The sequence below is a fragment of the Streptomyces sp. NPDC005752 genome, from assembly GCF_040630715.1.
Lineage (GTDB): Bacteria > Actinomycetota > Actinomycetes > Streptomycetales > Streptomycetaceae > Streptomyces.
The window spans coordinates 1-115,343 of sequence record NZ_JBEXYB010000006.1 but is presented as its reverse complement, the minus strand read 5'-3'; the positions used below and the strand labels follow the sequence as shown (position 1 = coordinate 115,343).

Genomic DNA, 115,343 nt, shown 5'->3' with positions numbered 1-115,343 from the left:
GTGAAGGACGGCCGGCGCCATCTGCTCTACCTGGACCAGGGCAGCTCGGGTGTCGCGCTGGCGTACCAGGCCTACACGGCCCGGTACGGAGAGGACTCGCCGGCCGGCCTGATCCCCGGCGTACGCAAGGGCTGTGTCACCGAGTTCGTCCGTGAGCCGGGGCTGTTCACCGGACGCGCGGGCCTCGCCGCGGCCGCCGCCCAGCTCACCCCCGGCATCCGGACGGCACCCGACGTCCTGGCCTCCGTACGCAACCTCACCTGGCACCTCGTCGCCGACGAGGACCGGCTGCTCGTCCCGGGCGCGACACTGCGGCGCTTCTCCGCCGACCTCGCCACCGGGGCGGCGGGACTGCTGCTGGCCCTGCACTTCCTGTCGGAGGGCCGGGACGCGACGGGCGGCGACGCGGCCGGGGAGGAACCCCCCGGCCTGCTGGACCTGCTCACTCTCGGCTGAGGAGCCGCGGCGCGCCGCCCCCGAGAAGACGCACCGGCTCCCGGCCGCCCCCGGGAGCACCGGGGTCCTCGACGGGGCGCAGGCTCTCGCGGGCGTACAGACAGAGCAGCCGCGGCACCTCGTACAGCGCCGCGTGCGCGGTGACCTCACCGGTGGGGGAGGTCACCGCACCGCTGTCGATGAGCGCCTCCACCGCGCGGATCGTGCCCCGCTCGTCGCGCTCCAGCACCGCCATCGCCCGATCCAGCGTGAATCCGCCGTCCCGTCCGAGCCCCGCGAGCCGTGCGAGGACCCCCCGGTCGCGGGTGTTCAGGTCCCGCCAGCCCGCGGCGAGACGGGAGCGTACGGACACGTCTCCGGCGACCAGCTCGTCCAGGGCGGCGGCCGGGTCGTCGAGCCGGTCCGCGTACTCCGCCAGCGGGAGGTGCCGCAGCACCGCCAGCCGCATCCCGCTCACCGCCACCGCCAACGGCAGGGCCCCGCAGGCCCGCACGATGCGCAGCGCCGCCGGCGGGTCCGTCCGCAGCCGCGCCTCGCCGATCAGCGTCGCCAGCAGCTCCAGCGCCTCGTCGTCCTCCGGCGCGGCCAGCGCCTCCCGGTGTGCGGCCTCCAGCCCGGCCAGCTGACCGCGGGCGGTGAGAACCACCGAACACCGTCCGGACCGGGGCAGCAGCCCGCGCACCGACGCCTCGTCCGCCACGTCGTCCAGCACGATCAGCGCCCGGTGCCGCGACAGCCAGTCCTGCCAGACGTTCTCGGCCTGCGCCGGATCCGGCCGGCCCGGCCCGCCCACGTCGCACAGCCGTCCCAGCTCGTCCAGCATGTCGTTGCGGCTGCGGGCCGTCCCGTCCTCCCGCCGTGCCCGGACGTGAACCCGCCCGTCGGGGAACCGGTCGGCGAGCAGATGGGCCGCCCGGACGGCCAGCGCCGACTTCCCCACCCCGGCGGGACCGGAGACGATCAGCACGGCTCCGTCCGGGGCGCCCGACACGTCGAGCAGCCGCCCCAGTTCGCCGTCCCGGCCGGTGAAGTGCCGGCTGTCCGCGGGGAGCGACACACCGCATGCGGCGTTGCGGGGAGCGAGCGGCCGGGAGGCCCGGCCCTCGCCGAGCATCGCCCGGTAGAGAGCCGCCATCGCCGGGCTGGGCTCCAGACCGAGCTCCCTGGCCAGCAGCTGCCGGTAGTCGTCGTACACCGCCAGTGCCTCCGCCTGCCGCCCTGTCTGGTGCAGGGAGTTCATCCACGCGGCCCGGAGCCGCTCCCGGAACGGGTGCCGCTCCACCAGGTCCGGCAGGCCGTCCAGGGCCACGCCCGCCCGGCCGGTCTCGATCTCGGCCTCGGCCCAGTCCTCGTAGACCGCGAGGCAGCGGGCCTCCAGCCGTTCGGCCTCCTCGGCCACCCCCGCCGAGTCCCGCAGGTCGTGCAGGGGCGGGCGCTCTCCCCACAGGTCCAGTGCCTCCCGCAGCAGCCGGGCGGCGGTACGCAGGTCCCCGCGCTCCCCGGCCGTCCGGCCCGCACGGGCCAGTGTCCGGAAGCGCAGGGTGTCGAGCTCGCCCTCCTCCACCCGCAGCCGGTAGCCGCCGCAGTCGTGCACCACCCGGCCCCGGCCGTCGCCGTCCACGGACCCGAACAGCGCCCGGGCGGCGCTGACATAGACCTGCAGGTTCTTGCGCGCGGTCCGGGGCGGCCCCTCCGGCCACACCACGTCGGTCAGCACGTCGACCGGTACGGGGGTGTTGGGCCGGGACAGCAGAGTGGCCAGCACCAGCCGCTGCTTGCGCGGTCCGAGCGGCAGCGGCCTGCCGTCGATCACCGCCGAGAGCGGCCCGAGCAGTGAGAAGTACACCGTGGCCGGGGTGCCGGGTCCGGTGGAGGTTCGGGTCATCAGCGGGCCTCCTGGTCGGGGGAGGGGTGACAAGCTGCCGTGCTCCGGCCGATCCTGCCGCGACGCCCGAGGGGGCACATCGGTACGCGACCCGCATCTTCCGCGGCCCGTGCCCGACCTCCGCCGCCGAAGTCCCCCATGCCGGCGGTACGTTCCCCCACCCGCAGGGTCGGCACCCCGTATCCGGGAGGCCTGCCACCCGTACCGGGGCGCCCTGCGCCCGCGCCCCGTGCCCGCGCCCCGTGGGGAGGCCCCGCCCCCGTCGAACCTCCGTGAGGGGCCGCCCAGGTGCTCAGGGCTGGTCGACGACGCACTCCGCGGCGAACTCGCACAGGGCCGTGCGGTTCGCCCGGCCCGTCTTGCTGAGCAGACTGGCCAGGTGCTTCTCCACCGTGCGGGGCGAGATGGACAGCCGCTGGGCTATCTGCTGGTTTCCCGGCCGCTCCGCCAGCAGCACGAACACCTCGTACTCGCGGGGGGTCACCCCGTTCGTCCGCAGGGGCGAGGGAATCCGGTCCCGGCCGCCGCGGTGCTGGGTGACACTCACCCCGGCCTGTCGCAGGGCGGCCCGGCACGCCGCCGCCGCGGGCTGCACCCCGGCGCCGTGGAAGAACTCCTCCGCGGTGCGCAGCCACACGACCGGCTCGCCCCAGCGGTCGGCGAACGCCGCGTCGGCGACCAGCCGCAGACCCAGGTGCCGGGCCACCGGAAAGGCCGAGGACCGGGCGTGGAAGGCGGTCATCCGCCGGGCGGCGCCCGCGGGGTCCCCCTCCCGGCCGAGCAGCACCGCCTCGGCCAACTCCAGGAACTGCCCGTTCCAGGCCAGGGCGGCCCCGGGCGTCCCCGCCGCCACCTCGTACTCGCCGCGCGTCGCCTCACCCTCCAGCACCCGCAGCAGCGGGCGCAGTCCGTAGCGGCCGCTCAGGTAGTAGTAGCTCGGGTGGTCGCGTTCCCAGACCAGCGCGGCGTCCAGTTCGGCCAGGGCCCGTACGCGGTCCTCCTCCAGGAGCGCGCCGATGGCGCCGCAGAACCCCAGTCGCAGGGGCACCAGCGCGGACTCGTCGCCCCCGGCCCTGCGGAACGCCGCGAGGGACCGTTCCGTCTCCCGGCGGCGGCCGCGGTGCGCCGCCGTCGCGGCCCTGGCCAGCAGCAGGTACCGGTGGGCACCGTGATTGCCGGTCCTGGCACTGGCCTCCACCGACCGTCCGGTGATCTCCTCCGCCTCGTCCCACCGGGCGCACATCACCGCGTTCATCGCGAGGAGCCCGTCGACCGTCTGGGCCAGCAGAAGTGAACCGAGCGCCGCGGCCGCCCCCCGTGCGGAGTGCAGACGGGACGCGTCACCGGTCCGCATGAAGCCGTTCACCCCCAGGCGTACCAGCGCCTCGACCCGCCACAGCGGCAGGGAGTGCTCGGTCGACAGCGCGAGCATCCGCTCCAGGCACGCGTCGGCGGCGTCGAAACCCCTCTCCCGCGACAGCAGCGCCAGTAACTGCCAGGCCTGGCAGGCCACGACCGGGAGCCCCTGCGCCTCGGCTGTCTCCGCGGCCGAGCGGGCGGCCCGTTCGGCCGCCGCCGTCTCCCGCCGCTCCCCACCGGGGAGCAGCGAGAGGTGGCCGTCGACGACCGCGAGTGACGCGCGTCGCGCCGGGGACGGTGACGGGCCGAACAGCCGCTTCGCCAGGTCGATCTGACGTGCCGTGTCGGCGGCCCGCTCCGCCATGACCGCCACCCAGGCGATCTTGATGTGGGTGTCCCCCCGCAGCTCGGCCGCCTCGGAGCGGGCGGGGACGGGGGGCAGGGAGTCGGCGAGCACGAGTGCGCCGTCCAGGTCGCCGCCTTCGGCCCGTGCCACCGCCAGGGACTCGGTGACGGCGGCCAGGTCGCTCTCGTCGGCCAGGGAGCGGGAACGCTCCAGCAGCACCACGGCCGAACCGTGCGAGCCCGAGGCGAGCATCCGCCGCCCCGCTTCGGCGAACTGGAGGGCCGCGCCCGCGCGGTTGCCCGCCGCGAGCTCCAGAGAGGCCACGAGCTGGCGCCGGTCCTCGTCGAGCGGCTCCCCGGAGCGTTCGACAGCCGCGGCGGCACGCCGGGCGAGTGCGGCCCGCTCCGCCGGCGCGAGGGAGGAGACGAGCGCCTCCGCGGTGAGTGTGTGCCGGAAGGCGTAGCGGTCGGGCGCCGCCCCGTGCGGGGCGATCACCCCGGTCTCGACGGCGGATCTGAGATGGGTGAACAGGGCCCGGTCCTCCAGGCCCGTGACGGTCTGCAGCACCGCCACGGAGAACTGGCTGCCCAGGGTGGCCGCCGTCAGCAGGAGGTCCCGCACCGGCTCGTCCATCCGGTCGAGCCGGAGGGACCAGCTCCGGAGGATGCGCGAAGGCAGGGCCTGGCCCGGCTGCTCCGCGGCCTCCCAGCCGTCCTCGGTACGCCGCAGCCTGCCCGTCTCCAGCAGATCGTCCAGGAGCACCTCGACCAGGTACGGGTTGCCCGCGGCGCGTTCGACCAGCCGCTGCTGGACAGCCGTGGGTATCCGCTCGGGCGGGGTCTCCAGGCAGGCACCGGTCAGGGACCGCACCTGGGCGTCGTCGAGTTGCCGCAGCTCCACCACGGTCGCCGTGTGACGCTGCTCGGCGGAGCGCACGAGGTCCAGGGCGGTGCCCGGCTCGGGGCGCAGGGTGCCCAGCAGCAGGACCGGGAGGTCCGCCAGGTTGTCGATGACGTACTCGACGACCGCGACGGTCTCCGTGTCGCAGTCGTGCAGGTCCTCGAGCAGCATCACGCAGCCGGTGTCCCGGCCCAGGACCGACAGCAGGCGCAGCAGGGCCTCGGCCAGTTCGACCACGGTCTCCGTGTACCCCGAGGACGCCGCGCTCCGCCATTCCGGCACCAGTCTGGCCAACGCCGGGTGATACGGCACCAGTTCCGGGTCGGTCGGTGTGCCGGCCGCCCGGAAGTGGGACGAGAGCGCCTCCATCAGGGGGCGGAACGGAACGACCAGGCCGGTGGAGCCCGCCCGCCCGCGCAGCACCGGCATGCCGAGCCCGTAGGCCCGGACGGCGCACTCGCCGACCAGCCTGGACTTGCCGATCCCCGCTTCACCGGCGAGGAACACGGCGCGCCCCGAACGCCGCCGTGCGGCGTCCAGGGCGCTGCTCAGGAGGCCGATCTCCTCGTCACGTCCGATGGTGACCGGCGAATTCGCACGCATGGGCGCAGGCTACTGGAGCCGTACGGAGTGCGGCAGTAGGCACATTCCCCGACGGTGGCGCGCCCAGGCGGGAAAGGCTCAGAACGGGACGGTGAAGGTGGTGTAGGGCAGGTCGGGTCCGGACGGATCGCCGTCCGTGGCGCTCAGAAGCCTGCTGCGCAGTCCCAGCCCGCCGCTGTTGCCGAGCGCTATCCGGCCGGCGGGGTGCTCGAAAGCCGCTTCGTGCGCCGTGGTGACGTCCGTGTATCCGGCCGATTCTCTTATCTGCGTCATCTCTGCCTCATCTGCTGGTCGTTGGTCGACAACGTCATGGGCGTGGGGGACCGGTCGCCCCCCACGGAACGGTGCATGAGCAGTGCCGAGCCGATACGGTCGGGGAACCCCGCCCGCAGCAGCCCGTGTCCGATGCCCGACAGGCCGGTGAGCAGCCCGGGGTGAGGTACGTGTGCGGGCGTTCCGCAATGCGGTTGCGCCCGGTCGGCGGCGGCCAGCAGAGTGCCGGTCCGGCGCAGCCAGTGGGGGCGGAGGCGGGGCAGGGCCGTGTGGCCGAGCAGTTCCAGCACGCCCAGCTCGCCGTGGCAGAGACTGTCGTCGCCCGGGGGCGTCGCCCGCGCCAGGTCGCCCGCCCGTGCCGTCAGCCAGTCGCGGAGCTCCGGATCGGCCACGGCCTCGGGACTGTCGGCGACCGCGAGCGCGACCCCCGCGGTGCCCTCGCACCAGGCCGGCCCGGCGTGCTCGCCGAGCGCGGCACGGCGCAGGGCCTCCAGCCCGGCGTTCCGGTAACGCGGGCCGCCGCCCGCGGCGGCGAACCGCAGCAGGGCCCAGCCGATGCCCGCGGCCCCGTCCGCGAAGCCCGGCGACGCGGGGAGCGCCGCCGTGACGATCCGTTCGGCGCAGCGCTCGGCGCCACGCCATGCCTCCGCGCGGCCCGTGGTCCGGTGTACGGCCAGGAGCGACACCAGGCCGCCCGCCGCCCCGCCGCGCACCCCGAGCCCCGCCTCGGCCGAACTCGCCGCGCAGCTCAGCCGGGTGGCGGGGCCCGCCCAGTCCGACACCCGGCGGTCGTCGAGAAGCTGCCCGACCTCGGCCAGGGCGTAGGCGATGCCGCCGAGGCCCGAGAAGGCGCCGGAGCCGAGCAGCCCCAGGTCGTCACCGCGCTGGTGCAGGGTGTCCAGGAGGCCGGGCACGGGCGCCAGCGCCGCACGCGCCGCGTCGGCGTACCTGGCCGCACCGGTCAGTGAGGCCAACTGCGCGAGGAACAGTGCCGGCCCGGTGTAGCCGCCCGCGAGATCCGCCGCCAGCGGTGTGAGACGCCAGTAGCGTTCACCGAGCAGCTCCAGGCCGATCCAGTTGGTCCGGCCCCCTCCGTGGTAGGCGAGCGAGACGAGCTGGTCACCCACCGAGCGCGCGGCGGAGAGCAGGTGCTCCGGTTCCGGTGCCGTCGCCTCGGCCGGGGGCCTGCCGCCACCGGCCGCGCGGTGCGGCGGCTCGGTGGAGGTGCTCACCATGGCGGTACGGATGATCCGCTCCTGGTCCTGGCGGTCCACCGTGTCCAGGGCGCGGATCTTCGACTCCACCCTTGCCAGCCCGGTCGCCCCGGCGGGACCCGGCAGCCTGTGCCCGCCACCGCTCCACACGTACGCGGAGTCCGGGCGTGTGGTGAACACCGGGACGTCGCCCTGCCACAGCTCCGCGATCTCCTCGTCCTCCAGGCCGGGCAGAGCGGGCGTGCCCAGGGCTCCGGTGCGCAGCAGCCCGAACACCTGCTGCCGTTCGGTGGCGTCCCGCATCAGGTCGGGATGGGTCGACTCGTGCAGCAGCGTGGCGTACGTCCAGGTCGGGCGCGGTACGAAGCGGATCTCGTCCCGCGCGAAGATGCGCAGGAGGCCCTTCTCGCCCAGCAGTTCGTCACGCGATTCGCTGACAGCCGTGTACGCGGCGCGGAATCCGTCGCACAGTGCGTCGGTGAACCGGAACGGATCGGCCCGCACCCCGTCGAGCGTCGGGCGGTTGGCCGATTCGGTGAACCGGCCGGCGCTCCGCGTCAGACGCATGGTGTCGGTGCCCGCCCCCGCCCAGGCGGCCGTCTCCAGCGGAGACCGGTCCGCCCCGCCGCCGCCGACGGCGGACATGTCGAGCGCGGTCGTGTCCCCGACGAGCAGCTGCGGGAGCAGTCCGACGCGGTGGACCGACGCGTGCAGTGCGCGGGCGGCCGGGTCGGAGGGAGGCACCGGTGTCAGGGGCGGATGGAAGAGTGTCTCCACGTCGACCAGGACCGGATGCGGGCCGCAGGCGATGAGGTTCTCGTGGTGCAGGTCCGTGCCGTCCAGGATGTGCAGCAGCGCCAGCAGCGCGCCCAGACGCCGGTAGAAGAGAGTGGTCTCGGCCGCGGAGCGGCAGGGAGCCTCCTCGACGAACTCCGCCCAGCCGTACGCGCCCCGGTCCAGAACACGGGGAGCACGCAGATCGGGCGTACGGGCATGGGAGTTGAACCACTCGACCAGTGTGCCGAAGTGCTGGTGCGCGGTGAGCGGGCGCGGCTTGTAGACCAGCCGGGCGCCGTCGGCGAACCGCAGCAGCATCACCGACCGGCCCCCGCGATGGCTGTCGCCCGTGCCGGAAGTGACCCCGGTCAGGGCATGCGGCCCGCGGCCGGCACAACCGCCCGCTCCCGCGCCGTGCAGTACGGCGGACGACTCCAGGAGGTCCCGGTCCGCCGCGAGTCTGCGGAGCATCTCGGCGAAGGCGTCGGCCGCGTTCATCGCCGCCTGGGCGAGGACCCTGGCGAGGACGGGATAACCGGTGACCAGGGAGGTGAGGCCGGCCCGGCCGGCGGTCAGCCGCAGGAAGTCCCGGAAGCGCTCCTGCGGCGTGCCCCCGCTCAGCCCGCCGCCGAGCCGTACCCCGTGCAGCTCGGAGACGAGGGTCCTGGCGGCAAGCAGGGCCAGGCGGCGAGCGACGTCCTGCCGGAAGCCCTCCAGTACGGCCGCGGGGCAGGTGGCTGCCCCCGGCCGTGCGCCCTCCCCGGACGCCGCGTCCGCCAGCCGGCCGACGGCGCGGACCGCGAACGGCGCGACGACCACCTCGAAGCCGGTCAGGTCCGGATAGGCGCGGTCGGCGACCCGTGCCTCCCGCGGTGCGCCCGCCACTGCCTCCTGGACGAACCTCACCCAGCCGGGCTCCGTACCGGGGTGCGGTCCCACGACGCCCGGAACCCACCACGGATCGCCGGGAGTCCGCGAGCCGAGGAGAGGGGCGTCATCCGGCACCGGAGTGCGCTCGGGACGGTCGAGGGCCGTAGTCAGGGCGCCCGGCCGGGCCGTCCAGCCCGCACCGGCACCCGCAATCCGTTCCACCACCGCGTTCACCTCCCCGGCCGCGGGAGCCCCGGTTGTTCTCCCGCACCCATCCTTCAGGGCGGCCGGGCCGGGCACATGGGGGAGCGGCCCCCATCTTTCCGCCCCCGGCACCGACACCGTGGGGGGCGGGCCCCTTTCAGCGCGTCGGCGCCGCCGTCGAGCCACGCACCATCAGCTCGGCCTCGATCGTCGAGACACCCCCCGGCGGCGGTGTCTCCTTGCCCATGGCCAGCCGGCCGGCCCTCGCCCCCGCCTCGAAGAGCGGCAGCCGCACGGTCGTCAGGGCGGGTACGACGTCCACCGAGAACGGCAGATCGTCGAAGCCGGCCACCGACACGTCCTCGGGGATACGGAGCCCGCGGTCCCGGACCGCGGCGCAGGCACCCAGTGCCACGGTGTCGTTGGCGGCGACGACGGCCGTCACCTCGGGCTCACGGCGCAGGAGTTCGAGCGTGGCGTCGTAACCGGAGCTCCGGTCGTACGGGCCGTGGACGGTGACGCTCTCCTCGTCGCCGTAGAGCCCCGCCGCCTTCATGGCCTCGCGGTGGCCCTCCAGCCGGTGCCGGGTCGTGGTGCGTTCCAGGGGCCCGGCGACGTAACCGATCCGGCGGTGCCCCAGGGCGATCAGGTGCTCGGTGAGCCGTCGGGCGCCGCCCCGGTTGTCGAAGGCCAGCGCGGCGGTCACCGCCTCGGTGTCCGGCAGCGGGGGCCGTCCGCAGAGGACGACGCGGGTGCCGGCGTCCGCGAGCTTGGCCAGCTTGACGGCCATCGCAGCCTGGTGGGCCGGGTCCTCCAGTGCGCCGCCGGTCAGTACGACGGCCGCGGCCCGCTGGCGCTGGAGCAGGGTGAGATAGGTGAGCTCACGCTCGGGGGAGCCGCCGGTGTTGCAGACGACGGCGAGCTTCTCGCCGCCCGCACGGCCGGATCCGTCGCCCGGGCCGCCGATCTCGCTCTGCGCGGCTCCGGCCATGATCCCGAAGAACGGGTCGGCGATGTCGTTGACCAGGATCCCCACCAGGTCGGACGTGGCGGCGGCGAGCGAGCTGGCCGGGCCGTTCAGCACGTAGTCCAGTTCGTCCACCGCGCGCAGGACCCGCTCCCGGGTGGACGAGGCCACCGGGTAGTTGCCGTTCAGGACACGGGACACGGTGGCCGGGGACACCCGGGCGCGGGCCGCGACGTCCGCCAGGGTGACTGTCATCGTTCTCCTCCGAGGAGTTGTGGAGCGCCCCCCTTGTCCGGGCCGCTGTCGGCAGGCTAGCGTCATACCGCATAGAAAGCGCTTGCTACGGCTGTATGGAGGAACTTTCGTGACACGCAGGACAGTGCGCATCGCCATGAACGGCGTCACGGGACGCATGGGATACCGGCAGCACCTGGTGCGCTCGATCCTCGCGATCCGCGAGCAGGGCGGCCTCGACCTCGGTGACGGCGACGTGCTGTGGCCGGAACCCGTTCTCGTCGGCCGCCGCGCCCACGCCCTGGAGGCGCTCGCCGCGCAGCACGGCCTGACCGAGTGGTCGACCGACCTGGACGCGGTGCTCGCCGACGAGTCGATCGACATCTACTTCGACGCCCAGGTCACCTCCGCCCGCGTCGACGCGATCAAGAAGGCGATCGCCGCGGGCAAGCACATCTACACCGAGAAGCCCACCGCCACGGACGTCGAGGGCGCGCTCGAACTGGCCCGCCTCGCCCGGGACGCCGGCATCAAGCACGGCGTCGTGCAGGACAAGATCTTCCTGCCGGGCCTGCTGAAGCTGAAGCGCCTCATCGACGGCGGCTTCTTCGGCGAGATCCTCTCCGTACGCGGCGAGTTCGGCTACTGGGTCTTCGAGGGCGACTGGCAGGACGCCCAGCGCCCCTCCTGGAACTACCGCGCGGAGGACGGCGGCGGCATCGTCGTCGACATGTTCCCGCACTGGGAGTACGTCCTGCACGAGCTGTTCGGCCAGGTCACCAGTGTCTCCGCGCACGTGCAGACACACATCCCGCAGCGCTGGGACGAGCAGGGCAAGCCCTACGACGCCACCGCCGACGACGCCGCGTACGGCACCTTCCAGCTGGCGAGCGGCGCCGTCGCCCAGATCAACTCCTCCTGGACCGTCCGCGTCAACCGCGACGAGCTCGTCGAGTTCCAGGTCGACGGCACCCACGGCTCCGCCGTCGCCGGACTGCGCAACTGCCGCGTCCAGCACCGCTCCGCCACCCCCAAGCCGGTCTGGAACCCCGACCTCCCGGTCACCGAGCCGTTCCGCGACCAGTGGCAGGAGGTCCCCGACAACGCCGAGTTCGACAACGGCTTCAAGGCCCAGTGGGAGCTCTTCCTGCGCCACATCGTCCTCGACGAGCCCTACAGCTGGGACCTGATGGCCGGCGCCCGCGGCGTCCAGCTCGCCGAGCTCGGCCTCAAGTCCTCGGCCGAGGGCCGCCGCTTCGACGTACCGGAGCTGAGCCTGTGACCATCCACCTCCCACAGGGCCCCTACGAGCCACGCACCACCCCGCTCGACCTCGCGCCGGGCGGCGCGGCGCTCGCTTCCCGCACGGTCTTCTCCGCCGCCCACGTCGTCGCCGATCCGTACGCCGACGTCAGCCCCGGCGACCCCGCCGCCGTCGACTGGGACGCCACCCTCGCCTTCCGCCGCCACCTCTGGTCGCACGGTCTGGGTGTCGCCGAGGCGATGGACACCGCGCAGCGCGGCATGGGCCTCGACTGGGCCGGCGCGGCGGAACTGATCCGCCGTTCGGCCGCCGAGGCGAGGTCCGTGGGCGGCGCGATCGCCTGCGGCGTCGGCACCGACCAGCTCACCGGCACCGCCACCCTGCCCGAGGTGCGCGCCGCGTACGAGGAGCAGCTCGCCCTGGTCGAGGGGAGCGGTGCCCAGGCCATCCTGATGGCCTCCCGCGCCCTGGCAGCCGCGGCGAACGGCCCCGAGGACTACCTGGAGCTGTACGGCCATCTCCTGCGCCAGGCCACCGAGCCGGTCGTCCTCCACTGGCTCGGCCCGATGTTCGACCCGGCACTGGAGGGCTACTGGGGCAGCGCGGACCTCGACGCCGCCACGGACACCTTCCTGAAGGTCATCGCCGAACACCCGGACAAGGTCGACGGCATCAAGATCTCGCTCCTGGACGCCGAGCGCGAGATCGACGTACGGCGCCGCCTCCCCGGCGGGGTGCGCTGCTACACCGGCGACGACTTCAACTACCCCGAGCTGATCGCGGGTGACGACCGCGGCTTCAGTCACGCCCTGCTGGGCATCTTCGACCCGCTGGGCCCGCTGGCCGCGCACGCGGTCCGGGTCCTGGACACCGGTGATGTCGCGGGCTTCCGAGCCCTCCTGGACCCCACCGTCGAGCTGTCCCGCCATCTGTTCAAGGCCCCGACCCGCTTCTACAAGACGGGCGTGGTGTTCCTCGCCTGGCTGGCGGGCCACCAGGACCACTTCACGATGGTCGGCGGCCTGCAGTCCGCCCGGTCGCTGCCGCATCTGGCCAAGGCCTACGAACTGGCCGACCGGCTGGGCCTGTTCCCGGACCCCGAGCTGGCCGAGGCGCGCATGCGGGCGCTGCTGACCGTCCACGGAGGAAGCCGATGAGCGCCGAACTGTCCCGTCTGTCCATCAACCAGGAGACGGTCCGGCAGCTCTCCCTGCCGGAGCTCGTCGAGGGCTGTACCAAGGCGGGCATCGGTCAGGTCGGCCTGTGGCGCGCCCCGGTACAGGAGTACGGCGTCGAGCGCGCCGGGCAGCTGATGAAGGACGCGGGCCTGGCCGTCACCAGCCTCTGCCGCGGTGGCTTCCTCACCGCGGCCGACGCCGCCGGACGCGCCCGTGCCCTGGACGACAACCGTGCGGCGGTCGACGAGGCCGCGGGTGTGAACACCGACACCCTGGTCCTGGTCTCCGGCGGGCTCCCCGAGGGCGAGAAGGACCTGTACGCCGCCAGGGAGCGCATCGCCGACGCACTGGCCGAGCTCGCTCCGTACGCACAGGAGCGGGGCGTCCGCCTCGCGATCGAGCCGCTGCACCCGATGTTCGCCTCGGACCGCTGCGTCGTCTCCACCCTCTCCCAGGCCCTGGACCTCGCGGAGCGCTTCCCGGCCGAGCAGGTCGGGGTGGTCGTCGACGCGTACCACCTCTGGTGGGACGACCAGGTGCCCGCGCAGATCGCCCGGGCGGGCGCGGGCGGGCGCATCCACTCCTTCCAGCTGGCCGACTGGATCACCCCGCTCCCGGCGGGTGTTCTGGTGGGTCGGGGCCAACTCGGCGACGGCTGCGTGGACTTCCGTGCGATGCGCCGTCAGGTCGAGGCGACCGGATTCGACGGACCGATCGAGGTCGAGATCTTCAACGAGGAGCTCTGGGCGCGTGACGGTGCCGAAGTGATCGGTGAAGTGGCCGCCCGCTACCTGGAACATGCCTGCTGAGAGCCGGTCCACGACACAAAGGTAAAGAGATCGTCAAGGCGTGCAACCTTTGCGCACCTTCCCGGGTCGTACTTTGCGTCGGGACTTCCGGGGAGGGGTCCGGGGGGATTCGGGAAGCCCGACGGAGGGGGAAAGCGAGGGGGGTCCGGCCTTACGGCCGGGCCCCATTCCGCTTGCCGGGCCGTGCGGCTCCGCACCGTCCGAGGCGGATCTCGCCGCCGGTGTCCCGCACCACTCCCGTCGAGGGCCCGCGTGCACGACGCTCCGGGGCAGCCCGGTCGTCGGTCTGGGAGGATCTCCGGATGTCAAGAGATCGCTCGATCACCTACAGGCGCGTAGGCGCGCTCCTCCACGAGACCGCAATGGTGTCCGAGGAGAAGATGCACGGCGTTCTCGAAGGGGCCGCCGCCTACGCGGACGCCGAGCTGGACCAGTACGCGGCGGCCCATGCCCTGGAGAGCTTCGGGGTGGCGGTCTCGGTCCACGCCGACGACATCGACTCCATCCACGAGGGCTACAGGGGCTTGCTGGCGGATGCCGCCGAGGCCGCCGGCGGCGAAGTCGCCATCACCGACGTCCGGATCGTCGAGGGGGAGGGCGGGTTCGAGGGCGGCCGCCTCGACGCCGTCGAGTTCGAGAGGGACGGCAGGACCGTGTCCATCCCGGCCGAGCACTTCGCCGAGGACTACTACGACCACGGGGCGGCCTGCCGGGCCATCGCCGAGACCGCCCCCGGCGACGGCCCGCGCTCATGGCGCCTTGCCGGCTTCACACGGGAGCCGGGCGCCGGCTACGACAGCATCATGGTTCTCGCCACACCCGGGCAGAGGGAGGCGCTCCACCAGCACCTGGGTCTGACGTTCTCCTGAGCGGCGGGCGACATGGTCCTGGGGCCGTCCCCGGAATCCGCCGGCGCCCGCGTCCGTGACGTCAGCCGCCGTCGAAGCCGCTCCGGGCCGCCTCGATGTGGCCGATGTTCCGGTGGGTCCACTCGCACATCACGTCGACGGTCTTCCGCAGCCCCTGACCCGGCTCGGTGAGCGTGTACTCGACCTTCGGCGGGACCGTCGGATACACCGTCCGCCCGACGAGGCCGTTGCGCTCCAGCATGCGCAGGTTCTGGGTGAGCATCTTGTGGCTGATCCCCTCGACAGCGCTCCGCAGCTCACTGAAGCGCAGGGTGCGGTCGCCGAGGGCCTCGATGATCAGGAGCGCCCACTTGTTGGCGACGTCCGAGAAGATCTCCCGCGCCAGCGAATCCGCGCGCCTCAGGTCGGCCTGCTCCTCGGGTGAACCGCTGAACTGCTTGGTCACCTTCTGGTTCCCCTGTCACTGAAAAGTGCGTTCTTCCACGTCAGCGCTCACTCTCCTACGGTTCCTGGGTAACCACAAGAGAGCACGTGCCGCCCCGTCCGGGCGGCGCGGCAAGGAGGCGGACAGCATGGCCATCACCCTGACGAACCCGACGGGACTTCCGGAGACCGACGTCTACCGGCAGGTGTCGGTCGCGACCGGTTCGAAGCTGGTCTTCGTCGCCGGGCAGGTCGCCTGGGACGCCGACGGCGTCACGGTCGGCGAAGGCGACCTGGCTGCCCAGGTCGAGCAGTGCTACGTAAACGTCGCCACCGCGCTGGCCGGTGTCGGCGCCTCCTTCGACGACGTGGCGAAACTGAACGTCCACGTCGTCGACTGGACCCCCGACAAGATGCCCCTGCTCCTGGAGGGCATCTCCCGGGCGTCCGCCCGGTTGGGGACGACTCCGGCACCGCCGGCCACACTGCTCGGCGTCGCCGCTCTGGACGTCCCGGAGCACCTGGTCGAGATCGAGGTCACGGCGGTCGTCGACTGAACTCGAAGGGGCGTGCCGTCGGTGGCGGGCTCCGTCGGCCGGTCATGGCCGACGCAGTTCCTGTACCGTCGTCCCAGGTCCGGACCGTTCAGGCATGTCATCCCTCACGTTCCGTCAAGACACCTGGTGTGTACGGGGACTTCGCTCACCCGGTGGTCGAGGAGGGTGGGGCCCGGTCGCGCGTGGCTGCGGAGAGTGAAACGACGCCGGACCCCCCATATGAGTAAGGAAGTCGCATGGCGCGTGAGCATGATCCTTCCAGCCCCGTACCGCCGAGTTCGGGCACGTCCTCCGGTGCCTTTGACGCGTCCGGGCTTTCGTCGGCGCCGGTCCGCCGGACGGTGCCGGCGCAGGATGCGGCCGAAGACCCCGGTGGCGTCCTGGGACCGGGCGGCCGGCGCGGCGACGCGTCGTTCGCAGGTGCCGAGCCGGACGCCGGTGGACACGGCCCGACGAGCGGGAGGCCGGCGAGCGAGGACGCCGGGAACGATACTCAGGAGGGTGCGGAGAGCCGGGCACGGACAGCCGAGGCCGCAGCTCCTGCCCCCGGCGCTGATGCCGCGCGGGGCACCGGCGTCCCGGAGCCGTCGACGGAGGAGGTGCCCGGACCGGAGTCGGCCAACTCCGGTGGGGCCACCGTGGCTTCGGCATCGCCCGCCTCCGGCCCGGCCGCGGCGCCCACGGCAACCGGCACCGTCGGTGGGTCCCCTGGCGCTGCGGTGGCGGTGGCGGTGGCGGCGGCGGGCAGTGGCGGCGCGGGTACGCGGACGGCCGGCGAGCTGCTCGGCAGCCGACCGAGGAAACCGATGCTGGCCGCGGCGGCGGTCGTCGGCGCGCTCCTGGTCTCCGTACCGTTCCTCGTGATGGGCCAGGACGACCGCAAGCCCGAGAAGGACCTCACGCAGAACGCGGCAGGCACGGTCCTGGGCGCCGAACGCTCCGAGCAGCCGGAGGCCTACACCAGCAAGTCGCCTAGCCCCTCCGCGACTCCGAGCAAGGAGAAGCCGAAGGAGAAGCCGCCCGAGCAGCCGGCCCCCGAGCCGGTGAAGGCATCGCCCTCGATCAAGCCTGAGAGCAAGCCCAAGCCCAAGCCCAAGCCCAAGCCCAAGGCCACGGCCGCGGTCAGGGCGGCGGCGCAGGCGCCGACGAACACGGCTGCCGGCGCGTTGAGCGGCCTCGCCGCGAGCGACCCCGGGGGGCGGCACATCTGCTACCGGGCCTTCGTGTCGGGGAGCGGCTGGCAGACACCGGTGTGTGACGGGACGATGGCCGGCACGGCGGGCCAGGGCAAGCGGATCACAGCCCTCAACATCGCGGTGTGGAACGTCGGCGGGTCCTCCGCCAACGCCCTTCTGCACGACCCGGGTTCGACCAGTGGCAGCGCCAAGTGGGCCCCGAGCTGGACGGCCACCGTCGCGGACGGCAAGAACAACTACATAGGCAGCTCGAAGAACGGCGCCCCGTTCCTGACGGGCTTCGCCATGAACGTCGGCAAGGGCAGCGTCTGCCACACGGCCAGGATGGGCGACGGCGGCTGGGGGCCGCAGTACTGCAAGAACAGCCGGCCCGAGTACATGTTCGTCGGCACCACAGACAACAAGCGGTGGTTCGAGGCCGTGAAGCTCACGGTGTGACCCACCGGGCCTCGGCCCGCGAGACGGAGCCCCCTGGAATTTGCCGCCGTCACCAGGGGGCTCCGCGGTGTCCGGCCCCGGAGGACGCGGAGCGCGCCGTCGCTCACACTGCTGTCGATGCGCGTGCCGAACACCCGGACGCATCGCCCACCTCCCACAGAAGAAGTCCGCGTCAGGCAGGTGTGAACCCATCGCGGCGGTGGGGCGGTGTTTCTCGACCACTCCGCAGGCGAAGGGACCTGAGGGGAGAAGCGGCCTCCCGGTCAACGGGGTGCCGGGGTGCCGGTGGTCAGGCTTCGATCTCCCACTCGACGCAGTGGTGGCCCGACTCGTGTGCGTAGGTCGACGGCCGGTAGTACAGGAAGGGGGAACCCGTCTCCAGGGAGTCGGCCAGGACCCGGAAAAGCTCTGCCGGACCGGTTGCCCAGAGCGTGCCGTCGAGGTCTCCCGACCCGATGCCCATCTCGTACACATGCCCGCACGAAGGCCCCGGGCGGTGATCGACGAAGGCGACGCCCCCGTCGTTGGGCAGGGCGATCGGCACGCACAGGTGCAGATTCACAGCCAGTTCCTCGTCCTCCCACAGATCGGCTTCGATGTTGCTTTCGCCGACGCCCACGAGGATCTCGTGCATCATCACCATGTCGTCCACACCGCTCAGGCGGTGCCCCAACGGCAGAAACGTTCCGGCGGGCAGGGGGAACGAACCCGGCTCGGCAACAGGCAGTGCCGCGCCGTCGTGAAGCTCCAGAAGCCTCCTCAGCTCCGGGTGCAGGGCGAAACCCAGCCGCGACTCCAGCCGGGCGATCCCCTCGGGGTCCGCCGGCCCTCTCAAGGCCGCTCGATCGGCGGGCGAATGCGCCGAAAGCCATGACTCGAAGCGAGCCCACTCGTGATCGAACGCGGCGATGTCCACCTGTGTCATGTGCCGAAGGTAGACGCCGGCACTGACAGTCCCACGCCCTGCCCTCGGCTCGCTGCTGGGCGCACAGCCCTGTGAGTTCCTGCGCCAGGTCCGGCAGACCGGAGGGCAGCGGATCACTTACGTCAGGCTGTTGCGGACCTGGCAAAACCAAGGGCCAGGCCGTTCCCCGCCTCGTAGACTCGATCATCTTGGCAGCTTGTACCAGTGGGGTGGGCACAGCGTGGACGACCGGCTTCGGGACCTGGCCAAAGTATCTCCGAACTTCGGAGTGCTCTACCAACACCAGCCACTCCTGGCCTTGTACGGCGCCCAGGCCGAGCTCAACGTCTTCAGCAATCCCAACGCCGCCCAGGTCCAGGCCGGCCAGTTCGGCGAGGTCCTGGCCGAGGACCTCGTCACCCGCACCGGTATCCGCGTCGCGGGTACGCGGCAGATCGACCGGCTGCGCGCCCTCTCGGACATCCGCGCGCTGTCCCCGGCCGTACGCGACGCCTTCGACCAGCTGAGACGCGAGCGCAACGAGGCCGCCCACGCCCACCTCTTCGACACCACCCGCGCCCTGGAGGCCGTACGCCTCTGCTACGAGCTCGGAGTCTTCTACCACCGCGCCCTCACCGGAAAGCGCACGGTCACCGCCTTCGTGCCGCCGGCCATGCCCGTCCTCACGGACCCGGCCGAGGTGGCCGAGCTGCGGCAGGCGCTCGGCGGGCACCGCGACGCACTGGCCCAGTCGCGGGTCAAGCTGAGCGAGTCCACCGACCGTCTCGAAGCCGAGCGCAGGGCCCGTGCCGAGGCCGAAGCCCTGATGGTCAGCGCCCAGCAGGCCAAGGCGGCGCTGGCCGCCCGCCTCGTCGACATGGAAGCGGAGATCGTCAGCCTCCGGACGACGCAGCACGCTCAGTACGAGTCCGACCGCAAGCAGCCGCGCCGGGTGAACGCCGCAGCCCGCGAAGCCATCGTGCACCGCGCCCAGCGCCCGGCCCCGCTCAACGAGGTCCAGGCCCGGCAGAAGATCGACGTGATGCTCGGCGAGGCCGGCTGGCTCGTCCAGGACCGTGCCGACCTGAACCCGCTCAGCGGGCGGGGCGTCGCCGTGAGGGAGTTCACTCTCGCGACCGGACGCGCCGACTACGTGCTGTACGTCGACGGGAAGATCGTCGGTGTCATCGAGGCCAAGCGGGAAGGCGACCACCTCTCCGGAGCCCTTGCCCAGAACGAGCGCTACGCCAAGGGCGTCCTGAAGGAGCACGCCCTCGCTGTGTGGCGGGAGTCGGAGCCCTTCGCCTTCCGTTACGCCACCACGGGGACCGAGACATACTTCGTCAACCGCCTCGACCCCGAGGCGCGCTCCCGCGAAGTGTTCTCCTTCCACCGCCCCGAGACCGTCGCCGCGTGGATGGAGCGAGCCGAGGACCGCCGCGCCCCCACCTTCCGGGCCGGTCTGCGCCGCATGCCGAAGCTGGAGCCGTACGGTCTGCGTCTCGCGCAGATCGACGCGATCAGCGGCCTGGAGCAGTCCCTCGCCCAGGACCGCCCCCGGGCCCTGATCCACATGGCGACGGGGGCGGGCAAGACCTTCACCGCAGTCACGGAGACCTACCGCCTGCTGCGCCACGCGGGTGCCCGCCGCGTCCTCTTCCTCGTCGACCGCAACAACCTCGGCCGCCAAGCCCTGTCGGAGTTCCGCAACTACACCACTCCCGACGACGGCCGGAAGTTCGCCGAGCTCTACAACGTCGACCGGCTCGGTGCGGCCGGCCTCCAGGACACCTCGTCCGTCGTCATCTGCACGATCCAGAAGATGTACGCCCTGCTGAAGGGCGAGCAGCTCACGGACGACGACGCCCGCGACGACGCTGCGGACGCACAGCGGCAGTCGGCCGACACGACCCCCGCCGACAGTACGGCGGGGGCGAGCACGGCCCTCGCTGGGAGTGTGTCGGACGACCCCGAGATGAACTACGCCACCGACCTTCCCGTCGAGGTCGAGTACCAGCCGGACGTGCCTCCGGAGTCCTTCGACCTGATCGTCGTGGACGAGTGCCACCGGTCGATCTACGGCCTGTGGCGGGGCGTCCTCGACTACTTCGACGCCCACCTCGTCGGCCTCACCGCGACCCCCACCGCACAGACGCGGGGATTCTTCGACCAGAACACCGTCTCCGAGTACACGTACGAGCAGGCCGTCGCCGACGGGGTCAACGTCGACTTCGACGTCGTCCGCGTCAACACCGACCTGCGCGAACAGGGCGGCGCGAAGATCGAGGCGGGGACCACGGTCCGTATCAAGGACCGCAAGACCCGGGCCCAGCGGTACGTGGAGCTCGACGACGACCTCACCTACACCACCGGCCAGATCGGTCGCTCGGTGATCACCGTCGATGAGATCCGTGCGGTGCTGACCACGTACAAGAACAACTGGCAGCGCTGGTTCCCCGGGCGGAAGGACCTCCCGAAGACCCTCATCTTCGCGGTCGGTGAGGATCATGCCGAGGACGTGCTCAAGCAGGTCAAGGAGGTCTTCGGGCGCGGCGACAGCTTCGCGAAGAAGATCACGTACAAGAGCCGCCAGAACGGCGACAACCCCGACGAGCTGATCAACGACCTCCGGAACTCACCGCAACTGCGGGTCGCCGTCACGGTCGACATGATCGCCACGGGCACGGACGTGCGGGCCCTGGAGTGCGTGATCTTCCTGCGGTCGGTGCGCAGTGCCGTGCTCTTCGAGCAGATGAAGGGGCGCGGCGCCCGCACCATCGATGCCACCGAGCTGCGCGAGGTCACTCCGGACGCGGACGACGACGTGACGAAGGACAGGTTCGTCCTCATCGACGCGGCCGGGGTCACCACCTCTCCGCTGGTGGATGCCCGGCCCATGATCCCGGCCACCGGCAAGCAGGTCTCGTTGGCCAAGCTGCTCGACAAGGCGGGGTCCCGGTCGATCAGCGCGGAGGAGGCCGAGATCCTTCAACGGCGACTGTCTCGACTGAACCAGCAGCTCAAGCCCGAGGAGCGCGACCTTCTGACGCACACGGCGGGCGGTACGACGCTCGCCGTGATCGCCCGAGGCATCGTGGACGCGGTGGACGTCGACGCCCAGGACGAGGCACGGCGGCAGGGCGGTCAGGGGGCCGCCCGCAAGTTGGTCGAGGACGCCGTGGCCGTCCTCACCGGCAACCCGGAGTTGCGGCGCCAGATCCTGGAGATCCGCCGTGACAAGGACCTGACGTACGACGAGACGACCTCCGTCACGGTGACGGAGGTCGAGGAGATCCCGCGCGAGAAGCGTGCACGGGAGAATCTGGACGAGTGGGGCGACCTGCTGAAGAAGCAGCGCGACCGCAACGCGGCGATCCAGATCGCCCTGGGCAGCGGAAACCCGGTCTCCCCGGCCGAGGCCCGCGCCGCGCTCAAGGAACTGGCGGCGACGATCCGGGCCTCCAGGCGCTCCTGGACGCCGAACGTTCTCTGGGGCTTCCACGAGGACCTGGACCAGGCGGTGGCCCGCCCGGGTCGCGAGGCCGGCATCCCGGACCTGATAAGCCTGATCCGTTACGAACTGGGTGCGGACAGTGAGCTCCGTCCGTACCGTACGGTTGTCCAGGAGCGCTTCGAGGGCTGGCTGCTGCGGCAGCAGCAGGCGGGCGTCGAGTTCACGGAGGACCAGCGGTGGTGGCTGGAGAAGATCCGGGACGTCGTCGCCAGCGATGTCGGTATAGAGCCCGCGGAGCTTGCCCGAGAGCCGTTCACGGAGCGCGGCAAGGGGCGGGGCTTCATGATGGCGTTCGGTGGGAAAGAGCCGGCGCTGGATCTGTTGACTGAACTGAATCGGGAACTGGCTTGAGCGAGATGGAACTTCCGGCGGGGTGGGTGTGGGCCCGGCTCGGTGACCTGCTTCGGGAACCGTTGCGTAACGGTCACTCGGCGCGTTCCACGAAGGAAGCTGGCGGGGTTCGTACGCTCAGTCTTTCGGCTGTGACGCAGGATGATTTCAGTGACAGGAACACGAAAATCACAGTGGCGGATCCGAGTCGCGTTTCTGATCTTTGGCTTGAAGCTGGCGATATCTTGATCCAGCGTTCCAACACACCTGAACTCGTCGGAACATCGGCCATCTATCGAGGGTCGGACGGCTGGGCCATCTTTCCTGACTTGTTGATCCGTGTCAGGTTGGATTCGCGGGTTAACTCGCAGTATGTAGCTCTGTTTCTGAGGAGTCCGCGGGCCCGAAGCTACTTCAAGTCCAGAGCCAAGGGCTTGGCTGGATCTATGCCGAAGATCGACCAGGCCGCAATTAATGGTCTGGAGATTCCGCTCCCGCCTGTCGCGGAGCAGGACCGCATCGTAGAGGCCCTCGAAGGCCATCTCTCCCGCCTGGATGCGGCCGTGGCGACTGTGCGCCGATCCCGCAAGCGTCTGACGAATCTGAGGAAATCAGTCCTCCTTGACCTTGTGCCGGAAAAGGTCCCCGATTCATGGGCCGTCAGCACGGTCGGACAGGCGGGAACTGTTCAGCTTGGACGTGCCAGGCACCCCGACTGGCACCATGGGCCAGAAATGCGGTCATACCTGCGGGTTGCCAACGTTTTTGAGGACCGGGTCGACACCTCGGATGTCATGGAGATGGACTTCTCCGGAATCTTTGAGAAGTATCGCCTGCACCCTGGTGACGTACTTCTCAACGAGGGGCAGAGTCCGCATCTGGTGGGCCGCCCGGCTCTCTATCACGGGACGCCGCCGAACGTTGCCTTCACGAACAGCCTTCTGCGGTTCAAGGCAAACCCCGACGTGATGCCGGAATGGGCGCTTATGGTGTTTCGTCGGCACTTGCATGCCAGGCGCTTCATGAGAGAGGTGCGGATTACGACGAACATTGCCCACCTCTCTTCTAAGCGACTCAAGGACGTCGAGTTCCCTATCCCCTCGCTGGATGTGCAGAAGCAGCTGGTGATGCGCTGCGATGAGTCGCTCGCCGCTATCGACGCGATGGACCGAGAAGCGGCACGCACCCTTGCTCGGGCCGACAACCTGCGCCGGGCCATCTTGAACCGTGCCTTCACCGGGGCCCTTGTTCCTCAAGACCCTGCCGACGAGCCCGCAGCCGCCCTGCTCGCCCGCGTCGAGGCCGAGCGCGCCGCCCAGCCCAAACCGAAGCGCACCCGCCGCATGCCCGCAGAGCCCCAGAAGGCAAAGTCCCCCGAGGTATCGGCACCCGCGCCGAGCCCCACCCCCGCACCCACCCACTCCGTACAGCAGGAGTTCGACCTGTGACCGCGACCACGACTGCCTCCACCCCCGACCAGGGCACGGGCGGCGCCGCCTCCGTCGAAGACAACATCGTGCTCGCCCCGCAGGCCGCAGCCCAGACGAACACCCTCGTCGCCAAGCTCTGGAACTACTGCAACGTCCTCCGTGACAACGGCCTCTCCACCATCGAGTACGTCGAGCAGCTCTCGTACCTCCTCTTCCTCAAGATGGTCGACGAGATCAACGACGACCCCTTCTCGGACGCGGACTCCGCCGAGATCGTGCCCAAGGCGTACGACTGGAAGTCCCTCGCCACCAAGAAGGGCAAGGCGCTCGAACTCCACTACCGCAACGTGCTCGACGAGCTCGGTACCCGCCCCGGCACCACCCTCGGCACCATCTTCACCAAGGCTCAGAACCGGATCACCGAGCCCGCCCTGCTCGAAAAGCTCGTCGTCGATCTCATCGGCAAGCAGGACTGGACCGTCGGCGACGCGGACCTCAAGGGCGACGCCTACGAAGGGCTTCTCGCCAAGGGTGCCGAGGACACCAAGACGGGCGCCGGCCAGTACTTCACGCCGCGCCCCCTGATCGACGCGATCGTCGAGGTGATGCGTCCCCGGCCCGAGGACACCATCACCGACCCCGCCTGCGGAACCGGCGGTTTCCTCATCGCCGCGCACACCTACATCCGCAAGCACCACATGCAGGACCTCACCCGGGAGGAGCGCCTCGCACTCGGCGAGGGCAAGATCTGGGGCAACAAACTGGTCCCCGGCACCGCCCGCCTCGCGGCGATGAATCTGCTGCTCCACGGCATCGGCAGCAGTGAGGGCAAGAGTCTGATCGACGTCGGCGACGCGCTCGCCACGAAGCCGGGCTCCAAGCACGCCTCGCTCGTGCTCGCCAACCCGCCCTTCGGTAAGAAGTCGGCGATCACCATCATCGGCTCGGAAGGCAAGGCGGAGAGGGAGGACATCTCCTACGACCGTGACGACTTCCGCGCCACCACCACCAACAAGCAGCTCAACTTCCTCCAGCACATCATGTCGCTGACGGCGATCGACGGCCGGGCCGCGGTGGTCCTCCCCGACAACGTCCTCTTCGAGGGCGGCGCGGGCGAGAAGATCCGTCGGCGTCTGCTGGACGAGTTCGACCTGCACACGATCCTGCGTCTGCCCACCGGCATCTTCTACGCGGGCGGCGTGAAGGCCAACGTCCTCTTCTTCGACAAGAAGACCCCGCGCGCGGACGGCAAGCCGCACACCACCAAGGTCTGGGTCTACGACCTCCGCACTGCTAAGCACTTCACCCTCAAGCAGCGCCCGCTCACCCGCACGGACCTGGAAGAGTTCGTTCAGGCATACGGCGAGAAGCCTGCCGACCGGGTGGACACCTCCGCCGAGGAAGGCGGCCGGTTCAAGGCGTACACCTACGACGAGCTGGTAGCCCGCGACAAGGTGAACCTCGACCTCACCTGGATGAAGGACCCGGCGCTCGAAGACGCCGACAGCCTTCTTCCGCCCGAGGTGATCGCCGCCGAGATCGTCCAGGACCTTCAGGCGGCGCTCAGCGAGTTCGCTGCGATCGCCGAAGCATTGGGCGGAGAGGTCCCGGCCGACGCAGAACCGGAATAGTCCTCCGCCGCTCTCCGACACCGGACGGAACCGTCACCCATGTACGTCTCCCGTGTGCTCATCGAGAACATCAAGTCGTTCCACGGTCCTCGCACCGTCGATCTGACGTTGACCCGCCCGGACGGCTCGCATGCCGGCTGGACGGTTCTCGCGGGCCGTAACGGGGCAGGGAAGACGACCCTCCTCCGGTCCTTGGCCCTTGTACTCGGTGGACCGATCGCGGCGCGCGGCCTCGTTCCGGGATTCGACGACTGGGTGTCCCGGGATGCGGTTGAGGGCCGCATCGAAGTCGACGTGGCCCGGGACCCGGATTACGACGGCTTCGGCATCCGGCAGCCCACCAGCGATGTGTTCCGGGCGGGACTCCGGTGGGTGAGTCCGGACGAGAGGCCGCCCGAGACAAGGCCGGCAGGTCGCCGACGTGGACAACCGGCTCTCGTGGAGATTCAGTACCCCGACGCGCGGAACCCGTTGGCCGTGCGGAACGGACCGTGGGCGGACAACCCGGAGGGCTGGTTCTGCGCCGGCTACGGCCCGTTCCGGCGCCTGGCCGGGGGGTCCGGTGAAGTGCAGCGTCTGATGTTGGCCTCCGGCCCGGTAGCCAGGCAGGCGAGCCTCTTTCATGAGGATGCGTCGCTTGCGGAGGGAGTCGCCTGGCTGATCGAGCAGCACCTGCGTGCGCTGGAGGGGCGCGAGGGTGCGGCCGAGCTGAAGAGATCTGCCCTGGACGTTCTGCAGGACGGCCTGTTGCCCGACGAGTACCGGATCGTCGACGTGGACTCCGACGGACTGTGGGTCGAGCGAGGCAGTCACCGCTTCCCGCTGAGGGAGATGAGCGACGGGTTCCGAGCGGTCGCCGCTCTCGTCGTCGACATCCTCAAGCAGATTCATGACACCTTCGGGGCTCCCCCCGTCGACGCCCGCCGCGTCTCCGGCGTCGTGATCATCGATGAGATCGACGCCCACCTCCACGTCTCCTGGCAGCGGCGCATCGGCCCCTGGCTGACCTCGCACTTCCCCCGTATCCAGTTCATCGTGACGACCCACAGCCCGTACATCTGCCAGGCCGCCGACCCTGGAGGCCTGATCCGCCTGCCAGGCGTGGGGGAGGACACCGCACCCGAGGTCGTCCCCGAGGATCTCTACGAGCGAGTGGTCTACGGCAGCGGCGACGACGCGGTCCTCTCCGACCTGTTCGGCCTCGACACCCCGTACTCCGAACGTGCGGAACACGCCCGCGCAGAGTTCGTGCGACTGGAAGCCAAGGTGTACGAAGGCGACACCTCACCTGAGACGGTCGCGCGGTACAAGGAGTTGAAGGAGCTGCTCACCAGCTCGCCCACCGCGCGGGTCCACGAGGTGTCGGCCCAGCTCCAGCGGATCGCCGGCGAGATCCGGGACGGCGAGGGCGGCGAGACGGAATGATCCGGCTGAGACGCGACGAGCTGCCCCCGGAGACGGCTGCACATCTCACGACGTACACGGAGCAGATTGCCCAGGCAGCTGCACCGGACCGGAAGACCAGGGCCGCGGACCTCTGGGGCAACACGACCGTACGGCGCCGGGTACGCGACGAGCTCCTCGCCACCCTCGCCGGTATGGCTCCCGGGCATGAGCGCTGCATGTACTGCGGCGACGGCCAGGGCACGGACATCGACCACTTCGAGCCGAAGAGCCTCGCTCCCCTCCGCACCTTCGACTGGCTCAACCACCTCTTGGCCTGCTCCTACTGCAACAGCAACCAGAAGCGGAACCATTTCCCGCGCTCCGACAATGACGGCAGTCCGCTGCTCCTGGACCCCACGCTCCAGGACCCGTTGAGCCACCTTCGGTTGGTTCTTCCGCTGTGCATGTACAAGGGGCTCACGGACCAAGGCGAGGCGTGTATCGCGGTGTTCGGCCTCAACGAGCGGGCGGTTCTCGTCGAAGGGCGCAGGACGGCCTACGGGACAGCCAAGCAGTCCGTCGAGCTGTGGCGCATCGCCACGGACCGGGGACAGCACGACAAGGCGGCCGAAGTCGTGCGGGTCGCGTGGAACCGGCCTCTCGCCGACGTGCTGGTCGGGATGTTCCACCAGTCGGACCATCCGGCCGCCGCCCTGCTCTTCGACGGCGAGGAAGAGACCCTCGACCTGCTGCGTGACCCGGCTCTGCGCGAGGCGTTCCTCTCGCGGGTCTGAGCACAGCGGGGCCGGCGTGGTGGCCGGTGCCCTCGGTCAGGGGGCCTTCATCAGGTTGCGGAGGCTGCCGACGAGCGCGTGTACGTCCCGTACGGCTGGCATTTCGGCGGACGAGGCCGGTGCGGTGTCCGGGGAGGATGCCCGGCAAGGGCGGCAGAGTCCGTCGGGAAGGGCTTCCGGCGGTCCGGGCACACCGCACTCGGTGCACTCCATCATGACGCGCTGAACACGTGCCTCGTGGGCGGCTGTCGATGCCGCAGCAGGGAGGCGCGGCGGGATCTTGTCGGCGAGCCGACGGCGCACGAAGCCGACGGGTGAGTCGACCTGGGCGGGAAGACCGGCGGTGAGGGCCTTGATGAGGTAGCCCGTGTTCACGCCTCGGTCCAGCCATGCGGCGGCCAGTCCTTCGAGCACTGCGCAGTCGGCCGCGGACAGGGCCAGCCGGGGTTCGATGCGGCCGAGTTGGGCGAGGGCGAGATAAGCAGGCGAGTGACCGGCCGGGCTCTCCGCAGGGGCTGTCCGCTGCGCGGGTACGGGATGTGGGGGCGATGCGGGGGAGGGCTGCGGAGGCTCCACCTGTTCGGATTCATCCGGCCGGGCCACCGAAGCGGCTTGATGGCCGACGGTGCCGGTTCGGGTGAAGGCGTCCCACCACTCGCTGTCGTGCGCGGTACGGGACCAGAAAGTACGGGTGACCCAGCGACTCTGACCGCCTTCGCCGACGACCTGGCACCGGACGCGCCGCAGGTGACCGGCCACGCCCAGGGCGCGCAACGCGCTGCCGACTGCCATCTGTCCGTAAAGGGGGAGTGACTTGGCCAGCGACTTGACGTCCATGGCGCCACCCTCGGGCAGCCGGTCCACGTACCCGGCGACGTACCGCTCCCGCTCCGACAGCAGGGCGAAGTCATCGGTGCGGGGCGGTCGTTGATCGGGTGCGGTGCGCTTGCCGTAGCCGGGGTGGGCCTTGGCGTACGGGCGCGAAGCTGCGGGCTCGGGCAGGGCGGGACTAAGGTTCTCGGTAGCCACGAGATCGCTTCCTTCGATCTTGGGGTGAGGCCCCGGCCGGTGCGACAACACCGCGTCGGGGTCGATTCGTTCAGCGCAACGTAAGCAGTCGTGACGCCGCGCTGCAAGTTGGTCACGATTAGTCATACTTGCTGGCCGTAAGAGGTTCGGGAGGTCGGGGAGGTTTTCCCAACCCCTTCTTTTCCCTCCCGGAAACAAGCACCGCTCGAATCTCGGGGCTCGTGTCCCGGCCCCCGAATCCCGAAGCTCAAGCGTCGGGCCCGGACCCGTCCTCGTACCCACGAAAGAGTGAGCCGCCCTGTTCCGGGCTTCGAGTCCCAAGCTTCGGGACCCGGGCTTCGGAAGGGCTCAGACGTCGAAGTGGCCGCCCACGACGGCGGCTACGAAAGTGGTCCAGCGGGAGGTGGAGAAGACGACCACCGGGCCGCGTGGGGCCTTGCTGTCGCGCACGGGGACATCGGTACAGCCATGTGCGACCTCGATGCACTCACCATTGGCGCCACCGCTGTAACTGGACTTGCGCCATCCCGTGAGCGTCCCGTCGTCAGTGACAGTGGGGTCAATGCTGTGCATGCTCGTGCTCCTCCGCAACAGCCCTGACGAGGGCCACTGATTTCTGCAGGGGGGCCGCGTCGCCCAAGGCGAGAGTGTAGGAGCTGTGACACGCCTCCACCAGCGCCGGATCGTCCATCAAGTGCCCTGTATGGAGGCCCTCGACGTACGCGACTGGAGCGGCGTCCGCAAAGTTCAGCAGGTAGACCATGCTTTCCAGGAGCGCGTGAGCTCCTGAGGCGAAAGGCAGCACGTGCAGCCGCAGGCGACCAGACCCCGCCATGTCCGCCACCTTGTGTAGTTGTTCTGCCATCACCTTCGGGCCACCGATGCTGCGCCGCAGCGCGGCCTCATCGAGCAGCGTCCAGGCGATGGGAGTCGACGACTCCGTGAGCAGTCGGCAACGTTCCATGCGGCTGACAACGAGATCGTCAAGGTCCTCTGCTCGGTAGTTGGGGCGATAGGCCTGGAACACGGCGCGGGCGTATGAGGCCGTCTGAAGCAGACCAGGGATGAGTGAGGAGGAATACTGGCGGATTTCCGTAGCCTCACGCTCCAGCTCCACCACTGCCGCGAAGTAGTCGGCGTACTTGGAATCCATATCCTCCAGCCACCTGACAAAGAAGCCGTCAGATTCCAGTGCCATGTCGATCCGCTGCGCGTCATCCGGCTTCGGTAGCCGCCGCCCCGCCTCGTAATGGCTGATCAGCGTGGGTGAGCACACCACCTGGCGGCCCAGGGCCTCCTGCGTGAGGCCGGCCGCCACCCGTCGCAGCCTGAGCTCCTCGCCGTACTTCTCCCTCTGCGTGCGGGGTTTCCGCTCCTCCGCCACCTGCTTCAGCCCCTTTCCTGACAAGCGGGCTGTCAAGCCCGAACCCCTGGAGCGTAGCCAGGCGCAGCCCCACGCTGTGATGAGTTCGCTACGGAACGCATTCGTTCGTGGGTAAGCAGTCAGAGGGAGAGCACGCCGTCATGAGAGAACTCGTCCGCCGCTTCGTAGAGTCGCTGTTGCGGCGCCCCTGCAAGGCACCCGCCCCCGCCCGTCCGGAGCCCGCCATGCCAGTGGTCGGCCCCACCACCCGCCGTACCGGGCAGCGTCCGCTGCGCGGGGAGGACAGCCCGCTGGTGCGGCCCTACCTCGTCGCGCACGAGCGGCAGGTGGCCGAGGCTCGACGCGGGCAGCGCACCGTGTGGCATGCCGTCCACGGGGTGGACATCGGGCTGCCCCTGTCCGCTCGCGGGGCAGAGGTCGCCGCGTGAACGGGAACCGGTACGAAAGCCTCACGTTCAGGTTGTTGCCCGGGACGGGGCTGGAGGGGAAGCCCGGCTACGTCCTGGGTGATGGCACCGGACCCGTGTCGCGGATGGCCGCGAGCATCGAAGGTATCCGGCTGGGCATGGCCGTTGATCTGCTCGACCACGCCACCGACCTGCTGGCGGACACGAAGGTCACCGGAGTGGAGCTGCACTTCCTCGCCAGTCGGCTCAGCGAGTCACTGCGGGAGGTTCTCCAGGTCGCTGAGTACCGAGGTGCGCGGTGGGACGTGAACAGCCTCGATCCGGACAGCGAAGGGCCCGGAAGTCGAGATCCGGACATCGGTAACCAGTGATTCCGCAAGCCGCTTGACGTGCTCCCGGACCGTCGCGAAGCCTGTTCACGCAGCGCAGTGCACAGGTGACAGTACGGGGGCTCCATCCATGGCCATTCCGAGGCCGGACACCAGTCAGTTCGAGGCGTTCACCACCAACATCGCCTATGCCCGCAAGATGGTGGACGCCGGGCGGAATCTGGCGCCCTTCAGGCCTGCGGCCATCGATGTGGGCGACTTCTACCGGGCTGCCTGGGTGCAGTCAGTGGCCGCTATCGACCACTGGTTCCACGAGGAGCTCTTCCGCCGGGTCGCCGAACTGGCGGCCAAGGACGGCACCGACATGCCTCTGCAACTCCAGAACTACGAAATCCCCCTGCGTCAGGTCGAGGCCGTGCAGCGAGGGGACGTCACCTTGGCGGAGGCGGTTGTCGAGCACGTCAAGGAGAGGTGGGGCAGCGCCTCACTGCAGAACCCGCGCAAGATCTCCGAAGCTCTGAAGCTGGTCACCGACAAGAACGTCTGGCAGGGCGCGGCCACCCAGATCAGCACGTGGCAGGGCAACCGCACCGCCTACACGGAGAAGACGCTGAAGGCCCAGTACGTGACCATCACGGACCGGCGCAACAAGATTGCCCATGACGCCGATCTGCTGGACGGGGACCTGAAGCAGCGGCGCCCCATCACCGAGCACGACGTCACGGACGCCATCAACTGGATCGACCGCATCGCCCTGGCCGTGGCCCACGTGCTCGACGCCTGAGAGATCAGCCGTAGTGGTAGCGCGCTTGAACGACGATGAGTTCTGCTTCCGTCGCCTTGTAGACCAAGCGGTGCTCGTCATCGATGCGCCGTGACCAGTAGCCGCTGAGGTCGCCTCGCAGAGGTTCCGGCTTGCCGATCCCGTCGAACGGGTTCCGCATGGTGTCGGCGATCAGCTTGTTGATGCGTCGAGTCATCCGTCGGTCGTTGTCGGACCGGAAGGTGTAGTCGGCCCAGCCGCGCGAGCTGAAGGCAAGCTTCACTCGTCGTCCTTGTCGTGCGCGGCATCCGCGTCGTGCGGAAGGGCCGCGAGCTCGTGGTACTCGGTCTCGCCCGCCTCGACCTCTGCGATCGATGCCAGGAGCCGGCGGACGTTGGCGGGCGAGCGCATCAGGTAGATGGTCTCCTGCCAGGAGGCGAAGTCCTCCTCGGACATGAGGACAGCGTTTCCCTTGCGTGACGTGATGTGCACGGGAGCGTGGTCCTCGTTGACCTTTTCGATCAGAGGAAAGAGGTGTTTCCGGGCTTCGCTGGCCGTTATCGACACGACGGACCTCTTCCTGCGTGGCTCACTGGTACCACTCATGGTGCCAGTACGTGCTATCGGGTGCGCCTCAACGCTGTCGGACCCGCCCGGTACCGTCGGGACATGTCCAACACGGCCGTGCTCGAAGGGGTCCTCGAGCGGATGCCACATGTCCAAACCAAAATGACCTGGGTCATGTGCGAGGTGTGGGCTGGAGTCGGCCGAGGGCCAACCTGCGTCGCGCCCGGTCGATTTCCACGACTGCGACGGTGACCTCCTCGCCGACCTGGACGGAATCCTCCAGAGAGGCCACAGGGCGCTGAGCGAGGTCCTTCAGGTGGATCAGACCCTCAACCCCGTCGGCCACGCGGACGAAGGCGCCGAACGGGACCAGTCCGGTGATCTGCCCATGCAGTACCTGGCCCATCTCGGTGCGGTCGGCAAACGCCTGGAACGGGTCCGGCTGCGCTGCTCGCAAGGACAGCCTGGCCTCCGCATTCCATGTGTCGAACTGGAGGAATTCGCATGAGACGCGTTGGCCGACCCTGACGACGTCCGAGGCTGCTTCGAAGCGGCGCCAGGACAGTTCGGGGTAGGTGATGAACCCGACGCCGGGGAAAGCCGGGTGGTCCGGGCCGTCGTCCAGAGCGACGAACACCCCGAACCGTTCGATCGCCGCGACTGTTCCGGAGAGGATCTCGCCGTGGTGCAGTGACTCCAGGAACGTCCACAGCTCTGGGTTCTCAGTCCGTCCGAACATGCCGGTCAGCCTTTCACGGCGGCCGTTGCGTTGCCCAGGGGCCGCCCGTGGTGTCGGAGCCTGGCGATAGCCTCCCGGTGACAGCGGATACCGGATGAGCAGGTGGGGCCGTGCCCGACAGGAGAAACGACTCGCAGCAGGGCGGCGGCCAAGGCATTTGTGAAGTGACTGGCGTCCTGGAGCGGATCACGTACGCCAACGAGGAGAACGGCTACACCGTCGCCCGTGTCGACACCGGGCGCGGGATGAACGATCTCCTCACCGTCGTCGGCTCGCTGCTCGGCGCGCAGCCCGGCGAGTCCCTTCGGATGGAGGGGCGTTGGGGCTCCCACCCGCAGTTCGGGAAACAGTTCACCGTCGAGAACTACACGACGATCCTCCCCGCCACCATCCAGGGCATCCGCCGCTACCTCGGATCGGGCCTGATCAAGGGCATCGGGCCCGTCATGGCCGACCGCATCACCACCCACTTCGGTGTCGACACCCTGGACATCATCGAGCAGCAGCCCAAGCGGCTCGTCGAGGTGCCCGGGCTCGGTCCGAAGCGGACGAAGATGATCGCCGCGGCCTGGGAGGAGCAGAAAGCGATCAAGGAGGTGATGGTCTTCCTGCAGACCGTCGGCGTCTCCACCTCCATCGCCGTCCGCATCTACAAGAAGTACGAGGACGCCTCGATCTCCGTCGTGAAGAACCAGCCGTACCGGCTGGCCGCCGACGTCTGGGGCATCGGTTTCCTGACCGCCGACCGCATCGCCCAGGCCGTCGGCATTCCGCACGACAGTCCGGAGCGGGTCAAGGCCGGGCTGCAGTACGCCCTGTCGCAGTCCACCGACCAGGGCCACTGCTTCCTCCCCGAGGAGCGGCTGATCGCCGACGGGGTGAAGCTGCTCCAGGTCGACACCGGGCTCGTCATCGACTGCCTGGCCGAGCTCGCGGCGGACCCCGAAGGCGTCGTACGGGAGAAGGTGCCGGGCCCCGAGGACGGGCAGCCGGTCACCGCCGTCTACCTCGTCCCCTTCCACCGCGCCGAGATCTCCCTCGCCGCCCAGGTGCAGCGGCTGCTGCGCACGCCGGAGGACCGGATGCCGGCCTTCCAGGACGTCGACTGGGACAAGGCGCTGGCCTGGCTCGCGCGGCGTACGGGCGCCACGCTGGCCCCCGAGCAGGAGGCGGCCGTCCGGCTCGCGCTCAGCAAGAAGGTCGCCGTCCTCACCGGCGGTCCCGGCTGCGGGAAGTCGTTCACCGTCCGGTCCGTGGTCGAGCTGGCCCGTGCCCGGAACGCCAAGGTGGTGCTGGCGGCCCCCACCGGGCGGGCCGCGAAGCGGCTCTCGGAGCTGACCGGGGCCGAGGCGTCGACCGTGCACCGGCTGCTGGAACTCAAGCCCGGCGGGGACGCCGCGTACGACCGTGACCGGCCGCTGGACGCCGATCTGGTCGTCGTCGACGAGGCCTCGATGCTCGATCTGCTCCTCGCCAACAAGCTGGTCAAGGCGGTGGCACCGGGTGCACATCTGCTGCTGGTCGGGGATGTGGACCAGCTGCCCTCGGTCGGCGCGGGGGAGGTGCTGCGTGACCTGCTCGCCGAGGGGGGCCCGGTTCCCGCGGTCCGGCTGACCACGATCTTCCGGCAGGCCCAGAAGTCCGGCGTCGTCACGAACGCCCACCGCATCAACTCCGGGGTTCCGCCGCTGACCCAGGGGCTGGACGACTTCTTCCTGTTCGTGGAGGACGAGACGGAGGACGCCGGAGTGCTCGCCGTCGACGTGGCGGCCCGCCGCATCCCCGCCAAGTTCGGTCTCAACCCCCGCCGTGACGTGCAGGTCCTCGCCCCGATGCACAGGGGCCCGGCCGGTGCGGGTCATCTCAACGGGCTGCTCCAGCAGGCCATCACCCCCGGGCGCCCCGGTCTGCCCGAGAAGCGGTTCGGAGGCCGGGTCTTCCGGGTAGGCGACAAGGTGACGCAGATCAGGAACAACTATGACAAGGGGGAGAACGGGGTCTTCAACGGCACGGTCGGTGTCGTCACCGCTCTCGACGCGGACGAACAGACGCTGACCGTCCTCACGGACGAGGACGAGGAGATCTCGTACGAATTCGACGAACTGGACGAACTGGCCCATGCCTACGCGATGACCATCCACCGCTCGCAGGGCAGCGAGTATCCGGCCGTCGTCATCCCCGTCACCACCAGCGCCTGGATGATGCTCCAGCGGAACCTGCTGTACACCGCGGTGACCAGGGCCAAGAAGCTCGTCGTGCTGGTCGGTTCACGCAAGGCCATCGGTCAGGCCGTCCGCACCGTTTCCGCTGGCAGGCGCTGTACGGGACTGGATTTCCGGCTTCGCGGCGGCACAGCGGAAGACTTCCCGGAAAAATGATCGATCAAAACGGTGGGAAACATCACTGAGGCCTTCCGGAACCGCAGTCCAGGGGGCAGGATGAGAAAGTTGGCGGCACTCAGTGCCGTCGGTAGGTCCAATGGACGACCCCGAGTGCACTCTCCTGCGCCAAATGGGGGAGGGTGGAGACAGTCAGGGCACCTCGAAGAAGAGGCACTACGTCGGTGAGGGATGACGTGAGCGAGCACACCAACAACGCTGTAGTACTGCGGTACGGCGATGACGAGTACACCTACCCGGTGATCGACAGCACCGTCGGCGACAGGGGCTTCGATATCGGGAAGCTCCGGGCCAATACGGGCCTGGTCACGCTGGACAGCGGATACGGCAACACAGCCGCGTATAAATCCGCCATCACCTACCTCGACGGCGAGCAGGGCATCCTGCGGTACCGCGGTTACCCGATCGAGCAGCTCGCGGAGAGCTCGACGTTCCTCGAGGTCGCCTACACGCTGATCAACGGCGACCTTCCGAAGGTCGACGAGCTGTCGGCCTTCAAGAACGAGATCACCCAGCACACGCTGCTGCACGAGGACGTCAAGCGCTTCTTCGACGGCTTCCCGCGCGACGCCCACCCGATGGCCATGCTGTCCTCGGTCGTCAGCGCGCTGTCCACCTTCTACCAGGACAGCCACAACCCGTTCGACGAGGAGCAGCGCCACCTCTCGACGATCCGGCTGCTGGCCAAGCTTCCGACGATCGCGGCGTACGCGTACAAGAAGTCGATCGGTCACCCGTTCGTCTACCCGCGCAACGACCTCGGCTACGTCGAGAACTTCCTGCGCATGACCTTCTCCGTCCCGGCCCAGGAGTACGTGCCGGACCCGGTCGTCGTCTCCGCGCTCGAGAAGCTGCTCATCCTGCACGCGGACCACGAGCAGAACTGTTCGACCTCCACCGTGCGTCTGGTCGGCTCCTCGCAGGCGAACATGTTCGCCTCGATCTCCGCAGGCATCTCCGCCCTGTGGGGCCCGCTGCACGGTGGCGCCAACCAGTCGGTCCTGGAGATGCTCGAGGGCATCCAGGCCAACGGCGGCGACGTCGACTCCTTCATCCAGAAGGTGAAGAACAAGGAGGACGGCGTCCGCCTGATGGGCTTCGGCCACCGGGTGTACAAGTCCTTCGACCCCCGCGCCAAGATCATCAAGGCTGCCGCGCACGACGTGCTGTCCTCGCTCGGCAAGTCCGACGAGCTGCTCGACATCGCGCTCAAGCTGGAGGAGCACGCGCTCTCCGACGAGTACTTCGTCTCGCGCAACCTCTACCCCAACGTGGACTTCTACACGGGTCTGATCTACCGCGCCATGGGCTTCCCGACCGAGATGTTCACCGTGCTGTTCGCGCTCGGCCGGCTTCCCGGCTGGATCGCGCAGTGGCACGAGATGATCAAGGAGCCGGGATCCCGCATCGGCCGCCCGCGCCAGATCTACACCGGCGAGGTCCTGCGCGACTTCGTCCCGGCCGAGGGCCGCTGAAGCTCCGGCACCTCTGCTCCACCCCGGCCGCCGGGCCGGGCATCCTTCGCCCCGCGTACCGCGCTCATACAGTCAGAGCGCGGTGTCCGGGGCGATTCGGCGTTCCGGACACCTTGCTTCCGTGAGGCATCGTCTCCGGGAGGCCGTGCGCTGCGTGCCGTGCGGCGCACGTCGTGTGTGGTGCGCGTGGTGCGCCGTGTGTGTCGTGCGCCGTGTGTGTCGTGCGGCGGAAGCGAGAAACGCCCCGCCGTCGATCCCCCCACGGGTCGACGGACAGGGCGTTTCCCATATCCCGGAGCGGATTCCCCCCACGGGATCCGGCCGGGCGTCTGAAGGGAGCCTGAACTCCCGTTGTCATGCAGGTGGTGCGTATTCGGTTCGGTCCTGCTGTGCGACTGCCGGGGTACGTACGGGAGGGCCGCTCAAGCTCCCCGGTGCACGTGCCCCGGCCTGCGTGTGCCAGGAGCGTCCCCCAAGACACTCCATCGGACGTCCCCCAAGACATCCTTGGCATCGCACTCTTAGACTCACCAACCCATCAGATGGTTACCCTCGAATCGGTGTGATCTAAGTCTCTTTGTAGAAATTATGTGAAGGAGCGCAACCTCAGGCTGTTCGTGACGACGAACACCGACGAGAACGCCATTGCCGCACCCGCGATCATGGGGCTGAGCAGCCCGAACGCAGCGAGAGGCAGGGCGGCCACGTTGTAGCCGAAGGCCCAGAAGAGGTTGCTTCTGATGGTGCACAGAGTACGCCTCGACAGGCGGATGGCGGCAGGGGCAACCTTGAGATCTCCACGAACCAGCGTGAGGTCGCCCGCCTCGATCGCCGCATCGGCTCCGGTCCCCATCGCCAGACCCAGATCGGCCACGGCGAGCGCGGCCGCGTCGTTGACGCCGTCGCCGACCATCGCGACGGCCCGGCCCTCGGCCTGAAGGCGCCGTACGACCTCGGCCTTGTCCTGCGGCAGGACCTCCGCGTGGACCGCGTCGATCCCGACCTCGCGGGCCACGGCCTGCGCCGCGGCCCGGTTGTCACCGGTCAGCAGAATCGGCTCGAGACCCAGGGCGCGGAGCTCCGCGACGGCCTCCGCGCTGGTCTCCTTCACCGTGTCCGAGACCTCCAGCACACCCCTGGCCTCCCCGTCCCAGGCCACGACGACGGTCGTACGCCCCTCCGCCGCAGCCTGGGCCAGGGCGGCGTCCAGGGAGGGCTGGAGCGTGATCCGCGCATCGGCGAGGAGCTGTGGCCGTCCGGCCAGCACGCGGTGCCCCTCGACGGTCCCGCGCACCCCGAGGCCGGGGACGTCGGTGAAGTCCGCCGGTGCGGGCAGTGCCGCGCCGGTACGGGCGGCCGCCCCGGCGGCGACCGCGCGGGCCACGGGGTGCCCGGAGGCGTGTTCGACGGCCCCGGCGAGACGGAGCAGGTCCGCCTCGGCCGTGCCGGGCGCGGTGTGGACGCGTCCGAGGGTCATGCGGCCGGTGGTGACCGTGCCGGTCTTGTCGAGGACGACCGTGTCGATCCGCCGGGCGGTCTCCAGCACCTCGGGGCCCTTGATGAGGATGCCGAGCTGCGCGCCGCGTCCCGTGCCGGCCATGAGGGCCGTGGGTGTGGCGAGGCCCAGGGCGCAGGGGCAGGCGATGATCAGCACGGCCACGGCGGCGGTGAACGAAGCGGTGATGTCGTCGGTGGCGAGCAGCCGCACGACCAGGGTCACCAGGGCGATCAGCAGCACCACGGGCACGAAGACCGCTGAGATCCGGTCCGCGAGGCGTTGCGCGGCGGCCTTGCCGCTCTGTGCGTCCTCGACGAGCCGCGACATCCTGGCCAGCTGGGTGTCTGCCCCGACACGGGTGGCCTCGACGACCAGCCGTCCGGACGTGTTGAGGGTGGCGCCGGTGACGGAGTCGCCCGGTGCGGCGTCCACCGGGAGGGACTCCCCGGTGAGCATGGAGACGTCGACCGCCGACGATCCCTCGACGACCGTGCCGTCGGTGGCGATCTTCTCGCCGGGCCGCACGACGAAGCGGTCGCCGACGAGGAGCCGGCCGACGGGCACGCGCACCTCCAGGAGTGCGGACTCCCGTCCGCCTCCCGCTTCCGCCGCTCTTCCCGCTTCGGTGCGGAGGACCGTGACGTCCTTCGCACCGAGGTGGAGCAGGGCACGCAGGGCGGAGCCGGCCTTCCGCTTCGACCGGGCCTCCAGGTAGCGGCCGAGCAGGATGAAGGCGATGACTCCGGCCGCGACCTCCAGGTAGATGGTCGAGGCGGGGGTGGACCCGGCGGCGGTGACGTCGAAGCCGTGCCGCATCTCCGGCATGCCCGCGTCGCCGAGGAACAGGGCCCACAGCGACCAGCCGAAGGCCGCGAGCGTGCCGATGGACACCAGGGTGTCCATCGTCGCGGCGCCGTGCCTCAGGTTCGCCCAGGCGGCGCGGTGGAAGGGCAGGCCGCCCCAGACGACGACGGGGGAGGCCAGAGTGAGGGAGAGCCACTGCCAGTTGTCGAACTGCAGGGCGGGGATCATCGCCAGGAGGACGACCGGTGCGGCCAGGGCCGCCGAGACCCGCAGGCGCTGCCGGAGCGCGGAGAGGCCGTCATCGGCCGTATGCCCGGACGTGTCGTGGGGGCCGACGTCCGTGTGCCCGGTGGTGTGGCCGGGGTTCTCGGGCCTGTGCCCGGCGGCGTCGCGGGAGTCCTCGGTTCCGCCGTCCCGGTCGGCGGGCCCGGTGCGGGACCGGGTTGTGTCCCCGTGCCCCCGGGTGTGCGGCGCGGGTGCGGGGCGGATGGCGGGACGAGCCGTGTATCCGGTCTTCTCCACGGTCGCGACCAGGTCGTCGAGCGTGGTTCCGGCACCGTAGGAGACACGGGCCTTCTCGGTCGCGTAGTTGACGGTGGCGGTGACGCCGTCCATCCGGTTGAGCTTCTTCTCGACGCGGGCCGCGCACGAGGCGCAGGTCATTCCGCCGATGGTGAGCTCGGTGTCGGAGGTCTCCGGCGCCGGGGCCTCGGCTGCCGTGGTGCTGGCCATGTGTGCGGACTCCTGGGTCGGGCAGTCGGGCCGTTTTCCCTCCAGTATCCGCTTCCCTCGGGGACGGGACCGGCCCGACGGGAAACGCCGGGCCGCTGCCGGCTCTCAGGCGCGGCCCACGAGCTCGTAGCCGGCCTCGTCGACGGCGGCGCGTACGGCGTCGTCGGTCAGCGGGGCCGCGGAGTCGACGGTCACCCGGCCGGTGGCGGCCTCCGCCTTCACGGAGGTGACTCCCTCGATGCCGGAGATCTCCTCGGAGACCGCCCCTTCGCAGTGGCCGCAGGTCATGCCCTTCACCTCGTACACCGCGGTGACGCCCGCGGCCCGGACGTCGGCCGCACCGTCGTCGCGGGAACCGGTGGACGAGCAGCAGGAGCCGGAGGTCCGGGGCGTGTCGGTCTCGGCGCTCATGACGTTCTCCTCTTCGCAGACAGATGCAGACGTGACGGATGGGGCACGAGAGGGCACCGTGGAACCCGGTGTGCCTGCCCGCCTCGATCCACTATACCCCTAGGGGGTATTTATGCGTCCTCTGCCGTCACTCCATCGGGCGTGTCGCGTATCGACGGGCCGGGGGTGCGGTGCACCGCCGTTCCAACTCCGCGGGGCGCGCGTCGTGTTCGATCCGCGGGACTGGGGGCGGGAGGCGGGACAGGATCACCGCCGGGGCGTAGATTCGCCGGACCGAGGGGCCGGACGGCGTGGGCCGGACCATGGGAGGCGAAGCCGATGCGGGCAGTGGTGTTCGAGGGGTTCGGGCAGGAGGCCCGGGTCCGGGACCTGCCGGATCCCACTCCCTCGGCCGGGGGAGTCGTGGTCCGGGTCGAGGCCACGGGGCTGTGCCGAAGCGACTGGCACGGCTGGATGGGCCACGACCCGGACATCGTCCTCCCGCACGTACCCGGGCACGAACTGGCCGGCGTGGTCGAGGAAGCGGGCCCCGGAGTGCACAACTGGCACGCCGGTGACCGGGTCACCGTGCCCTTCGTCTGTGCGTGCGGCCGGTGCTCCGCCTGCGCCGCCGGCGCCCAGCAGGTCTGTGAGCGGCAGGCCCAGCCGGGCTTCACCCACTGGGGCTCCTTCGCCGAGTACGTGGCGCTGGAGCAGGCCGACGTCAACCTCGTCGCCGTGCCGGACGGGCTGTCGTCCGCCACGGCGGCCGGACTCGGATGCCGGTTCGCCACGGCGTTCCGGGCGGTGGTCGGGCAGGGGCGGGTGGCACCCGGGGAGTGGGTCGCCGTGCACGGCTGCGGCGGGGTCGGGCTGTCGGCCGTGATGATCGCGGTGGCGTGCGGAGCCAGGGTCGTCGCGGTCGACGTGTCGCAGCGGGCCCTGGAGCTGGCGCGGGCATTCGGCGCGTCCGCCTGCGTGGATGCCTCCGCGCACCCTGCCGGGGCGGACGAGGCCGTACGCGAACTGACCGGCGGGGGTGCTGATCTGTCGCTCGACGCGCTGGGTTCCCCGGTCACCTGCGCCGCCTCGGTGCGGAGCCTGCGCAGGCAGGGCCGCCATGTCCAGGTCGGACTGCTGCCGTCGGCGGCCGGTGACCCCGTCGTTCCCATGGCGCGGGTGATCGCGCTCGAGCTGGAGATCCTCGGCAGCCACGGGATGGCCGCCCACGACTACCCGCCGATGATGGACATGGTCCTGGCCGGCACCCTGCGGCCGGATCTGCTGGTGACCTCCACCATCGCGCTGGACGCCGCACCGGCGGCCCTCGCCGCGATGGGCACCGCGCCCGGAGCGGGCGTCACGATCATCGAACCTTCCGGTAAGGCGTGAGCGCCCGGACGGCCGGAGCGGTTCGTGCCGCCAGGGCTGTCCGTGCTCAGCGGCCCCTGTCGCAGTGGTCCGTGCTCGCGGTACGAGCGGACCGTGTCCGGCTCGACCTCGGTGTGCGCGGCGATGTCCTGGTGCGACCAGAGCCGTCGGTCCGGCAAGTGACTGCTGTGGCGGAAGAGGGGCGGGGGCTCAGGCGGAGGGCCGCGCGGGCCCGCAGATGCGGAGGAACTCGCGGGTGCGTCGTGCGATGGGCAGCGGCTTGTCGGGCGGGCAGGGGTACATGTCCTGCTCGACGATGGCGAACAGGTCGGTGCCCAGGGCGCGCGCCGCGTCCAGTACGGGTTCCAGCGCGGGTACCCCGCCCGGCGGCTCGCACATCACTCCGCGCGCCACGGCCGGACCGAACGGCACCTCGTTCGCGACGACGTCGGCGAGCACCGCGGGGTCGACCTGCTTGAGATGCAGATAGCCGATCCGCTCGCCGTACGTCCTGATGAGCTTCACGCTGTCCCCGCCGCAGTAGGCGTAGTGGCCGGTGTCGAGACAGAGGGAGACGAGGTCGGGGTCGGTGGCGTCGAGGAAACGGTTGACGTTCTCCTCGCTGTCGATGTGCGTGTCGGCGTGCGGGTGCACCACGATGCGCAGCCCGTAGTGGTCCCGGACCTCGCGGGCCAGCCGTTCCGTCTGGGTGGTGAGCTCACGCCACTGCGCGGCGGTGAGCGTGCGGTCCTCCAGCACCTCACCCGTCTTGTCGTCCCGCCAGAAGGAGGGGATGACCACCAGGTGTCCGGCGCCCATCGCGCGGGTGAGTGCCGCGATGCCGGCGACATGCTCCCAGGTCCGCTCCCAGACCGCCGGGCCGTGGTGCAATCCGGTGAAGACCGTTCCCGCGGAGACGGCGAGGTTCCGGCGGGCGGTCTCGTCCGCGAGACGGGCGGGATCGGTCGGCAGGTAGCCGTACGGGCCGAGTTCGATCCACTCGTAGCCCGCCTCGGAGACCTCGTCGAGGAATCGCTCCCAGGGCACCTGCTGCGGGTCGTCGGGGAACCACACCCCCCACGAATCGGGTGCCGAGCCGATGCGGATGCGGGCCGGAGAGGGCACGGAGGAGGTCATATCGCCCACCCTCCAGCGCCCGGGAGGGAGTGTCAAGAGTTCGTCCGAATGTCCGGACAAAGTGTTGACAGGGTTCCGGACGGGGGTTAGACCTGGGAACGGCCCGGGCCGCGGCCGACCCCCGGGGCGACGGGCCGGGACGACTTGCGGGACCACGGGCCGGGCCTGAGCGCCGGGTCGAAGGGATGCGTATGCCTGAGCCGTACGACGTGATCACCATGGGGCGGATCGGGGTGGACATCTACCCGCTGCAGACCGGCGTACCGCTGGCCCGGGTGGAGACCTTCGGGAAGTTCCTCGGCGGCTCACCGTCCAACGTGGCGGTGGCGGCCGCCCGGCTGGGGCGGCGCACGGCCGTGATCACGCGGACCGGCCAGGACGCCTTCGGTGACTACCTCCATGAGGCACTGGGGGAGTTCGGGGTGGACGACCGGTGGGTGAGCGCCGTGGCGGAGTACCCGACGCCGGTCACCTTCTGCGAGATCTTCCCTCCCGACCACTTCCCGCTCTACTTCTACCGGCAGCCCAAGGCGCCCGACCTGGAGATCCACGGCGGGGAGCTGGACCTGGACGCGGTGCGGGCGGCCCGCGTCTTCTGGATGACCGGCACCGGCCTGTGCGCCGAACCCAGCCGCACCGCGACCCTCACCGCACTCCGGGCCCGCAGCGCCGCACAGACACCGGACCGGTCCGGCCTCCCGCGCGTCACCGTCTTCGACCTCGACTGGCGCCCCGTGTTCTGGGGCGGAGGCGACGGCGAAGCCGCCCGCGCCCACTACCGCGAGGCGCTCGCCCACGCCACGGTCGCCGTCGGCAACCTCGACGAGTGCGAGGTGGCGACGGGAGAGCGTGAACCCCGCGCCGCCGCCCGTGCCCTGCTCGCCGCCGGACCCGAGCTGGCCGTCGTCAAACAGGGGCCGGCTGGTGTCCTCGCCGTCCACCGCGACGGAACCAGCGCCGAGATCCCGCCCCTCCCCGTCGACGTCGTCAACGGGCTGGGCGCCGGGGACGCCTTCGGCGGCGCACTCTGTCACGGTCTCCTCGCCGGCTGGGACACCGAACGCGTCATGCGCTACGCCAACGCGGCCGGGGCCATCGTCGCCTCCCGCCTCGCGTGTTCGTCCGCGATGCCGTACCCCCACGAGGTCGAACAGGCCCTCGACGACGGCGTGGCCGGCGCCGCCACGGGCCCCACCCCGTGACCCCGCCCGCCGCGGCCGGCGTCGCCGACCTCGTCCGGCTCCGCGCCCACCGTCCCGAGGCCGTCGCCGAGGCGGCCGCCGCCCGCCGCAGGCGGCCCCTCGTCGGCCCCACCGGACGTCTGATGATCATCGCCGCGGACCACCCGGCCCGCGGCGCCCTCGCCGTCGGCGACGACGACCTGGCCATGGCCGACCGTTTCGTCCTGCTCGAACGACTCTGCACAGCCCTCTCGCGCCCGGGCGTCGACGGGGTGCTCGCGGGCGCCGACGTCCTGGAGGACCTGCTGCTCCTCGGCGCGCTGGAGGACAAGGTCGTCATCGGCTCCATGAACCGCGGCGGACTCGCTGGAGCCGCCTTCGAGCTGGACGACCGCTTTACCGGCCACCGTGCGATCGACCTCTCCCAGCAGGGCTTCGACGCGGGCAAGCTGCTGCTGCGGATCGATCACGGCGACCCCGGCTCCCTGGACACCCTGCACACCGCCGCCCGTACCGTGAACGCCATGGCCGCCCACCGACTGCCCGTCTTCGTCGAGCCGTTCCTCTGCCGGCGCACCCCGGAGGGGATCCGCACCGACCTGGGTGCCGCCGCTGTCACCACCTCCATCGCCATTGCCTCGGGCCTGGGCGGGACGTCCGCGTACACCTGGCTCAAGGTCCCCGTCACCGACGACCCCGGCGACATGGACCGCGTGATGCGGGCCTCGACCCTCCCCGCCGTCCTGCTCGGCGGCGAGGTCACGGGAGACCCGGACGCGGTGTACGAGAAATGGCGCGGCGCGCTGCGGCTCCCGACCGTCCGGGGGCTGGTGGTCGGGCGCTCGCTGCTCTACCCCGCCGACGGCGACGTGGCGGGCGCGGTCGACACGGCCGTAGGGCTCCTGTGAACGGGCGGGACGACGGGTAGGGATCGAGCCATGAAGACGAGCGACGAGCAGCAGAGGTACCACCTCAAGGCCGGTGAGGCCACGCACGGCCCCTACGCCCTCGACATCGACCCGGAGCGGGCCGGATGGGAGCGGTCGGGTCTGCGCGTCCTGGAGCTCGGGCCAGGAGGTGTTCATACCCTCGTAACCGGGGAAAGTGAATGGATCATCCTGCCGTTGTCCGGTGGCTGTACGGTGCGTGCAGCAGGTGAGATCTTCGAACTGCTGGGCAGGAAAGACGTGTTCAGCGCGGTGACCGATTTCGCCTATCTCCCACGCGACACCACCGCCCAGATCGCCTCCGGCGCAGGAGGCCGCTTCGCCCTGGCAGGAGCGAAGTGCGAGCGACGACTCCCCGCTCGCTACGGCCCCGCGCCGGAGGTACCGGTCGAGATCCGCGGCGCCGGCACCTGCTCGCGCCAGGTGAACAACTTCGCCGCCGCCGACACCTTCGACTGCGACCGGCTCATCGCCGTCGAGGTCCTCACCCCCGGCGGCAACTGGTCCTCGTACCCGCCGCACAAGCACGACGAGCACCACCCCGGCACCGAGTCCGTGCTCGAGGAGATCTACTACTTCGAGGTCGAGGGCGACGGCCTCGGCTACCACCGGGTGTCGCCCTCCCGCGACGGCGGAACGGACGTCCTGGCCGAAGTCGCCACGGGGGACGCCGTCCTCATCCCCGACGGCTGGCACGGCCCGTCCATCGCACCGCCCGGCCGCACCCTGTACTACCTGAACGTCATGGCCGGACCGGGCGAACAGCGCGAGTGGCTCATCCGTGACCACCCCGACCACCGCTGGATCCGCGACACATGGCCCGGGCAGCCCGCGGACCCACGACTCCCCTTCCACGGTCCGGAGGCCGCCCGGTGACCACACCACGCCGCAGCACCGGCAAGGCCGCACCCACCCGCAGGCTCACCACGGCCCAGGCCCTCATCGCGTTCCTCGCCCGCCAGTACACCGAGCGCGACGGCCGCCGTCACCGTCTGATCAACGCGACCTGGGGCATCTTCGGCCACGGCAACGTCGCGGGCATCGGACAGGCACTCGTCGAACCGGGCCCCGCGATGCCGTACCTCCAGGGCCGCAGCGAACAGGCCATGGTGCACGCCGCCGTCGGGTACGCCCGCCAGTCGAACCGGCTCTCCGCCCACGCGGTCACCACCTCCATCGGCCCCGGTGCCACCAACCTCGTCACCGGAGCCGCGCTGGCGACCGTCAACCACCTGCCCGTGCTGCTGCTGCCCGGAGACACCTTCGCGACCCGGCCCGCCGACCCGGTGCTCCAGCAGCTCGAAGTCCCGCACGCGGGCGACGTGTCGGTCAACGACTGCCTGCGCCCCGTGTCCCGCTACTTCGACCGGATCACCCGCCCCGAGGCGCTGATCCCGGCCGCCCTCCAGGCCATGCGCACCCTCGCCGACCCGGCGGACACCGGAGCCGTCACGCTCGCGCTGCCGCAGGACGTGCAGGCCGAGGCGTACGACTGGCCGACGGAGTTCTTCGCGACGCGCGTCTGGAACGTACGCAGGCCGGCCCCCGACCGTCACGAACTCGATCAGGCCGTCCGCGCGGTGCGCGGCGCACGCCGGCCCCTGATCGTCGCGGGCGGAGGAGTCCACCACAGCGCCGCCGAGGAGGCTCTCGCCGCGTTCGCCGCCGCCACCCGCATCCCCGTCGCCTCCACCCAGGCCGGCAAGGGGTCCCTGCGCCACGACCACCCCGCCGACGTGGGCGGCATCGGCCACACCGGCACCGCCACGGCCGACGCGCTGGCCCGCGAGGCCGACCTGGTCATCGGGATCGGCACCCGCTACACCGACTTCACGACCGCCTCCAGCACCCTCTTCGCCGACCCGGCCGTCCGCTTCCTCAACCTCAACATCACCGGATTCGACGCCCACAAGCTCTCCGCCCTCCCCCTCGTCGCGGACGCCCGCACCGCGATCGGAGCACTCGGCGAGGCACTCGGCGCACTCGGACACCGCGTCGAACCCGGCTACGAGAGCGCGTACACCGACGCCAAGGACCGCTGGGAGCAGCGCGTCGAGGCCGCCTACGCCACCGCCGATCCGGACGCCCGCCCCACCCAGACCCAGGTACTCGGACTGCTGGACGAGCTGGTCACGGAGGACGACGTCCTGATCAACGCGGCGGGCTCCCTCCCCGGTGACCTCCACAAACTGTGGCGGGCCCGCTCCCCGCGCCAGTACCACGTCGAATACGGCTACTCCTGCATGGGATACGAGATCCCCGCCGCCCTCGGGGTCCAGCTCGCGGCACCGGACCGGCCCGTCTGGGCCCTCGTCGGCGACGGCACGTATCTGATGAATCCCACCGAGATCGTCACCGCCGTGCAGGAGGGCCTGCCCGTCAAGCTCATCGTCCTGCAGAACCACGGCTACGCGTCCATCGGCGGCCTCTCCGAGTCCGTCGGCGCCGAACGCTTCGGCACCGCATACCGGCACCGCACCGCCGAGGGCTCGTTCACCGGGCCCCCGCTGCCCGTCGACCTCGCCGCCAACGCGGCCTCGCTCGGCATGCGGGTGCTGCGCGCCGGGACGGTGGGTGAGCTGCGCCGGGCCCTCGCCGAGGCACGCGAAGCGGACCGTCCTACTTGTGTCTACGTCGAGACCGAAACGGCAGACACAGTGTCGGGGCCCCCTCCGGCACAGGCGTGGTGGGATGTTCCCGTAGCCGAAACCGCGACCCGCCCGTCGGCGGTCGAGGCCCGGGAAGAGTACGACCGGCAGACCGCAGCCCGACGCCGCCACCTCTGAAGGAGACACCCGTCATGAAGACCGTCAACCACTGGATCGGTGGCAGGACCGTCGAGGGCACGTCGGGCAACCACGGGCCGGTCACCGACCCGGCGACCGGCGCAGTCACGACCCGGGTGGCGCTCGCCTCCACCGAGGAGGTCGACGCCGCGGTCTCCGCCGCGAGGACGGCGTACGAGACGTGGGGCACCTCCTCGCTCTCCGCCCGCACCGCGGTCCTCTTCCGCTACCGCGCCCTGCTCGACGCCCACCGGGACGAGATCGCCGCGCTGATCACCGCGGAGCACGGCAAGGTGCACTCCGACGCGCTCGGTGAGGTCGCCCGCGGCCTGGAGATCGTCGAGCTGGCCTGCGGCATCACCACCCAGCTCAAGGGCGAGCTGTCGACCGAGGTCTCCAGCCGGGTCGACGTGTCCTCGATCCGGCAGCCGCTCGGCGTCGTCGCGGGCATCACGCCGTTCAACTTCCCCGCCATGGTGCCGATGTGGATGTTCCCGCTGGCCATCGCCTGCGGTAACACCTTCGTCCTGAAGCCCAGCGAGAAGGACCCGTCGGCCGCCAACCTGCTGGCCGAGCTGGCCGCCGAAGCGGGCCTGCCCGACGGCGTGCTGAACGTCCTGCACGGTGACAAGGTCGCCGTGGACGGGCTCCTCGCCCACCCCGACGTCGCCGCCGTCTCCTTCGTCGGCTCCACCCCCATCGCCCGGTACATCCACGCCACCGCCTCCGCCAACGGGAAGCGCGTGCAGGCACTCGGCGGAGCGAAGAACCACATGCTGGTGCTCCCGGACGCCGACCTGGACGCCGCGGCCGACGCGGCGGTCTCGGCCGCCTACGGTTCCGCCGGTGAGCGCTGCATGGCCATCTCGGCCGTCGTCGCCGTGAGTTCCGTCGCGGACGAACTCGTCGCGAAGATCCGCGAGCGCGCCGAGAAGATCACGATCGGCCCCGGCACGGACCCCACCTCCGAGATGGGCCCGCTGATCACCGCCGCCCACCGGGACAAGGTCGCCTCCTACGTCACGGGCGCGGCGGCGCAGGGCGCCGACGTCGTGCTCGACGGCACCGGCCACACGGTCGAGGGCTTCGAGGACGGCCACTGGATCGGCCTGTCCCTCCTGGACAACGTCTCCACCGACTCCGACGCCTATCGCGACGAGATCTTCGGCCCGGTCCTGTGCGTCCTGCGCGTCGACACGTACGAGGACGGCGTCGCCCTGATGAACGCCTCGCCCTTCGGCAACGGCACCGCGATCTTCACCCGCGACGGCGGCGCCGCCCGCCGCTTCCAGCTGGAGATCGAGGCCGGCATGGTCGGCGTCAACGTCCCGATCCCGGTACCCGTCGGCTACCACTCCTTCGGCGGCTGGAAGGACTCCCTCTTCGGCGACCACCACATCTACGGCAACGACGGCGTGCACTTCTACACGCGCGGCAAGGTCGTCACCACCCGCTGGCCCGACCCCGCCGACGCCCCGGCGGGCGTGGACCTCGGCTTCCCCCGCAACCACTGAGGCCTCCCGCCCCGCACGTGTGAACGGCCCGCCTCCGGCGGGCCGTTCACAGGCGGTCCCGACTCAGCTGCCCATCAGGGCCTGCCAGGTCTTCGGGCCGACCACCCCGTCCGCGACCAGCCCCTTCTTCTGCTGGAAGGCCCGGGCCGCCGAGTCGGTGAGCCCACCGAACACGCCGTCGACCACGAGCGAGTGGCCACGGGCGTTCAGCGCGGTCTGGGCGGCGCGCACGGACGCGCCGGAGGAGCCCTCCTGGACGGTCCTGACCAATGCCGACCAGGTCAGCGGGCCTATGACCCCGTCCGCCACCAGGCCCTCGGCCTTCTGGAACGCCTTCACCCGGGAGTCCGTGAGCGAGCCGAAGACGCCGTCGGCGGTGGTCGCGTAGCCGTGGCTCGTGAGCAGGTACTGCGCGGCTTCGACCTTGGCGCCGCTGCTGCCCTGCGAGAGCGTGGACCAGCCCGACGACGGTGGAGTGGGAGTGGTACCGCCGCCGCCACCGAGCTTCACCGGACGGTACGGCTTGTACTCGCTGTTCGCGCCGAGCCCGTAGGTCAGCACGCGGTGGTCCGTGCCGTGCCCGCCACGCTGCTCGTACGCCTGGTAGGCGGTGTGGGCAGAACTCGTCCAGCCCGCGAATATCACGACGTGGCGCGTGGTGTTGCTGCCGGACGCGTCGATCAGCAGGTCTCCCGGCAGGAGCTCACTCACTCCGATCGGGGTCGTCAGACTCCGGTTGCCCGCCAGTTCTACGGTGTTGGGGCCGGACTTCCACAGGCCGAGGGTCATCGAGACATAGCCCGAGCAGTCCTGCCGGTACCCGTCCTTCCAGACCGATTCCTGGCTGTACGGCACCTGGGAGCCGTTGTCGGCGGTGAGCCAGGTCTTCGCACGGCGCAGGACCTCGTCCCGGGTGAGGCTCGCCGCCTCGGCGCCGGCCGAGGCGGACCGGGTCGCCGCAGCCTGCTCCGGCGCGGCCACGGCGCCGGACGGGAAGACCAGGAGACCGCCGGCCGTCAGGACACCGGCGACCGCCGTGGCCAGGGCCGTGCGTGCGGAACGATTCGATCGGGACAGGTGGGGCACGGTGACTCCTGCGTATGGGGGGTCATGTGAGACGGGCGGGCCGGTGTGCTGGTCGAGCGTTCCGGGGCGGCCCGTCGGTACATGGTGCAGGCGCGGCACAGCCGAAACCACAGCCGCAGTCACACGTGCACAAATGGCAAGGACGATTCAGTGGACTTTGTGGCCGGAAACGACACTTCGATGGACCCGGCCTCCCCAACTCCGTCCCGTCTGTGTGGTGTTGTGTCGGACGGACCGCCACCTGACGTACGTCTGATTGAGGCTCATGTTCGGATCCGACGCACGGTCCCCGTACGTCGGCGAGGTCGGGACGGGCCGTACCGCTCAGCGAAAACCAGGTGCTGCGATGCGCCGGTTCACGCATTCTGGGGCGCATGAACGCCCTCGTCCCCCCGGCCCGTCACGAGATCCGCGCCCAGCACACGGACACCACCGTCACGGTGTACCAGGCCTATCAGCCGGCCATCGGCCTGCCGGCCGCCCGTGACGGCCGCTTTCCGGCCGCCTGGAAGCGCGACCGCATGACGTGGATCAAACCGAGCTTCCTGTGGATGATGTACCGCTGCGGCTGGGGCACCAAGGAGGGCCAGGAGACCGTGCTCGCCGTCGAGATCACCCGCGAGGGCTTCGCATGGGCCCTGGAGCGCGCCGAACTCTCTCACTACGTCCGGGGAGTGCACCCCGACCGGGCCACCTGGCAGCGCGGCCTGCGCCGCAGTCCCACCCGCGTCCAGTGGGACCCGGAACGCGACCTCGACCTGAACCCGCTGCCGTACCGCTCCCTCCAGCTCGGACTGAGCGGCGAGGCGGCACGGCGCTACGCCGACGAGTGGCTGGTCTCCGTCACCGATGTCACTCCGCTCGCCCGGGAGATCCACGCACTGGTCAGGGCGGGCGAGCCGGACAGGGCATCCGCTCTCCTGCCCGTCGAGGAGCCGCTCACGGACCTCGGTGTTCCGGTGCCCGCCGGCCGGTGAGGCGCGCGGCGGCGAGGAGCTCCGCGGCTGATGCGGATGTGCACGTATGTGCCCTTTCGCGAGGTCGGTGTACCGCATGCGGAGTACGGGGAGGGCCGGACGTACCTCCCAGGGATGCCGTGGACCTCCCCCCGGGGGCACCCCGGCCCCCGAGCCGTTCCGTTTAGGGTCGAGTCATGGAGACCCCGACTTCCCGGTGGCGGCACCGGCTGCCCCGTACCCGAGGCCGGTGGGCCGCGGTCGTCGCCGCCCTCGCCGTGCTCGCGGGTGCCGGTACCTGGACCGCTACCGCCGACGACAGCGCCCCATCCGTGCACCGGCAGGACCGGATGATGAAGATGAACGGGGTGTCGGTCGACACCTCGTACTTCACGTCCGGAGGCACACAGCCCCGGCCTGCCGTCCTCATCGGGCACGGCTTCGGCGGCAGCAAGAACGACGTTCGAGCCCAGGCCGAGAAGCTGGCCGCCGACGGGTACGCCGTCATGACCTGGTCCGCCCGAGGATTCGGGAGGACGACGGGGGAGATCACGCTCAACGCCCCCGACGGCGAGGTCAAGGACGTGTCCGGGCTCATCGACTGGCTCGCGGAACGCCCCGAGGTGGAGCTCGACGCGAAGGGCGACCCGCGCGTCGGCGTCACCGGTGCCTCGTACGGCGGCGCCGTGTCGCTGCTCGCCGCCGGGCACGACGAGCGGGTCGACGCCATCGCACCGGTGATCAGCTACTGGAACCTCGCCGACGCGCTCTTCCCCGACGGGGTGTTCAAGAAGCTCTGGTCCGGGATCTTCGTCAGCTCGGGCGGTGGCTGCGAGAGGTTCCAGAAGCAGCTGTGCGAGATGTACGAGCGGGTCGCGGTCAGCGGCAAGCCGGACGCCGCCGCGCGTGAACTCCTGACGGAACGTTCCCCCGAGGCCGTGGCCGACCGGATCGACGTACCCGCGCTGATCCTGCAGGGGCAGAGCGACTCGCTCTTCCCGCTCGGTCACGCCGACGCCATGGCCAAGGCCATCAAGGCCAACGGCGCACCCGTGTCCGTCGACTGGATCGCGGGCGGGCACGACGGAGGGGACGACGAGGGCGATCGCGTCGAGAGCCGGGTCGGTGACTGGTTCGACCGGTATCTGAAGGAGGACAAGGGCGCCGACACCGGGCCGGGCTTCCGCGTGACCCGGACCGGAGGCGTCGACTCCACCGACGGCGCCGCCCTGAAGCGCGGCGCGAGCAGCGCCACGTACCCGGGGCTGACCAGCGGCGGGCGGAAGATCACGCTGACCGGCGGCGGGCAGCAGCCCCCGGCGGGCGGCGGACAGGACACCCCCGGCACCGGCGGCGGCCAGGACGCTCCGGCAAAGGGCGGGCAGGACCAGCCCGCCACCGGCGGCGGACAGGACCAGCCCGCCACCGGCGGCGGACAGGACCAGCCCGCCACCGGCGGCGGACAGGACCAGCCCGCCACCGGTGGCGGTGAGGGCGCCGCCATGGGGGGCGGACAGGACGTACCCCCCGTCGGTCCGACCCAGACCTTCCACAACCCCGCCGGAGCCAACCCGCCCTCCATCTCCGCCGTACCCGGCATCGGGGGCGGGCTCTCCCAGCTGTCCTCGCTCGGCGTCGGGCTCTCCCTCGACTTCCCCGGGCAGTACGCCCGCTTCGAGTCCGCGCCGCTGGACCGTGCCGTGCACGTCACCGGATCGCCCACCGTCCGTGTGAACGTGAAGGCGGACCAGGGCGACGCGGTGCTCTTCGGCAAGGTCTACGACGTCTCGCCGGACGGGAAGCAGCAGGTGCTGCCCTCCCAGCTCGTCTCCCCCTACCGGTTCACCCCCGCCGAGCAGGGAAAGCCCGTCGAGCTGACCCTGCCCGCCGTCGATCACGAGGTCGACGCGGGGCACCGGCTCCGTCTCGTCCTCTCCGCGACCGACCTCGCCTACGCCTCACCCGCCGAGCCCGCGACGTACACCGTCTCCCTCGACGGGGCACTGACCGTTCCCACGGCGCCCGCCGTGAAGACCGCGGCGGCCGTCCTGCCCTGGTGGACGTGGGGCCTCCCCGCAGCCGCGGTCGTCATCGCCGCCGCCCTCCTGCTCACCGCACGCCGGCGTACCGTGACTCCCGCCCCCGACCCCGCGCTGACCGGCGTACCGCTGCAGATCACGGGCCTGTCCAAGAAGTACGCCAAGTCCACCGACCGGTACGCGGTGCGCGACCTCGGCTTCCGCGTGGAGAAGGGGCAGGTCCTCGGCCTCCTCGGACCGAACGGCGCCGGGAAGACCACCACACTGCGCATGCTGATGGGGCTCATCACCCCCGACGCCGGCGAGATCCGGGTCTTCGGGCACGCGATCCGCCCCGGGACGCCCGTACTGTCCCGCGTGGGGTCCTTCGTCGAAGGCGCGGGCTTCCTCCCGCACCTCTCGGGCCGCTCCAACCTGGAGCTGTACTGGCAGGCCACCGGGCGGCCCGCCGAGGACGCCCACATCGACGAGGCCCTGGAGATCGCCGGACTCGGCGACGCCCTGGCCCGCGCGGTGCGCACCTACTCCCAGGGGATGCGGCAGCGTCTGGCCATCGCCCAGGCCATGCTCGGCATGCCGGACCTCCTCATCCTCGACGAACCGACCAACGGTCTCGACCCGCCCCAGATCCGCGAGATGCGGGACGTGATGATCCGGTACGCGGCAGGGGGCCGGACCGTGATCGTCTCCAGCCATCTCCTCTCCGAGGTCGAGCAGTCCTGCACCCACCTGGTGGTCATGGACCGGGGGCAGCTCGTCCAGGCCGGCCCGGTCGCCGAGATCACCGGCTCCGGCGACATGCTGCTCGTCACCACGGACGCCGAGGTGGCCGAACCACTCGTGGACAAGGTGGCCGCCCTCCCGGGCGTCGGCTCCGCCGCCCGCGTGGACGACGGCCACGGGCTGCTGGTCCGTCTCGACGGTGCCACCGCGGCGCAGCTCGTCGCCGATCTGGTGCGTCTCGACGTGCCGGTGACGGGCGTCGGGCCGCACCGCCGCCTGGAGGACGCCTTCCTCACCCTCATCTCCCAAGGATCCGCATGAGCTCCGCAACAGAGATCCAGGCCCTGGCCGAAGCCCCCGGCTACCACGCCCGCCGCACCCTGCCGCTGCGTGTGGAGGCGATGAGGCAGCTGCGCAGGCGCCGCACGCTGCTCATGGGCGGGGTGCTGGCAGCCCTGCCGTTCATTCTGATCATCGCCTTCGCGGTCGGCGGCACGCCGGGCGGCGAAGGGGGCGGCGGAGGCGGCTCGCGGATCAACCTCATGGACGTCGCGACGGAGTCCGCGGCGAATTTCGCGGCGACCTGCCTCTTCGTCTCCGCCGGCTTCCTGCTCGTCGTCCCGGTCGCCCTGTTCTGCGGGGACACCGTGGCCTCCGAGGCCAGCTGGTCCTCGCTGCGCTACCTGCTCGCGGCGCCCGTACCGCGCTCCAGGCTGCTGTGGAGCAAGCTCGTCGTGGCGCTCGGCTTCAGCCTCGCCGCGATGGTGCTGCTGCCGCTCGTCGCGCTGGGCGCGGGAGCCGTGGCGTACGGCTGGGGGCCGCTGAAGCTCCCCACCGGGGGCGCGCTCGCCACCTCGGACACCGTGCCGCGTCTCGCGCTGGTCGTCGCGTTCATCTTCGTCTCCCAACTCGTCACCGCCGGACTGGCGTTCTGGTTGTCGACGAGGACGGACGCTCCGCTCGGCGCGGTGGGCGGCGCGGTCGGACTGACCATCGTCGGCAATGTCCTCGACGCGGTCACGGCCCTCGGAACGTGGCGCGAGTTCCTGCCCGCGCACTGGCAGTTTGCCTGGGCCGACGCACTCCAGCCCGACCTCGAATGGGGCGGGATGGTCAAGGGCGCCGCGGTGTCGGTGACCTATGCCCTGATCCTGTTCGCTTTCGCCTTCCGCGGGTTCAGTCGTAAGGACATCGTGTCCTGACCTTGATGTTCCGCCGCGCCACCGTCCGTCGTTGCGTCATCGAGACGGTTCCGCAACGCTTCTGACGACTCCGCCCGGCCGCCTCGCACGTCACATTCACAGATGTCTACGACGTGGGGGGTACGGATGGACCGCAGGGCAAGGACGTATCGGGGAGCGCTCGCGCTGCTCCTGGCGGGCGGGATCCTGATGACCGGCTGCGGTGGGCCGGATGCGACCAGCGATTCCGGATTCGACCGCGGCACCGGCAGCGGCGGACCTGCCGGGGGGAGGCAGCCCTCCGGCGGATCCGCCGCACCTGAGCAGCAGCAGGAGGACGGGGCGAGCCGGGCAAAGGACGGTGCCGCGAGGGAGAGCGCGGCACCCGACTACCTGTCGACCTTCGCCCTCGACGTGGACACCGCCAGCTACGGGTACGCGCGCCGCACCCTGGGCGACGGACAGCTGCCGGCAGCGGACACGGTGCGCCCGGAGGAGTTCGTCAACAGCTTCCGCCAGGGCTACGAGCGGCCGGAGGGCAACGGCTTCGCGGTGAGTGTCGACGGTGCCCGGTCCGACGCCGCCGACTGGTCGCTCGTGCGGGTGGGGCTGGCCACCAGGGCCGCCTCGAACACCGCTGAACGCCCGCCCGCCGCACTGACCTTCGTCGTCGACATCTCCGGTTCCATGTCCGAACCGGGCCGCCTCGACCTGGCGAAGACCTCGCTGGGGATCCTCGCCGACGAACTGCGCGACGACGACTCCGTATCCCTGGTCACCTTCAGCGAGGAGGCCGAGACCCGGCTGCCGATGACCCGTCTCCAGGGCAACCGCACCAAGGTACGGGACGCCATCGAGGAGATGGAGCCCGCCGACTCCACGAATGTGGCGGCCGGTATCGAGCAGGGCTACGAAGAGGCGGTCGAGGGCCGTCGCAAGGGCGCCAACAACCGTGTTGTCCTGCTCTCCGACGCGCTCGCCAACACCGGTGAGACCGACGCCGACGCGATCCTGGAACGCGTCAGGGACGCACGCAAGGAGTACGGCATCACCCTGTTCGGCGTCGGAGTCGGCAGCGACTACGGCGACGAGCTGATGGAACGCCTCACCAACAGGGGCGACGGCAACACCACCTACATCGCCGACGAGACCCAGGCCAGGAAGGTGTTCGTCGACCAGCTGCCCGCCCACGTCGAGCTCAGGGCCCGCGACGCCAAGGCCCAGGTGGCCTTCGACCGCAAGACGGTCCAGCAGTTCGAGCTGATCGGTTACGAGAACCGCAAGGTCGCCGACGAGGACTTCCGGGACGACAGCGTCGACGGCGGCGAGGTGGGCCCCGGCCACACGGTGACCGCGCTCTACGCCGTCCGGCTCCGCGAGGGCGCCTCCGGTCACGTGGCGACGGCGACCGTGCGCTGGCTGGACCCGAAGACGCGGAAGGCCCATGAGGAGACCGGATCGGTGGAGACCGGCGCGCTCGGCGGAAAGCTCTGGGACGGCGCCGGCACACGGCTCCAGGTGACGGCGGTCGCCGCGTACTTCGCGGACAGCCTGCGCGGCGGAGACCTCCCCGGTACGCCCCCGCTCGGTGAACTCGCCACCCGGGCAAGGAAGCTGGCGTCCTCCTCCGAGGACAGCTCGGTGGAGAAGCTCGCCATGATGATCGAACAGGCCGACCGGATCAAGAACGGCGGCGGGGACGAACCACCCGGCGACGAGGGCGAGGGCGAGCTCTGACACGGCCGACCGGGCCCGGCAGGGGGAAGCCCCCGCCGGGCCCGCCCTGTCGGTGGCGGCTGATAGAACACGTCGAACAGCCATCGAACGGACTGTCAGGAGTTCTCCCTTGTCCTACGTCCACCATGTCGAGCGGTTCCACGAACTGCCGGCCTTCACCTTCCCGCCGTACGCGGACCCTACGGATCTGCCTGACGCGGGAGCCGTGGCCTGGCGTCTCCACTGCGGTCCGTATCCGTCCGACGAGGACCCCGAGTCCTACTGGAAGCGTTTCACCGAGTCGGTCGACCTGGGGAAGATACGCGCCCTGGTCCTCGCCAGCCCCTGGTACGACAGCGAGGGCGGGAGCGGTCTGTGTGAGCTGATCGATCTGTCCGCCCGGTTCACCGGGCTCGAAGCACTGTTCCTCGGCGATCTGGAGGACGAGGAGGCGATGATCTCCACGATCGCTCTGGACGATCTCGCGGAGCTGCTGGGGGCGTTTCCCGGGCTGCGGGAGCTGGCCATGCGCGGGGGAGACGGGCTGCGATTCCCCGTGACGGGCCACGAAGGGCTGCGGGTGCTGCGCGTCGAGTCCGGCGGGCTGCCGTCCGGGGCGGCGGCCCAGATCGCGGCCGCTTCCCTGCCCTCCTTGGAACGGCTGGAGCTGTGGCTGGGAGACGAGGACTACGGCGGTGGCACCACGGCCGAGGACCTGGCCCCCCTGCTCGCCGGCGTCGGCAAACCCGCCCTGCGCCACCTGGGGATTCAGAACGGTCCGAACCAGGACGAGTTGGCGGCGGCCCTGGCCTCTGCCCCGGTCGTACGCGGACTCACCTCGCTGAGCCTGTCGATGGGCACCCTCGGCGACGAGGGCGCGGAGGCTCTCCTGACGGGCCAGCCGCTCGGCCACCTGCGGGAGCTCGACCTCTCGCACCACTTCCTCAGCCAGGACATGATGCTGCGGGTCTGGACGGAGCTGGAGCCGCAGGGGGTGCGGGTGAACCTCACCGCGCGGAAGGAAGAGGAGGCCGAGAGGTTCCCCGAACTCGGAACGGGGTCCTACCGGTACGTCGCCGTCGGCGAATGAACGCCCCGCCGGTCTCCGGCCCTCACCTTCCCGTCCCGCCGGCGCCGCCGCTGTCGAAAGGCCCGCACGATGCCCTACACCCCCGAGTTCCAGGACCCGGACGACCTCCTGCTGGTCAGCCGGTACCTCAATGGCCGACGGCCCTGGCTGAAACCCGACGGGCAGGTGCCCTACGCGCATGTGCTGTACGCCGCGGCCGTGCGGGGACACGCCCCGGCCGCCCTCGTGGCACGGCTGGCCACCCTGGGACACACCGATGTCCAGCAGTGCGGAATCCCCTGGCCCGACTCCATCGGTATGGAGGACGCCTCGCTGGTCAAGCGGGAGGGCCCCGACAAGTACACGCAGCAGTGGATCGACGTCGGTGAGCCCGTGTCCCTGCGCGAGGTCCTCCAGGCGGCGGAACACGCGGGCCGCGCTCCCGCCGACGTCGTGCGCCGGCTGACCGCGCTCGGATACCGGCTCGGCGGCAGCGGACCGCTGCCCGGCACGCCGAACCCCCGTGACGTGATGCTGATCCGCACCGACCGCAGGGGCGACGGCAGTTGGCTCGGCTGGGGCGACGAGGTGTCCGCGGCCCATGTGCTCGAAGCGGCCGAGTACCTGGCCTGCAGCCCGCACGCCGCCGCCGGGCGGATGGCCGCCCTCGGTCTCCGGCTGCCGTACACCCCCGAACCCGACGACGAGGAGATCCTCAGGTTCGGTGAGACGTACCGCCCCCACTATCCCGGCCGGTACTCGTCAGCACCCCTCGGGCACGTGCTCGCCGTCGCACGGGAGACGGGACGCCGCCCCGCGGACATCGTGGCCCGGCTGAAGGTGCTCGGGGTCGGGGAACCGGCCGGATCGGTCCCCGAGTCCCCGCAGGACGACGACCTCGTCATCCTCAGCGAGGAACTCGACGGCTGCCGGCCCTGGTTGCAGAGGAACACGGTCGTCGGACTTCAGATGCGGCACGTCCTGCGCGCCGCCCTCGCCACCGGCCGGAGCCCCGCCGGGATCGCCGCGAGACTCACCGAGCTGGGGCACCGGCTGCACGAGAACGCGAAGCTGCCCGAGTCCGCCGACGAGGCGGACATCCGGCTGCTGGAGGCCGTCGACCGGTCGTACCTGGACGACGTCCACCTGGAGGACGTCCTGCGCAGCGCGAGCCTGACGGGCCGGAGTCCCGCGGACGTCGCCTCGCGGCTGACCGCCCTCGGCCACAGGCTCCCCGACGAGGTGGACTACCCGGAGGTACGGGGTTCCCTCTCCGTGTCCTGAACGTCGTCCGCCCCGGCCGGCCGAGACGGCCGGGGCGGACGACGGCGCGGGCACCCGCTAAGCCAGGTGGAACACCTCGGTCAGCGGGACCATGGCCTCGTCGGCGGCCTCCGACTGCTCGAAGAACCCGGCCATGTCCCGCTGCCACCGTGCGTTGACCTCCGTCGCCGCCATCGCGTCCCGGGCCGCGTCGAAGTCCTCGGTCTCCAGATAGCCGACCAGCAGGCCGTCCTCGCGCAGGAACAGCGAGTAGTTGTGCCAGCCCGCCTCCGACAGCGCGGCGAGCATGTCCGGCCACACCGCGGCATGACGCTCGCGGTACTCGTCCTTGCGGTCCTCGCGGACCTTCAGCAGAAAGCAGACGCGCTGCATGGAACCGGCTCCGATCAGAAGTCGAACGTGTCGATGTTCCCGGAGTCGAAGACGGTCGGCTCGCCGAGGATGACCTCGCCGTCCTTGCCGATCGTGTACTCGCCGAGCTTGCCCGCCTTGAACTTCTCGCCCTCCGCGCCGGAGATCTGGCCCGACGCCAGCGCCGCGGCCGCGTACGAGCCGAGGTAGCCGAGCTCCTCCGGGTTCCAGAGCGAGAACTGCTCGACCGTGCCGTCCTTCACGTACTTGCGCATCTGGTTCGGCGTGCCGAGCCCGTTCAGCACGACCTTGCCCTTGTAGGAGGAGTCGCTCAGGTAGCGGGCCGCGGCCGCGATGCCGACGGTCGTGGGGGAGATGATGCCCTTGAGGTCGGGATAGGCCTGCATGAGGCCCTGTGTCTGCTGGAAGGACTTCTGGTCCGCGTCGTCGCCGTACGCCACCTTGACCAGCTCCATCCCCTTGTACTCGGGGAGCTTCAGCTCCTCCTTCATGAACTCGATCCAGGTGTTCTGGTTCGTCGCGTTCTGCGTGGCCGACAGGATCGCGACCTTGCCCTTGTAGCCGATCTGCTCGCCGAGGTGCTGGACCAGGCTGCGGCCGATCTCCTCCGAGCCGGCCTGGTTGATGAAGAGCTGACGGCAGTCCTTCGCCGTGTCCGAGTCGTAGGCGACGACCTTGATGTCCTTCTTCATGGCCTGCTTGAGCGGGCCGCACACCGCGTTCGGGTCGTTCGCCGCGATGAGGATCGCGTCCTGGCGCTGCTGGATCAGCGTGTTGATGTAGCTGACCTGCGAGGAGGCGTTGGCGTCGGACGGGCCGACCTCCTTGCCCGTGCCGCCGTACTCCTTCGCCGCCGCGATGCCCGCCTCGTCGACGATCTTCTCGTACGGGTTGTTGATCTGCTTGGGCAGGAAGGCGAGCTTCAGGCCCTTCTTCAGCGGTGCGTCCGGGTCGGCCTTCGCGGAGCTGCCGGCCTTCGCGCTCCCGCTCCCCTCGCTGCTCTTCGTGGTGCCGGAACAGGCGGTGAGGGCGAGGGCGAGGGAGACGGCGGTTGCGGCGGTCGCGACGGCGCGGCGCCCGGCGGCATTGCGGAGCATCATGGCGGCGTGTGCCTTTCGGAGAGGTACGGCGGAAGGGGCGTTATGACGACGGGGGTGTGCGCGCGGCGCGCCTGTGCCGTCGTTCGACGACCGTCGCGACGACCCGTGGGGTCAGGACGGACGCCACCAGGAGCAGTCCGGTCACGATGACCTGCACCTCGTTGGCGATGTCGTTGAGCGTGAGCAGGTTCTTGAGGAGGCCGATCAGCAGCACACCGGCGACCGCGCCGAAGAGCGTGCCCTTCCCGCCGTCGAAGTCGATGCCGCCGAGCAGCACCGACGCGATGACGAGCATCTCGAAGCCGAGCCCGTTGTCCGCACGGGCACTTCCGTACCGGAGGGTGAAGACGATCCCCGCGAAGGCGGAGAACAGCCCGGTCACGACGAAGAGCAGCAGCTTGATCCGCTTGACCCGGATCCCGGCGAAGTACGCGGCCTCCTCCTGGGCGCCGATCGCGAAGAGCGAGCGGCCGAGCCCGGTGGCGTGCAGCACGACCGCCGTGACCGCGGCCAGGACGATGAAGAGCAGCACCGGGTAGGTGAGGAAGGTGCCGGGGACGGTCGTGGTGTCGACGGCCCAGTCCGCGTAGACCTGCGGGAAGTCCGTCACGGCGTCGCTGCCGAGGGCCACCGAGGCAAGACCCCGGTAGAGCGCCAGGGTGCCGATCGTGACGGCCAGGGACGGCAGGCCCACCTTGGTGACCAGCCAGCCGTTGAGGAGGCCTCCGGCGACGCCCACCAGCAGCACGGCCGGCACGATCATCTCGAAGGCCCAGCCCGCCTCCCACAGCGCACCCGTCAGCGCGCTGCCCAGGCCCAGCATGGAGGCGACGGACAGGTCGACCTGCCCGGCGACCACCAGGAGGGTCATCGGCAGTGCGATGAGGGCGACTTCGGCGATGTCGTTGAAGGCGAACGCGAGGTTCTCGGTCGACCCGAAGCCCTCGGTGCTCCCGAGACCGACGACCAGCACCGCCACCAGCAGGACACCGACAGCGGTGTCCCAGCGCAGCGCCAGGCCGCGCACGGGAGAGGGTTTCGTTCCGGCCCGCGGCCCGGGAGCCGTCTTCGTGTCAGGCGCCGTGGTCATGACGGGCGTTCCTCTTCCTCAGTGCGGCGGTCATCCGCAGGTTCACGATCCGGTCGACGCTGATGGCCAGCAGGAGGAGCGCACCGGTGATGGCGCCCTGCCAGAAGGAGTCCACCTTCAGGACGACCAGGACGCTGCCGATGGTGGTGAGCAGCAGGGCACCGAGCGCGGCGCCCCACACGGTGCCGGTTCCGCCGGTGATGGCGACACCGCCGACGACCACGGCGCTGACGACGGTCAGTTCCCAGCCGTGGGCGTTGTCCGCGACGACGGTGCCGAAGCGGGCCAGCCACAGGGCCCCGGCGAAGCCGGCGACGGCTCCGGAGAAGGCGTACGCGGCGAGCACCCGGCGGCGGATCGGTATACCGGCGAGCCGGGCGGCCTCGGGGCTCGACCCGATGGCGTACAGCTCGCGCCCCGACCGGTAGCTGCGCAGGAAGTACGCGGTCGCCGCGAGCAGGACGAGCGCGATCAGCGGCAGGTACGGGACTCCGAGGATGCTGCCGCTGCCCAGACCCAGGACCGCGTCCGGCACGTCCGAGGCGCTGATCTGCTCGCCCTGCGCCCACCAGTAGTCGACGCCCTGGATGATGTAGAGCATGCCCAGGGTCACGACGAGCGCCGGGACCCTGCCGAAGCTGACGAGGGCTCCGGAGACCAGGCCGCAGACGACGCCGATGGCGATGCCGAGCACCGTCACCGTCAGCACGCCGTGGTCGCTCCCCGCGACGAACTTGCCGCAGGCGAAAGCGGACAGGCCGACGACTGAGCCCACGGACAGGTCGATGTTGCGGGTGATCACGACGGCTGACTGGCCGACCGCGAGCAGCACCAGGATGGACGCGTTGAGTAGCAGGTCCTTGACGCCCTGGTCGGACAGGAAGAGCGGGTTGGCGAGGTAGGTGCCGAGGATCAGCAGGGCCAGCGCCCCGGCGATGGAGATCTCACGTGCCCGGAAGACGGCGTCCACGAGCGAGGAGGCGCTCCGCTCCGGCGCTTTCGCGGTGTCCGGAGGGCTCTCGATGGTGGTGGTCATGCCGCTGCCCTCTCATTGCGTCCGGTGGCCGCGGCCATGACCGACTCCTCGGTGGCACTCTCGCGCGGGATCTCGGCGACGAGCCGGCCTTCGTGCATCACCAGCACGCGGTCCGCCATGCCGATGACCTCGGGCAGATCGGAGGAGATCATCAGAACGGCGAGGCCGTCCGCTGCGAGCGAGGAGAGCAGCCGGTGGACCTCGGCCTTGGTGCCGACGTCGATCCCGCGGGTCGGTTCGTCGACGATCAGTACGGCGGGGCCGGTCGCCAGCCACTTCGCCAGCACGACCTTCTGCTGGTTGCCGCCGGACAGCACGCCCACGGTGTCGGCCAGCCGGTTGTACTTGAGCTGGAGGCGCACCGCCCAGTCGGCGGCCCGGTCGTGTTCCAGCGCCCGGCTGACGAGACCTCGCTTGCGGACCTCGCCCAGGCCGGTGAGGCCGATGTTGCGCTCGATCGACATATCCATGACCAGCCCGCGCTGGCGTCGGTCCTCGGGCACGAGGGCGAGTCCGGCGTCCATCGCGGCGGTCGGTGAACCGGGGCGCAGCACCGTGCCCGCGACCCTGACCTCGCCCGCGTCGGCGCGGTCGACGCCGAAGACCGCCTGGGCGACCTCCGTGCGCCCGGCGCCGACCAGTCCGGCGAGCGCGACGATCTCGCCGCGGCGCACGTCGAAGGACACGTCGCGGAAGACACCCTCGCGGGTCAGCCGGCGCACCGACAGGGCGACTTCGCCGACCTCGGCGTCCTGTTTGGGATAGAGGTCGCCGAGGTCGCGGCCGACCATCCTGCGCACCAGGTCGTCCTCGGTGAGCCCGTCCAGCGGTTCGGAGGAGATCCACCGGCCGTCGCGCAGGATCGTGACGCGCTGGCACAACTCGAAGATCTCGTCCAGGCGGTGCGAGATGAACAGCACCGCCGCCCCCTCGGCGCGCAGCGCGCGCACGACGGAGAAGAGCCGGGCGGTCTCGCTGCCGGTCAGGGCTGCCGTGGGTTCGTCCATGATCAGGACGCGGGCGTCGAAGGAGAGCGCCTTGGCGATCTCGACGATCTGCTGGTCGGCGATCGACAGCCCGCGGGCGGGCCGGTCCGGTGCCAGGTCGACCCCGAGCCTCCGCATCAGGCCGGCGGTCGTCCCGTGCACGGCCCGGCGGTCGATCCTGCCCAGGGAGCGCCGGGGCTGACGGCCCATGAAGATGTTCTCGGCGATGGAGAGATCAGGGAAGAGCGTCGGCTCCTGGTAGATGACGGCGATACCGGCGTCGCGGGCGTCCGCCGGGCCGTGGAAGGTGACGGGCCGGCCGTCGAGCAGCACCTCGCCGCTGTCCGGGCGGTGCACACCGGCGAGGGCCTTGATCAGGGTCGACTTGCCCGCGCCGTTCTCACCCGCGAGTGCGTGGGCCTCGCCGGGGAGCAACTGCAGGGACACGTCCTGAAGGGCCCGTACGGCACCGAAGGACTTGCTCACGCCCTTCAGAGCCAGGACCGGGGCCGGGTCCGGAGCGGACTGGTTCATGGGAGCTCCTCGGCGGTGGGACTGCTCCGCACCACCCGCCGTGAAAGGTTTCAATGAGGTTGCTCGGTAGCTAAACGGGGATTGCGGGCGCAGTCAATGGGTTGATGGCGAGCAGTTCCAAGAAGAGGGGTGATGTGCGACCTGGGTGCGGAGAGTGGGTGGGCACTCTTGACAGTCATCGTGGCGGGCCACTATCTTCACGCCACTTGAATCGATTCATGCATGGGCCTGTGCCTGTGCCTGTGCGTGTGGGCCGAGCCCGGATCGCTGCGGGGCGCCGCCGCGCGGTCGCCGGACGATACTCCCGGGAAGGGCGGCGAGTCCCTGCCTGCCGGGAGGTGGCCCGTCCCGGGATCCGGAAGGTGCCCCTGCGCCTCAGCCGGCCGCCGGCATCAGGTGGGAGGTGAACCAGTCCCGGGCCAGGTCCGCGACCTGGTCCAGGGTGCCCGGCTCCTCGAAGAGATGGGTCGCACCCGGGACGACCTCAAGCCGGTTCTCGCAGTGCAGCGCTGCCTGTGCCTGCCGGTTGAGGTCGATCACCGTCGTGTCGTCGCCGCCCACGATGAGCAGGGTGGGTGCGCGCACTGCGGACAGATCGGCCCCGGCCAGATCGGGGCGCCCGCCGCGGGAGACCACGGCGCCGACACCCGAGTCCGCCGCCGCGGCGGCCCGCAGCGCCGCCGCCGCCCCCGTACTCGCCCCGAAGGAGCCGACGGGGAGGGAGGTGCGGCGCCTCAGCCAGGAGGTGGCGCCCGCCAGCCGCCCGGCCAGCAGACCGATGTCGAAGACGTTGGCGCGGTAGACCTCCTCCCCGGGCGTGAGCAGGTCGAAGAGCAGGGTGCCCAGGCCGGCGCGGTTCAGCACCGTGGCCACGGCGCGGTTGCGCGGGCTGTGGCGGCTGCTGCCCGAGCCGTGGGCGAACACCACGACCGCTCCGGTGCCCGAGGGAAGTACCAGATCCCCCGAGAGCGGGACCCCGCCCGCGTCCACCTCGACCTCCTCGGCCGTGACGACACCCGCGAAAGCCCGCGCCAGCAGGGAGACGACCTCCTCGTCGGAGGTCTGGGAGAAGTCCCGGTACCACTCGCCCACGGCGGAGAAGAGGCTCGGAGTGGAGAGGCACACGACCTCGTCGACGTCCTCGCGCAGCCTGGCGGCGACATCCGGCGACGCGACCGGCACGGCCAGTACGACATGGGCCGCACCCTGCGCGCGCACCACCTGGCAGGCGGCCTTCGCGGTGGCTCCGGTGGCGACACCGTCGTCCACCACGACCGCCGTGCGCCCCTCCAGCGGCAGGCGCGGCCGGCCCTCCCGGTAGGCCCGCGCACGGCGCAGGAGCTCTGCCTCCTCGGCGCGCTCGACGGCCAGGAGATCCTTCTCCCGGACCCCGGCATGGCGCACGATCTCGTCACTGATGACCCGCACCCCGCCCTCGCCGATGGCACCGAAACCCAGCTCCGGGCGGTACGGAACCCCCAGCTTGCGGACCACGATCACATCGAGCGGTGCCCGGAGTGCCTGCGCCACCTCGTAGGCCACCGGCACCCCGCCACGCGGCAGCCCGAGGACGACGGGGTCACGCCGTTCCAGGTGCCGCAGCGCCACGGCGAGCCTCCGCCCGGCATCCGTGCGGTCGGTGAACAGCACGGTGGTTCACCTCCAACCGAGAGGTGGGAGCGGAACACGCACGCGCGCTCCCACCTTCGAAACAATCCCATGCGCGCCTCTTCGGCAAGTCGGGAACGGCGGGCACACGGAGCGATCCGGCGTCGCCTCGACCGACGGGCCGGGACGTCGAGCGGCATCCTGCCCGCAACCGGGTGCACTTCGGGCTCTTTTCGAGCAGCGTCTCGGCAGACCGTATGCCGGGCGGCGTTTGCGCAGCTCGAACAGCAGCGAAGCGGCCCGCCGAAAATCCGACGGACCGTCACGAAGGGACGGGATCAGGAATGCCTTGCCGATGACCTGATTTCCCGCGACCTGGAAGTCTCCGTACTGGTCGCACTCGAAGCGCGCGGTACGGGGCCGGTTCCGGACCCCAAGAGCGGTGGCGATCCGCAACTCCACCAAATTGCGAGCAAATCCTGCGTGTGCTCACACTTGCAGTTGAAGCTTTTCTGCGGGCGATGAGGAGGTCCACCTATGGTGGACAGCGACGGAGATGTTGCAGGACTCAAGGCACCCTCGTGGTGTCAGCGCATGTTGGCTCACGTCGCAGACCTGCAGAGTCAGATAAACCGGTTCAAAAAACAATGTGCCCCACATTCGCCTGACTCTGAACTCGTGGACAAAGCAAATGCCCAACTCCATGCGGCAAGAGAGTCCCTGAAGAGCAGTGGAAGGTTTTCACAACTCAATGGCAGGGCATCAGATCGTGCTTTGGCGAACATGCACGAGGCTGAGGTCACCATACTGCGCATCGTCCCGCAGGATGAGTTGCAATGGCAAGGTCTCCATGTTCTGGCTCAGGCCCGCTTGCATCTGCATGAGAAGGATCTGCGATTGCAGCGCCTCGAGGCTGTTTCTTTTTCGTCGCGTGGCGAATACTTGCCGCTGGCCGAGGGAAGCCGGGAGTTGGCCGTCAGCGCCCTGCATGCCGCGTACCAGGCGGAAGAAATAGAACGAGCGAGGGTCCGCAGCTTTACCTATATTGTGTGTGCGGCAACGATTGTGATGTCGCTGATCGCTGTCGGATTTGCTATTTTTGCGCTCTTCTGGCCTGCCGTCGGTGCGCGCTTCTGTTTCCCCCCGGATGACACGGTGCAAAACGCGCCGTTGACCATTTGTCCCTTGGGAGATAAACCGACCTGGCAAGGAGTATGGTTTATCGAGTTCGCCGGAATGCTCGCAGCAGCCGTGGCTGGTGCGGTTTCGCTTCGAAAAGTCCGAGGAACCTCAGGGCCGTTCCACGTAGCATCCAGCCTGCTCTTCTTGAGGCTGCCGGTCGGAGCGCTCACCGCTGTGGTGGGCACTCTGTTGATCAGCGGAAGATTCTTCCCTGGATTGACAGCACTTGATACCCCGTCCCAGATAATCGCATGGGCCATCGCTTTCGGTATCCTGCAGGAAGGCGTGACCCGTACTGTCGACGCACAAGGTCAGTTTCTCCTGGACAACGTCAGGGCCCCGGGTATAGAACCCGATGGGCGTGACAGGAAGCGCAATAGGAACCCTGGAGTGAGTGAACCCGCCAAGAGCCAGCGGCGTGATGCCGGCCGCGCCGGGTCGGAAATTTTTGAATCTGAACCTGCTGAGCGGGCGGAGCGCCAGGGCCATCACCGTTCCATTCGGTCCTTCTGGCGTCGATAGTTGTGCCTCCGGGGGAGAGGACCGCCGTGCCCGAGGGCTGTCCGCCACGGCACTCAAGGGTGGGGCGATCGCCCTGTGGCTGGGATGTGATCACTGAGCCCGAGCCGACAGGGGACGTCTGGCCCACAAGCAGGTCCGAGCCCGATTCGGGAACCAGGTGGCCCACAGGGTGAAGGTGAGTCCTGCGGCCAGGGCTGTCCGGTGATGTCGTTTCCCGTAGACGCTGTACATGGACAACGTGGCGGACCTTGCCCGGTCCCCGATGTTTGGTGATCCCTTGGGGGAGATGCCGGGCAGGATCCGCCGCTGGCGCAGCTCGTCGCGGTGGGCGTCGGAGTCGTAGCCCCTGTCGCCGAGCCACTTGCCCGATCGGAGGAAGCGCATCGAGCCGGGGCGGCCTGCCAGATGCGCCGGGAAGCGACCGGGGGCGGTCCGGCGCTTACGCGGTCGCTACGCAGCACTCGCTACGGTGCTGTGGCCTGTGCGGAAAGGCCCTCCCGGAGGAGGGCCTCGCAGTTGTGCGGTTGTGCGCCCCCGGCAGGACTCGAACCTGCGGCCAAGCGCTTAGAAGGCGCCTGCTCTATCCACTGAGCTACGGGGGCCGGGTGTCGGCCTGATGCCCCGGAGGGCGCTGGTTCAAGCCATCCGTGGCCTTGCCGGGACAAGGATAGGGCTCAGATCGCCTGGTCCCGGTTGCTTCACCTGCGTGGCACGATGTGGAGGTTCGGTGAAGCGAACCGATAATCGCAGGTAGGTGCGATTCATGCACCGCTTTTGGCGCCTCGCGTCACGGGTGTTGTGCACTCGTTATGCCCGCGCCCCACTCATCCCCTCTGTCCCCCGGGGTGGATCCGCCGCGCAGAGGGGCCTATACGCTTCAAAAAGGCGTCAAAATTGGGCATTCTTCGCATGTGGTAACCATGGATGTACGGCCCCAGCTCATCGACGCACTTTCCGCCCTGCGCGACCGTGTCGCTGCCGTGCGTCTTCCACTTCCGCTGCCGGGGGCCCCACGCGCCCGGCAGACGCGGACCGAACTGCTCGCCCAGCTCGACGACTACCTCGTACCCCGGCTCAAGGATCCCGAGGCACCGCTGCTCGCGGTGATCGGGGGATCCACCGGCGCGGGCAAGTCGACGCTCGTCAACTCCCTGGTGGGGTGCCGGGTCAGTGAGGCCGGTGTGCTGCGTCCGACGACACGGACCCCCGTACTCGTGTGCCACCCGGACGACCACCACTGGTTCGCCGGGGTGCGGGTGCTGCCGCAGCTGACCCGGATCTGGCTGCCCCCGGGGCAGGTCCCGGACCCGGACGGGCTCGACCACCTCGGGATCGAGGGTGACCGCGACGACACCGTGCTGCGTGTCGAGACCGCGGCCACCCTGCCCCGGGGGCTCGCGCTCCTGGACGCCCCCGACATCGACTCGCTCGTCGTGCGGAACCGGGTCCTGGCCGCCGAGCTCATCTGCGCCGCCGACGTGTGGGTCATGGTGACCACCGCCTCCAGGTACGCGGACGCCGTGCCGTGGCATCTGCTGCGCACCGCGAAGGAGTACGACTCCTCCCTGGTCACCGTCCTGGACCGGGTGCCGCACCAGGTGATCGGCGAGGTGTCCCGGCAGTACGCCGCGCTGCTCACCCGGGCCGGCCTGGGCGACGTGCCGCGCTTCACCATTCCGGAGCTGCCCGAGTCCGCGGGCGGCGGCAGCGGACTGCTGCCCACCACCGCCGTCGCCCCCCTGCGTGCCTGGCTCACCCACCGCGCGCAGGACCCGGCGGCCCGTCAGCAGGCCGTGGGGCGTACGGCGTCCGGGGTCATCGACTCGCTCAACGTCCGGATGCCCGAGCTGGCCGGGGCGGTGGCCGCCCAGTACGCGGCGGCCGTGCGGCTGACCGGCGTGGTCGAGGAGGCGTACGGGAAGGAACTGTCGCGCGTGCGGCGGCGGCTCGGGAACGGCGCGGTGCTGGCCGGTGGCGCACGCACCCGCTGGCGCGGATACCCGCTCTACAGCAGCGCGGCGGAGCTGCTGGACGCACTGGTGGAGAGTCTGACCGCCCTGCTGCAGTGCGCCGTGGCGGCATCCGACGAGCAGATCCGTGCGACCTGGCAGCGCGAGCCCGCCGCCGGGATCTTCCGGTTCGAGGACGCGGGCAGGGAGGCCGGGGGGTGGGGGCCCGCCGAGGACATCCAGGGCCGCATCGGCATGGCCGTACGGCGCTGGCGGCGGGTCCTGGAAGAGCTGGCCGAGGAAGAGGCACGGCTGCTCGAACGCAACGCCGCGCCCGACGCCGAGACGGTGGCGGCGCTGCTGGCCGCCGCCCTCCTCGGCGGCCGCCGTGCCAGGGGCGCGGGAGAGCAGCTCGCCGAACGGATCGGCGCCCAGGGGGCGCTGCGACTCCGCGACAGGGGCGGGGCGCTGCTCACCGAGTGCCTGGACCAGGTGATGCACGGCGAGCGTGACCGGCGGCTCGCCCCGCTGGACGCCCTCGAAGTCGCCCCCGAACCGCAGGCCGAACTCATTGCCGCGCTGTCCGTACTGCAGAAGGAGAGGTGGAAGCGATGACTGCCGTCACCGACCAGGGACCTGACCACGGGCACGGACCGGACCACGGAGCGGAGGACGACGGTACGGGGGTGCGGGGGCACGACGGACGGCGCTGGGACGACGGCCTCATCGCTCGCCGAGCCGAGGCCGCCGAGGCCGCTCAGGAGCACGCGGAGGACCGGCGGACCGCCCAGGACGACGACGCCGCCGAGACCCAGGTCGAGGCGTACGGACTGCCCGGCGGCCCCCTGCGGCCCCGCCTGGACGCGCTGCGTGAACTGGTCGGGCTCTCCCGTGCCCGGCTCGACGGGGACACGCTCGCCGAGGCGGGGCGGGTGCTCGACGAGGCGGCGGCCCGGCAGAGGCTCTCCTCCCGCCACACGGTCGTCGCCGTCGCGGGGGCCACGGGCAGCGGGAAGTCGACCCTCTTCAACGCGCTCGCGGGCGTCCAGATCTCCGAGACCGGACTGCGCAGGCCCACCACCTCGGCGCCCATCGCCTGCAGCTGGACCGACGGCGCCGCCGGACTGCTCGACCGGCTGGCCATCCCGGGCCGGCTCCGGCGCAGGCCGGTGCAGGGCGGCACGGCCGTCGACGAGGCGCTGCAGGGGCTCGTCCTGGTGGACCTGCCCGACCACGACTCGGCGGCCACCGGCCACCGGGACCAGGTGGACCGGGTGCTGGCCCTGGTCGACGCGGTGATCTGGGTGGTCGACCCGGAGAAGTACGCCGACGCCGCCCTGCACGAACGCTATCTGCGACCGCTCGCCGGGCACGCCGAGATCTCCTTCGTCGTGCTCAACCAGATCGACCGGCTCTCCGGCGAGGCGGCCGACCTGGTCCTGGACGACCTGCGCCGACTGCTCGACGAGGACGGCATCGCTGTGGGGGAGCACGGCGATCCGGGCGCCACGGTCATGTCCCTGTCCGCGCTCACCGGCGCAGGGGTGGGCGATCTGCGCGAACTGCTCGGCAGGTTCGTCCAGTCCCGTACGGCTGCGGCACGCAGGCTTTCCGCCGACGTCGACGCGGCCGCCGCGCGGCTCCGTCCGGTGTACGTGGCCGAGGGGCGGCCGGGGCTCGGGGAGCGGGCCCGCGAGCAGTTCACCGACCGGCTCGCCGAAGCCGTCGGTGCGGCGGCGGCCGGGCAGGCGGCCGAGCGGGAGTGGCGCAGGAACGCGGGGCGGGCCTGCGGGACGCCATGGCTGCGGCTCTGGCGCTGGTACGAGTCCACCCGGCAGTTGGGCGGCCTCGACCTGATGGCGCAGGCGCTCGCGCCGCCGGAGGAGGAGCTCACCGCCAGGCAGCGGGTGGAGCAGGCCGTGCGGACCCTGGCGGACGACGCCGTGGGCGGGCTGCCCACGCCCTGGGCGCAGGCCGTGCGCGAGGCGGCCGTGAACGGGGCGCAGGGGCTGCCGGAGGCGCTGGACGAGCTGTCACGTACCGCGGCGGCGGGAGGCGGGGGCCGGAGCCGTGGAGGGAGCACCGACACCGGGCCGGTGCCTGCGGGCCCTGGCGGACCCATCACGGCCGACGGGCGGGGAAAGCGTGGCTCCGTACCGGGAGGCAGGGGGTCCGCACCCGTCACCGGCGCCCTGGCAAGCCGTGGCGCCAGGCCGCCGCGCCCGGCGTGGTGGCCGGCGGCGGTACTCGCGCAGGCATCGATGACGCTGCTCCAGATCTTCGGGGGCCTGTGGCTGCTCGGCCAGATCGTGGGCGTGCTCGAACCCGGACTGCTCACCCCGGCGCTGCTCATGCTGGCGGGAGTGGTCGGCGGGCCGCTCGTTGAGTGGGCGTGCGCGGCCGCGGCACGGGGGCCGGCGCGCCGGTACGGGCAGGAGGCGGAGCGGCGGCTCCGCGAGGCGGCGGCCGGCTGCGGCAGGGCCAGGGTCCTCGATCCGGTGGCGGCGGAACTGGCGCGCTACCGCGAGGTGCGGGAGCGCTATGTGGCGGTGACGGAGTTTTCCACAACCGGCGGGTAATCCACAGGCCCGGCGGGATTTCACGTTTCCGTCCAGCATGGTTCCAAGCGGATCGGACGGACGCACCGGGCGCACCGCACCGCATCCCATCGGTGCAGGGCGGACAGCGGGACGGAAAGCGGACGGAAGCGGCAGGGAATCGGGGGACGGGAAATGAACGAGACCATGGTGACGCTGGTGGGAAACGCGGCGACCCCGGTGGACTTCAGGGAGACGGCGACAGGACCGACGGCGCGATTCCGGCTGGCGGTGACACCCCGGCGGTGGGACCGGGAGCAGCAGGCCTGGACGGACGGCAGCACCGGCTTCTACACGGTCTGGGCACGACGGACACTGGCGGCGAATCTGTCCGGCTCGGTCTCGGTCGGAGAGCCGCTCCTCGTCCACGGCCGTCTGAAGGTGCGCGAGGAGGAGCGGGACGGGGTGTGGAGGACCTCCGTGGACATCGACGCCGTGGCGGTGGGGCACGACTTGACCAGAGGGACGGCCGCGTTCCGGCGCGTGGTCAGAGCAGACCCCTCCCTCACGGCGCCTACGCATCGTCAGAAACCAGCCACGCACATGGCATCGTTGTCCTGAAGGGGAGAGGGCGCGCCGAACAGGGCTGTAACGATTACGAGTCGGAATGCTTATCTGACGGCATGACGGGGGATTCGCGTTCGCTCGCTCCTTACGATTCCCCCGTACTCATGCGGCACTTGAGTTTGCTGGCGAGGCACCTCCCACACGCACATCACGCGTGAAGGCCTCGCCCGGAGGGGAATTCTGTGATTTCTGTGTCTTCAGCGTTCACTGCGTCGTCGACGGCGGCGACGGAGGGCTCCCCAGTGGGCCGGAGCAAGGGCCGCGGTCTCGTCAGGGCGGCCGCAGCGATGCTGGCCACCGGGCTGGTCGCCGCGGGAACGATCGTCGGAGCGACGGCCGCCACGGCCGCGCCGGGGGACGACTCGGGTCAGCACCAGGGTGGCGCGGTCGCCGTACTGGAGGGTCTGAAGACCTACGGCACCGCGGAGCTCAACACCGGTGAGGGCGAGAAGCCTCAGGAGCTGCCCGCCGGCCTGTTCGAGATGAAGGTCGACGGCGGCGGCACCATCCAGACGTACTGCATCGACTTCCACACGCCCACCAAGGACGGCGCGAAGTACCTGGAGACCCCCTGGGACCAGTCTTCGCTCGGCGCCAACGAGGATGCCGGCAAGGTGCGCTGGATCCTTCAGCACTCCTACCCGCAGGTCAACGACTTCGCGGCGCTCGCCAAGGAGGCCGGTACTGGCCCGCTCGACGAGAAGACCGCCGCCGCCGGCACCCAGGTCGCCATCTGGCGCTTCTCGGACAAGGCCGAAGTGACGGCCAAGGACGAGGACGCCGAGAAGCTCGCCGACTGGCTGGAGGCGCACGCCCAGAACGTCGCGGAGCCCAAGGCATCCGTGGGGCTGTCTCCTGCCGCAGTCTCCGGCAAGGCCGGTGAGAAGCTGGGCCCGATCACCGTCCACACCGACGCCGGCCAGGTCTCGGTGGCACCGCCCGCCGACGCCGCCGCCAGCGGGGTCCAGGTCACCGACAAGACCGGCAAGCCCGTCACCGAGGCTGCCGACGGGTCCGACCTCTACTTCTCCGTGCCCGAGGACGCCACCGACGGCTCCGCCGCGTTCTCCGTCCAGGCCTCGACCTCCGTGCCCGTGGGCCGGGTCTTCGCCGGGCTGATCAAGAGCCAGACGATGATCCTCGCGGGCTCCAGCGAGTCGACCGTCTCCGCGACGGCGAGCGCCACCTGGGCCGAGAAGGGTGCCGTCCCGGCGGTGACCGCGCAGAAGAACTGCGCCAAGGGCGGCGTCGACATCACCGCGAGCAACACGGGTGACGAGGCGTTCACCTTCGAGCTCGCCGGCACCGAGCACACCATCCCGGCCGGTGAGACCCGCACGGTGACCGTCCCGGTCGGCGAGGACGAGGCCTACGACTTCACGATCACCGGCCCCGGCGGCTTCAGCAAGAACTTCAAGGGCGTCCTGGACTGCGAGACCGCAGGTACCCCCGCCCCGGGTGACGACACCACGACCCAGACCGGCTCCGAGCCCACGCCCGCGCCCGCCGCGAGCACCCCGGGCACCGAGGGTGACCTCGCAGCGACCGGCGGTTCCAGCGCCACCCCCGTCATCGCGGGTGTCGCCATCGCCCTCGTCGTCCTCGGCGGCGGCGCGGTCTTCATGCTCCGCAGGAAGAAGCCGCAGAGCAGCGGTGAGTGACTGAGCACGGGCGCTGCCGTTACGAGCGCCGGTGAAGTGTCGTGAAGAGCCCGGTACGGACCTCCGTGCCGGGCTCATCGCGTGCCCGGGGACCGGACGGGTTTCCGTCAGGGCGCGGGCGTCAGGCAAGATGGGTGTATCTACCCACACCTCTATTGCTGCCGGACGGTTTCTCTTGGCTGAGTACATCTACACCATGCGCAAGACGCGCAAGGCGCACGGCGACAAGGTGATTCTCGATGACGTCAATCTGAACTTCCTGCCCGGCGCGAAGATCGGTGTCGTGGGTCCCAACGGCGCCGGTAAGTCCACGGTGCTGAAGATCATGGCGGGCCTCGAGCAGCCGTCCAACGGTGACGCGTTCATCTCGCCCGGCTTCAGCGTCGGCATCCTCATGCAGGAGCCGAAGCTCGACGAGTCGAAGACCGTCCTGGAGAACGTCCAGGACGGCGCCGCCGAGATCATGGGCAAGCTCAAGCGCTTCAACGAGGTCGCCGAGCTCATGGCGACCGACTACTCCGACGCGCTCATGGACGAGATGGGCAAGCTCCAGGAGGACCTGGACCACGCGAACGCCTGGGACCTCGACGCCCAGCTGGAGCAGGCCATGGACGCCCTGGGCTGCCCGCCCGGCGACTGGCCCGTCAACAACCTCTCCGGTGGCGAGAAGCGCCGTGTGGCGCTCTGCAAACTGCTGATCGAGGCCCCGGACCTGCTCCTCCTCGACGAGCCCACCAACCACCTCGACGCCGAGTCGGTGAACTGGCTGGAGCAGCACCTCTCGAAGTACGCGGGCTGCGTCATCGCCGTGACCCACGACCGGTACTTCCTGAACAACGTCGCCGAGTGGATCCTCGAGCTCGACCGCGGCCGCGCCATCGCCTACGAGGGCAACTACTCCACGTACCTCGACAAGAAGGCCACCCGCCTCAAGGTCGAGGGCCGCAAGGACGAGAAGCGCCAGAAGCGGCTCAAGGAAGAGCTGGAGTGGGTCCGCTCCAACGCCAAGGGCCGGCAGACCAAGTCCAAGTCCCGTCTCGCCCGTTACGAGGAGATGGCGGCCGAGGCGGACAAGATGCGGAAGCTGGACTTCGAGGAGATCCAGATCCCGCCGGGCCCGCGGCTCGGTTCCATCGTCGTCGAGGTCGAGAACCTCTCCAAGGCCTTCGGCGACAAGGTCCTCATCGACGACCTGTCGTTCACGCTCCCGCGTAACGGCATCGTCGGTGTCATCGGTCCGAACGGCGCGGGCAAGACCACGCTGTTCAAGATGATCCAGGGCCTGGAGATCCCCGACTCGGGCGCCATCAAGGTCGGCGACACGGTCAAGATCTCCTACGTCGACCAGTCCCGCGCCAACATCGACCCGAAGAAGACCCTCTGGGCCGTCGTCTCGGACGAGCTGGACTACATCAACGTCGGCCAGGTCGAGATGCCGTCGCGGGCCTACGTCTCCGCGTTCGGCTTCAAGGGCCCGGACCAGCAGAAGCCTGCCGGTGTCCTCTCCGGTGGTGAGCGCAACCGCCTCAACCTGGCGCTGACGCTCAAGGAGGGCGGCAACCTGCTGCTCCTCGACGAGCCCACCAACGACCTCGACGTCGAGACCCTGTCCTCGCTCGAGAACGCGCTGCTGGAGTTCCCCGGAGCCGCTGTGGTCATCTCCCACGACCGCTGGTTCCTGGACCGCGTCGCCACGCACATCCTGGCGTACGAGGGCGACTCCAAGTGGTACTGGTTCGAGGGCAACTTCGAGTCGTACGAGAAGAACAAGATCGAGCGCCTCGGTGCGGACGCGGCCCGGCCGCACCGCGCCACCTACAAGAAGCTCACGCGAGGCTGATCGACTTGGCCCGTCACATCTACAGCTGCCCGCTGCGCTGGTCGGACATGGATGCCTTCGGCCACGTGAACAACGTGGTCTTCCTCCGCTACCTGGAGGAGGCGCGCATCGACTTCATGTTCCGGCTGGCGCCGGGGGACGGCTCGCCGTCCTTCTCGGGCGGCTCCGTCGTGGCCCGGCACGAGATCGACTACGTGCGCCCGCTGGTCCACCGGCACGCGCCGGTGACCGTCGAGTCCTGGGTCACGAAGATAACCGCCGCGTCGCTGACGATCGCCTACGAGGTCAAGGACCCCGAGCAGGTCTACGTACGGGCGTCCACGGTCGTCGTGCCGTACAACCTGGCGGAGGAGCGGCCCCGGCGGATCACCGCCGAGGAGAAGCTCTTCCTGCAGGAGTACCTCGACCAGGAGCCCGCCGTCGTATGACAGTGCCAGTACGGTCGCTGCGGTTCGCCGATGCGAGGGAGGCGGCGGACCTCGCCGCCTTCCTCGGCCGGCTGCTCCACTACGACCGGGCCGCCGCCGTCCGCCTCCAGGCGGGCGGCGGCGCGCTCGCGGTCTTCGGCCGGCCGCCCTCCTTCGAGGTGCTCGCCATCCGCACGGTCCGTCTTTCCGGCGTGCACTACTTCGACGTCACGGTCTCGGCCGGTGAACTCCTCGAGTCGCTGAACACGGACGAGGCCGGCGAACAGGCCGGTACGGGCGCCCTGCCGATGCCCGTCACCGGACCGCCGTGGGCCGGGATGCTGCCGCCACGTGGCGGCTGGCAGGAGCGCCCCGGGCTGCCGGGGCCCGTCGACCTGCGCACCGAACTCACCGGCGCCGTGGCCGAATTCCGGGCCCGCGACGCCGCGCTGCCCGAGGACCGGCGCACCCGGGCGGAACGCGATCTGATCGGCCGCGACATCTGGTCCCGGACGGTCGGGGAGACGGAGCTGCCGCTACGCGCGGTGCACGCCGCCCAGTCCCTCGGCTTCCTGCGCCCCGCACCCGACTTCCCGGTCGCACTGCTCACGGCGGGTTCCTGGCTGCGGCTGCGCACCCCGTTCGGCTCGATCGCCCTGCGGGGCGCGGGTGGCGGCCTCGGCTCGCTCGCCGTGACGGTCGGGACCGTCTGAGGCAGCCGACGCCGGCCCGCCTCCGGCATCATCCGGTGTGCCGTCCCCCGGTACGGCCTGCGGGCAGCGGTCGGCTCAGCCCGCGGTATTGATCATCGAGGCGGCGGCGTAGGTGAGGTAGTCCCACAACTGCCGCTCGTGCTCGGGGGAGAGACCGAGTTCGTCGAGCGCCACCCGCATGTGCCGGAGCCAGGCGTCGTGCGCCGCCCTGTCCACCTGGAACGGGGCGTGCCGCATCCGCAGCCGCGGATGACCCCGCTGGTCGCTGTAGGTGCGTGGACCACCCCAGTACTGCATCAGGAACAGTGCGAACCGCTCCTCGGCCGGGCCCAGGTCCGCCTCCGGGTACATCGGCCGCAGCAACGGGTCTTCGGCTACGCCCTGGTAGAAGCGGTGGACCAGGCGCCGGAAAGTCTCCTCGCCGCCGACCTGCTCATAGAAGGTCTGCTCCTGAAGCGTGTCGCGCGGAATCTCTGTCACCCGTCCATCGTCGCAGACGCACCGGCCGAGGACCCGGGTCCTAGGACCCCGGTCCTCGGCCGGTGGGTGTCTTCGTGGTGTGCAGGATCAGTCGCGGCGGACCGTGATCGTCGTCCAGGCCCCGACGTGCACTTGGTCGCCGTCCTGGAGCGGTACGGGGACGTAGGGCTGGATCGGGTCCTCGGCGCCGTTGAGCGTTGTGCCGTTGGTGGAGTTCTGGTCGACGACGGCCCAGCTGCCGTCCGGCTGCTGCACCAGCACGGCGTGCTGGTGCGAGACACCCGGGTCCTCCGGCGGTACGGCCAGATCGACGTCGGGGGCCTCGCCGGTGCTGTGCCGGCGCCTGCCGATGGTGATCTGGCTGCCGGTGAGCGGAAGACGCTGCTCCGGCGAGTACGCGGGCAGGTTGAGCCCGGTCGCCTCCGGCCCGCTGCGCTGCATCATCGCCAGGAAGTAGTCACGGTCCGGAGCGATGACCGCCGTCCAGCTGCCCGGCCCCTGGCCCGGACCTCCCTGGACGTGGCCCTGACCGGGGAACTGCTGCTGCGGAGGCTGCGGAACCTGGTGACCCTGTGGTGCCTGGTGACCCTGTGGGCCCTGCTGGAAGGCTCCCGGAGGTCCCGGAGGCTGCTGCTGCGAGGGCGGCGGCAGCATCCAGTCGTCGTCGCCACCGGCCCCCGGCGCCTGCGGCCGCTGAGGCGCGGGCGGCGCGGACTGCTGCTGGAACGACGGCGGAGGCGGAGGCGGCCCCTGCCGCTGAGGCTCGAACGGCGACGACGGGCCGCCCTGCGGGCCGGGACCAGGCTGGCCGGGACCCTGGGAGCCCGGGCCCTGTTGCCCCTGGCCCTGCTGCCCCGGGATTTGTTGCCCCGGCTGACCCTGTGCCTCGAACGGAGAAGGCGACTGCTGCTGGAACGAGGGCGGAGGCGGCGGTCCCTGCTGGAAGGACGGCGGGGGCGGCGGAGGACCCGGGCGGCCACCCTGCTCCGGCGAGAGCGGCTCGGCCGGCCGGTTCATCTGCGAAGGCCGGGAACCCTGGTACGCGAACGGGTCCCGCTGCTGCTGCGGGGGACCCTGCTGCTGCGGTGGCGGCGGGCCCTGCTGCGCCTGGAAGCCCGGCGGCAGATTCAGGCCGGGCGCAGGGCCGCCCGCGCCGCCCTGCGGGGCCAGCGGGGTGTAGGACGTCGCCGTGTTCGTGAGGAAGTTCCAGCGGCACTCCTCGCAGTACGGCGCCATCGCCTCACGCGGGGTGCGGCACTGCGGGCAGAGCTCGGCCTGCGCGGTCGGCTGCCCGGCGCCCGGCCCCTGCGGGTAGCCGTAGGCGGGCGGGGGAGGCGGAGGGACCGCGCCCGAGGGCGCGTCCGTCCCGGCCATGCGGTGTCCGCAGACCTCGCACCAGTCCTCGGAACCCGACTGGTGTCCGTTCGGGCATGTCGGCATGTCGGCGCTTCCCCCTCTCCTCGTCCGGCCCGGAGGCCGCATGCTGTCCGGTGCACCGCGGTCGGCCGGAACGGCTTTCCGTGCGGTGCCTCGTCGTCGTGTCGTTGCCGTTCGTGTCGCTACTTCTTGACGCGAACCGTCTTGGTCGAGCGCGTTTCGAGTGTCATCTCGTCCGCCTCCGCGACCCTCGCTTTCAGTCGCACAGTACCTGTCGCCGCATCGACGACGTCGACCACCTTCGAGAGCAGTTTCGCAGTATCCGCGTTTCCGGAAGCCGACGCGAGCTGCACCGCACGGCCCAGTTTCGCCGTCGCGCCGTCGAAGTCTCCCGATTTGCGCGCATCCAGTCCCTGCTGGATCACTTGCGCCAGTTCCGCCTGTCCTGTGTAGTGCGCCACCTGCGGGTTGATCGACGTCGACGCGGCCATGTCGTCCGTCCACACGGCCCGCACGAGACCCTGGGAGAGGGTCTGCGGGACGCCGTCGTCCGAGGGGGGCGGCAGGATCAGCGAGACCCGGGCCGCCAGCATCTCCTGGCCGATCCCGGCCTCCGGAACCCGCACGCACACGTGGTAGTCCCGGGACTCGTCGCCCCAGGAGCCGGTCGGGTAGTCACCGGCGCGCGGTCCCGCCACGGTGCGGCGGCCGGTCAGTTCGGCTACCGCCGGTGCCACCTGCTTGACGAACACGATCTCGACACCGACGGGCGTCCAGAGCCGCAGCGCGACGTCCGCGACCTCCTTGCCCATCGCGTTCTCCATCATCCGCGTGAAGTCCGCGGCGAGACCCGCCGGATCGGCGACGATGTCCGCCGTGCCGAGCAGGGCGGAGGCGATCGCTGTGACTTCTTTCACCTCCCAGTCGGTGCCCACGCCTCTCGCGTCACAGGTGAACCGGCCCGCACAGGAATCCAGAGCGGCCCGCAGGTCCTCCGGGGACTCGTGCTCGTTGCGCCCGTCGGTGAGGAGGATGCCGTGCCGGATGTCCACCTCCGAGGCCCCGAGCAGCCGGTCCGCCAGCCTCAGCCAGGTCCCGATCGCGGTGCCCCCGCCCGCGCTCAGACGGCGCAGGGCCTCCTTCGCCTGGGCCTTGGTCCGCGGGGTGGCCGTGGCCAGCTGCCCGTTGCCCGGGTAGACGTCCTTGGCCGTGTGCGTTCCCGCGACGACGGCGAACCGTGTGCCGTCCCGCAAGGTGTCCACGGCCGCCGCCGTCGCGTCGCGTGCGTTACGCATCTTCGTCGGCGGGTAGTCCATCGAGCCCGAACAGTCGACCATGAGCACCACGGCGGCTCCCGGGGCCCGCCCCGGGACACGTGCCGGCGCAGGGGCGCCGTCGGCCAGCGGCACACCGCCGGTCGTACCCCCGCCGGTGGAGGTGACGGTGATGATCGCGTTGACGTCGCGGCCGCCCTCGGGGAGGAACTCGTTCTGGTACACCTCGACGGCGAACCGCGGCACGCTGGACTTGGAGAAGTTGGCCATCTCATCGGCTCCTTGAGGCACCACGTGTGTCGGACGAGGACAGCGGTGACGAAGACAGACGTGCGGACAGGTTCAGGGCGAGGGACACGAGGCGCGGCACGGGACGGGCGCGGGGCGCGCGGGGACGGGGCGGAGCGCCATGGGGGGCGGCGGCGGACCGCTCGCGCTCAGGCGGATCCTGCCCCTCGCGCCGCCACGGCGAACGGCAGCAGCGCCACTGTTACGTTGTCGTGGCCCCCGCCGTCGAGGGCGTGACCGACCAGCACCTGGGCTCCGTGCAGCGGTCGTTCACACGCGTCGGACGGTACGGCCGCGGCCATCTCGGCCGGCGACTCCGCGTAGTTCCACAGGCCGTCGGTGCACACCACCACCAGGCCGGCCCGGTCGGGCTTGAAGGACGCGGTGTGCGGCTCGAGTTCGTACGCGTCGGCGCCGAGCCAGCCCGTGATGGCGTGGGCGCGCTCGTCGGCGTACGCCTCCGCCTCGTTCATCAGGCCGGCCGCCACCATCTGCGCGGCCCAGGAGTCGTCCTCGGTGAGCCGGGCCGGCGGCTGGGACCGGTCCTCGGGGATCCAGTAGACACGGCTGTCGCCGACCCAGCCGACGATCAGCAGACCGCCCGCCATGATCGCGCCGACCAGGGTGCACGCCGGGGCGTTCTGATGGCGGTGCTGGTCGTGCTCCAGCGCCCGGCCGGGTTCCTGCGCCAGCGCGTTGACGGCTTCGGACGCGGCCAGGATCGCCTCGTGCATGGCCTGCTGCGGATGCGAGCCGCGCGGCAGCGATTCCAGCAGCGACTCGTTGGCGGCGCCCGCCGCGGCGGCCGACGCCTCGTCGGGACGGCTCGCCGACGAGACGCCGTCGCAGACGATGGCGACGACGGCCGGTGAACCGTCCGGCAGGGCGGTGCAGGACACCGCGAACGCGTCCTCGTTGCGGTGATGGCGCAGGCCCCGGTCGCTGACGGCCGCCACCGCACCGAGCTCCTGCTCCATGTGGTCGCGCTCGCGGGGCTGGGCGTGGCCGCAGTTCTCGCAGTAGCCGTCGGTGTCCACACGGCCCGAGCGGCAGGCCACGCAGACCTTGGCCCCGGCCGCCGAGGCACCGGCGGCCGCGTGCTCCACGGTACGGGGATCGGGCGCGGCCAGTTCGAAGTCACCCGAGGATTCACCCGAGGACTCGCCCGCGGCGTCTCCCGGGCCGTCCGGAGCCGCGCCCTTCGGGGAGCCCGGCTCGTCGAAGCGGACCGCTGCCCGGTCGGTGGTGGGCAGGGGCCTTCCGCCGGAGTCCACCCCGGGGAGGTCGGCGGGCCGGTGCGTGGGCGCGGGCACCTCGGAGCTGTTCGTCGCGGAGGCACGCGGCCACTCGACGGCCCCGGCCGCCGCGGGCGCGCCGGCGCCCTGCGCGGGGACGGTGATGGCGACGGTCGGGCGGTCGGCGGGAGGAGCGGGCACGGCCGAGAGGTCGTACCCGCAGCCTCCGCAGAACCGGTCGCCCGACTCCAGCGGTTCCTCGCAGCTGGGGCACCCCGGCAAGGAGGCCTGCTGGTGGCTCTGTGACATCTTCACACCCAGGTCCGGGGGCGGAAACGGTTGGCCCGCTCCACCAGTTCGATCCTCTCGTCGCCCCGCTGTGCCAGCCGGGCGAGCATCCGGTACGAGCGTTCGAGACCGAATCTGAGGCCCCGCTCGTCCAGGTCACTGCCCAGTACCGTCCTCGGACCCGCGACTGCGGGGGAGTGCGGCGCCACCGGCTGAGCCGTGGGACTACCGGAGAGTACCCAGTCAAGTGCCGTCCCCAGTACCTCGGTCGACAGCTGCTCCCGTCTCACCGCGTCGAGGCCGTAGGCCCGCAGGGCGGTCACCTGGTCCGCCGCGGCGGACAGGTCGTCCATCAGCGGCTCGTGCGGGGCCCGCTCACGGAGCCGGGCCCGCACCGCGGCCACCCGCGCCGCCGTGTAGTGGATCGACGACTCCGGCACGGATTCCAGGCTGCGCACGGCACCGGCCCGGTCACCCGTCGCGACCTGGACCCGGGCCAGACCGAAGGCCGAGCTGACGAAGCTCGGGTCCGTCGTCCACACCAGCCGGTAGTACTCCGCGGCGTTGTCCAGCTGCCCGAGCACCTCGGCGCAGACACCCAGGGCCAGCTTCGGCGCCGGCTCGCCGGGGAAGGCGTCGTACACCGCGTCGAAGGACAGCGCGGCGTTCTCGTGGTCACCGGTCACCAGCGAGGTGACACCGCGGTACCACACGACCCGCCAGTCGTCCGGGTGCTGTGCCTCCACCGCGGTCAGTGCCCGTACGGCGGCGTCGAGTTCGCGCATCTCCAGGAGCGCGCGCAGCTCCCGCAGGCGGGTCTCCAACGAAGCGGCGGGCACGGAGTGGAGGGCGGAGACCAGCTCCGCGGGCGCCGACGCCATCAGCCCGGCGAGGAATCCGGCGTTCGGGTCGTTCGGGTCGACCCGGGGGACCGGCAGGGCCAGCGAGGTCGCCCGCGCGTCGAACGCGGCGATCCGGGGACCGGCGCCCGGGAGCGTCAGGGGGGCCGGGGCCGCCGCGCGAGGCGCCGGAACGGCCGCCCGGTGCTGCCCGGACGCGACCGCGCCGGCCACCGCGCCGCTTCCCGTGCCGCCCCGGACATGGGTGTCGGGCGCGTACAGCGGACCGGCGCCGCCGGGCGCGGCCGGAAGGGCGGGGGCGGGGACGACGGGAGCGCCGGCGGAAACGGCCGGCCGGGCCGGGGTGGGCAGGGTGACGACCGGGGTGGCCGCCCCGCGCCGTCGTCCGAAGAGGCCCGTGCCGCCGGACGGGGCCGCGGGACGGGCACCGAGACGTGACACCTCCTCGGTCGGCGCGGCGAACAACTCCGTGTCCGTCACGCGCATCTCCACGCCGAACAAGGTCGAGAGCGCGGGGCGCGGGCGCCCCGTCTGCAGGGCGACCACCTCCCGCAGCACCCCCGTCAGCTGTTCCGCCATCTCCGCGGCCGAGGAGAACCGGCGGGCCGGATCCGGGTCGGTGGCCCGCACGAGCAGCCGGTAGAACGACTCGTACCGCCGGAACACCTCGATGTTGTCCGGATCCGGCAGCGAGTCCACGAAGACGTTGGTGTACCCCTGGAAGTCGAAGGTCAGCACCGCGAGCGTCCGCGCCACCGTGTACAGGTCGGAGGCCACGGAGGGGCCGGCCTCCGCCACCTCCGGAGCCTGGTAGCCGACCGTGCCGTAGATGGCCGACTCGCCGTCGTCCATCCTGCGCACCGCGCCCATGTCGATCAGCTTGAGCTGGTCCTCCGTCTGGATCGCGTTGTCGACCTTGAAGTCGCAGTACAACAGGTTGCGGCTGTGCAGGTGGCCGAGCGCCTCCAGCGCCTCGATCCCGAACGCGCAGGCCTGCTCGACCGGCAGCGGGTCCCGCCTCCCGGCCGGTGTGCGGAGCTCGTTGGCGATCTCCTTGAGCGACTTCCCGCCGACGTACTCCATCACTATGTAGCCGTCGAGCGAACCGGTGCGCTGGTCCAGGTGTTCCACGAAGTTGTAGATGCGGACGATGTTGGAGTGCTCGATCTCGGCGAGGAAGCGCCGCTCCGAGATGGCCGCGGCCATGGCGTCCTGGTCCCCGGTGTCCAGCAGGCCCTTGAGGACCACCCAACGGTCGGAGACCGCCCGGTCCACCGCGAGATAGACCCAGCCGAGCCCGCCGTGCGCCAGGCAGCCCGCCACCTCGTACTGCCCGTGCACGATGTCGCCGCCGCGCAGCTTGGGCACGAAGGAGTACGGGTGTCCGCACTTGGTGCAGAACCCCTCGGTACGGCCGGGCCGTTCCCCGCGGGCCCGGCCCACCGGCGCACCGCAGTCGGAGCGCGAGCAGAACCGCTTCCGCTCGGGGACCTCGGGCTTCTCCATCACCGCCGTGTACGGGTCGGGCCTCGGCACGTCGGGGACGAGCACCAGGCCGGCGCCGAGCCTGCCGCGGCCGGAGGCCGAACCCGTCGAGGTGCCCGAGGAGCGCACCGACACGGACCGCGAGGTGGGACTTCCGGACAGGGAGCGGGAGAGCCGCCCGGACACCGAACGCCTGGAGGTCGACGAGCGGGACGACGACCGGGCGGACGCCTGCGAACCGGTCCGCCGCGAGGTGCTGCCGCTTCCCGCCCTGCCACCGCCCGCGATGCCCGTGGGCGGTGAGCCCACCATGCCCGTGGGCGACACGACCGGCGCGAGGCCGCAGGTGTCGCAGTACAGCTCGCCGCCGCCCATGTCCTCGTAGCTGCCCTCGCACACGGGGCGCTGGCACTGCGCACTCATGATCTCTCCCCCTGTCCGTCGTGCTGGTCCGGGCGGCGCGGTGTCAGCAGATCCGTGGCGGCCCGCTGATAGCGCAGCACCACCTGTTCCGCGACCCGCAGATCGCACGGCGCGCTCCACAGCATCCGCCGGGCCGCGTCGTACCGCTCGATCAGCAGCGGGTCCTCGGCCAGACCGTGCCGGGCCACCTTCGCCTTGTACGCGTCCAGCCTGCCGCGCAGCTCCGCACGGACCGCCAGCGGCTCCGTGACGGACGTCAGCGACTCACGGGCGCGCAGCAGTTCGTCCTCCGCCTCCCGCTCCAGCGATTCCAGCAGCGGTGACAGCCTGCTCCACTGGGCGTGCCTGCGGTACGCCGAAGCCGTCGCGAGCCGTTCCTGCAACACGGTCGGCGGTCCGCTGACCGCGGGCACCTCGGAGGCGGCGATCTTCGCCAGCACCTCGCCGCGCGCCAACCGGGCCTCGGCGAGCGTACGGTTCGCGCGCGACAGCAGGTCCCGCACCTGGACCAGGCGCTGCTCGGCGTCCTGGCGGACCGCCAGCACCGCCTCGATCTCGCGGCGCACCTCCTCCAGGGCGCGTGCAGCCCGGTCGTAGCGCGTGGTGTCGGGCCGCCCTCCGCCCGGCGCGGCACTGCCGGGGCCCGGGATCCAGAACGCCAGCGGATCGGAGATCACCTGCTCCCGCAACGTGGCCAGCTCCTCGGCGATCGACTCCAGGTCGTCACCGGCCGGATGCTCCCCGGGCCGTACCCCGACCGAGTGCGCCAGCGAGCCGGTACGGCGCAGCTCGGCGGCCAGCAGGTCGATCCGGGCGGGCAGCGCCGACCATACGGAGTCCGACGCGAGGACCATGTCCAGCGACGCGGCGTACAGGTCGTTCATCCGGGCGACCAGCTCCTCCAGCGTGAAGCGCTCGGAGAGCCGGGCCGGACCGGTGAGCGAGGAGCCCGGGCCGGTCGAGCCCTGGTTCGGCACGGTCACACCGTCACCGCGCAGCAGGTCGGTCAGGGCCACCAGGTCGCTCCTGCCGGGGTAGCGGCGCCTGCCCCGGATCTCACGGGCCGAGGCCAGCGCCCCGGCGTAGGCGTCGAAGTACTGCCACAGCAGCGTGATCGACCGCTTGGCGGAGCCCCAGCGCTCCTTGGTGACACCGGCCAGAGTGGCGCCCTCCAGGAGCCGGCGGCCGGCGTGTTCCTCCAGGGCGAGGAGCGAGGTCTCGATGGCCTCGTGCTCCGCACCGAGCCGGGCCAGCGTACGGTCCGCCTCGTCCCGGCCCATGACCGGGCCGGGGGGCCTCCCCGCGAAGCTGGGGAAGGATCCCGCCACGCCCATCGATCACCTCTCCGTTCGTGCCGCCGGGCCCGGGAGCCCGGACGGCTTCAGTTGCTGCGGTACTTCGGCGCCGGGGGGCCCGTGATGCCGGGCAGACCCGTAGCCAGCCAGTCGCGGTACGACGTCATCCAGGGGCTGTCGTCACCGCCCCGGCGGTACTCGTTCAGTACGTGGTTGACCCGGCCCACCAGGTCGTCGGCGCCGAGCTTCGCCGCGACGCCGTAGTACTCGGTGGTGAACGGCTTGTCGCCCTTGAGTTCCACCGCCGGGTCCTGGGCCGCCTGGCCGGCCGCCAGCGCGTTGTCCGTGACCACCGCGTCGACCTCGCCGAGCTGGAGCCGCACCAGGCAGTCCAGCTGGTTGGGGACGGTCAGCAGGTCGGTGTCCAGCTCGGTCCCGTCGTTCTCGTCCTTGAACACCGCGCCGAAGGACTCCTTGTCCAGCGCGTCGTACGCCGTCGAGCCCTCCGCCGTGCAGACCCTCTTGCCCTTCAGCGACTTGTCGTAGCCCTCGATCGTGGACTCCTTGGGGGCCAGGACCTGCTGGCCTGCCTGGAAGTACGCCGTCGAGAACGCCACCTGGCCGGCGCGCTCGCAGTTGATCGTCATCGTGCGCACGACGACGTCGACCTTGTCGTGCTCCAGCGCGGAGATGCGCTGGTTGGTGGGGATGGCACGGAAGATCACCGCGTCCCGGTCACCGAGGATGTCCTCCGCGATCGCGTGCACGAGGTCGATGTCGAAGCCCTCCAGGGTGCGGCTCTCCGGATTCCGGTAGCCCCACTGGAAGCTGTTCTGGTCGACGCCCGCTATCAGCTTCCCGCGCTGTTTGATCCGGTCGATGCTCGGGCCTCCGGCGTCCGACGCCGGCACGCTGGCCTCCGGGTCCTCGCACGTCTCCGCCTCGGTCGGCACCGAGGCGCCGGCGTCGTGCCCCGCGCTCCGCCCGCCGAACGTCCCGTCGCCGTGTGCCAGCGGCAGCAGGGTGAGCGAGGCGGTGACGGCGCAGGCCACCGCCATGCCCGTCACTCCGCCCCAGCCGTGGAGCCTGCCGCGCGCGGCCCGGTCCTTCACCCTGGTCATCGGTCGTCCCCTCACCGGTACTCCGAGAGCCTGCGGTTGACCCCGACGACCGCGGCGGCCGCGCCCAGCACGGCGAGGACCGCGGCCCCGATCGGCAGCCCGCCCAGCGCGCCGCGGCCGTCCTCGGCCGCCGCGTCGAACTCGTCCTGTTCGTGGGCGAGCGCCTTCTCCAGCGCGTCGTCGACCCGCTCGAAGGACTGCCCCGTGGAGTTCTCCGGGCCGATGATCTGCCGCAGCGCACTGTCGTACTCGCCCCGGTCGTCCGTGGTCCGGGCCTTCCTGTGGCGTTCCTGCCACTCGGACACGCTGTCGATGGCGTCACCCACCGGTTCGCGGCCCGTGGGGTCGTCGGCCAGCTCCTTCGCGCTCCTGAGCTGCGCGCCGAGTTCCTTCATGCCGGTGCTGTAGTCGGTCTCGTACTGGTCCCGCGTGCCGTCCGGGGTGAGTACGGCACCACGGGCGACCAGGGTGAGGTTCTCATTGGACCGCGCCTTCAGCGAGTTGATCCGTGCCTTGTTCAGGACGTCGAGTGACTCCTGCCCCTGCACCATCGCGCTACGCAGGTCCGCTCTGGCCATGGTGTGACCCACGGCCAGCCAGAGCAGCACCACCGTCGCCGCGGCCGTGGCCGCGAGCAGTCCGTGGTTGAAGACGCGGTTCGTCCTGCGGTAGTTGCGCCGCTGCATCCACACCAGCGCGGCCAGGGCCAAGGCCCCGACCCCCAGGGAGAGGAAGGGGAACCGCCGCGCGTCGGCCGAGTCGGTGGCGAGCCGTCCGGTCTCCTCGGCGTGCAACCGCTCTGCCGCCGGCAGGAGTTCACCGGTCATCTTCTGGTTGGCGTACCGGAGGTAGGCCCCGCCGAGCGGCAGCCCCTGCCGGTTGTTGGCACGGGCCCGCTCGACGAGACCGGTGTACTCGGGGAGCAGTTCGCTCAGCGTCGTGATCTCACGGTGCGACGAGGTAGAGGCGTCGGTGCTCGCCGCGGCCTCGACCAGCAGCCGGGAGGCTTCCTTGATGTCCGCGTCGTACCGGGCGAGAACGTCCGGGGGCTCCTGCGCGCCCGCCAGGAAGCCGCTGGCCGCCATCGTGTCCGCGTCGGCCAGCGAACGGTAGATGCTCGCGGCGTCCGCGCTCAGTGGCTGACTGCGGGTCACCACGTCGTCGGCGGACGAGGCGCGTCCGGAGATCTCCAGGGACGTGACCGCTCCGAACACCACGACGAGCAGGGCCAGTGCGGCGCCCATGATCTGCAGCCTGCCCGGCTCGGTCGTCGCCGCGGCACGCAGCCGCTCGGCCGCGGTCCGGACACCACCGCGCTGCGCGGGTACGGGCGCTGACGGCTGATCCGTCCCGGGCTCCCGCAGCGCGGTCCCGCTCGGCGGGTATGTCACTTGACCTCCCCCTCGGTCACTGGCGACGGCCCTGGCCCCCCGGCCGATCGGGGGAGGACTGGTCCTGGCCAGAATTATGGCCCCAGGGGCCACCATCCACCAGAAGCGCCCGAATCCCACGTCCTTCCCCGTATTCGATCAGGACGAGTGCAAGCGATCAAGGCGGTTCGGCCGGGCGGGCCCGGAGCAGACCGATCCCTCCCCCCATGAACACGTACGGGGCATCTGTTCGGTTCCCGTACGCGACAGGCGTCCCGCGCGGCACAGCCTGCGGGACGCCCGTGCTGACACTCACTCAGATGTACTGCTCCCGAAGCCTGTTGTGCGCCCCGCGGGCGGCCCCGGTGTGGTCCAGGCCCAGCAGTGCCGCGCCCAGGACCGGCGGAGCCGAGACCACCCGTATCACCGCCTTCGGGGCGCGCACGGCGAGGAGTCCGGCGATCCGGTCGTCCAGCGCCGGGTGACGGGCGGCCAGGACACTGCCACCCAGCAGCACCGGCACCTCCTCCTCCAGCAGGCCGAGCCGGGTCAGCGCGACCGAGACCATGGCCACGACCTCGTCCGCCTGGCGTTCCACCAGATCACGCGCGATCCGGTCGCCGGCCGCGCAGGTGGAGAACAGCACCGGGGTCAGTTCGTGCCTTCGCCCGAACGGGATGTGCCCCAGGTGCAGTGCCTCGATCAGCGCGTACACCGAGCCGAGCCCGAAGTGGCCGGGCAGGGTCCGCGCCAGCTCGGTCGGTTCACCGCGGCCGTCCTCGGCCCTCGCCGCGAACCACATCGCCTCCTCGGCGAGTCCCGAACCACCTCCCCAGTCGCCGGACATCCGGCCGATCGCGGGGAAGCGGGCGGTCGTTCCGTCCGGTCGCATACCGACGCAGTTGATTCCTGCCCCGCACACCACGGCCACGCCCCGGGGTTCGTCGACCCCGGCGCGCAGTATCGCGAAGGTGTCGTTGCGCACGTCCACCGTCCGGCCCCAGTCCCGGGCTCGCAGCGCCTCGGCCAACTCGTCCTCCTCGACCGGTAGATCGGCGTTGGCGAGGCAGGCCGACACATGTTCGACGCCTGTCACCCCGGCCCGGTCGAACGCGGCGAGTACCGCCGTTCCCAGCCCGTCCACGGCCACGTCGACGCCGACGACCGGCGGCTGGAAGCCACCCCCGCGCGCAGCGCCGAGGACCGTCCCGTCGGCGCCGATCACGGCCACGTCGGTCTTGCTGTTGCCCGCGTCGATCGCGAGCACATGTGCGGTCAGGCCCACGCCAGGTGCTCCCGGTTGTGCGCGATCAGCTTGTCGGTGAGCGCCTCGGCGTACTCGAACTGGCCGATCAGGGGGTGGGCCAGCAGCGCCTTGAACACCCGGTCGCGGCCCCCGCGCAGCGCGGCGTCCAGGGCCAGGTCCTCGTAGGCGGTGACATGCCCGATCAGCCCGGCGAACATCGGGTCCAGCGCGGGTACGGCGAGCGGCGCCGCGCCCGTGCCGTCGACCCGGGCCTGGACCTCGATCACCGCGTCGTCCGGCAGGAACGGCAGCGTCCCCCTGTTGTACGTGTTGACCACCTGCACCGCGGAGCCGCCTCCGCCGAGCAGTGAGGACGCCAGGTCCACGGCCGCCTCCGAGTAGAACGCGCCGCCCCGCTTGCCGAGCAGCGCCGGCTTCTCGTCCAGGGCCGGGTCGCCGTACATCTCCAGGAGTTCCTTCTCCATCGCGGCGACCTCGGCGGCGCGGGACGGCTTCGTGCCGAGCTCCCTCACGACCTCGTCGTGCGCGTAGAAGTACCGCAGGTAGTAGGAGGGGACGACGCCGAGGCGGTCCACGATCTGCCGGGGCATGCGCAGGTCGCCGGCGATCGCGTCGCCGTGCTCCGCGAGCAGCTTCGGCAGGACGTCCTCGCCGGCCGGGCCGCCCAGGCGGACCCCGAGCTCCCACGTCAGGTGGTTCAGCCCGACGTGGTCGAGGTGCACCTCACCGGGCTTCACGTCGAGCAGCGCGGCGAACTTGCGCTGGAAGCCGATCGCCACGTTGCACAGGCCGACCGCCTTGTGACCGGCCTGGAGCAGCGCCCTGGTCACGATCCCGACCGGGTTGGTGAAGTCGATGATCCACGCGTCAGGATTGGTGCGGCGGACCCGCTCGGCGATGTCGAGGACGACCGGCACCGTGCGCAGGGCCTTGGCAAGGCCGCCCGCTCCGGTGGTCTCCTGGCCGACGCAGCCGCATTCGAGCGGCCAGGTCTCGTCCTGGTTGCGGGCGGCCTGCCCGCCGACGCGGAGCTGGAGCAGCACCGCGTCGGCACCGGCCACCCCGGCGTCCAGGTCCGAGGTGGTGACGATCCTTCCCGGGTGGCCCTGCTTGGCGAAGATCCGCCGCGCCAGGCCGCCGACCAGTTCGAGCCGGTCGGCCGCCGGGTCGACGAGCACGAGCTCCTCCACCGGCAGGGTGTCCCGCAGCCGCGCGAAGCCGTCGATCAGTTCGGGGGTGTAGGTGGACCCGCCACCAACTACTGCGAGCTTCATGGTTCTCAGCCCTTTACTCCGGTGAGGGTGACGCCTTCTACGAAGGCCTTCTGTGCGAAGAAGAACACGATGATGACCGGCGCCATGACGAGCAGCGTCGCGGCCATCGTCAGGTTCCAGTTGACCGCGTGGGCGCTCTTGAAGGACTCCAGGCCGTAGCTCAGCGTCCAGGCGCCCGGATTCTGGGCGGCGTAGATCTGCGGCCCGAAGTAGTCGTTCCAGCAATAGAAGAACTGGAAGAGCGCCACGGCCGCGATCCCCGGCTTGGCCATCGGGACGACGATCTTGAGCAGGGTACGCAACTCCCCGCACCCGTCGACCTTCGCCGACTCGATGTACTCCTGCGGAATGGTCAACAGGAACTGCCGCAGCAGGAAGATCGAGTAGGCGTCGCCGAACGCCATCGGGATGATCAGCGGCCACAGCGAGCCCGACAGGTGGAACTGCTGGGCCCACACCAGGTACATCGGGATGATGATGACCTGCGGCGGCAGCATCATCGTGGAGATGACGAGGATCATCGCCGTACGGCGGCCGCGGAAACGGAACTTGGCCAGCGCGTAGGCGACGGGCACCGACGAGCACACCGTGAACACGGTGCCCAGCAGCGCGTACATCAGCGAGTTGCGCCACCAGTCGAGGAACCCGGGTGTGTGGAAGACCGTCGAGTAGTTCGACCAGTTCCAGGAGCCGGGCCACAGGTCGCCGCTCATCGCCTGTCCGTCGCTCATCACGGACGTGAGGAACACGAACACGAACGGCAGGACGAAGAACAGGGCGAGGGCGACGGCCACGGAGTGGACCGCGATCCAGTTCAGGATCCGCCTGCGGCGGTGCCTGGCCGCGTCGGTGCCGCTGGGACGGCCGGGCACGGCGGTGTCCGGCCTGGTCAGGGTGGTGGTGGTCATCTCAGTCCTCCGCCGGGATGAGGCCGACGCTCTTGCGCATCAGCAGAAGGGTGACGGCCATGGCGATGGCGAAGAGCACGAGGGAGAGGACGCACGCGGCGCCGGTGTTGAAGTTCTGGAAGCCCAGGGAGTAGACGAGCTGGGGGACCGTCAGGGTGGAGTGGTCCGGATATCCGGGCTGGATCACCGTGCCGGGGCCGATGGAGACGCCCGAGGCCAGTTTCCCCGCGACGAGGGCCTGCGTGTAGTACTGCATCGTCTGCACCACTCCGGTGACGACGGCGAACAGCACGATCGGGGTGATGGCGGGCCAGGTGACGTAGCGGAACTTCGCCCACGCGCCCGCGCCGTCCAGTTCGGCTGCCTCGTACTGCTCCTTCGGGACGTCCAGCAGCGAGGCCATGAAGATGACCATCAGGTCGCCGATGCCCCACAGGGAGAGCAGGACCAGCGAGGGCTTCGACCAGTTCGGGTCGTTGAACCAGCTCGGACCGTGCAGGCCGATCCACGACAGCATCTCGTTGACCGGACCGGTGGACGGGTTGAGGAGGAAGACGAAGGCGACGGTGGCCGCGACGGGCGGGGCCAGGTAGGGGATGTAGAAGGCCGTGCGGAACAGTCCGACGCCCGTCTTGATCTTCGTGATCAGCAGGCCGATCCCGAGGCCGAAGACCACGCGCAGCGCGACCATCACGACGACCAGCCACAGCGTGTTCCACAGGGCCGGGCCGAACAGCGGCATCTGCTCCAGCACGTACCGCCAGTTCCGCAGCCCCACGAAGGTGGGTGCCTTGATCTGGTTGTAGTGCATGAAGGAGAAGTAGACGGTCGCGATCAGCGGGTACCCGAAGAAGACCGAGAACCCGACGATCCAGGGCGAGAGGAAACCCAGGTTGCGCAGCCGCTCACGGTTCCGCTTGCGTCGCAGGGGGGACTTGCGGGGGGCCGGATCGGTCGCCCGCCCGGCGGACTTCGCCGGGGTGGAGAGGGACAGTGCCATGACTCGGCTCCTCAGTTTTCCGACTGGACGTTGTCGGCGTCGATCTGGTCGTCGAGTTCCTTCAGGGCACGGTTCAGGTCCTTCGTCCTGCCGGCCTCGACGGACTGTGAGAAGTCACCGAACGAGTTGATGTACTGGCCGCCGTTGTTCGAGGGCGGAACGGCCTGGCTGTGCGGGTTCTGCGCGATCTTGATGAAGGCGCGGAACGCCGGATCCGCGTCCAGGCCGGGGGACTTCAGCGCGTCGAACGTGGACGGCACGTTGTGGATCGCGTTGGCGAAGTGGACGACCGGCTCGGTGTCGACCGTCAGGTACTTCACCAGCTCCCAGGCCGCGTTCTGGTGCCGGCTGCTGTGCGCGATGCCGGCCACGGTGCCCGTCAGGTAGCCGCGTCCGTAGGTGTCCGCCTGGTCGTCGGGGACCGGCAGCGGGGCGACCGCCCAGTCGAAGTCGGCCTTCGCCTCGTCGAGCATCAGCCCGCGCCACTCACCGTCCAGGTGCATGGCGAGCTTGCCGGTCAAAAAGCCGTTCTGGGACGACATCTCGTCACCGAAGCGGGCGCGGAGCCTCTCCATGGCCGCGTAGCCGCCCTGTGCGTCGGAGAGGTCGCGCATGGTGGTGAAGAAGTCCTCGGTCTTCGGTTCGTCGGCGAGCTTCGCCTTGCCCTCGCCGTCGAAGTACTCGGGCCCCCACTGCGCGAACATCCGGTCGGGGGAGTTCTGGTAGAGCTGGAAGTTCGGCATGAAGCCGGCACGCTTCAGCGAGCCGTCCTCGTTCCTCCGGGTCAGCTTCACCGCGTCGGCCTTCATCTCCGACATGGTGCGCGGGGGCCGGGTGATCCCCGCCGCCTCGAAGGCGTCCTTGTTGTAGTACATCCCGAACGCGTCGGCGAGGAGAGGCGTCGCGCACTGGACGCCCTCGTACCGCGTGTAGTCCAGCAGCGTCTTCGGGAAGACCTCGGTCTTGTCGACCCCGCTCTTCTTCATGAAGGGGTCGAGATCCACCCACATGCCGGACGAGCAGTACTGCCCGACGTTGTTGGTGGTGAAGGACGTGACGACGTCGGGTGCGTCGCCACCGCCCGCGCGCAGCGCCTGGTTGATCGTCTCGTCGCTCACGTTGCCGGTGGAGACGACGTCGATGTTCGGGTGGAGCTTCTCGAAGCGGGCGATGTTCTCGTTGATCGCCTCGACCTCGCCGGGCGCCGACCAGCCGTGCCAGAACTTCAGTGTGACGGGCTCCGTGGGATCGTCGGTGTTGCTGCCGGTACTCGGATTGGCGCAGCCGGACAGCAGCAGGGCGGCTGCGCCCAGGGCCAGGGGCACGCGGGTACGAAAGCGCCGTGGCGCCATAGCGGACTTCCTTTGCAGCGGTACTTCGCGGTACGGAGGCGCCGGGGGCGGGCCGTCGGACATGGGGGTGCCGTACGCGCCACCGGATACGGGTGGCGCGGTGCGGTGGCGGTTGGTTCAGGCGGTGTCGAAGACGCTGTCGCGTGCCTGGGCGAGGGCCGTCCGCAGCGCACCGGTCAGGATCGGGTCGCCCTCGATGTCGCTGATGCGGAGCAGCGGCCGCGGCAGTGCGAGGCCGGTCATCTCGGCCTCGACGCGATCACGGAGTTCCTCCCCGCCGGCCTGGGCCACCCGTCCGGAGAGGACGACCAGTTCGGGATCGACCACGGCGACCACGGAGGCCAGGCCGGTGGCCAGCCTGCGGGCGACCTCGGCCCGCACGGCCTCGTCGGCGAGGGCTTCGTCCAGCGGCCTGCCCCCGGCCAGGTCGCGTACGGCTGGGCAGGAGACCTGGCTCTGGAAGCCGCCACCCGCGTCGGGGCCCGCCCAGTCGGCCGCCCCGCCGCGGGCGAGCGGGGCGCCCGGCAGCGGCATGTAGCCGATCTCCCCGGCGCCGCCGGTCGCTCCGCGCAGGAGGGTGCCGCCCAGCACGATCGCGGCACCCACACCCTCGTCGAGATAGGCGAGGACGAAGTGGTCGTGGTCCTGGGCCGCGCCCTCGTACTGCTCCGCGACGGCCGCGAGGTTCACGTCGTTCTCGATGACGACCGGCCTTCCGACCACCTCGGCCAGGTCGGCGAGCAGGGTGCGGGAGTGCCAGCCGGGCAGATGGGGCGCGTAGCGCAGTTGTCCGGTGTGCGGGTCGATCGCGCCCGGCGTACCGATCACCACGGCGGCGAGGTCGTCGTGGCCCAGCCCGGTGGGACGCAGGGAGCCGTCCACGGCCTCGGCGACGAGCTGGGCGGTGCGGTGGCGTACGTCCTCCGCGACGGCGTCGGCCTCGACACGGCAGGTGCCGACCACGGTGCCGGTGATGTCGGCGACGACCGCGTCGATGCCGGTGGGCCCGACGGAGAGCGCCGCGACGTGGGCCGCCGCCGGGGCGATCTCGTAGAGCACGGCGTTCGGCCCGGGCCGCCCGGCCTGGCTGCCCGTGGAGCGGACCAGGCCCGCCTCCTCCAGCCGGGCGAGCAGCTGAGAGGCGGTGGGCTTGGAGAGCCCGGTCAGCTCACCGACGCGTGTGCGGGTCAGGGGTCCGTGGGCGACGAGGAGATCGAGCGCGGCCCGGTCGTTCATGGCGCGCAGAACGCGGGGGGTTCCCGGTGTGGTTCCGGCCATGAGTGACGCACCCGCTTTCTGTTAGGAAACTTTCCTATCGATGAGAGGAAGGTAGGGCGACGTCATCCACCCGTCAATGGGAAGCGCCCCCGAGGCAACCGAAGCGTTACCTGCGGGGGCGCGGTGCCGGTGGGCTACTTCGACAGGGTCGGCGGCACTATTGGGGTCGCGGCCAGCGACTGCGGCGACGTCGCCGACGCGTATGCGGAGGGTGCCGCCATGGCCGCCGTCGGGTCGGCGGTGGACTCCCCGTCCGAGTGGAGCGGGAGGGCGCCGATCATCCGGATACCGGCCGCGTCCAGTGCCTGCTTGATCCGCCAGCGCAGTTCGCGCTCGACGCCCAGTGCCTTGCCCGGCATGGTCTTCGCCGTGACCCGTACGGTCATCGAGTCGAGCAGCACCGCGTCCAGGCCGAGGACCTCCACCGGGCCCCACAGCCGCTCCGACCAGGGCTCTTCCTTGGTCATGGTCTCGCCCGCCTCGGAGATCGCCTTGCGGACCAGGTCCAGCTCCTCCGTCGGGCGGACCGTGACGTCGACACCGGCCGTGGACCAGCCCTGACTGAGGTTCCCGATCCGCTTCACCTCGCCGTTGCGGACGTACCAGATCTCGCCGTTGTCGCCGCGCAGCTTGGTGACCCGCAGCCCCACCTCGATGACCTCACCCGAGGCGACACCCGCGTCGACCGTGTCACCGACGCCGTACTGGTCCTCCAGGATCATGAAGACGCCGGACAGGAAGTCGGTGACGAGATTGCGCGCGCCGAAGCCCAGCGCCACACCCGCGACCCCCGCGGAGGCCAGCAGAGGGGCCAGATTGATCTGGAAGGCGCCCAGGATCATCAGGGCCGCGGTGCCGAGGATCAGGAACGACGTGACCGAGCGGAGTACGGAGCCGATGGCTTCGGAGCGCTGGCGGCGGCGTTCCGCGTTGACGAGCAGGCCGCCGAGGGCCGTGCCCTCCACCGCCTGGGCGCTGCGGTTCATCCGGTCGATGAGATTGGTGAGGGCGCGCCGGATCAGATAGCGCAGCACGATCGCTATGGCCGCGATGAGGATGATGCGGAGACCCGTGTTCAGCCAGGTGGACCAGTTCTCCTCGACCCAGCCTGCGGCGTTCCCGGCCCGCTCGGCGGCTTCGTCCAGTGAGCCCGCGGCCCCGGGGGACGGAGCCGCGGCCAGGAGGGCGGACAAGGACACGGCGAGGACCTCCAGGTGGGGCGACAGCAGACCAACAACAGTAACGAAGCTTGGGGGGTGGTTCGTTGCCGTCGAAGGGGGAGAGACACGTCTCACCCCGGGACGCGGGGGTTGTGGCCGATCGCACAACCGGTCCGACGGACCCTCCGATGCGCCTGTTCCGGGGGTGAGGGCCCGGGCGGGCGGCCGGCGGGTGGGGGAAATCCCCCGGGCCCGTTACCCGCACGTGGTGGCGCTCGGACCAGGCATGAGGAGAGACTGAGATCGGATCGTCCCGGCGCGAGCCACGCGTCGCCGGCGTACAAGGAGGCATCCACGTGCCGCACGTCCTGGTTCTCAACGCTTCGTACGAGCCGCTCGGCGTCGTACCTCTCCGCCGCGCGCTCGTCCTCGTCCTCGAGAACAAGGCCATCTGCCTCGAGGAGTCCGGCGCCTTCATGCACAGTGCCACCCGCGCCGTGCCCGCGCCCAGCGTCGTCCGCCTCAAGCGGTTCGTGAGGGTCCCCTACCGGGGGCCCGTCCCCCTCACCCGCCGTGCCCTCTTCGCGAGGGACGGCGGCCGCTGCATGTACTGCGGGGCCGCCGCCACCAGCGTCGACCACGTCATCCCGCGCAGCCGCGGCGGGCAGCACGCCTGGGACAACGTGGTGGCGGCGTGCCGGCGCTGCAACCACGTCAAGGCGGACCGCCACCTGCCCGAACTGGGCTGGCGGCTGCGCCACCCGCCGGCGCCTCCCAGCGGACTCGCCTGGCGGATCATCGGGACGGGCCACCGGGATCCGCGCTGGCTGCCCTACCTGCAGCCGTTCGGCGCGGACGACGTGATGGCCCGGATCGACGGCGTTCCCGCCTGAGGGACCGGGCCCCCGGCGTCTCAGGGAGCGTCCTTGTCCTCTCCGGCCACGGCGTAGGCCTCGACCGACCAGAGCGAGTAGCCGTACTGCGTGGCCCGGCCGTCGCCCTGGATCCTGACGAAGCGGGTGTCCCTCGCGTCCATCCGGACCGACTCGCGTCCGCCGCCGCCCTCCCGCACGGTCGCCGCCGTACGCCAGGTGCGGCCGTCCGGGGAGACCTGCACGCGGTAGCGGGAGGCGTAGGCGTCCTGCCACCGCAGCACGACCTGGCCGAGCCGGACCGGTTCGGGCAGCTCGGCCTGCCACCAGGCGCCGTCCTCGACGGGTGAGGACCAGCGCGTCTCCGGGTCGCCGTCCGAGGCCGCCGCGGCCGGGAAGTCGGGGGTCTCGTCGCCGGACGAGGAGGCGGTGGCCGTACGCACCAGATCGGGGCCCGCCGTGCGCGGGAAGGCCCGAACGGTCAGTGTGCTCTCCTCGCCCTCGAAGCGCAGCGGCACCTCGTACTCGCCGGCCGGGGTGCCGTCCGCCACGGTGACGTCCACGGGTACCTCGGTGCGGGAGCCGCGGGTCACCGTCGTCCGCTCCGGCACCTTCACCACGATGCCCTTGGGCGCCTTCGCGGTGACCGCGCCCTTCACCTTGCCCGGCCGCCCGCCGGCCAGCCGCGCCTCCACCCGCTGCGTACCGCCGCCGATCACGGCGTCCGTCCTGTCCCGGACGAGGGCGAGCCGGGCCACCGGCTCGTCAGCGAACCAGGGGACGAGCCCCCGTACCTCGGGGGCGCCCGAGGCCGGGGCGGCGCGCGTGATCCCCGGGGCCGGGGGACCGACGAGGACCGAACGCGCGGACGGCACGGTGACCCGCAGTGCGTCCGCCCGCAGCCCCTTCACCGCCGTCTGCGTCCAGCCCGCCGCCGACAGGGACCCCAGGCGGCGCCAGCCCTCACCCGGTACGTGGGCCTCCAGGACGCCGTCCGCCGCCCCGCCGCCCGGCCGGGTCAGCGTGGTGACGGCCTCCAGCGGACGGGCGCGGCCGAGCCGCACCGTGTAGCCGTGGGCGTCCCTGCTCACCGTTCCCGTCTCGCGGTCGGTGCCGTTCCAGGCACCGGCCTCATCGAGCACCCGGTCCAGGAACGGGTCCAGGACTCCCTTGCCGACCGTCGCCGTGCCCGCCCCGATCCTCTTGCGCAGCGGTTCAAGCTCCAGCTGGGTCCGCCACGCGGCCGCCCCGTCGCCACGTTCCTGTGCCCGCAGCAGGTCGACGGCGAGCTCGCCCGCCCTGCCGTACAGGGCGAGCTGCTCGCTCCACGGCCGCACCTCGTCCTGGAGCCGGCCGCTCGCGATCGCCTTCAGTCCCTCCGGGGCCTGCCGCATCACGCCGAAGGCGGCCCGCAGCTCACGCGCCGCCTCGTCGCCGGCCTCCGCGTCCGCCGGGTGCGCGGCCGGACGAGACGCCCAGAACTCGGCCAGCAGCGGCCGGAGGTAGGCGGACTCGTCGCCGCCCAGCAGCGAGGTGGCGCTGTTGCCGGCCAGGGCCCCCAGGGCGGCCCGGGCGGTGGCGTCGTCGCCCGCCAGGTCGTCGATGGCCGCCTGCCAGGACTCCTGCGCCTGGTAGCCCTTCGGGTTCCAGGCGAAGTCGGCGGCCGTGAACAGGGGGATCCGGGACGCCGACGGCTGCTCCATGGCGTTGGCGAGCAGTGCCGCGGACCCGCCGGCCACCGCCGGGTCCCGGCCGGTGTACGGGCCCAGGAAGATCCGGTCCTGCGCGTAGTCGTTGACCGGGTAGTTGTCCATGGTGACCAGAGGCCGGCGGAAGGCGGCCCGCGCACCCGCGAGTTCACGTCCGGTGATCGTCTTCGGTACGACCCCGACGCCGGTCCAGGCCACCTGGACCCGCTCGTCCAGCTCGGCGGCGAGTGCCGTGCGGTAGTCGGTGGCGCCGTCCTGGTAGAACTCGGTCGGCATCACCGACAGCGGCTCCGCGCCGGGGTGCCGGTCCGCGAGGTGACGGGCGGCCGCGCTGGCGACCCGGGCCTGCGCCCTGGCCGCCGCCTCCGGCCCGCTGCCGAACGTCTCCGCGTCCTGGTCACAGTGCCATTCGCTGTAGCTGACGTTCTGGAACTGCAGCTGGAAAGCCCGTACCCCCAGCGCCCACATCGCGTCGATCTTCCGGGTGAGCGCCCGTACGTCCGCGTCCGACGCCATGCACATCGCCTGGCCCGGCGAGACGGCCCAGCCGAGCGTCACGTGTTCGGCCCGCGCCTTCCGGGCCAGCGCACGGAAGGCGGCGCGCTCGTCCGCGGGGTACGGCTCACGCCAGCGGGACTGCCGGTAGGGGTCGTCGCCCGCCGCGTAGAGGTAGCGGTTCTGCTTCGTGCGGCCCATGAAGTCCAGCTGGGCGAGCCGCTCGTCCTGGGTCCACGGCTGCCCGTAGAAGCCCTCGGTCATCCCCCGCACGGCGGTACCCGGCCAGTCGCGGACCACGGCTCCCGCAACGGTGCCGTCCTCCACCAGCCGGCGCAGGGTCTGGACGCCGTGGAACAGCCCGTCCTCGCCGACGCCGTCCATCGCGACCGTGGGCCGGTCCTCGACCCTTCCCGCGGCGAGGCGGTAGCCCCCGGACGGCAGGTCCGCGCGGTCGGGTGCGCGCAGGGCGCGCAGGGCCCGGCCCGCGTCCGTGCCGCCGAGCCGGATCACCGGTCCCTTGCCGGGCAGGGCGTCGTGCACCGTGCGTACGCCGGCCTCGCGCAGGAGGGCCCTGAGCGCCTCCACGGCGTACGGATCGGCCTGCGGGTCGGCGAGGAGGGTGACCTCGGTGCCCAGCGGGACGGCCTCCCCGGATGCCTCGATCGACTGCGGCCGGGGCCAGACGGAGGGCAGCCGGCTTTCACCGGTGCGGTCCGCGGTGGTCGCGGCAGGCCCGACCGGGGCGGCGGGGGCCGCGACGGCTGCCGGTGCGACCGGGCCGAGCAGCCCGCCGATCACGGCGACGGCCACGGCCGTCGCATGCCTCCTGCGCCCGAGCCTCATGCCGTACCCCTTCGCCCTCAGCCGCGCCCCGGCAACGACGTCCGAGCCCATCACCGGCGCGCGAGGGTGTCAATGCGCGTGACCGCTTTGGTTGAAATGCCCGGTGTGTTGCACGGTGTGGCGCGTGGGAGTCCAGGGAAGAGTCGCCAAGTGGCCGAAAATCACTCATACCCGGCGCCCGTGGGAACAAGGTGTGACCCACGGCACGTTGGGCTCGTTGTCATAACGCCTGTGTCACGTCCACGCCTGCACTCGCGTCCGCTGGGTAGGTCTGCTGTGTCCTGTTGTCCACGGCCAGGAGGCCAACGTGCCCGCTTCCGCGCAGCTTCTGCTCTCCGCCCTCTCCAAACAGGTACCGAGCCCCACGGGTCATGACCCGCTGGCAGGCAAGGCTTCCCCGCACTTCACCGCCCCTCCGATGATCAGTGAGCTGCCGCTCGCCGACGTCTCCCACCTGATCGGTGAATCCACGTTCACCGACAGTGCCCCGCTCATCAGCGAGCCCCCGCTCACCAGTGAGCCCCCGCTCGCCGACGCCACACCCCTCACGAGCGAGCCTCCGCTCGCCGCCGTCGCCCCTCTGACCAGCGAGCCGACAGCGCCCGGCACCGCAGGGGGCATGGAGTCCCCAGGAGTCTGAATGGGCTTGTCCCGGCTCGCCGCGCTGCACGGCGTCGCCACCTCCTTCTCCCCGTCCGCGGATGTCACGGTGTCCGTCCCCGACGACACGGTCACGGCCGTGCTCGCCGCGCTCGGCGTCGACGCCACCACTCCCGCGGATGTGCGGAGATCACTCGCCGCAGCCGAATCCGCAGCGGCCTCCCGACTGCTTCCGCCGACCGTGGTGGCCTGGTCCGGGGAGCCGCTGCCGGCAGCGCTCACCGCACTGCCGCCCGGCGCGGTCCTCACGGTCGACCCCGATGCGGGGACCACCGGCCCGCGCCTGCGCATGCGGGTACTCCCGGCCCCCGCGCCGACCGCGGACATGCGGGGGACGCCCTCCTGGTGGACCGAGCCGCCCCTGGGCGTCCACCGGCTGACCGTCCGCACTCCTGACCACGGCTCCGTCACCGCCACTCTCGTCGTCGCTCCGGAGCGAGTACCCCAGCCGCCCGCCCGCACGCACGGTTTCCTCGTACAGCTCTACTCGATGCTGTCCGCCCGCTCCTGGGGCATGGGCGACCTGGCCGACCTGGCCGACCTGGCCGCCTGGGCGGGGCGGACCCACGGGAGCGGGTTCGTGCAGGTCAACCCGCTGCACGCAGCCGTACCGGGCAGGCCGACGGACCCGTCGCCGTACCGCCCCTCCTCGCGCCGCTTCCCCGATCCCGTCCATCTGCACATCGAGTCGGTCCCGGAGTACGGCCATGTCGGCGAGCCCGGCAGGGCGGCGCTGGACGACCTGCGCCAGGAAGCCGCGGCGCTGCGCGAGGCCGTGCTCGACAAGGGTGCGCTGATCGACCGGGACGCCGTCCGGGAGCTCAAGAAGCAGGCCCTGGAGATCGTCCACGAGGTCCCCCTGACCCCTGGACGCCGTGCCGCCTACTGCGACTTCCTCGCCGAGCAGGGCCAGGCGCTGGAGGATCACGCCCTGTGGTGCGCCCTGGCCGAGGTGCACGGCCCCGACTGGCGGGCCTGGCCCGAAGGGCTGCGCGACCCCCGCTCCGCACAGAGTGCCCGCGCCCGCACCGAACTGCTGGACCGGGTCGACTTCCACTGCCGGCTCGTCTGGCTCACGGACACCCAGCTCGCCACCGCGCAGAGCGCCGCGCGGGAGTCCGGCATGGCCGTCGGGATCGTCCACGACCTCGCGGTCGGTGTCCACCCCGACGGCGCCGACACCTGGGCGCAGCAGGAAGCCTTCGCGCACGGGATGTCCGTCGGCGCGCCCCCCGACGCCTTCAACGCCCACGGCCAGGACTGGGGACTGCCCCCCTGGCGCCCCGACGCCCTCGCGGCGTCCGGCTACGCCCCCTTCCGTCAACTCCTGCGCGGTCTCCTCGCCCACGCGGGAGCCCTGCGCATCGACCACGTCATGGGTCTCTTCCGGCTCTGGTGGGTACCCGAGGGGCGCCCGCCCACCGAGGGCACGTACGTCGCCCAGGACGCCGAGGCGATGCTCGCCGTTCTCGTCCTGGAGGCGCACCGGGCCGGTGCCGTCGTCGTGGGCGAGGACCTGGGCACCGTCGAGCCCGGCGTACGCGAGGCGCTCGCCCGGCGCGGGGTGCTCGGCACCTCCGTGCTCTGGTTCGAGCGTGACTGGGGCGGCACCGGGCGCCCGCTCGCACCCGAGAAGTGGCGCGAGGGCTGCGTGGCCACGGCGACCACCCACGACCTCCCGTCCACCGCCGCCCGGCTGACGGGCGAGCATGTGACGCTCCGCCACCGGCTCGGGCTGCTCACCCGGAGCCTGGAGCAGGAACTGGCCGAGGACGCCGCGGACACCGCCGAGTGGCTGGCCTGCCTGGCCCGGCTCCGGCTGCTGCCCGAGGGGGAGGGGGACGAGGAGGGGGCGGTCCGTGCCGTCCACCGCTTCCTGCGGCGTACCCCGGCGCGGATGGCGGGGATCTGGCTCCCGGACACCGTGGGCGACCGCCGCCCGCAGAACATCCCCGGCACCTGGGACCAGTACCCCAACTGGCGCCTGCCCATCGCCGATGCGGAGGGCCACCCCGTCACGCTGGAGGAGATCACCGCGTCTCCGCGGCTGCACCGGCTGTTGGCCGTCCTGACCGACGGCCGGGAGTCCCGTACGGCACCCCCGGGCGCGCGCCCCTCGTAGGCGTTCGCTACGTTTGCACCGTGGACAAGAAGAACGCTATGCGCGCCGGCGCCGTCGCGGCCGGTACGACGCTGATGATGCTGCTCATGTCGTCCCCGGCCCTCGCGCTGACCCGCGACGACGGTGACGACCCGGGCCCGGGTCTGAACGTGCTGGAGACCCTCGGCCTCTACGTCGCGGCACCGATCGTCCTGTTCCTCGTGATCGCGGGCCTCGTCATGGTCCTCGACAAGTCCGAGAAGCAGGCCTAGAGAGCTCTCCCGAGTGCGCCGCCGGTACGACGTACCGCGCGGCGCACCGGCATGTCCGGGCGCCGGGTAGGTTTCGGCCATGACCGAGTGGGACGTCAAGAAGCTCCGCATCCTGCGCACCCTGCGTGACCGGGGCACGGTCACCGCCACCGCCGAGGCGCTCCTCATGACTCCGTCGGCGGTCTCGCAGCAGCTCACCAACCTCGCCGGGCAACTCGGTGTGCCGCTGCTGGAGGCACAGGGCCGACGGGTCCGTCTCACCGACGCCGCGCATCTCGTGCTCCGCCACGCCGAGGCCGTCTTCGCCCAGTTGGAGCGGGCCGACGCGGAACTGACCGGCTATCTGCGGGGCGAGGCCGGCCAGGTGCGCGTAGGGGCCTTCTCGACCGCCGTGCCCGCTCTCGTCGTACCGGCCGTGCGCCTGCTGGCGGACGCGGACCGGCCGGGGCCCCAGGTGCGCGTACGGGAGGCGGAGGCGGCCCAGGCGTACGACCTCCTCTCGGCCGGCGAGGTGGACCTGGCGCTCTCCCTGGCGGCACACGCCCCGACGGCCCGCGACCCCCGCTTCGCCCTCCTGCCGCTCCTGGCGGACCCGCTGGACGTCGCCCTGCCCGTCGGCCACCACCTCGCCGGTGCGCCCGCCCTCCGGCTGGCCGACCTCGCCGGGGAGGCCTGGATCTTCGGCGGGTCCGGCCCGTGGTCGGAGATCACCACGGCCGCCTGCGAGGCCGCGGGTTTCGTGCCCGAGCAGGCGCACAGCGCCGCGGGATGGACCGCGATCCTCGCCATGGTGCGGGCGGGCATGGGTGTCGCTCTCGTCCCCCGGATGGTGTCGGCCTCCGACCGGCCGCGCGACGGCGTGGTGATGCGGGTCCTCCGGGCGGACCGGCCGTACCGCCATGTGGTGGCGGCCGTACGGCAGGGCGCCGATCGCGGCCCGGCGGTCGCCCGGGTGCTGAGCGCGCTCCAGGAGGTGGCGGCCGCTTCCGACCGTCATATCGTTAAGCAGAACTGAAAGAACCGTACGAAAACTTTCGATGGACCTGATCAATGGTGCGGCAGCACAGTGGGTCCATGCCCACCGACGAGATCCAGACGGAGCACCCTTCCAGCGACCCTCACGCCAACGACGCGGCCCCCTACGGCGGCGGTGACCCCTACGCCGACCACCTCTCGTGCGACTTCCCCTTCACCGAGCTGGTCGACCTCGCGGACCGACGCCTCGGGGCGGGCGTGATCGCGGCGAACGACGAGTTCTTCGCCGAGCGCGAGAACCTTCTGATCCGCGAACCAGCCGTCTTCGACCCCGAGCGCTTCGGCCACAAAGGGAAGATCATGGACGGCTGGGAGACCCGCCGCCGCCGGGGCGCGGACGCGGAGCACCCCTTCCCGGCCCCCGAGGACCACGACTGGGCGATCGTCCGGCTGGGCACGCCCGGGATCATCCGCGGCATCGTCGTCGACACCGCCCACTTCCGCGGCAACTACCCGCAGCGCGTCTCCGTCCAGGCGACAGCTGTGGAAGGCGCCCCCGGACCGCAGGAGCTCCTCGCCGACGACGTGAAGTGGGAGGAGCTCGTCCCGCCGACACCCGTGCGCGGCCACGCCGCCAACGGCTTCGAGGTCAGCGGGGGCCGCCGCTACACGCACCTGCGGATCTGCCAGCACCCCGACGGCGGGATCGCCCGCCTCCGCGTCCACGGTGACGTCGTCCCCGACCCGGCCTGGCTGGCGGCGCTGGGCACGATCGACCTGATCTCGATCCTCAACGGCGGCATGTACGAGGACGCCTCGGACCGCTTCTACTCCTCGCCGGCCCAGATCATCCTGCCCGGCACATCCCGCAAGATGGACGACGGCTGGGAGAACCGCCGCCGCCGGGTCCGCGACACGAACGACTGGGTCCGCTTCCGCCTGCCCGCCCAGGGAGCGGTGCGCGCGGTCGAGATCGACACCGCCTGCCTCAAGGGCAACGCGGCCGGCTGGACCGGCCTCCACGGCCGCGACGGTGACACGGGCGAATGGTTCGAGATCCTGCCCCGCACCCGGCTCCAGCCCGACACACTGCACCGCTTCGTCCTGGACACCGAGGCCGTGGTCACCCACGTACGCCTGGACGCCTATCCCGACGGAGGCGTGGCCCGGATGCGCCTGCACGGCTCCCTGACGGAGACGGGTGCGGCGGAGCTGGCCCGCCGCTACGAGCAGGCCGGCGGCTGACGCCCCGGACTCTCCACAACTCCCGCCCGGCGGACGGCTGCGCATTCTGCGCCCGTCCGCCGGGCGGTCATCACAGGCCGGCAGAGAGATCGACCCGCATCGCGAAGGGGGCGCCCCCTGACGGAGACGCCCCCTCGTCGTGCGGGTTTCGCTACGCGGTGGCCGCCGCCGCGTCGGCCGCCTGCGCCTTCAGCGCACGCTCCACGCCCGAGCGGGACTCCGACACCAGCCGGCGCAGGGCCGCGCTCGGCTGCACCGAGTCCAGCCAGGCGTCCGTGGCGTCCAGGGTCTCCTGCGAGACCTGGAGGGCCGGGTACAGCCCGACCGCGATCTGCTGGGCCATCTCGTGGCTCCGGGTCTCCCAGACGTCCTTGACCGCCGTGAAGAACCTCTCCGTGTACGGAGCCAGCAGCTCACGCTGGTCCGTCTGCACGAAACCGCCGATGACCGACTCCTGGAGGGAGTTCGGCAGCTTGTCCGACTCGACGACCGAGGCCCATGCCTCGGCCTTCGCCCCCTCGGTCGGCTGCGCGGCGCGCGCGGACGCCGCGTGGCGCTCGCCCGCGGCCGTCCTGTCGCGCTCGTACTCGGCGGCGATCTCCTCCTCGTCCAGGAGGCCCGTCGCGGCCAGACGGTGCACGAACGCCCAGCGCAGCTCCGTGTCGACGGCGAGGCCCTCGATCTCCTGGGTGCCGTCCAGCAGCGACTGCAGGACGTCCAGGTGCAGCGGGCTGCGCGCCGTCGCGGCGAAGGCGCGGGCCCAGGCCAGCTGGTGGTCACCGGCCGGCTCGGCCGCGCGCAGGTGCGCCAGCGTCGCCTCGGTCCACTGGTTCAGACCCGCCTCGCGCCACTCCGGGGCGGCGTAGAGGTCGAGGGCCAGCTTCACCTGGCGGTGCAGCGACTGCACGACGCCGATGTCCGACTCCTTGCCGATCCCGGAGAGGACCAGCTTCAGGTAGTCGCGGGTCGCGAGCTCGCCGTCACGCGTCATGTCCCAGGCCGACGCCCAGCTCAGGGCGCGGGGCAGGGACTCGGAGAAGTCGCCCAGGTGCGCGGTGACGACCCGCAGGGACTCCTCGTCGAGGCGGACCTTCGCGTACGAGAGGTCGTCGTCGTTGAGCAGGACGACCGCCGGGCGCGCCGTGCCGGAGGGGTACGGCACCACGGTGCGCTCGCCGTCGACGTCCAGCTCGATCCGGTCCGTGCGGACCAGCTTCCCGGCCTCGTCGAGGTCGTAGCAGCCGATGGCGATGCGGTGCGGGCGCAGCGTCGGCTCGCCCTTCGCCCCGGCGGGGAGCGCCGGGGCCTCCTGGAGGACGGTGAACGAGGTGACGTGGCCGTTCTCGTCCGTCTCGATCTCCGGACGCAGGATGTTGATGCCGGCCGTCTCCAGCCACGCCTTCGACCAGGTCTTCAAGTCGCGCCCGGAGGTCTTCTCCAGCGCGCCCAGCAGGTCGGAGAGGCGCGTGTTCCCGAAGGCGTGCGCCTTGAAGTACGCCTGCACGCCCTTGAAGAACGCGTCCTCGCCGACGTACGCCACGAGCTGCTTCAGGACGGAGGCGCCCTTCGCGTACGTGATCCCGTCGAAGTTCACCAGGACGTCGTCGAGGTCCCGGATGTCCGCCATGATCGGGTGCGTCGACGGCAGCTGGTCCTGCCGGTACGCCCACGTCTTCATGGAGTTGGCGAAGGTGGTCCACGAGTGCGGCCACCTCGAGCCCTCGGCGTCCGCCTGGCACGCGGCCTCGGCGTAGGTGGCGAACGACTCGTTCAGCCAGAGGTCGTTCCACCACTCCATGGTGACGAGGTCGCCGAACCACATGTGGGCCAGCTCGTGGAGGATGGTGGCGGCGCGCGTCTCGTATGCCGCGTCCGTGACCTTCGAACGGAACACGTACTGGTCGCGGAGGGTCACCGCGCCGGCGTTCTCCATCGCCCCGGCGTTGAACTCCGGGACGAAGAGCTGGTCGTACTTGGCGAAGGGGTACGCGTAGTCGAACTTCTCCTGGAACCAGTCGAAGCCCTGCCGGGTGACCGCGAAGATGTCGTCCGCGTCGAGGTACTCGGCGAGCGACGGCCGGCAGTAGATGCCGAGCGGAACGGACTGGCCGTCCTTCTCGTAGCTGCTGTGCACCGCGTGGTACGGGCCGGCGATCAGGGCCGTGATGTAGGTGGAGATGCGCGGCGTCGGCTCGAAGGACCAGACGTCGTCCGTGGGCTCGGGCGTCGGCGAGTTGGAGATCACGGTCCAGCCGGACGGTGCCTTCACGGTGAACCGGAAGGTCGCCTTCAGGTCGGGCTGCTCGAAGCTGGCGAACACCCGGCGGGCGTCCGGAACCTCGAACTGGGTGTAGAGGTAGGCCTGTTCGTCGACCGGGTCGACGAAGCGGTGCAGGCCCTCACCGGTGTTCGTGTACGAGCAGTCGGCGACGACCTTGAGCTCGTTGGCACCCGCCCGGAGGTGCTTCAGCGCGATCCGGGAGTCCCGGAAGACGGCGGCGATGTCCAGGTCCTTGCCGTTCAGCACGATGTCGTGCACCGCCGGCGCGACCAGGTCGATGAAGGTCTCCGCACCGGCCTCGGCGGAGTCGAAACGCACGGTGGTGACGGACCGGTAGGTGCCACCCTCCTGCGCGCCGGAGAGGTCGAGATCGATCTCGTACGCGTCCACGGTCAGCAGGCGCGCCCGCTCCTGTGCCTCTTCGCGGGTCAGATTCGTGCCAGGCACGCGGTCATCTCCTTGCTATACGACGTTTTTGGCCATCCTTCCACGTAGGAGGGGGCAGCGCGATGTCCGTTTTCCGCCGGACCTGCGGAGGTGTGTGAGCCACCCTCGGACCATGACCGCATACGAGGCACGGCCCATCGCGCCCAGCGCCCTGAAAGAGCTCCGGACGACCGATGACGCCGGACGTCCCTGCGTCCCGCACACGGCTGCGGAGGCCGGCGATCCCCTGCGCTGCTGCCTGCGCGGTGGCAGGGCGGGGGAGCGTGTCGCGCTCGTCTCGTACGCGCCGCTGCGGCGCTGGGCTGCGGAAACCGGGGCGCGCCCGGGCGCCTACGACGAACAGGGTCCGGTCTTCATCCACGCCGACGAGTGCGAGGGACCCGCGCCCGGCCGGACCGGCTATCCCTTCTCACGCGCGGGCGCCTGGCGCACGGTCCGGCGCTACACCGCTGACGGTGAGATCGCAGGAGGCCGGCTGCTGGAGATCCCGGCCGACGAGGAGCGGGGCTGCGACGAGGCCTTCGCGGAGGCTTTCGCCGACCCGGAGGTGGCGCTGGTGCACGTGCGGGCGGTGGAGTACGGATGCTTCCTCTTCGAGGTGCGACCGAACAGGGCCGGGAGGTAGTGCTCGGGTAGTCACGTCTTCCTACCCCAGGTAGGATGGAGGGTATGAAGATCAGTGTGAGCTTGCCGCAGGAGGATGTCGCCTTCGTCGACGAGTACGCCGCGAAGACCGCGGCGGACTCCCGGTCGGCGGTGATACACGCCGCCATCGAGGCTCTGCGCGCCTCCAACCTGGAGGCCGACTACGAGGCCGCTTTCGCGGAGTGGGACGCGAGTGAGGACGCCGCTTTCTGGGACCGGTTCTCCGGGGACGGGCTGACCGATGAAGCGCGGTGACATCTACCTGGTCGAGTACGAACCTGTCCGAGGCAGTGAGGCCAACAAGGCGCGGCCCTCGGTGATCGTCTCGAACGACGGCGCCAACGCGGTGGTGGACCGGACCGGGCATGGTGTGGTCACGGTCGTACCGCTGACCTCCAACACCTCTCGGGTCTACCCCTTCCAGGTGCTGCTGCAGGCGGACGAGTCAGGCCTGCCCAAGGACAGCAAAGTGCAGTGCGAGCAGGTACGCGCGATGGCGCACGAGCGGTTCCTGAAGCGCGTCGGGACCGTCCCGCGTCAGCGGATGGGGGAGATCGAGGCCGCCCTGCGCAGGCACCTCGCACTCTGACACCGGCCCGCGCGAAGGGGCGGCCACCGAGATCCGGTGGCCGCCCCTTCGCGCGGGTTGGGAGGGAGTGTCAGCCCTTGAGCTCCGCCGCCACCAGCTCCGCGATCTGGACCGCGTTCAGCGCGGCGCCCTTGCGCAGGTTGTCGTTGGAGACGAACAGCGCCAGGCCGTGCTCGACGGTCTCGTCGACGCGGATACGGCCCACGTACGAGGCGTCCTTGCCGGCCGCCTGGAGCGGCGTCGGGATCTCGGAGAGCTCGACGCCCTCGGCGTCCTTCAGCAGCTCGTAGGCGCGCTCCACGCTGATCGGGCGGGCGAAGCGGGCGTTGATCTGGAGGGAGTGGCCGGAGAAGACCGGGACCCGGACACAGGTGCCGGACACCTTGAGCTCCGGGATCTCCAGGATCTTGCGGGACTCGTTGCGGAGCTTCTGCTCCTCGTCCGTCTCGAAGGACCCGTCGTCGACGATCGAACCGGCGAGCGGCAGCACGTTGAAGGCGATCGGGCGCTCGTAGACGCCGGGCTCGGGGAAGTCGACCGCGTCGCCGTCGTGCGTCAGCTTGTCCGCGTCGGCGACGACCTTGGACGCCTGGCCGTGCAGCTCCGCGACACCGGCGACCCCGGAGCCGGACACCGCCTGGTACGTGGCGACGGTCAGCGCGGCGAGCCGCGCCTCGTCGTGCAGGGGGCGCAGTACGGGCATGGCGGCCATCGTGGTGCAGTTCGGGTTGGCGATGATGCCCTTGGGACGGTTCGCGATCGCGTGCGCGTTGACCTCCGAGACCACCAGCGGTACCTCGGGGTCCTTACGCCATGCGGAGGAGTTGTCGATCACCACGGCGCCCTGGGAGGCGACCTTCTCGGCCAGCGCCTTCGACGTGGCGCCGCCCGCGGAGAACAGCACGATGTCCAGACCGGTGTAGTCCGCGGTGGAGGCGTCCTCCACGGTGATGTCGGTGCCCTCGTACGCGAGGGTGGAGCCCGCGGAACGCGCGGAGGCGAAGAGCCGCAGCTCGGCGACGGGGAACTTCCGCTCGGCCAGAATCCTGCGCATGACTGTGCCGACCTGACCGGTGGCGCCGACGATTCCGACCTTCACTGGAACTCCCTCACAGATGCGAACGGGCACGGGTTGCCGGTCCATGATGCTTATGTCCACGGCCCCCTTGTCCAATCCATTGTCCGCCTGGCGGACCGGGCGCGCACAGAGCTGTGGGGCGGGTGCCCTTGAGAGCACCCGCCCCACAGTCATGCGGTGTCGTACGGATCACACCGTCGTGACGGCTACGGCGTGACCTTCTCGATCACGACGCTGCCGGTGCCCGCCGCGGTGCCGCGGGCGTTCACCAGCTGGACCTCGCCGAAGAACTGACGGCCCTCGGGGGCCGCTCCGGCGACCACGACCTCGGCGCCGACCTTGGCGGACGCGCCGTTGGCCAGGTTCACGGCCTTCGACTCGTCGACCTTGATCTCACCGAGCGACGACGCGTAGTAGACGTCGCGGTAGTCGTACTCGGTGGTCCCGGCCGGGACCGAGTAACCGTCGATGAAGACGGTGTACGTGCCGGCCGCCGGCTTCACCAGGCTGACGGACTCCTCGGAGCCCGCCGTCGTGGAGGCGCCGACCTCGGTGTCGCCCTTGTAGACGTACAGGTCGATGTCCGCGTTGGCGTCCGACGTGTTGCCGATGGCGACGTCGAGCTTCTCGACGCCCTCACCGATGGTGATCGTCCTGGTGTACTCGCCACCCGTGGAGATCGACGGACGCTCGACGTCGGCCGAGCCCAGCGAGCCGCCCTTGAGCTTGCCCTCCAGGTCGCCCGCGTCGTTGGTGACCGTCCAGTCCACCGCGGCCGGGGTGCCGATCTTCGCCTCGCCGATGGTCTGCACCGCCGGGTCGAAGGAGGCGCCGAGCAGCGAGACGTCCAGCTTGTACGGGTTGTCCAGCAGCGGCGACGTACGGCGGGACTCGACCTCGATCTCCCAGACGCCCGGCTGCGGGTCCGTGTAGGAGCGCGTGTCCGGGCGGCAGGTGTTGGCCGGGTTCTCGTAGTTCGGGTAGCAGTAGATCGTGGAGCTGTCCTCCACCGCGACCCCGTAGGGGTGCAGGGAGATGAACCGCGTCTGGCTGCCCGAGCGCAGGGCGCTCATCGCGACCTCGAGGGTCTTGGAGCCCTCCGGCACGTTCACGAAGTACGACGTGGTGCCGTTGCGCTGCACCGAGCCGGTCGTCGAGAACGCGTAACCCGGCTTCACCAGGTCCTTGGCGACGACCACTGTGGAGAGGATCTGCTGGTCCACGCCGCTGGTCTTCGAGTCGTCGACCCGCAGGATCGCGCTGTGGACGCCGGCGGTGCGCGGCTTGGCCTGCACCTTGACGGTCACCGGCTTGCCGAGCGGCAGCGAGACGGTGCTCGAACCGGTCAGGGAGAAGGTGCCGTCGTTGTTCTTCCACGACAGCTTGTGCTTCACGGCCTTGTCCGGACCCGTGGTGCGGGTGACGGTGACGTCGTACGACTTCTTCTGGCCGGCCTTCAGGCCGCCCTCACGGTCGTACAGCCCGGTGCCGAAGCCCGGGTCCTTCAGCGCGAAGTCGATCGCGGTGTCGACCGGGGCCTTGACCGAGTACTCGTGCGCCGGGGCGCCCTGCTTCTCGATCTGCTTCCAGGCGCCGACGATGTCGATCAGACCGGAGCCCTGGGCGTGCGCGGGCACACCGTCGATGTGGGTCGCGGTGCTGGTCAGCGCGGTCCGCAGGTCGGCCGGGGGCAGCTCGATGTGCTTCTGCTTCGCGGCGGACAGCAGCAGCGCCGTGGCGCCGGCGGCCTGCGGCGAGGACATCGAGGTGCCCTGCAGCATGGAGTAGCCGGCCGGGAGCGAGTAGCCCGCCTCCTTGACCGGACCGCCGGGGAACCAGGTCTGCGTGGTGTTGATCGACGCGCCCGGTGCCGTCAGGGTCGGCGTGAAGCCGCCGTCCTCACGCGGACCGCGCGACGAGAAGGGCAGCATGTCGTACTTCTTGGTGACGTTGGAGCCGTAGTTGGCGGCCCAGGTCTCCTTGGAGACCGACGCGCCCACCGAGATGACGTGGTCGGCGAGGCCGGGGTCCCCGATGGTGTTCAGACCCGGGCCCTCGTTGCCGGCCGAGATGACCAGCTGGACGCCGTAGATGTCGATGAGGCGCTTGTAGAGCTCGGCGCGCGCGTTGTTGCCGTCGTTGAGCGGCGGCAGGCCGCCGATCGACATGTTGACGACGTCGACGCCGCGGTTGACGACGAGGTCGATCATGCCCTCGGTCAGCGCGATGTTGGTGCAGCCGCCGGACCAGGTGCAGGCACGCGAGGAGACGACCTTGGCGCCGGGCGCCGCGCCGTTCATCTTGCCGCCGAACAGGCCGTTGGCCGCGGTGATGCCCGCGACGTGGGTGCCGTGCTCGCTCTGGATGACGCCGATGTTCACGTAGTCGGCCTCGGACCCGGCGGCGTCGTAGACGACGTCCTTGCGGGTCTCGACGACGAACGGGATGCGCTCGACGATCTGGGTCGCCGGGTTGTCGGTGCCGAAGTAGCCGACCTGGTGCTTGTCCTTGTACGGCTTGAGCACGGCGTCGTTGCCGAAGTCCGCGTCGTTGTCCAGGTCGACGCGCACGGTGCCGGCGACCGGGTCGTGGAGCACGCCCCACTGGTCGGTGGTGTCACCGTCACGGTTGAGGTCGCCCGCCATGTCGCCACCGCGGGTGGTGGCCTCCTTGAACACCTGGAAGCTGTACGAGCCCGTCGGCGCGGAGTACGTCCTGCCGCCGCTCGTGAACGTCGGACCGGACACGGACCGGTCCATCCGCAGCCAGGTGCCGTCACCGTCGTTCACGGGGTCGGTCGCCGTCACCCAGTCGACGATCTTGCGCTCGCCGGTGGTGGTCTTCTGCAGCGCGGGATGGCCGAGGTCGACACCGGAGTCCAGGACACCGATGGTGATCCCACGGCCGTCGGCCTTCGGGTGCTGCTTGACGAAGTCGACCGCGCCCGTCTCGAAGGACGGGTTGTACGGGTTCTTCGCCGGGGTGTTCTTACCCGGTGCCGGGTAACTTCCCGTGGCCTTCGGCTGCTTCGCCCCGGCCGCCCGGTCGCCCGCGGGCGTCGGGTCGTCCAGCTTGATCTCCTGCTTGAGATCGATGCCCTGGACGGAGGAGAGCTTCTGCGCCGCCTTGATGGTGGCTTCGGCGGTGGCGGTCGGCACGGTTGCCCGGACGTAGCCGAGCTTGTCGTACGTCTGCCCCACCACGGACCCCTTGACGGAGTCCAGCTGCTCGGCGACCTTCTCGGTCGCACCGGGGGTGGTGGCGACCATCATGGTGACGTTCTTCTCGCCCTTGGCCTCGGCCTTCGCCAGCACATCGGCGTCGGCCCCGCCCAGCTTGTCGCCCTTCGCGCTCGCGGCGGCGGGCTTCACCGGGGAGGTCGCCGGGTCGTCGGCCGCGAGGACCGGGGCGGCACCGGTGGCGGTCAGTGCGGCCGCCAGACCGGCTGCTGCCGCGATACGTACCGCGCGTCTCGCCCCGGGTATGGAGCCGGGGGATTCCTTGGTCATCAGCATCCCTGTATGTGAAAGAAAGAGAGAGTCCGGAATTCGGTACCCGATGACCGCTCAGCCTTTCGTAAACGACAGGGGTTTGTGGAGAGTTGGCGAGGAGGAGAACGGGACATGGCGTAGATCCGCCACCGGTGCCATTACGCCACCTACCGGGGCAGGGCCACCACGTACGCGGCCGGTTCACGGTCCTCGGCCGCCATCATCGCCGTACGCAGCACCACCGACAGCTGTGCCGCCGAGTCGCGCAGCTGCTTCGGCGTCACCCGCACCACCGTGACCCCGAGCCGCTCCAGGTGCTCCCGCTCGGCGGCGAAGGCCACGTGCTCCTCCCGCGGTGAGCGGGTGCCCAGTTCGACCGCCACCGCCGGCTCCGGCCAGTACGCGTCCACCCCTCCCAGGGAGCTGCCGCCGGGCAGCGCCAGTTCCACGTTCCACAACGGCTGGGGCAGGGCATGGGAACGCACCATCTCGTACAGCCGGCCCTCGGCCACCGCCCGGCCCTCCTCGAGCAGCGCGTCGACGGCCTCCACCACGTGCGGGCGGCCCAGGAGCTTGGCCGTGCTCAGCTCCCGTACGACGGAGGCGGGCTCGCACCACCCCTCGCGGACCGCCTCCGTCAGGATCCGGCGCACCGTCGAGGCGTCCGTGAGCGAGGCGACCGCGTCCGCCAGGGCGCGCTCCAGCGGAGCGAGCGGAACCCCGCGCCGGCGGTGCGGCCTGGGCAGGACGGCGGCCCGGGTCACCTGCACGAACCGCGTCGAGCGCAGCCGCCTGGTGCGCGGCACCAGCACGTCGATCCGGTGCAGCGCGATCACCGGGGGCGCGGAGGTGAAGCCGTACAGGGCCAGGGCGGCCAGGCCCGTGACCATGGCCTCGCCGTACGCCGCTCCGGACCGTGCCGGCACGGTCCGGCGGGCGCCGACCGGGGGCCGTCCGGCGTACAGCAGGGCGCCGCGCACCCGGTCGTCGTTCGTGGGCGGAGCCGGGTGCAGGAGGTACACGCCGGGTAGCAGCAGCTGCCACGGACCGCCGGGCAGGCACTGCGCGGCGGTCTGCGCGGCGGTCACACCGTGGGAGCGCAGCTGCGCGCTGGACTGCACGCGGTGGCTCACCTCGTGGACGGGGCGCGGGGGCAGTGGGGAGGCGTTCTGGGTCATGCCGGGGAGATTCCCGCAGGCATACGGTCCGATGACCCGTGTTACACACCCGTCGACATTCCAGGACAACGCCGTCCTGAAGTACGGCAGTTCGAATGACGAAAAGGGCGGTCGTGGTGGGGATTGTGCGGCGCGCGCCCCGCACGCACCCCGACGGCGCAGCGTGCACGGTACGACTGTGTTCGATCACGAATCTGGGAGGCGGCGTGACAGCCATCGAGCAAACAGAGGCGGCGCGCCCAC

The 115,343-nt window shown here is 71.0% G+C and carries 89 protein-coding genes and 1 tRNA gene (1 of these 90 running past the window's edge); 46 read left to right on the top strand and 44 right to left on the bottom strand.

What is annotated here, in order from left to right; all coding sequences use genetic code 11:
- A protein-coding gene (gene lanKC, locus ABZ441_RS07425; RefSeq protein WP_358969405.1) for a class III lanthionine synthetase LanKC crosses the window boundary here: on the top strand, positions 1–456 show its 3' end. The gene continues 2,142 nt to the left of window position 1, outside the view; the window shows 456 of its 2,598 coding nt (coding positions 2,143–2,598); its start codon lies beyond the left edge, outside the window; it ends in the stop codon at positions 454–456.
- Here lanKC and ABZ441_RS07420 read toward each other — a convergent pair.
- From ABZ441_RS07420 to ABZ441_RS07400, 5 genes are all read right to left on the bottom strand, one after another.
- Positions 443–2,341 carry a BTAD domain-containing putative transcriptional regulator gene (locus tag ABZ441_RS07420; RefSeq protein ID WP_358969403.1) on the bottom strand — a complete coding sequence of 633 codons (1,899 nt, stop codon included), beginning with the start codon at positions 2,339–2,341 and terminating at the stop codon, positions 443–445. The two genes, lanKC and ABZ441_RS07420, sit on opposite strands and share 14 nt — an antisense overlap.
- Positions 2,342–2,633: 292 nt before the next feature.
- Positions 2,634–5,549 carry an AAA family ATPase gene (locus ABZ441_RS07415; protein WP_358969401.1) on the bottom strand — a complete coding sequence of 972 codons (2,916 nt, stop codon included), beginning with the start codon at positions 5,547–5,549 and terminating at the stop codon, positions 2,634–2,636.
- A 78-nt stretch (positions 5,550–5,627) separates the two neighbouring features.
- Entirely contained in the window at positions 5,628–5,822 is a 195-nt protein-coding gene (locus ABZ441_RS07410) for a hypothetical protein (RefSeq protein ID WP_358969399.1), read from the bottom strand.
- Positions 5,819–8,854, bottom strand: coding sequence for a type 2 lanthipeptide synthetase LanM family protein (locus tag ABZ441_RS07405; RefSeq protein ID WP_358969604.1), 3,036 nt, complete (start codon positions 8,852–8,854; stop codon positions 5,819–5,821). The genes ABZ441_RS07410 and ABZ441_RS07405 overlap by 4 nt, the downstream gene beginning before the upstream one ends.
- A gap of 190 nt (positions 8,855–9,044) precedes the next feature.
- On the bottom strand, positions 9,045–10,109 hold the full coding sequence (locus ABZ441_RS07400; RefSeq protein WP_358969397.1) for a LacI family DNA-binding transcriptional regulator: 1,065 nt from the start codon (positions 10,107–10,109) through the stop codon (positions 9,045–9,047).
- 109 nt (positions 10,110–10,218) lie between these two features.
- On the opposite strand from ABZ441_RS07400, the gene ABZ441_RS07395 reads away from it, so the two are divergent.
- The 4 genes from ABZ441_RS07395 to ABZ441_RS07380 all read left to right on the top strand — a co-directional run bounded on the left by ABZ441_RS07395 (position 10,219) and on the right by ABZ441_RS07380 (position 14,208).
- Entirely contained in the window at positions 10,219–11,370 is a 1,152-nt protein-coding gene (locus ABZ441_RS07395; protein ID WP_358969395.1) for a Gfo/Idh/MocA family oxidoreductase, read from the top strand.
- Complete coding sequence (locus ABZ441_RS07390) at positions 11,367–12,509, top strand: dihydrodipicolinate synthase family protein (RefSeq protein WP_358969394.1); 1,143 nt, start codon at positions 11,367–11,369, stop codon at positions 12,507–12,509. Before ABZ441_RS07395 ends, ABZ441_RS07390 begins: the two co-directional genes overlap by 4 nt.
- Positions 12,506–13,339: a sugar phosphate isomerase/epimerase family protein gene (locus ABZ441_RS07385; protein WP_358969392.1), complete on the top strand. Its 834-nt coding sequence runs from the start codon at positions 12,506–12,508 to the stop codon at positions 13,337–13,339. Before ABZ441_RS07390 ends, ABZ441_RS07385 begins: the two co-directional genes overlap by 4 nt.
- A 302-nt stretch (positions 13,340–13,641) precedes the next feature.
- Positions 13,642–14,208, top strand: a complete 567-nt coding sequence (locus ABZ441_RS07380) for a hypothetical protein (RefSeq protein WP_358969391.1) — start codon at positions 13,642–13,644, stop codon at positions 14,206–14,208.
- 61 nt (positions 14,209–14,269) lie between these two features.
- On the opposite strand, the gene ABZ441_RS07375 is transcribed toward ABZ441_RS07380, so the two are convergent.
- Complete coding sequence (locus ABZ441_RS07375) at positions 14,270–14,653, bottom strand: helix-turn-helix domain-containing protein (RefSeq protein WP_358969389.1); 384 nt, start codon at positions 14,651–14,653, stop codon at positions 14,270–14,272.
- Positions 14,654–14,780: 127 nt separating this feature from the next.
- Here ABZ441_RS07375 and ABZ441_RS07370 point away from each other — a divergent pair, with 127 nt between their 5' ends.
- Positions 14,781–15,188, top strand: a complete 408-nt coding sequence (locus tag ABZ441_RS07370) for a RidA family protein (protein ID WP_358969387.1) — start codon at positions 14,781–14,783, stop codon at positions 15,186–15,188.
- 638 nt (positions 15,189–15,826) lie between these two features.
- Positions 15,827–16,822: a hydrogenase expression protein HypA gene (locus tag ABZ441_RS07365; RefSeq protein ID WP_358969385.1), complete on the top strand. Its 996-nt coding sequence runs from the start codon at positions 15,827–15,829 to the stop codon at positions 16,820–16,822.
- A gap of 289 nt (positions 16,823–17,111) precedes the next feature.
- Here the strand turns inward: ABZ441_RS07365 and ABZ441_RS07360 are convergent, their stop codons facing one another.
- A complete protein-coding gene (locus tag ABZ441_RS07360; RefSeq protein WP_358969383.1) occupies positions 17,112–17,747 on the bottom strand; it encodes an SMI1/KNR4 family protein in 636 nt (211 codons plus the stop codon).
- A gap of 220 nt (positions 17,748–17,967) precedes the next feature.
- Between ABZ441_RS07360 and ABZ441_RS07355 the strand changes: the two genes are divergently transcribed.
- From ABZ441_RS07355 to ABZ441_RS07335, 5 genes are all read left to right on the top strand, one after another.
- The gene (locus tag ABZ441_RS07355; RefSeq protein WP_358969381.1) at positions 17,968–21,591 is read left to right on the top strand and encodes a DEAD/DEAH box helicase family protein; all 3,624 of its coding nucleotides are present in this window, start codon (positions 17,968–17,970) and stop codon (positions 21,589–21,591) included.
- A gap of 5 nt (positions 21,592–21,596) precedes the next feature.
- Complete coding sequence (locus ABZ441_RS07350; protein ID WP_358969602.1) at positions 21,597–23,018, top strand: restriction endonuclease subunit S; 1,422 nt, start codon at positions 21,597–21,599, stop codon at positions 23,016–23,018.
- A gap of 68 nt (positions 23,019–23,086) precedes the next feature.
- A complete protein-coding gene (locus ABZ441_RS07345) occupies positions 23,087–24,631 on the top strand; it encodes a class I SAM-dependent DNA methyltransferase (RefSeq protein ID WP_358969600.1) in 1,545 nt (514 codons plus the stop codon).
- A 39-nt stretch (positions 24,632–24,670) separates the two neighbouring features.
- The gene (locus tag ABZ441_RS07340) at positions 24,671–26,056 is read left to right on the top strand and encodes an AAA family ATPase (protein ID WP_358969379.1); all 1,386 of its coding nucleotides are present in this window, start codon (positions 24,671–24,673) and stop codon (positions 26,054–26,056) included.
- On the top strand, positions 26,053–26,811 hold the full coding sequence (locus ABZ441_RS07335; RefSeq protein WP_358969377.1) for an HNH endonuclease: 759 nt from the start codon (positions 26,053–26,055) through the stop codon (positions 26,809–26,811). The genes ABZ441_RS07340 and ABZ441_RS07335 overlap by 4 nt, the downstream gene beginning before the upstream one ends.
- Positions 26,812–26,847: 36 nt before the next feature.
- Here the strand turns inward: ABZ441_RS07335 and ABZ441_RS07330 are convergent, their stop codons facing one another.
- The 3 genes from ABZ441_RS07330 to ABZ441_RS07320 form a co-directional block, all read right to left on the bottom strand.
- Positions 26,848–27,840: a MarR family transcriptional regulator gene (locus tag ABZ441_RS07330; protein ID WP_358969375.1), complete on the bottom strand. Its 993-nt coding sequence runs from the start codon at positions 27,838–27,840 to the stop codon at positions 26,848–26,850.
- Positions 27,841–28,188: 348 nt separating this feature from the next.
- Positions 28,189–28,413: a DUF397 domain-containing protein gene (locus ABZ441_RS07325; RefSeq protein WP_358969373.1), complete on the bottom strand. Its 225-nt coding sequence runs from the start codon at positions 28,411–28,413 to the stop codon at positions 28,189–28,191.
- Positions 28,400–29,224, bottom strand: coding sequence for a helix-turn-helix transcriptional regulator (locus ABZ441_RS07320; RefSeq protein WP_358969598.1), 825 nt, complete (start codon positions 29,222–29,224; stop codon positions 28,400–28,402). The genes ABZ441_RS07325 and ABZ441_RS07320 overlap by 14 nt, the downstream gene beginning before the upstream one ends.
- A gap of 140 nt (positions 29,225–29,364) precedes the next feature.
- On the opposite strand from ABZ441_RS07320, the gene ABZ441_RS07315 reads away from it, so the two are divergent.
- The 3 genes from ABZ441_RS07315 to ABZ441_RS07305 all read left to right on the top strand — a co-directional run bounded on the left by ABZ441_RS07315 (position 29,365) and on the right by ABZ441_RS07305 (position 30,744).
- Positions 29,365–29,652: a hypothetical protein gene (locus ABZ441_RS07315; protein WP_358969371.1), complete on the top strand. Its 288-nt coding sequence runs from the start codon at positions 29,365–29,367 to the stop codon at positions 29,650–29,652.
- A complete protein-coding gene (locus tag ABZ441_RS07310; RefSeq protein ID WP_358969369.1) occupies positions 29,649–30,002 on the top strand; it encodes a hypothetical protein in 354 nt (117 codons plus the stop codon). The genes ABZ441_RS07315 and ABZ441_RS07310 overlap by 4 nt, the downstream gene beginning before the upstream one ends.
- Before the next feature lie 88 nt (positions 30,003–30,090).
- Positions 30,091–30,744, top strand: a complete 654-nt coding sequence (locus ABZ441_RS07305) for a hypothetical protein (RefSeq protein ID WP_358969367.1) — start codon at positions 30,091–30,093, stop codon at positions 30,742–30,744.
- Positions 30,745–30,748: 4 nt separating this feature from the next.
- Here the strand turns inward: ABZ441_RS07305 and ABZ441_RS07300 are convergent, their stop codons facing one another.
- The 3 genes from ABZ441_RS07300 to ABZ441_RS07290 all read right to left on the bottom strand — a co-directional run bounded on the left by ABZ441_RS07300 (position 30,749) and on the right by ABZ441_RS07290 (position 32,029).
- Entirely contained in the window at positions 30,749–31,006 is a 258-nt protein-coding gene (locus ABZ441_RS07300) for a Txe/YoeB family addiction module toxin (protein WP_358969365.1), read from the bottom strand.
- The gene (locus ABZ441_RS07295; protein WP_358969363.1) at positions 31,003–31,290 is read right to left on the bottom strand and encodes a type II toxin-antitoxin system prevent-host-death family antitoxin; all 288 of its coding nucleotides are present in this window, start codon (positions 31,288–31,290) and stop codon (positions 31,003–31,005) included. The genes ABZ441_RS07300 and ABZ441_RS07295 overlap by 4 nt, the downstream gene beginning before the upstream one ends.
- Positions 31,291–31,462: 172 nt before the next feature.
- A complete protein-coding gene (locus ABZ441_RS07290; protein ID WP_358969361.1) occupies positions 31,463–32,029 on the bottom strand; it encodes a S1 RNA-binding domain-containing protein in 567 nt (188 codons plus the stop codon).
- Between the two features lie 164 nt (positions 32,030–32,193).
- Here ABZ441_RS07290 and ABZ441_RS07285 point away from each other — a divergent pair, with 164 nt between their 5' ends.
- The gene (locus ABZ441_RS07285; protein ID WP_358969359.1) at positions 32,194–34,407 is read left to right on the top strand and encodes an ATP-dependent RecD-like DNA helicase; all 2,214 of its coding nucleotides are present in this window, start codon (positions 32,194–32,196) and stop codon (positions 34,405–34,407) included.
- A gap of 197 nt (positions 34,408–34,604) precedes the next feature.
- On the top strand, positions 34,605–35,903 hold the full coding sequence (locus ABZ441_RS07280; RefSeq protein ID WP_358969356.1) for a citrate synthase: 1,299 nt from the start codon (positions 34,605–34,607) through the stop codon (positions 35,901–35,903).
- A gap of 586 nt (positions 35,904–36,489) precedes the next feature.
- Here the strand turns inward: ABZ441_RS07280 and ABZ441_RS07275 are convergent.
- Positions 36,490–38,937 carry a heavy metal translocating P-type ATPase gene (locus ABZ441_RS07275; RefSeq protein WP_358969354.1) on the bottom strand — a complete coding sequence of 816 codons (2,448 nt, stop codon included), beginning with the start codon at positions 38,935–38,937 and terminating at the stop codon, positions 36,490–36,492.
- Between the two features lie 105 nt (positions 38,938–39,042).
- Positions 39,043–39,348 (bottom strand): heavy-metal-associated domain-containing protein, encoded by a 306-nt coding sequence (locus ABZ441_RS07270; protein WP_358969352.1) that lies wholly within the window; start codon positions 39,346–39,348, stop codon positions 39,043–39,045.
- A gap of 318 nt (positions 39,349–39,666) precedes the next feature.
- Between ABZ441_RS07270 and ABZ441_RS07265 the strand changes: the two genes are divergently transcribed.
- Complete coding sequence (locus ABZ441_RS07265; RefSeq protein ID WP_358969351.1) at positions 39,667–40,719, top strand: zinc-dependent alcohol dehydrogenase family protein; 1,053 nt, start codon at positions 39,667–39,669, stop codon at positions 40,717–40,719.
- 189 nt (positions 40,720–40,908) lie between these two features.
- On the opposite strand, the gene ABZ441_RS07260 is transcribed toward ABZ441_RS07265, so the two are convergent.
- The gene (locus ABZ441_RS07260; protein WP_358969349.1) at positions 40,909–41,835 is read right to left on the bottom strand and encodes a sugar phosphate isomerase/epimerase; all 927 of its coding nucleotides are present in this window, start codon (positions 41,833–41,835) and stop codon (positions 40,909–40,911) included.
- Between the two features lie 191 nt (positions 41,836–42,026).
- Between ABZ441_RS07260 and iolC the strand changes: the two genes are divergently transcribed.
- From iolC to ABZ441_RS07235, 5 genes are read left to right on the top strand one after another with little or no spacing between them, the layout of a single operon-like run.
- Positions 42,027–43,037, top strand: coding sequence for a 5-dehydro-2-deoxygluconokinase (gene iolC / locus ABZ441_RS07255; protein WP_358969347.1), 1,011 nt, complete (start codon positions 42,027–42,029; stop codon positions 43,035–43,037).
- Positions 43,034–43,924 carry a deoxyribose-phosphate aldolase gene (locus tag ABZ441_RS07250; protein WP_358969345.1) on the top strand — a complete coding sequence of 297 codons (891 nt, stop codon included), beginning with the start codon at positions 43,034–43,036 and terminating at the stop codon, positions 43,922–43,924. The genes iolC and ABZ441_RS07250 overlap by 4 nt, the downstream gene beginning before the upstream one ends.
- 30 nt (positions 43,925–43,954) lie before the next feature.
- Positions 43,955–44,839 carry a 5-deoxy-glucuronate isomerase gene (gene iolB, locus ABZ441_RS07245; RefSeq protein ID WP_358969344.1) on the top strand — a complete coding sequence of 295 codons (885 nt, stop codon included), beginning with the start codon at positions 43,955–43,957 and terminating at the stop codon, positions 44,837–44,839.
- Complete coding sequence (iolD, locus tag ABZ441_RS07240; RefSeq protein ID WP_358969342.1) at positions 44,836–46,749, top strand: 3D-(3,5/4)-trihydroxycyclohexane-1,2-dione acylhydrolase (decyclizing); 1,914 nt, start codon at positions 44,836–44,838, stop codon at positions 46,747–46,749. Before iolB ends, iolD begins: the two co-directional genes overlap by 4 nt.
- 14 nt (positions 46,750–46,763) lie before the next feature.
- Complete coding sequence (locus ABZ441_RS07235; RefSeq protein WP_358969340.1) at positions 46,764–48,263, top strand: CoA-acylating methylmalonate-semialdehyde dehydrogenase; 1,500 nt, start codon at positions 46,764–46,766, stop codon at positions 48,261–48,263.
- Between the two features lie 63 nt (positions 48,264–48,326).
- On the opposite strand, the gene ABZ441_RS07230 is transcribed toward ABZ441_RS07235, so the two are convergent.
- Entirely contained in the window at positions 48,327–49,349 is a 1,023-nt protein-coding gene (locus ABZ441_RS07230; protein ID WP_358969338.1) for a peptidoglycan-binding protein, read from the bottom strand.
- Between the two features lie 374 nt (positions 49,350–49,723).
- Here ABZ441_RS07230 and ABZ441_RS07225 point away from each other — a divergent pair, with 374 nt between their 5' ends.
- The 6 genes from ABZ441_RS07225 (at position 49,724) to ABZ441_RS07200 (ending at position 58,317) form a co-directional block, all read left to right on the top strand.
- Positions 49,724–50,326 (top strand): DUF4291 domain-containing protein, encoded by a 603-nt coding sequence (locus tag ABZ441_RS07225; protein WP_358969336.1) that lies wholly within the window; start codon positions 49,724–49,726, stop codon positions 50,324–50,326.
- Positions 50,327–50,502: 176 nt separating this feature from the next.
- Positions 50,503–53,388, top strand: a complete 2,886-nt coding sequence (locus ABZ441_RS07220) for an alpha/beta fold hydrolase (protein WP_358969334.1) — start codon at positions 50,503–50,505, stop codon at positions 53,386–53,388.
- Positions 53,385–54,269 carry an ABC transporter permease gene (locus ABZ441_RS07215; protein ID WP_358969332.1) on the top strand — a complete coding sequence of 295 codons (885 nt, stop codon included), beginning with the start codon at positions 53,385–53,387 and terminating at the stop codon, positions 54,267–54,269. Before ABZ441_RS07220 ends, ABZ441_RS07215 begins: the two co-directional genes overlap by 4 nt.
- Positions 54,270–54,395: 126 nt before the next feature.
- Positions 54,396–55,985 carry a von Willebrand factor type A domain-containing protein gene (locus tag ABZ441_RS07210; protein WP_358969597.1) on the top strand — a complete coding sequence of 530 codons (1,590 nt, stop codon included), beginning with the start codon at positions 54,396–54,398 and terminating at the stop codon, positions 55,983–55,985.
- A 109-nt stretch (positions 55,986–56,094) separates the two neighbouring features.
- Entirely contained in the window at positions 56,095–57,054 is a 960-nt protein-coding gene (locus ABZ441_RS07205) for an STM4015 family protein (RefSeq protein ID WP_358969330.1), read from the top strand.
- A 69-nt stretch (positions 57,055–57,123) separates the two neighbouring features.
- A complete protein-coding gene (locus tag ABZ441_RS07200) occupies positions 57,124–58,317 on the top strand; it encodes a hypothetical protein (protein WP_358969328.1) in 1,194 nt (397 codons plus the stop codon).
- Positions 58,318–58,374: 57 nt separating this feature from the next.
- Here the strand turns inward: ABZ441_RS07200 and ABZ441_RS07195 are convergent, their stop codons facing one another.
- The 6 genes from ABZ441_RS07195 to ABZ441_RS07170 all read right to left on the bottom strand — a co-directional run bounded on the left by ABZ441_RS07195 (position 58,375) and on the right by ABZ441_RS07170 (position 65,085).
- Positions 58,375–58,689, bottom strand: a complete 315-nt coding sequence (locus ABZ441_RS07195; protein ID WP_014156217.1) for an L-rhamnose mutarotase — start codon at positions 58,687–58,689, stop codon at positions 58,375–58,377.
- Positions 58,690–58,703: 14 nt separating this feature from the next.
- Positions 58,704–59,789 (bottom strand): rhamnose ABC transporter substrate-binding protein, encoded by a 1,086-nt coding sequence (rhaS, locus tag ABZ441_RS07190; protein WP_358969325.1) that lies wholly within the window; start codon positions 59,787–59,789, stop codon positions 58,704–58,706.
- Positions 59,790–59,829: 40 nt separating this feature from the next.
- On the bottom strand, positions 59,830–60,879 hold the full coding sequence (locus tag ABZ441_RS07185) for an ABC transporter permease (protein ID WP_358969323.1): 1,050 nt from the start codon (positions 60,877–60,879) through the stop codon (positions 59,830–59,832).
- On the bottom strand, positions 60,863–61,915 hold the full coding sequence (locus tag ABZ441_RS07180) for an ABC transporter permease (RefSeq protein WP_358969321.1): 1,053 nt from the start codon (positions 61,913–61,915) through the stop codon (positions 60,863–60,865). Before ABZ441_RS07180 ends, ABZ441_RS07185 begins: the two co-directional genes overlap by 17 nt.
- Complete coding sequence (locus ABZ441_RS07175; RefSeq protein WP_358969319.1) at positions 61,912–63,435, bottom strand: sugar ABC transporter ATP-binding protein; 1,524 nt, start codon at positions 63,433–63,435, stop codon at positions 61,912–61,914. Before ABZ441_RS07175 ends, ABZ441_RS07180 begins: the two co-directional genes overlap by 4 nt.
- Before the next feature lie 375 nt (positions 63,436–63,810).
- A complete protein-coding gene (locus tag ABZ441_RS07170) occupies positions 63,811–65,085 on the bottom strand; it encodes a phosphoribosyltransferase family protein (protein ID WP_358969317.1) in 1,275 nt (424 codons plus the stop codon).
- Positions 65,086–65,580: 495 nt separating this feature from the next.
- Here ABZ441_RS07170 and ABZ441_RS07165 point away from each other — a divergent pair, with 495 nt between their 5' ends.
- A complete protein-coding gene (locus ABZ441_RS07165; RefSeq protein ID WP_358969315.1) occupies positions 65,581–66,747 on the top strand; it encodes a hypothetical protein in 1,167 nt (388 codons plus the stop codon).
- Positions 66,748–67,276: 529 nt separating this feature from the next.
- Here ABZ441_RS07165 and ABZ441_RS07160 read toward each other — a convergent pair.
- Positions 67,277–67,349, bottom strand: a tRNA-Arg gene (locus tag ABZ441_RS07160).
- Positions 67,350–67,667: 318 nt separating this feature from the next.
- Here ABZ441_RS07160 and ABZ441_RS07155 point away from each other — a divergent pair.
- The 7 genes from ABZ441_RS07155 (at position 67,668) to ABZ441_RS07125 (ending at position 76,481) form a co-directional block, all read left to right on the top strand.
- Positions 67,668–69,311 carry an ATP-binding protein gene (locus ABZ441_RS07155; RefSeq protein ID WP_358969313.1) on the top strand — a complete coding sequence of 548 codons (1,644 nt, stop codon included), beginning with the start codon at positions 67,668–67,670 and terminating at the stop codon, positions 69,309–69,311.
- The gene (locus ABZ441_RS07150) at positions 69,308–71,275 is read left to right on the top strand and encodes a GTPase (RefSeq protein WP_358969311.1); all 1,968 of its coding nucleotides are present in this window, start codon (positions 69,308–69,310) and stop codon (positions 71,273–71,275) included. Before ABZ441_RS07155 ends, ABZ441_RS07150 begins: the two co-directional genes overlap by 4 nt.
- Before the next feature lie 153 nt (positions 71,276–71,428).
- Positions 71,429–71,854, top strand: a complete 426-nt coding sequence (locus ABZ441_RS07145) for a single-stranded DNA-binding protein (RefSeq protein ID WP_358969310.1) — start codon at positions 71,429–71,431, stop codon at positions 71,852–71,854.
- A 248-nt stretch (positions 71,855–72,102) separates the two neighbouring features.
- Positions 72,103–73,521 (top strand): Cys-Gln thioester bond-forming surface protein, encoded by a 1,419-nt coding sequence (locus ABZ441_RS07140; protein WP_358969308.1) that lies wholly within the window; start codon positions 72,103–72,105, stop codon positions 73,519–73,521.
- A gap of 175 nt (positions 73,522–73,696) precedes the next feature.
- Positions 73,697–75,361: an energy-dependent translational throttle protein EttA gene (gene ettA / locus ABZ441_RS07135; RefSeq protein WP_358969306.1), complete on the top strand. Its 1,665-nt coding sequence runs from the start codon at positions 73,697–73,699 to the stop codon at positions 75,359–75,361.
- Between the two features lie 5 nt (positions 75,362–75,366).
- Positions 75,367–75,789, top strand: coding sequence for a thioesterase family protein (locus ABZ441_RS07130; protein ID WP_358969304.1), 423 nt, complete (start codon positions 75,367–75,369; stop codon positions 75,787–75,789).
- Positions 75,786–76,481: a hypothetical protein gene (locus tag ABZ441_RS07125; RefSeq protein WP_358969302.1), complete on the top strand. Its 696-nt coding sequence runs from the start codon at positions 75,786–75,788 to the stop codon at positions 76,479–76,481. Before ABZ441_RS07130 ends, ABZ441_RS07125 begins: the two co-directional genes overlap by 4 nt.
- 75 nt (positions 76,482–76,556) lie before the next feature.
- On the opposite strand, the gene ABZ441_RS07120 is transcribed toward ABZ441_RS07125, so the two are convergent.
- From ABZ441_RS07120 to ABZ441_RS07050, 15 genes are all read right to left on the bottom strand, one after another.
- Positions 76,557–76,961, bottom strand: coding sequence for a globin (locus tag ABZ441_RS07120; protein ID WP_358969300.1), 405 nt, complete (start codon positions 76,959–76,961; stop codon positions 76,557–76,559).
- Between the two features lie 87 nt (positions 76,962–77,048).
- On the bottom strand, positions 77,049–78,401 hold the full coding sequence (locus tag ABZ441_RS07115) for an FHA domain-containing protein (protein WP_358969298.1): 1,353 nt from the start codon (positions 78,399–78,401) through the stop codon (positions 77,049–77,051).
- A gap of 119 nt (positions 78,402–78,520) precedes the next feature.
- The gene (locus ABZ441_RS07110; protein WP_358969297.1) at positions 78,521–79,882 is read right to left on the bottom strand and encodes a VWA domain-containing protein; all 1,362 of its coding nucleotides are present in this window, start codon (positions 79,880–79,882) and stop codon (positions 78,521–78,523) included.
- 167 nt (positions 79,883–80,049) lie between these two features.
- A complete protein-coding gene (locus ABZ441_RS07105; protein ID WP_358969295.1) occupies positions 80,050–81,444 on the bottom strand; it encodes a PP2C family serine/threonine-protein phosphatase in 1,395 nt (464 codons plus the stop codon).
- 2 nt (positions 81,445–81,446) lie between these two features.
- Complete coding sequence (locus tag ABZ441_RS07100) at positions 81,447–84,191, bottom strand: tetratricopeptide repeat protein (protein ID WP_358969294.1); 2,745 nt, start codon at positions 84,189–84,191, stop codon at positions 81,447–81,449.
- Complete coding sequence (locus tag ABZ441_RS07095) at positions 84,188–85,525, bottom strand: hypothetical protein (RefSeq protein WP_358969292.1); 1,338 nt, start codon at positions 85,523–85,525, stop codon at positions 84,188–84,190. Before ABZ441_RS07095 ends, ABZ441_RS07100 begins: the two co-directional genes overlap by 4 nt.
- 47 nt (positions 85,526–85,572) lie before the next feature.
- Positions 85,573–86,607, bottom strand: coding sequence for a glutamate ABC transporter substrate-binding protein (locus tag ABZ441_RS07090; RefSeq protein ID WP_358969290.1), 1,035 nt, complete (start codon positions 86,605–86,607; stop codon positions 85,573–85,575).
- Between the two features lie 11 nt (positions 86,608–86,618).
- Complete coding sequence (locus ABZ441_RS07085) at positions 86,619–87,998, bottom strand: hypothetical protein (RefSeq protein WP_358969288.1); 1,380 nt, start codon at positions 87,996–87,998, stop codon at positions 86,619–86,621.
- A gap of 295 nt (positions 87,999–88,293) precedes the next feature.
- A complete protein-coding gene (locus ABZ441_RS07080) occupies positions 88,294–89,262 on the bottom strand; it encodes a BadF/BadG/BcrA/BcrD ATPase family protein (RefSeq protein ID WP_358969286.1) in 969 nt (322 codons plus the stop codon).
- Positions 89,253–90,518 carry a 6-phospho-beta-glucosidase gene (locus tag ABZ441_RS07075; protein WP_358969284.1) on the bottom strand — a complete coding sequence of 422 codons (1,266 nt, stop codon included), beginning with the start codon at positions 90,516–90,518 and terminating at the stop codon, positions 89,253–89,255. Before ABZ441_RS07075 ends, ABZ441_RS07080 begins: the two co-directional genes overlap by 10 nt.
- Before the next feature lie 5 nt (positions 90,519–90,523).
- Positions 90,524–91,426 (bottom strand): carbohydrate ABC transporter permease, encoded by a 903-nt coding sequence (locus ABZ441_RS07070; protein WP_358969282.1) that lies wholly within the window; start codon positions 91,424–91,426, stop codon positions 90,524–90,526.
- 1 nt (position 91,427) lies between these two features.
- On the bottom strand, positions 91,428–92,426 hold the full coding sequence (locus tag ABZ441_RS07065) for a sugar ABC transporter permease (protein WP_358969280.1): 999 nt from the start codon (positions 92,424–92,426) through the stop codon (positions 91,428–91,430).
- 11 nt (positions 92,427–92,437) lie between these two features.
- The gene (locus ABZ441_RS07060; RefSeq protein ID WP_358969278.1) at positions 92,438–93,778 is read right to left on the bottom strand and encodes an ABC transporter substrate-binding protein; all 1,341 of its coding nucleotides are present in this window, start codon (positions 93,776–93,778) and stop codon (positions 92,438–92,440) included.
- A gap of 117 nt (positions 93,779–93,895) precedes the next feature.
- Positions 93,896–95,056: an ROK family transcriptional regulator gene (locus ABZ441_RS07055; protein ID WP_358969276.1), complete on the bottom strand. Its 1,161-nt coding sequence runs from the start codon at positions 95,054–95,056 to the stop codon at positions 93,896–93,898.
- Positions 95,057–95,190: 134 nt separating this feature from the next.
- Positions 95,191–96,255, bottom strand: a complete 1,065-nt coding sequence (locus tag ABZ441_RS07050; RefSeq protein WP_358969274.1) for a mechanosensitive ion channel family protein — start codon at positions 96,253–96,255, stop codon at positions 95,191–95,193.
- A gap of 317 nt (positions 96,256–96,572) precedes the next feature.
- Here ABZ441_RS07050 and ABZ441_RS07045 point away from each other — a divergent pair, with 317 nt between their 5' ends.
- Positions 96,573–97,109 carry an HNH endonuclease gene (locus tag ABZ441_RS07045; protein WP_205020465.1) on the top strand — a complete coding sequence of 179 codons (537 nt, stop codon included), beginning with the start codon at positions 96,573–96,575 and terminating at the stop codon, positions 97,107–97,109.
- Positions 97,110–97,129: 20 nt separating this feature from the next.
- On the opposite strand, the gene ABZ441_RS07040 is transcribed toward ABZ441_RS07045, so the two are convergent.
- Positions 97,130–100,138, bottom strand: a complete 3,009-nt coding sequence (locus ABZ441_RS07040) for a beta-N-acetylglucosaminidase domain-containing protein (protein ID WP_358969271.1) — start codon at positions 100,136–100,138, stop codon at positions 97,130–97,132.
- Positions 100,139–100,445: 307 nt separating this feature from the next.
- Here ABZ441_RS07040 and ABZ441_RS07035 point away from each other — a divergent pair, with 307 nt between their 5' ends.
- The 5 genes from ABZ441_RS07035 (at position 100,446) to alc (ending at position 105,391) form a co-directional block, all read left to right on the top strand.
- Entirely contained in the window at positions 100,446–100,778 is a 333-nt protein-coding gene (locus tag ABZ441_RS07035; RefSeq protein WP_358969269.1) for a hypothetical protein, read from the top strand.
- Entirely contained in the window at positions 100,779–102,920 is a 2,142-nt protein-coding gene (gene malQ / locus ABZ441_RS07030) for a 4-alpha-glucanotransferase (RefSeq protein ID WP_358969267.1), read from the top strand.
- Between the two features lie 38 nt (positions 102,921–102,958).
- Entirely contained in the window at positions 102,959–103,171 is a 213-nt protein-coding gene (locus ABZ441_RS07025) for a hypothetical protein (protein WP_205020466.1), read from the top strand.
- A 79-nt stretch (positions 103,172–103,250) separates the two neighbouring features.
- A complete protein-coding gene (locus tag ABZ441_RS07020) occupies positions 103,251–104,186 on the top strand; it encodes a LysR substrate-binding domain-containing protein (RefSeq protein ID WP_358969265.1) in 936 nt (311 codons plus the stop codon).
- A gap of 59 nt (positions 104,187–104,245) precedes the next feature.
- The gene (alc, locus tag ABZ441_RS07015) at positions 104,246–105,391 is read left to right on the top strand and encodes an allantoicase (RefSeq protein ID WP_358969263.1); all 1,146 of its coding nucleotides are present in this window, start codon (positions 104,246–104,248) and stop codon (positions 105,389–105,391) included.
- 151 nt (positions 105,392–105,542) lie between these two features.
- On the opposite strand, the gene pepN is transcribed toward alc, so the two are convergent.
- Positions 105,543–108,119, bottom strand: a complete 2,577-nt coding sequence (gene pepN / locus ABZ441_RS07010; protein ID WP_358969261.1) for an aminopeptidase N — start codon at positions 108,117–108,119, stop codon at positions 105,543–105,545.
- A gap of 112 nt (positions 108,120–108,231) precedes the next feature.
- Between pepN and ABZ441_RS07005 the strand changes: the two genes are divergently transcribed.
- From ABZ441_RS07005 to ABZ441_RS06995, 3 genes are read left to right on the top strand one after another with little or no spacing between them, the layout of a single operon-like run.
- Positions 108,232–108,744, top strand: a complete 513-nt coding sequence (locus ABZ441_RS07005; protein ID WP_358969259.1) for a DUF1203 domain-containing protein — start codon at positions 108,232–108,234, stop codon at positions 108,742–108,744.
- Between the two features lie 44 nt (positions 108,745–108,788).
- Positions 108,789–109,019 carry a ribbon-helix-helix domain-containing protein gene (locus ABZ441_RS07000; RefSeq protein WP_358969257.1) on the top strand — a complete coding sequence of 77 codons (231 nt, stop codon included), beginning with the start codon at positions 108,789–108,791 and terminating at the stop codon, positions 109,017–109,019.
- Positions 109,006–109,353, top strand: a complete 348-nt coding sequence (locus ABZ441_RS06995; protein ID WP_358969255.1) for a type II toxin-antitoxin system PemK/MazF family toxin — start codon at positions 109,006–109,008, stop codon at positions 109,351–109,353. Before ABZ441_RS07000 ends, ABZ441_RS06995 begins: the two co-directional genes overlap by 14 nt.
- Positions 109,354–109,423: 70 nt before the next feature.
- On the opposite strand, the gene ABZ441_RS06990 is transcribed toward ABZ441_RS06995, so the two are convergent.
- The 3 genes from ABZ441_RS06990 to ABZ441_RS06980 all read right to left on the bottom strand — a co-directional run bounded on the left by ABZ441_RS06990 (position 109,424) and on the right by ABZ441_RS06980 (position 115,100).
- Positions 109,424–110,452, bottom strand: a complete 1,029-nt coding sequence (locus tag ABZ441_RS06990) for an aspartate-semialdehyde dehydrogenase (RefSeq protein ID WP_358969253.1) — start codon at positions 110,450–110,452, stop codon at positions 109,424–109,426.
- 185 nt (positions 110,453–110,637) lie between these two features.
- Positions 110,638–113,946 (bottom strand): S8 family serine peptidase, encoded by a 3,309-nt coding sequence (locus ABZ441_RS06985; RefSeq protein ID WP_358969251.1) that lies wholly within the window; start codon positions 113,944–113,946, stop codon positions 110,638–110,640.
- A 143-nt stretch (positions 113,947–114,089) separates the two neighbouring features.
- Complete coding sequence (locus ABZ441_RS06980; RefSeq protein WP_358969249.1) at positions 114,090–115,100, bottom strand: hypothetical protein; 1,011 nt, start codon at positions 115,098–115,100, stop codon at positions 114,090–114,092.
- Between the last annotated feature and the right edge of the window lie 243 nt (positions 115,101–115,343).

What these genes read in the sequence shown, in the direction of transcription:
- ABZ441_RS07400 (WP_358969397.1), bottom strand. Translation starts at nt 10,109, where the DNA reads ATGACAGTCACCCTGGCGGACGTCGCGGCCCGCGCCCGGGTGTCCCCG.
- ABZ441_RS07020 (WP_358969265.1), top strand. Translation starts at nt 103,251, where the DNA reads ATGACCGAGTGGGACGTCAAGAAGCTCCGCATCCTGCGCACCCTGCGT.
- ABZ441_RS07070 (WP_358969282.1), bottom strand. Translation starts at nt 91,426, where the DNA reads ATGACCACCACCACCCTGACCAGGCCGGACACCGCCGTGCCCGGCCGT.
- ABZ441_RS07260 (WP_358969349.1), bottom strand. Translation starts at nt 41,835, where the DNA reads ATGACCTCCTCCGTGCCCTCTCCGGCCCGCATCCGCATCGGCTCGGCA.
- ABZ441_RS07100 (WP_358969294.1), bottom strand. Translation starts at nt 84,191, where the DNA reads ATGAGTGCGCAGTGCCAGCGCCCCGTGTGCGAGGGCAGCTACGAGGAC.
- ABZ441_RS07210 (WP_358969597.1), top strand. Translation starts at nt 54,396, where the DNA reads ATGGACCGCAGGGCAAGGACGTATCGGGGAGCGCTCGCGCTGCTCCTG.
- ABZ441_RS07235 (WP_358969340.1), top strand. Translation starts at nt 46,764, where the DNA reads ATGAAGACCGTCAACCACTGGATCGGTGGCAGGACCGTCGAGGGCACG.
- ABZ441_RS07195 (WP_014156217.1), bottom strand. Translation starts at nt 58,689, where the DNA reads ATGCAGCGCGTCTGCTTTCTGCTGAAGGTCCGCGAGGACCGCAAGGAC.
- ABZ441_RS07275 (WP_358969354.1), bottom strand. Translation starts at nt 38,937, where the DNA reads ATGGCCAGCACCACGGCAGCCGAGGCCCCGGCGCCGGAGACCTCCGAC.
- ABZ441_RS07125 (WP_358969302.1), top strand. Translation starts at nt 75,786, where the DNA reads ATGACAGTGCCAGTACGGTCGCTGCGGTTCGCCGATGCGAGGGAGGCG.
- ABZ441_RS07000 (WP_358969257.1), top strand. Translation starts at nt 108,789, where the DNA reads ATGAAGATCAGTGTGAGCTTGCCGCAGGAGGATGTCGCCTTCGTCGAC.
- ABZ441_RS07110 (WP_358969297.1), bottom strand. Translation starts at nt 79,882, where the DNA reads ATGGCCAACTTCTCCAAGTCCAGCGTGCCGCGGTTCGCCGTCGAGGTG.
- ABZ441_RS07155 (WP_358969313.1), top strand. Translation starts at nt 67,668, where the DNA reads ATGGATGTACGGCCCCAGCTCATCGACGCACTTTCCGCCCTGCGCGAC.
- ABZ441_RS07115 (WP_358969298.1), bottom strand. Translation starts at nt 78,401, where the DNA reads ATGCCGACATGCCCGAACGGACACCAGTCGGGTTCCGAGGACTGGTGC.
- ABZ441_RS07385 (WP_358969392.1), top strand. Translation starts at nt 12,506, where the DNA reads ATGAGCGCCGAACTGTCCCGTCTGTCCATCAACCAGGAGACGGTCCGG.
- ABZ441_RS07410 (WP_358969399.1), bottom strand. Translation starts at nt 5,822, where the DNA reads ATGACGCAGATAAGAGAATCGGCCGGATACACGGACGTCACCACGGCG.
- ABZ441_RS06995 (WP_358969255.1), top strand. Translation starts at nt 109,006, where the DNA reads ATGAAGCGCGGTGACATCTACCTGGTCGAGTACGAACCTGTCCGAGGC.
- ABZ441_RS06980 (WP_358969249.1), bottom strand. Translation starts at nt 115,100, where the DNA reads ATGACCCAGAACGCCTCCCCACTGCCCCCGCGCCCCGTCCACGAGGTG.
- ABZ441_RS07305 (WP_358969367.1), top strand. Translation starts at nt 30,091, where the DNA reads ATGGCCATTCCGAGGCCGGACACCAGTCAGTTCGAGGCGTTCACCACC.
- ABZ441_RS07200 (WP_358969328.1), top strand. Translation starts at nt 57,124, where the DNA reads ATGCCCTACACCCCCGAGTTCCAGGACCCGGACGACCTCCTGCTGGTC.
- ABZ441_RS07415 (WP_358969401.1), bottom strand. Translation starts at nt 5,549, where the DNA reads ATGCGTGCGAATTCGCCGGTCACCATCGGACGTGACGAGGAGATCGGC.
- iolC (WP_358969347.1), top strand. Translation starts at nt 42,027, where the DNA reads ATGCCTGAGCCGTACGACGTGATCACCATGGGGCGGATCGGGGTGGAC.
- ABZ441_RS07350 (WP_358969602.1), top strand. Translation starts at nt 21,597, where the DNA reads ATGGAACTTCCGGCGGGGTGGGTGTGGGCCCGGCTCGGTGACCTGCTT.
- ABZ441_RS07105 (WP_358969295.1), bottom strand. Translation starts at nt 81,444, where the DNA reads ATGTCACAGAGCCACCAGCAGGCCTCCTTGCCGGGGTGCCCCAGCTGC.
- ABZ441_RS07090 (WP_358969290.1), bottom strand. Translation starts at nt 86,607, where the DNA reads ATGACCAGGGTGAAGGACCGGGCCGCGCGCGGCAGGCTCCACGGCTGG.
- ABZ441_RS07145 (WP_358969310.1), top strand. Translation starts at nt 71,429, where the DNA reads ATGAACGAGACCATGGTGACGCTGGTGGGAAACGCGGCGACCCCGGTG.
- ABZ441_RS07220 (WP_358969334.1), top strand. Translation starts at nt 50,503, where the DNA reads ATGGAGACCCCGACTTCCCGGTGGCGGCACCGGCTGCCCCGTACCCGA.
- ABZ441_RS07270 (WP_358969352.1), bottom strand. Translation starts at nt 39,348, where the DNA reads ATGAGCGCCGAGACCGACACGCCCCGGACCTCCGGCTCCTGCTGCTCG.
- ABZ441_RS07060 (WP_358969278.1), bottom strand. Translation starts at nt 93,778, where the DNA reads ATGGCGCCACGGCGCTTTCGTACCCGCGTGCCCCTGGCCCTGGGCGCA.
- ABZ441_RS07005 (WP_358969259.1), top strand. Translation starts at nt 108,232, where the DNA reads ATGACCGCATACGAGGCACGGCCCATCGCGCCCAGCGCCCTGAAAGAG.
- ABZ441_RS07370 (WP_358969387.1), top strand. Translation starts at nt 14,781, where the DNA reads ATGGCCATCACCCTGACGAACCCGACGGGACTTCCGGAGACCGACGTC.
- ABZ441_RS07185 (WP_358969323.1), bottom strand. Translation starts at nt 60,879, where the DNA reads ATGACCACGGCGCCTGACACGAAGACGGCTCCCGGGCCGCGGGCCGGA.
- ABZ441_RS07150 (WP_358969311.1), top strand. Translation starts at nt 69,308, where the DNA reads ATGACTGCCGTCACCGACCAGGGACCTGACCACGGGCACGGACCGGAC.
- ABZ441_RS07165 (WP_358969315.1), top strand. Translation starts at nt 65,581, where the DNA reads ATGGTGGACAGCGACGGAGATGTTGCAGGACTCAAGGCACCCTCGTGG.
- ABZ441_RS07225 (WP_358969336.1), top strand. Translation starts at nt 49,724, where the DNA reads ATGAACGCCCTCGTCCCCCCGGCCCGTCACGAGATCCGCGCCCAGCAC.
- ABZ441_RS07315 (WP_358969371.1), top strand. Translation starts at nt 29,365, where the DNA reads ATGAGAGAACTCGTCCGCCGCTTCGTAGAGTCGCTGTTGCGGCGCCCC.
- ABZ441_RS07040 (WP_358969271.1), bottom strand. Translation starts at nt 100,138, where the DNA reads ATGAGGCTCGGGCGCAGGAGGCATGCGACGGCCGTGGCCGTCGCCGTG.
- ABZ441_RS07290 (WP_358969361.1), bottom strand. Translation starts at nt 32,029, where the DNA reads ATGTTCGGACGGACTGAGAACCCAGAGCTGTGGACGTTCCTGGAGTCA.
- ABZ441_RS07055 (WP_358969276.1), bottom strand. Translation starts at nt 95,056, where the DNA reads ATGGCCGGAACCACACCGGGAACCCCCCGCGTTCTGCGCGCCATGAAC.
- ABZ441_RS06985 (WP_358969251.1), bottom strand. Translation starts at nt 113,946, where the DNA reads ATGCTGATGACCAAGGAATCCCCCGGCTCCATACCCGGGGCGAGACGC.
- ABZ441_RS07340 (WP_358969379.1), top strand. Translation starts at nt 24,671, where the DNA reads ATGTACGTCTCCCGTGTGCTCATCGAGAACATCAAGTCGTTCCACGGT.
- ABZ441_RS07420 (WP_358969403.1), bottom strand. Translation starts at nt 2,341, where the DNA reads ATGACCCGAACCTCCACCGGACCCGGCACCCCGGCCACGGTGTACTTC.
- alc (WP_358969263.1), top strand. Translation starts at nt 104,246, where the DNA reads ATGCCCACCGACGAGATCCAGACGGAGCACCCTTCCAGCGACCCTCAC.
- ABZ441_RS07360 (WP_358969383.1), bottom strand. Translation starts at nt 17,747, where the DNA reads ATGACACAGGTGGACATCGCCGCGTTCGATCACGAGTGGGCTCGCTTC.
- ABZ441_RS07175 (WP_358969319.1), bottom strand. Translation starts at nt 63,435, where the DNA reads ATGAACCAGTCCGCTCCGGACCCGGCCCCGGTCCTGGCTCTGAAGGGC.
- ABZ441_RS07215 (WP_358969332.1), top strand. Translation starts at nt 53,385, where the DNA reads ATGAGCTCCGCAACAGAGATCCAGGCCCTGGCCGAAGCCCCCGGCTAC.
- ABZ441_RS07025 (WP_205020466.1), top strand. Translation starts at nt 102,959, where the DNA reads ATGCGCGCCGGCGCCGTCGCGGCCGGTACGACGCTGATGATGCTGCTC.
- ABZ441_RS07380 (WP_358969391.1), top strand. Translation starts at nt 13,642, where the DNA reads ATGTCAAGAGATCGCTCGATCACCTACAGGCGCGTAGGCGCGCTCCTC.
- ABZ441_RS07325 (WP_358969373.1), bottom strand. Translation starts at nt 28,413, where the DNA reads ATGCACAGCATTGACCCCACTGTCACTGACGACGGGACGCTCACGGGA.
- ABZ441_RS07065 (WP_358969280.1), bottom strand. Translation starts at nt 92,426, where the DNA reads ATGGCACTGTCCCTCTCCACCCCGGCGAAGTCCGCCGGGCGGGCGACC.
- iolB (WP_358969344.1), top strand. Translation starts at nt 43,955, where the DNA reads ATGAAGACGAGCGACGAGCAGCAGAGGTACCACCTCAAGGCCGGTGAG.
- ABZ441_RS07335 (WP_358969377.1), top strand. Translation starts at nt 26,053, where the DNA reads ATGATCCGGCTGAGACGCGACGAGCTGCCCCCGGAGACGGCTGCACAT.
- rhaS (WP_358969325.1), bottom strand. Translation starts at nt 59,789, where the DNA reads ATGATGCTCCGCAATGCCGCCGGGCGCCGCGCCGTCGCGACCGCCGCA.
- ABZ441_RS07075 (WP_358969284.1), bottom strand. Translation starts at nt 90,518, where the DNA reads ATGAAGCTCGCAGTAGTTGGTGGCGGGTCCACCTACACCCCCGAACTG.
- malQ (WP_358969267.1), top strand. Translation starts at nt 100,779, where the DNA reads ATGGGCTTGTCCCGGCTCGCCGCGCTGCACGGCGTCGCCACCTCCTTC.
- ABZ441_RS07180 (WP_358969321.1), bottom strand. Translation starts at nt 61,915, where the DNA reads ATGACCACCACCATCGAGAGCCCTCCGGACACCGCGAAAGCGCCGGAG.
- ABZ441_RS07265 (WP_358969351.1), top strand. Translation starts at nt 39,667, where the DNA reads ATGCGGGCAGTGGTGTTCGAGGGGTTCGGGCAGGAGGCCCGGGTCCGG.
- ABZ441_RS07095 (WP_358969292.1), bottom strand. Translation starts at nt 85,525, where the DNA reads ATGGGCGTGGCGGGATCCTTCCCCAGCTTCGCGGGGAGGCCCCCCGGC.